General features: G+C 30.2%; 93 protein-coding genes, 2 pseudogenes and 2 riboswitches (2 of these 97 running past the window's edge). Of the genes and pseudogenes, 15 read left to right on the top strand and 80 right to left on the bottom strand.

Going from position 1 to position 115,343, the window contains the following annotated elements; translation table 11 throughout:
* The 5 genes in view from OCU47_RS02470 to OCU47_RS02450 are tightly spaced (at most 27 nt apart) and all read right to left on the bottom strand, a layout consistent with a single transcriptional unit that may run on beyond the window.
* Positions 1-15,904 carry the 5' portion of a non-ribosomal peptide synthase/polyketide synthase gene (locus tag OCU47_RS02470; protein ID WP_261827011.1) on the bottom strand. The gene continues 1,262 nt to the left of window position 1, outside the view, so only the first 15,904 of its 17,166 coding nucleotides appear in the window; its start codon is at positions 15,902-15,904; its stop codon lies beyond the left edge, outside the window.
* 4 nt (positions 15,905-15,908) lie between these two features.
* Positions 15,909-18,995, bottom strand: coding sequence for a cyclic peptide export ABC transporter (locus tag OCU47_RS02465; RefSeq protein ID WP_261827010.1), 3,087 nt, complete (start codon positions 18,993-18,995; stop codon positions 15,909-15,911).
* Positions 18,996-19,022: 27 nt separating this feature from the next.
* Entirely contained in the window at positions 19,023-23,504 is a 4,482-nt protein-coding gene (locus OCU47_RS02460) for an amino acid adenylation domain-containing protein (RefSeq protein WP_261827009.1), read from the bottom strand.
* A gap of 25 nt (positions 23,505-23,529) precedes the next feature.
* Positions 23,530-24,222, bottom strand: a complete 693-nt coding sequence (locus OCU47_RS02455; RefSeq protein WP_261827008.1) for a thioesterase II family protein — start codon at positions 24,220-24,222, stop codon at positions 23,530-23,532.
* A 19-nt stretch (positions 24,223-24,241) separates the two neighbouring features.
* Positions 24,242-24,931 carry a 4'-phosphopantetheinyl transferase family protein gene (locus OCU47_RS02450; RefSeq protein WP_261827007.1) on the bottom strand — a complete coding sequence of 230 codons (690 nt, stop codon included), beginning with the start codon at positions 24,929-24,931 and terminating at the stop codon, positions 24,242-24,244.
* Positions 24,932-25,383: 452 nt separating this feature from the next.
* Between OCU47_RS02450 and OCU47_RS02445 the strand changes: the two genes are divergently transcribed.
* Complete coding sequence (locus tag OCU47_RS02445) at positions 25,384-26,685, top strand: helix-turn-helix transcriptional regulator (RefSeq protein WP_261827006.1); 1,302 nt, start codon at positions 25,384-25,386, stop codon at positions 26,683-26,685.
* 202 nt (positions 26,686-26,887) lie between these two features.
* On the opposite strand, the gene OCU47_RS02440 is transcribed toward OCU47_RS02445, so the two are convergent.
* The 4 genes from OCU47_RS02440 to OCU47_RS02425 all read right to left on the bottom strand — a co-directional run bounded on the left by OCU47_RS02440 (position 26,888) and on the right by OCU47_RS02425 (position 31,231).
* Complete coding sequence (locus OCU47_RS02440; protein ID WP_261827005.1) at positions 26,888-27,463, bottom strand: DJ-1/PfpI family protein; 576 nt, start codon at positions 27,461-27,463, stop codon at positions 26,888-26,890.
* 846 nt (positions 27,464-28,309) lie between these two features.
* Positions 28,310-28,471, bottom strand: coding sequence for a rubredoxin (gene rd, locus OCU47_RS02435; RefSeq protein ID WP_261827004.1), 162 nt, complete (start codon positions 28,469-28,471; stop codon positions 28,310-28,312).
* Between the two features lie 22 nt (positions 28,472-28,493).
* Positions 28,494-29,681 carry an anaerobic nitric oxide reductase flavorubredoxin gene (locus OCU47_RS02430; RefSeq protein ID WP_261827003.1) on the bottom strand — a complete coding sequence of 396 codons (1,188 nt, stop codon included), beginning with the start codon at positions 29,679-29,681 and terminating at the stop codon, positions 28,494-28,496.
* An 80-nt stretch (positions 29,682-29,761) separates the two neighbouring features.
* The gene (locus OCU47_RS02425; RefSeq protein WP_261827002.1) at positions 29,762-31,231 is read right to left on the bottom strand and encodes a leucyl aminopeptidase; all 1,470 of its coding nucleotides are present in this window, start codon (positions 31,229-31,231) and stop codon (positions 29,762-29,764) included.
* A gap of 309 nt (positions 31,232-31,540) precedes the next feature.
* On the opposite strand from OCU47_RS02425, the gene OCU47_RS02420 reads away from it, so the two are divergent.
* Complete coding sequence (locus OCU47_RS02420; RefSeq protein WP_261827001.1) at positions 31,541-31,747, top strand: DUF3231 family protein; 207 nt, start codon at positions 31,541-31,543, stop codon at positions 31,745-31,747.
* Positions 31,748-31,761: 14 nt separating this feature from the next.
* Positions 31,762-32,055: a spore coat protein gene (locus OCU47_RS02415; protein ID WP_261827000.1), complete on the top strand. Its 294-nt coding sequence runs from the start codon at positions 31,762-31,764 to the stop codon at positions 32,053-32,055.
* Between the two features lie 39 nt (positions 32,056-32,094).
* Here OCU47_RS02415 and OCU47_RS02410 read toward each other — a convergent pair whose 3' ends face one another.
* The 3 genes from OCU47_RS02410 to OCU47_RS02400 form a co-directional block, all read right to left on the bottom strand.
* On the bottom strand, positions 32,095-32,850 hold the full coding sequence (locus OCU47_RS02410) for an alpha/beta hydrolase family protein (RefSeq protein WP_261826999.1): 756 nt from the start codon (positions 32,848-32,850) through the stop codon (positions 32,095-32,097).
* 185 nt (positions 32,851-33,035) lie between these two features.
* Positions 33,036-33,716: a ribonuclease P Rpr2/Rpp21/SNM1 subunit family protein gene (locus OCU47_RS02405; protein ID WP_261826998.1), complete on the bottom strand. Its 681-nt coding sequence runs from the start codon at positions 33,714-33,716 to the stop codon at positions 33,036-33,038.
* 312 nt (positions 33,717-34,028) lie between these two features.
* Entirely contained in the window at positions 34,029-34,733 is a 705-nt protein-coding gene (locus OCU47_RS02400; RefSeq protein WP_261826997.1) for an FTR1 family protein, read from the bottom strand.
* Between the two features lie 220 nt (positions 34,734-34,953).
* Between OCU47_RS02400 and OCU47_RS02395 the strand changes: the two genes are divergently transcribed.
* The 3 genes from OCU47_RS02395 (at position 34,954) to OCU47_RS02385 (ending at position 36,060) form a co-directional block, all read left to right on the top strand.
* Positions 34,954-35,271, top strand: a complete 318-nt coding sequence (locus tag OCU47_RS02395; protein WP_261826996.1) for a hypothetical protein — start codon at positions 34,954-34,956, stop codon at positions 35,269-35,271.
* Between the two features lie 42 nt (positions 35,272-35,313).
* A complete protein-coding gene (locus OCU47_RS02390) occupies positions 35,314-35,649 on the top strand; it encodes a hypothetical protein (RefSeq protein WP_261826995.1) in 336 nt (111 codons plus the stop codon).
* A 162-nt stretch (positions 35,650-35,811) separates the two neighbouring features.
* Positions 35,812-36,060 (top strand): hypothetical protein, encoded by a 249-nt coding sequence (locus OCU47_RS02385; RefSeq protein ID WP_261826994.1) that lies wholly within the window; start codon positions 35,812-35,814, stop codon positions 36,058-36,060.
* Between the two features lie 10 nt (positions 36,061-36,070).
* On the opposite strand, the gene OCU47_RS21765 is transcribed toward OCU47_RS02385, so the two are convergent.
* The 7 genes from OCU47_RS21765 to katG form a co-directional block, all read right to left on the bottom strand.
* Positions 36,071-36,976: an ester cyclase gene (locus tag OCU47_RS21765; RefSeq protein ID WP_309297421.1), complete on the bottom strand. Its 906-nt coding sequence runs from the start codon at positions 36,974-36,976 to the stop codon at positions 36,071-36,073.
* Between the two features lie 473 nt (positions 36,977-37,449).
* Complete coding sequence (locus tag OCU47_RS02370; RefSeq protein WP_261826993.1) at positions 37,450-38,160, bottom strand: Fic family protein; 711 nt, start codon at positions 38,158-38,160, stop codon at positions 37,450-37,452.
* A gap of 334 nt (positions 38,161-38,494) precedes the next feature.
* The gene (locus OCU47_RS02365; RefSeq protein ID WP_261826992.1) at positions 38,495-39,367 is read right to left on the bottom strand and encodes an RluA family pseudouridine synthase; all 873 of its coding nucleotides are present in this window, start codon (positions 39,365-39,367) and stop codon (positions 38,495-38,497) included.
* Positions 39,368-39,631: 264 nt separating this feature from the next.
* Complete coding sequence (locus OCU47_RS02360; RefSeq protein WP_261826991.1) at positions 39,632-40,810, bottom strand: serine hydrolase domain-containing protein; 1,179 nt, start codon at positions 40,808-40,810, stop codon at positions 39,632-39,634.
* Positions 40,811-40,946: 136 nt separating this feature from the next.
* Positions 40,947-41,228 carry a GNAT family N-acetyltransferase gene (locus OCU47_RS02355; protein ID WP_261826990.1) on the bottom strand — a complete coding sequence of 94 codons (282 nt, stop codon included), beginning with the start codon at positions 41,226-41,228 and terminating at the stop codon, positions 40,947-40,949.
* A gap of 195 nt (positions 41,229-41,423) precedes the next feature.
* Complete coding sequence (locus tag OCU47_RS02350) at positions 41,424-41,678, bottom strand: hypothetical protein (protein ID WP_261826989.1); 255 nt, start codon at positions 41,676-41,678, stop codon at positions 41,424-41,426.
* 201 nt (positions 41,679-41,879) lie between these two features.
* The gene (gene katG, locus OCU47_RS02345) at positions 41,880-44,075 is read right to left on the bottom strand and encodes a catalase/peroxidase HPI (RefSeq protein ID WP_261826988.1); all 2,196 of its coding nucleotides are present in this window, start codon (positions 44,073-44,075) and stop codon (positions 41,880-41,882) included.
* Between the two features lie 367 nt (positions 44,076-44,442).
* Between katG and OCU47_RS02340 the strand changes: the two genes are divergently transcribed.
* Together OCU47_RS02340 and OCU47_RS02335 are read left to right on the top strand one after the other, a co-directional pair.
* Entirely contained in the window at positions 44,443-45,234 is a 792-nt protein-coding gene (locus tag OCU47_RS02340; RefSeq protein WP_261826987.1) for a Cof-type HAD-IIB family hydrolase, read from the top strand.
* 34 nt (positions 45,235-45,268) lie between these two features.
* On the top strand, positions 45,269-45,943 hold the full coding sequence (locus tag OCU47_RS02335; protein ID WP_261826986.1) for a YjjG family noncanonical pyrimidine nucleotidase: 675 nt from the start codon (positions 45,269-45,271) through the stop codon (positions 45,941-45,943).
* 200 nt (positions 45,944-46,143) lie between these two features.
* Here the strand turns inward: OCU47_RS02335 and OCU47_RS02330 are convergent, their stop codons facing one another.
* Together OCU47_RS02330 and OCU47_RS02325 are read right to left on the bottom strand one after the other, a co-directional pair.
* Entirely contained in the window at positions 46,144-46,788 is a 645-nt protein-coding gene (locus OCU47_RS02330) for a DNA alkylation repair protein (RefSeq protein ID WP_261826985.1), read from the bottom strand.
* Between the two features lie 530 nt (positions 46,789-47,318).
* Complete coding sequence (locus tag OCU47_RS02325; RefSeq protein WP_261826984.1) at positions 47,319-48,164, bottom strand: hypothetical protein; 846 nt, start codon at positions 48,162-48,164, stop codon at positions 47,319-47,321.
* Positions 48,165-48,543: 379 nt separating this feature from the next.
* Here OCU47_RS02325 and OCU47_RS02320 point away from each other — a divergent pair, with 379 nt between their 5' ends.
* A complete protein-coding gene (locus OCU47_RS02320) occupies positions 48,544-49,452 on the top strand; it encodes a carbohydrate kinase family protein (protein WP_261826983.1) in 909 nt (302 codons plus the stop codon).
* Between the two features lie 78 nt (positions 49,453-49,530).
* On the opposite strand, the gene OCU47_RS02315 is transcribed toward OCU47_RS02320, so the two are convergent.
* The 14 genes and pseudogenes from OCU47_RS02315 to OCU47_RS02255 form a co-directional block, all read right to left on the bottom strand.
* Positions 49,531-50,352 carry a methyl-accepting chemotaxis protein gene (locus OCU47_RS02315; protein WP_261826982.1) on the bottom strand — a complete coding sequence of 274 codons (822 nt, stop codon included), beginning with the start codon at positions 50,350-50,352 and terminating at the stop codon, positions 49,531-49,533.
* A 590-nt stretch (positions 50,353-50,942) separates the two neighbouring features.
* Positions 50,943-51,743, bottom strand: coding sequence for an SDR family oxidoreductase (locus OCU47_RS02310; protein WP_261826981.1), 801 nt, complete (start codon positions 51,741-51,743; stop codon positions 50,943-50,945).
* 73 nt (positions 51,744-51,816) lie between these two features.
* Positions 51,817-52,380, bottom strand: a complete 564-nt coding sequence (locus tag OCU47_RS02305) for a Crp/Fnr family transcriptional regulator (protein ID WP_261826980.1) — start codon at positions 52,378-52,380, stop codon at positions 51,817-51,819.
* A 406-nt stretch (positions 52,381-52,786) separates the two neighbouring features.
* A complete protein-coding gene (locus tag OCU47_RS02300; protein ID WP_261826979.1) occupies positions 52,787-55,579 on the bottom strand; it encodes a YidC/Oxa1 family membrane protein insertase in 2,793 nt (930 codons plus the stop codon).
* A gap of 2 nt (positions 55,580-55,581) precedes the next feature.
* The gene (locus OCU47_RS02295; RefSeq protein WP_261830568.1) at positions 55,582-56,733 is read right to left on the bottom strand and encodes a CDP-glycerol glycerophosphotransferase family protein; all 1,152 of its coding nucleotides are present in this window, start codon (positions 56,731-56,733) and stop codon (positions 55,582-55,584) included.
* 203 nt (positions 56,734-56,936) lie between these two features.
* A complete protein-coding gene (locus OCU47_RS02290; protein ID WP_261826978.1) occupies positions 56,937-57,626 on the bottom strand; it encodes a CPBP family intramembrane glutamic endopeptidase in 690 nt (229 codons plus the stop codon).
* Between the two features lie 621 nt (positions 57,627-58,247).
* The gene (locus OCU47_RS02285; protein ID WP_261826977.1) at positions 58,248-59,699 is read right to left on the bottom strand and encodes an APC family permease; all 1,452 of its coding nucleotides are present in this window, start codon (positions 59,697-59,699) and stop codon (positions 58,248-58,250) included.
* Between the two features lie 127 nt (positions 59,700-59,826).
* Positions 59,827-61,608, bottom strand: coding sequence for a phosphocholine cytidylyltransferase/choline kinase family protein (locus OCU47_RS02280; RefSeq protein WP_261826976.1), 1,782 nt, complete (start codon positions 61,606-61,608; stop codon positions 59,827-59,829).
* A gap of 439 nt (positions 61,609-62,047) precedes the next feature.
* The gene (locus tag OCU47_RS02275; RefSeq protein WP_261826975.1) at positions 62,048-62,701 is read right to left on the bottom strand and encodes a phosphotransferase family protein; all 654 of its coding nucleotides are present in this window, start codon (positions 62,699-62,701) and stop codon (positions 62,048-62,050) included.
* 282 nt (positions 62,702-62,983) lie between these two features.
* Entirely contained in the window at positions 62,984-63,205 is a 222-nt protein-coding gene (locus OCU47_RS02270) for a S9 family peptidase (protein ID WP_261826974.1), read from the bottom strand.
* 55 nt (positions 63,206-63,260) lie between these two features.
* Positions 63,261-63,698, bottom strand: coding sequence for a MerR family transcriptional regulator (locus OCU47_RS02265; protein ID WP_261826973.1), 438 nt, complete (start codon positions 63,696-63,698; stop codon positions 63,261-63,263).
* A 63-nt stretch (positions 63,699-63,761) separates the two neighbouring features.
* Positions 63,762-63,908: pseudogene (locus OCU47_RS21810) on the bottom strand (MerR family DNA-binding transcriptional regulator); the annotation flags it as partial.
* Positions 63,909-63,935: 27 nt separating this feature from the next.
* Positions 63,936-64,076 (bottom strand): hypothetical protein, encoded by a 141-nt coding sequence (locus OCU47_RS02260; protein ID WP_261826972.1) that lies wholly within the window; start codon positions 64,074-64,076, stop codon positions 63,936-63,938.
* Between the two features lie 180 nt (positions 64,077-64,256).
* On the bottom strand, positions 64,257-64,898 hold the full coding sequence (locus tag OCU47_RS02255) for a DUF4352 domain-containing protein (RefSeq protein WP_261826971.1): 642 nt from the start codon (positions 64,896-64,898) through the stop codon (positions 64,257-64,259).
* A gap of 179 nt (positions 64,899-65,077) precedes the next feature.
* Here OCU47_RS02255 and OCU47_RS02250 point away from each other — a divergent pair, with 179 nt between their 5' ends.
* Together OCU47_RS02250 and OCU47_RS02245 are read left to right on the top strand one after the other, a co-directional pair.
* A complete protein-coding gene (locus OCU47_RS02250) occupies positions 65,078-65,392 on the top strand; it encodes a transposase (RefSeq protein WP_261826970.1) in 315 nt (104 codons plus the stop codon).
* 145 nt (positions 65,393-65,537) lie between these two features.
* Positions 65,538-65,747, top strand: a pseudogene (locus OCU47_RS02245) (hypothetical protein); the annotation flags it as partial.
* 25 nt (positions 65,748-65,772) lie between these two features.
* Here the strand turns inward: OCU47_RS02245 and rlmD are convergent.
* The 6 genes from rlmD to OCU47_RS02215 all read right to left on the bottom strand — a co-directional run bounded on the left by rlmD (position 65,773) and on the right by OCU47_RS02215 (position 73,178).
* The gene (gene rlmD / locus OCU47_RS02240) at positions 65,773-67,134 is read right to left on the bottom strand and encodes a 23S rRNA (uracil(1939)-C(5))-methyltransferase RlmD (RefSeq protein ID WP_261826969.1); all 1,362 of its coding nucleotides are present in this window, start codon (positions 67,132-67,134) and stop codon (positions 65,773-65,775) included.
* A 24-nt stretch (positions 67,135-67,158) separates the two neighbouring features.
* Positions 67,159-67,596, bottom strand: a complete 438-nt coding sequence (locus OCU47_RS02235) for an RDD family protein (protein ID WP_261826968.1) — start codon at positions 67,594-67,596, stop codon at positions 67,159-67,161.
* Between the two features lie 210 nt (positions 67,597-67,806).
* Positions 67,807-68,598 carry a MetQ/NlpA family ABC transporter substrate-binding protein gene (locus OCU47_RS02230; protein WP_261826967.1) on the bottom strand — a complete coding sequence of 264 codons (792 nt, stop codon included), beginning with the start codon at positions 68,596-68,598 and terminating at the stop codon, positions 67,807-67,809.
* 206 nt (positions 68,599-68,804) lie between these two features.
* Positions 68,805-69,455, bottom strand: coding sequence for a methionine ABC transporter permease (locus tag OCU47_RS02225; protein ID WP_261826966.1), 651 nt, complete (start codon positions 69,453-69,455; stop codon positions 68,805-68,807).
* A gap of 3 nt (positions 69,456-69,458) precedes the next feature.
* Complete coding sequence (locus tag OCU47_RS02220) at positions 69,459-70,427, bottom strand: methionine ABC transporter ATP-binding protein (protein WP_261826965.1); 969 nt, start codon at positions 70,425-70,427, stop codon at positions 69,459-69,461.
* 218 nt (positions 70,428-70,645) lie between these two features.
* Positions 70,646-70,768, bottom strand: a riboswitch (SAM riboswitch).
* 346 nt (positions 70,769-71,114) lie between these two features.
* Positions 71,115-73,178: a glycoside hydrolase family 2 protein gene (locus tag OCU47_RS02215; protein ID WP_261826964.1), complete on the bottom strand. Its 2,064-nt coding sequence runs from the start codon at positions 73,176-73,178 to the stop codon at positions 71,115-71,117.
* 223 nt (positions 73,179-73,401) lie between these two features.
* Between OCU47_RS02215 and OCU47_RS02210 the strand changes: the two genes are divergently transcribed.
* Positions 73,402-74,196 (top strand): AraC family transcriptional regulator, encoded by a 795-nt coding sequence (locus tag OCU47_RS02210; RefSeq protein WP_261826963.1) that lies wholly within the window; start codon positions 73,402-73,404, stop codon positions 74,194-74,196.
* Between the two features lie 597 nt (positions 74,197-74,793).
* Here OCU47_RS02210 and ribH read toward each other — a convergent pair.
* The 6 genes from ribH to OCU47_RS02180 form a co-directional block, all read right to left on the bottom strand.
* Positions 74,794-75,261 (bottom strand): 6,7-dimethyl-8-ribityllumazine synthase, encoded by a 468-nt coding sequence (gene ribH, locus OCU47_RS02205; RefSeq protein WP_261830567.1) that lies wholly within the window; start codon positions 75,259-75,261, stop codon positions 74,794-74,796.
* A gap of 184 nt (positions 75,262-75,445) precedes the next feature.
* Complete coding sequence (locus tag OCU47_RS02200; RefSeq protein ID WP_261826962.1) at positions 75,446-76,645, bottom strand: bifunctional 3,4-dihydroxy-2-butanone-4-phosphate synthase/GTP cyclohydrolase II; 1,200 nt, start codon at positions 76,643-76,645, stop codon at positions 75,446-75,448.
* A gap of 95 nt (positions 76,646-76,740) precedes the next feature.
* Positions 76,741-77,406 (bottom strand): riboflavin synthase, encoded by a 666-nt coding sequence (locus OCU47_RS02195; RefSeq protein ID WP_261826961.1) that lies wholly within the window; start codon positions 77,404-77,406, stop codon positions 76,741-76,743.
* 193 nt (positions 77,407-77,599) lie between these two features.
* A complete protein-coding gene (ribD, locus tag OCU47_RS02190; RefSeq protein ID WP_261826960.1) occupies positions 77,600-78,688 on the bottom strand; it encodes a bifunctional diaminohydroxyphosphoribosylaminopyrimidine deaminase/5-amino-6-(5-phosphoribosylamino)uracil reductase RibD in 1,089 nt (362 codons plus the stop codon).
* A 567-nt stretch (positions 78,689-79,255) separates the two neighbouring features.
* Positions 79,256-79,396, bottom strand: a riboswitch (FMN riboswitch).
* Between the two features lie 71 nt (positions 79,397-79,467).
* The gene (locus OCU47_RS02185; RefSeq protein ID WP_261826959.1) at positions 79,468-79,671 is read right to left on the bottom strand and encodes a DUF350 domain-containing protein; all 204 of its coding nucleotides are present in this window, start codon (positions 79,669-79,671) and stop codon (positions 79,468-79,470) included.
* Positions 79,672-79,747: 76 nt separating this feature from the next.
* On the bottom strand, positions 79,748-80,485 hold the full coding sequence (locus tag OCU47_RS02180) for a helix-hairpin-helix domain-containing protein (protein WP_261826958.1): 738 nt from the start codon (positions 80,483-80,485) through the stop codon (positions 79,748-79,750).
* A 128-nt stretch (positions 80,486-80,613) separates the two neighbouring features.
* Here OCU47_RS02180 and OCU47_RS02175 point away from each other — a divergent pair, with 128 nt between their 5' ends.
* The gene (locus tag OCU47_RS02175) at positions 80,614-81,930 is read left to right on the top strand and encodes a D-alanyl-D-alanine carboxypeptidase family protein (protein WP_261826957.1); all 1,317 of its coding nucleotides are present in this window, start codon (positions 80,614-80,616) and stop codon (positions 81,928-81,930) included.
* Positions 81,931-82,030: 100 nt separating this feature from the next.
* Here the strand turns inward: OCU47_RS02175 and OCU47_RS02170 are convergent, their stop codons facing one another.
* The 27 genes from OCU47_RS02170 to OCU47_RS02040 form a co-directional block, all read right to left on the bottom strand.
* Complete coding sequence (locus tag OCU47_RS02170) at positions 82,031-83,272, bottom strand: LCP family protein (protein WP_261826956.1); 1,242 nt, start codon at positions 83,270-83,272, stop codon at positions 82,031-82,033.
* Between the two features lie 10 nt (positions 83,273-83,282).
* Positions 83,283-83,858, bottom strand: a complete 576-nt coding sequence (gene yqeK / locus OCU47_RS02165) for a bis(5'-nucleosyl)-tetraphosphatase (symmetrical) YqeK (protein WP_261826955.1) — start codon at positions 83,856-83,858, stop codon at positions 83,283-83,285.
* Positions 83,859-83,869: 11 nt separating this feature from the next.
* Positions 83,870-84,472 carry a nicotinate-nucleotide adenylyltransferase gene (nadD, locus tag OCU47_RS02160; protein ID WP_261826954.1) on the bottom strand — a complete coding sequence of 201 codons (603 nt, stop codon included), beginning with the start codon at positions 84,470-84,472 and terminating at the stop codon, positions 83,870-83,872.
* A 1-nt stretch (position 84,473) separates the two neighbouring features.
* Complete coding sequence (gene yhbY / locus OCU47_RS02155; RefSeq protein ID WP_261826953.1) at positions 84,474-84,776, bottom strand: ribosome assembly RNA-binding protein YhbY; 303 nt, start codon at positions 84,774-84,776, stop codon at positions 84,474-84,476.
* Between the two features lie 19 nt (positions 84,777-84,795).
* Positions 84,796-86,094 (bottom strand): GTPase ObgE, encoded by a 1,299-nt coding sequence (obgE, locus tag OCU47_RS02150; protein WP_261830566.1) that lies wholly within the window; start codon positions 86,092-86,094, stop codon positions 84,796-84,798.
* Positions 86,095-86,323: 229 nt separating this feature from the next.
* Entirely contained in the window at positions 86,324-86,623 is a 300-nt protein-coding gene (gene rpmA / locus OCU47_RS02145) for a 50S ribosomal protein L27 (protein WP_261826952.1), read from the bottom strand.
* A gap of 4 nt (positions 86,624-86,627) precedes the next feature.
* Positions 86,628-87,002: a ribosomal-processing cysteine protease Prp gene (locus tag OCU47_RS02140; protein WP_261826951.1), complete on the bottom strand. Its 375-nt coding sequence runs from the start codon at positions 87,000-87,002 to the stop codon at positions 86,628-86,630.
* An 8-nt stretch (positions 87,003-87,010) separates the two neighbouring features.
* Positions 87,011-87,322 (bottom strand): 50S ribosomal protein L21, encoded by a 312-nt coding sequence (gene rplU / locus OCU47_RS02135; protein WP_261826950.1) that lies wholly within the window; start codon positions 87,320-87,322, stop codon positions 87,011-87,013.
* 128 nt (positions 87,323-87,450) lie between these two features.
* Entirely contained in the window at positions 87,451-88,890 is a 1,440-nt protein-coding gene (locus OCU47_RS02130; RefSeq protein ID WP_261826949.1) for a ribonuclease E/G, read from the bottom strand.
* A gap of 137 nt (positions 88,891-89,027) precedes the next feature.
* Positions 89,028-89,732, bottom strand: coding sequence for a TIGR03936 family radical SAM-associated protein (locus OCU47_RS02125; RefSeq protein ID WP_261826948.1), 705 nt, complete (start codon positions 89,730-89,732; stop codon positions 89,028-89,030).
* Positions 89,716-91,566: a TIGR03960 family B12-binding radical SAM protein gene (locus OCU47_RS02120; RefSeq protein WP_261826947.1), complete on the bottom strand. Its 1,851-nt coding sequence runs from the start codon at positions 91,564-91,566 to the stop codon at positions 89,716-89,718. Before OCU47_RS02120 ends, OCU47_RS02125 begins: the two co-directional genes overlap by 17 nt.
* A gap of 448 nt (positions 91,567-92,014) precedes the next feature.
* The gene (locus OCU47_RS02115; protein WP_261826946.1) at positions 92,015-92,875 is read right to left on the bottom strand and encodes a M50 family metallopeptidase; all 861 of its coding nucleotides are present in this window, start codon (positions 92,873-92,875) and stop codon (positions 92,015-92,017) included.
* A 21-nt stretch (positions 92,876-92,896) separates the two neighbouring features.
* Positions 92,897-93,679 (bottom strand): murein hydrolase activator EnvC family protein, encoded by a 783-nt coding sequence (locus tag OCU47_RS02110; protein WP_261826945.1) that lies wholly within the window; start codon positions 93,677-93,679, stop codon positions 92,897-92,899.
* 139 nt (positions 93,680-93,818) lie between these two features.
* Entirely contained in the window at positions 93,819-94,190 is a 372-nt protein-coding gene (locus tag OCU47_RS02105; RefSeq protein WP_261826944.1) for a methylglyoxal synthase, read from the bottom strand.
* A 193-nt stretch (positions 94,191-94,383) separates the two neighbouring features.
* Positions 94,384-95,502 (bottom strand): rod shape-determining protein RodA, encoded by a 1,119-nt coding sequence (gene rodA / locus OCU47_RS02100; protein ID WP_261826943.1) that lies wholly within the window; start codon positions 95,500-95,502, stop codon positions 94,384-94,386.
* 71 nt (positions 95,503-95,573) lie between these two features.
* Entirely contained in the window at positions 95,574-95,843 is a 270-nt protein-coding gene (gene minE / locus OCU47_RS02095) for a cell division topological specificity factor MinE (RefSeq protein WP_261826942.1), read from the bottom strand.
* Between the two features lie 13 nt (positions 95,844-95,856).
* Positions 95,857-96,654 (bottom strand): septum site-determining protein MinD, encoded by a 798-nt coding sequence (minD, locus tag OCU47_RS02090; protein WP_261826941.1) that lies wholly within the window; start codon positions 96,652-96,654, stop codon positions 95,857-95,859.
* A 20-nt stretch (positions 96,655-96,674) separates the two neighbouring features.
* Entirely contained in the window at positions 96,675-97,307 is a 633-nt protein-coding gene (gene minC / locus OCU47_RS02085; protein ID WP_261826940.1) for a septum site-determining protein MinC, read from the bottom strand.
* A 411-nt stretch (positions 97,308-97,718) separates the two neighbouring features.
* Positions 97,719-100,646, bottom strand: coding sequence for a penicillin-binding transpeptidase domain-containing protein (locus OCU47_RS02080; RefSeq protein ID WP_261826939.1), 2,928 nt, complete (start codon positions 100,644-100,646; stop codon positions 97,719-97,721).
* A gap of 91 nt (positions 100,647-100,737) precedes the next feature.
* The gene (locus OCU47_RS02075; RefSeq protein WP_261826938.1) at positions 100,738-103,593 is read right to left on the bottom strand and encodes a peptidoglycan D,D-transpeptidase FtsI family protein; all 2,856 of its coding nucleotides are present in this window, start codon (positions 103,591-103,593) and stop codon (positions 100,738-100,740) included.
* Positions 103,594-103,601: 8 nt separating this feature from the next.
* Complete coding sequence (gene mreD / locus OCU47_RS02070) at positions 103,602-104,102, bottom strand: rod shape-determining protein MreD (protein ID WP_261826937.1); 501 nt, start codon at positions 104,100-104,102, stop codon at positions 103,602-103,604.
* Positions 104,103-104,118: 16 nt separating this feature from the next.
* Positions 104,119-104,976 (bottom strand): rod shape-determining protein MreC, encoded by an 858-nt coding sequence (mreC, locus tag OCU47_RS02065; protein ID WP_261826936.1) that lies wholly within the window; start codon positions 104,974-104,976, stop codon positions 104,119-104,121.
* A gap of 5 nt (positions 104,977-104,981) precedes the next feature.
* Positions 104,982-105,998 (bottom strand): rod shape-determining protein, encoded by a 1,017-nt coding sequence (locus OCU47_RS02060; protein WP_261826935.1) that lies wholly within the window; start codon positions 105,996-105,998, stop codon positions 104,982-104,984.
* A gap of 19 nt (positions 105,999-106,017) precedes the next feature.
* Positions 106,018-106,704 carry a RadC family protein gene (radC, locus tag OCU47_RS02055; RefSeq protein WP_261826934.1) on the bottom strand — a complete coding sequence of 229 codons (687 nt, stop codon included), beginning with the start codon at positions 106,702-106,704 and terminating at the stop codon, positions 106,018-106,020.
* A gap of 27 nt (positions 106,705-106,731) precedes the next feature.
* A complete protein-coding gene (locus tag OCU47_RS02050; RefSeq protein ID WP_261826933.1) occupies positions 106,732-107,298 on the bottom strand; it encodes a Maf-like protein in 567 nt (188 codons plus the stop codon).
* A 157-nt stretch (positions 107,299-107,455) separates the two neighbouring features.
* A complete protein-coding gene (locus OCU47_RS02045; protein WP_261826932.1) occupies positions 107,456-108,157 on the bottom strand; it encodes a hypothetical protein in 702 nt (233 codons plus the stop codon).
* Positions 108,158-108,374: 217 nt separating this feature from the next.
* Positions 108,375-109,826, bottom strand: a complete 1,452-nt coding sequence (locus OCU47_RS02040) for an aminoacyl-histidine dipeptidase (RefSeq protein ID WP_261826931.1) — start codon at positions 109,824-109,826, stop codon at positions 108,375-108,377.
* A 516-nt stretch (positions 109,827-110,342) separates the two neighbouring features.
* Between OCU47_RS02040 and OCU47_RS02035 the strand changes: the two genes are divergently transcribed.
* On the top strand, positions 110,343-111,446 hold the full coding sequence (locus OCU47_RS02035; protein WP_261826930.1) for an early set domain-containing protein: 1,104 nt from the start codon (positions 110,343-110,345) through the stop codon (positions 111,444-111,446).
* 175 nt (positions 111,447-111,621) lie between these two features.
* Here the strand turns inward: OCU47_RS02035 and OCU47_RS02030 are convergent, their stop codons facing one another.
* From OCU47_RS02030 to OCU47_RS02005, 6 genes are all read right to left on the bottom strand, one after another.
* Positions 111,622-112,077 (bottom strand): hypothetical protein, encoded by a 456-nt coding sequence (locus tag OCU47_RS02030; RefSeq protein ID WP_261826929.1) that lies wholly within the window; start codon positions 112,075-112,077, stop codon positions 111,622-111,624.
* 88 nt (positions 112,078-112,165) lie between these two features.
* Positions 112,166-112,888, bottom strand: a complete 723-nt coding sequence (locus tag OCU47_RS02025; RefSeq protein ID WP_261826928.1) for an endonuclease V — start codon at positions 112,886-112,888, stop codon at positions 112,166-112,168.
* A 108-nt stretch (positions 112,889-112,996) separates the two neighbouring features.
* Entirely contained in the window at positions 112,997-113,446 is a 450-nt protein-coding gene (locus OCU47_RS02020) for a hypothetical protein (RefSeq protein ID WP_261826927.1), read from the bottom strand.
* 12 nt (positions 113,447-113,458) lie between these two features.
* Positions 113,459-113,872, bottom strand: a complete 414-nt coding sequence (locus tag OCU47_RS02015) for a hypothetical protein (RefSeq protein WP_261826926.1) — start codon at positions 113,870-113,872, stop codon at positions 113,459-113,461.
* A 198-nt stretch (positions 113,873-114,070) separates the two neighbouring features.
* Positions 114,071-114,496, bottom strand: a complete 426-nt coding sequence (locus tag OCU47_RS02010; RefSeq protein WP_261826925.1) for a hypothetical protein — start codon at positions 114,494-114,496, stop codon at positions 114,071-114,073.
* A 156-nt stretch (positions 114,497-114,652) separates the two neighbouring features.
* Entirely contained in the window at positions 114,653-114,946 is a 294-nt protein-coding gene (locus tag OCU47_RS02005) for a hypothetical protein (RefSeq protein ID WP_261826924.1), read from the bottom strand.
* A gap of 396 nt (positions 114,947-115,342) precedes the next feature.
* Here OCU47_RS02005 and pyk point away from each other — a divergent pair, with 396 nt between their 5' ends.
* Position 115,343, top strand: partial view of a pyruvate kinase gene (gene pyk, locus OCU47_RS02000; RefSeq protein WP_261826923.1) — a 1-nt sliver only. Its footprint extends 1,418 nt past the window's final position; only 1 of the gene's 1,419 nt is visible here; only part of the start codon is in view: it crosses the right edge, with 1 base visible at position 115,343; its stop codon lies beyond the right edge, outside the window.

The following is a 115,343-nucleotide window of genomic DNA, read 5'->3' as shown; positions in this document are numbered from 1 at the left end:
TTACAATTTGATCTCTTAATTCATTACGATAATTATTAAATAAGATAATTTTATCTAAATAATTTTGTGACTCACCTTTTTGAGAATTAATAAATCCAATAAATTCATTCTTCGTTTTAAATAGATGCCAATTATCATTCCACTTATCAAATTTGAGTATAAAATTAGGAATAAATTTAATTGAGTAATTTTCTTTAATATACTCTACTATTTCATTCTCTCTACTATTAGTAAATAAAGTAATGTATTCTTCATTCTCTACTATCGTATTAACTAATCTACACTCAGTTATATTTTTATTTAATTCATCTTCTATTTGTTTTATTGTTATTCCTGTATCTATTTTTCTCCCTATTTCATCTGCCATAGCAACTATAGTTGAATTAGAATATATACTATTTAAACTTAATTCATACTTAAATTCTTTCTTTATTTTATCAATTAATATTATTACATTTAATGAATTTCCACCCACTTCGAAAAAGCTATTATTTATTCCTATTTTTTCAAATCCTAGAATTTCACTCCAAATTCTTGCTAAAGTTTTTTCAATCTTGTTTCTTGGAGCTTCATACTCAATTAAAATTGCATCTAGATTTGGCTCTGGAAGCGATCTTCTATCAATTTTTCCATTTTGTGTTAATGGAATTTTGTCTAATTGCATAAAATAAGTTGGTATCATATATTCTGGCAATGTTTGCTTTAGGTAATTCTTCAATTTTAGTTCTTCAAGAGAAAGATCACTTACAACATATGCACATATATATTTCTCCTTATTTTCTTTATTTTCCTTAACTAAAATGGCAGCCTCTTTAATAAACTTATGTTGTAACAATCTATTTTCTATCTCACCAAGTTCTATTCTGAATCCTCTTATCTTAACTTGGTTATCTATTCTTCCTAAGAACTCTATATTCCCATCTGGTAACCATCTAGCTAAATCTCCAGTTTTGTACATCTTAGTTCCCGGTTCAAATGGATTGTCTACAAACTTTTCTGCTGTTAATTCTGGTTTATTCAAATATCCTCTTGCCAATACGTCTCCGCCTATATAAATTTCCCCTGCTACGCCTACTGGTAAAAGCTTGCTATTGAAATCTAATATATATATTTGAGTGTTATTTATTGGCTTTCCTATTAGCACCGAATTTCTATAATTTTTTTTGTAATCATATTTATGAATAATACATCCAACTGTAGCTTCGGTTGGTCCATATTCATTTATTATCTCTATTTTGTTATCAAATAAATCACTAACAGACTTAGCTACCTTCCCCGTCAACTCTTCTCCACCAACAATAAACCTTATGATAGATTTATTTATATCCATCATATCTTTTACTAAACTTAAATGTGCTGGTGTTAGCTTAATGATAGATTGATTTTCTCCACAGAAAACCTTCTTTATAAGTTTATCAATTTCTACATTCTCATGTATAATAATGGAATTCCCACTTACTAATGGAGTAAAAATAGATGTTACAGTTAAATCAAATGATACAGAAGTATATAACGGCATATATAATTTTTCTTCAATACAATAGTTATTCTTTGAATACTCTATATAATTATTTAATGATTTATGCTCAATCATTACACCTTTAGGATTACCAGTTGTTCCTGATGTATAAATTACATATACTAAATTATTTGAACTACTTATTTGTTGTAGATTACTTGGATCATTTACAAATAAATTTTCATTAAATAAGTCAATAATTTCACCATCAAACTCTACAGATTTCACCAAATCATGCATGCTTAACAGCATTTTACTTTCACTATCCTTTAGCATATATTCTATTCTTTCCTTAGGATAGTTCGGATCTATCGGTAAATAAGCTCCACCAGCTTTTAATATTCCCATTATTCCTACAAGCATCTCCAGAGATCTTTCTACCATTATTCCTACTATAGAATCAGCTTTAACACCTTTATCTCTTAATAATCTTGCTAGACTATTTGATCTTTCATTTAACTCTCTATAAGTTAACTTTTTATCTTCAAACACTACTGCGATATTATCTGGCGTTCTTTCTACCTGAGCTTCAAATAATTCATATATTGTTTTATCTTTTGGATACTCTATATTGGTATCATTAAACTCATATAGTATTTGATTTCTTTCTGCTTCTGATAATAAATCAATTTCTTTTAATTTTATTTCTGCATTCTTTGCTATGCTATCTAAGATTTTTGTATAGTGCTTACTTAATCTTTCTATTGTTTCGTTGTTAAATAGTTTTGAACAATAGTCTATAGTAAAGCTTAATTTTTCATCATTCTCTAAAGCATTTAATGTTAAGTCAAATTTAGCTACTTTATTTTCATTATTATATGACTTCAATACAATATCATCTAACTTAATATCTACACCAGTTACTGTATCAACCATATTGAACATAACATCAAATAATGTATTTCTACTTGTATCTCTTCTTATGCCTAACTTTTCTACTAAAGCTTCAAGTTGATAGCTTTGATTTTCATAAGCCTTTAGAGAATTTTCTTTTACTTCCTTTAAGAAATCTATATATTTCTTATCTCCTTCTGGCTTATTTCTTAATGCTAGTGTATTTACGAACATACCCATTATATTTTGAAGATCTGCATGTAGTCTTCCAGCTATTGGCGTTCCTATTACTATATCTTCTTGTCCACTATATTTTGATAGAAGTATATTAAATGCTGATAGTAATGCCATATGCATTGTAGTTCCTGTTTCTTTTATAAGCTTTCTTAATTTTAGAGTTACTTCTTCATTTAGTTCAAAACTCACACTGTTTCCTTCAAAACTTTGCATAGCTGGTCTTTCGTAATCAGTAGGCATATTTAGTACTGGTATTTCATCACTAAATCTACTAATCCAGTATTCTTCTTGCTGCTTCATTTCTTCTGAGTTTAAAAAGTTATTCTGCCATGCCGCGAAATCTTTATATTGAAGTTTTAATGGTTTTAGAGTCTTTCCTTCATACATTTCAGTAAACTCATTTATTAATATCTCCATAGATAAGCCATCAGATATTATGTGATGCATATCTACTAATAAATAATATTTTTCATTATTTTCTACAAGTTCTACTCTAAGTAATGGAGCCTTCTCTAAATCAAAAGGTCTTACAAAGTTATTTATTATATCTTTTATATTGCCATTTTCATTTATATGCTCTAACCTAAATTCATAATTATTTTGTAACCTTTGTATTATTTCACCATTTAAAGTTTCAAAATAGGTTCTTAATGCCTCATGTCTTTGTACTAGTTTTCTAAAAGTCTCTTCTATTTTCTTCTTGTCAACTTTTCCTTCTAGTTCAAAAACTGCTGGCATATTATACGCTATGCTATCTTTATCAAATTGTTGAAGCATGTACATTCTCTTTTGTGCTGAAGATGCTTCATAGTACTCTTTTTCTTCTACTTTTTCTATCTTTGAATAAGGATTTTCTTCTACACTTTCAATATACTTACCCAACTCTTTTATTGTTGATGATTTAAATAACTCTTTTAATGGAACTTCTTTATTTAATTCCTTATGAATCTTAGACATAAGCATTGTTGCTTTTAAAGAGTGTCCTCCTAAATCAAAGAAGTTATCATTTATACCAACCTTGCTAATTCCTAATACTTCTCTCCATATTCTCACTAAGGTTTTTTCCACTTCATTTCTTGGCGCTTCATATTCAGTTAAAGCTACATCTCGATTTGGTTCTGGAAGTGCTCTTCTATCAAGCTTTCCATTAGCTGTTAATGGCATATTTTCTACTTGTACAAAGTAAGCTGGAACCATATAGTCTGGTAAACTTTCCTTTAGATATTCTCTTAAATACAAGTCTTTTACTTCTTTATTGCTTACTATATACGCACATATATCTTTTTCGCTTTCTTTGTTTTTCTTTACTAAAACCACTGCTCCTTTGACATTTTCATGTTGTAATAGTCTATTTTCTATCTCACCAAGTTCTATTCTAAATCCTCTTATTTTAACTTGATTGTCTATTCTTCCTAGAAACTCGATATTTCCATCTGGTAACCACCTTGCTAAGTCACCTGTTTTATACATTTTAGCCCCTAAGTTAAATGGATTATCCACGAACTTTTCTGATGTTAGTTCTGGCCTGTTTAAATACCCTCTTGCCAACCCATCTCCAGCTATACATAACTCTCCTGGTACTCCTATTTGAGCTAGTTGGTTATTATTTAATACATATATTTGTGTGTTACTTATAGGCTTCCCTATTGTTATCTTCTCTTCTTTATTTAAAAATTTAATTGTTGACCATATCGTTGTTTCAGTTGGTCCATATACATTATAAACATTTAATTTTTCATAATGCTTCAATTCTTGTACCAAATTGGTCGAAATTTCTTCGCCTCCAACTAATAGTGCCTTTATCCCTCTTAGTGACTTTTTAATCCTATTGCTACATAAAAGCATATTTAATCTTGATGGAGTACTTTGCATTAGTTCTACATTATTCTTCTCTATAATTTCACTTAGTTTTTCTCCATCAATATGTTCTTCTTCGCTAGCAACTACTACTTTTAATCCTTGAGTTAGTGGTACTAACGTTTCTAATCCAAATATATCAAAAGAAATTGTAGTAATACACAATATACTTTGGTATTCTAATAACTTTATTTCTTTAGTTATACCCTGTATAAAGTTATTAAACTGTTTGTGCTCTATCATAACTCCTTTTGGTTTTCCTGTAGAACCCGATGTATATATTACATAAGCTAAATCACTATAATTATTGATCTTATTTAAGTTACTATTATCATCTATAAATATATTTTCATCTGTAATATCTATTATATTTCCACTAAACTCTAAGCTTTTAGTAACTTTACCTGATATAACTAATGTATCTACCTGAGCATCATTAATTATATACTCTATTCTCTCTTTTGGATTCGTAACATCTATCGGTAAATAAGCTCCTCCTGCTTTAAGAATTCCCATTATTCCTATAATCATCTCTAAGGATCTTTCTACCATTATTCCTACTATAGAATCAGCCTTAACCCCTTTATCTCTTAATACTCTAGCAAGGCTGTTTGATCTTTCATTTAACTCTCTATAAGTCAACTTTTTATCTTCAAACACTACTGCGATATTATCTGGCGTTCTTTCTACCTGAGCTTCAAATAACTCATGTATTGTTTTATCCTTTGGATAATCTACCTTTGTATCATTAAACTCATATAGTATTTGATTTCTTTCTGCTTCTGATAATAAATCAATTTCTCTTAATTTTATTTCTGCATTCTTTGCTATGCTATCTAAAATTCTTATATAGTGACAGCTTAATCTTTCTATTGTTTCCTTCTTAAACAGTTTTGAGCAATACTCTATAGTAAAGCTTAATTTTTCATCATTTTCTAAAGCATTTAATGTTAAGTCAAATTTAGATACTTTATTTTCATTTCTATATGACTTCAATATAATATCAGCTACCTTAATATCTATACTGGTTACCGTATCAACCATATTGAACATAACATCAAACAATGGATTTCTACTTGTTTCTCTTCTTATATCCAGCTTTTCTACTAAAGTTTCAAGTTGATAGTTTTGATTTTCATAAGCCTTTATCGAATTTTCTTTTACTTCCCTTAAGAAATCTATATATTTCTTATCTTCTTCTGGCTTATTTCTTAATGCTAATGTATTTACGAACATACCAATTATATTTTGAAGATCTGCATGTGATCTTCCAGCTACTGGTGTTCCTATTACTATATCTTCTTGTCCACTATATTTTGATAGAAGTATATTAAATGCTGATAGTAATGCCATATGCATTGTAGTTCCTGTTTCTTTTATAAGTCTTCTTAACTTTAATGTTATGTCTTCATCAACTTCAAAAGTTACACTATCTCCTTCAAAACTTTGTATAGCTAATCTTTCGTAGTCAGTAGGCATATTTAGTACTGGTATTTCATCACTAAATCTACTAATCCAGTATTCCTCTTGCTGCTTCATTTCTTCTGAGTTTAAAAAATTATTCTGCCATGTTGCAAAATCTTTATATTGAAGTTTTAATGGTTCTAGAGTCTTTCCTTCATAAATTTTGGTAAACTCATTTATTAATATTTCCATAGATAAACCGTCAGATATTATGTGATGCATATCTATTAATAAATAATATTTTTCTTTATTTTCTACAAGTTCTACTCTAAATAGTGGAGCCTTCTCTAAATCAAAAGACCTTACAAAGTTATTTATTATATCTTTTATATTGCCATTATCATTTATATGCTCTAATCTAAATTCATAATTATTTTGTATCCTTTGTATTATTTCACCATTTAAAGTTTCAAAATAGGTTCTTAATGACTCATGTCTTTGTATTAGTTTTCTAAAAGTCTCTTCTATTTTCTTCTTGTCAACTTTTCCTTCTAGTTCAAAAACTGCTGGCATATTATACGCTATGCTACCTTTATCAAATTGTTGAAGCATATACATTCTCTTTTGAGCTGAAGATGCTTCATAGTACTCTTTTTCTTCTACTTTCTCTATCTTTGAATAAGGATTTTCTTCTACACTTTCAATATACCTGCCCAACTCTTTTATTGTTGGTGATTTAAATAACTCTTTTAATGGAACTTCTCTATTTAATTCCTTATGAATTTTAGACATAAGCATTGTTGCTTTTAAAGAGTGTCCACCTAAATCAAAGAAGTTATCATTTATTCCAACCTTCTTAATTCCTAATAATTCACTCCATATTCTCACTAAAGTTTCTTCCACTTCATTTCTTGGGGCTTCATATTCAGTTAATGATACCCCTAAGTTTGGTTCTGGAAGTGATCTTCTATCAAGCTTTCCATTAGTTGTTAATGGTATGTTTTCTATTTGTACAAAATAAGTTGGAACCATATATTCTGGCAATGATTCTTTTAAGTAGTTCTTTAAATTTAAATCTTGAAGATTTTTTTCACTTACAACATATGCACATATATATTTCTCATTATCTTTACTTTCCTTAACTAGAACAGCTGCCTCTTTAATATTTTCATGCTGTAATAGCCTATTTTCTATCTCTCCAAGTTCAATTCTAAATCCTCTTATCTTAACTTGATTATCTATTCTTCCTAAAAACTCTATGTTTCCATCAGGTAGCCACCTAGCTAAATCTCCTGTTTTATACATCTTTGTTCCCAATTCAAATGGATTATCCACAAACTTTTCTTCTGTTAAATCTGCCCTATTTACGTATCCTCTTGCCACCCCATCTCCTGATATGCATAACTCGCCTGGAACTCCTATAGGTAAAAGGTTATTTTTGTTATTCATAATATACATCTTAGTATTGCTTAATGACTTTCCTATAGGTATACTGCTACTCTTGAAATTTTTTGCTATTGAATACATTGATGAATAAATTGTTGTTTCTGTTGGTCCATACAAGTTTTCCAAATTTATAGTTTTAAATTTATTATAGAATCTACAAACTATATTTGATTTTATTTCCTCTCCTGCAACAAATAAATATTTTAAACTCCGAACTTTATATAAATTTTTTTCAGGTATTTCATTAAAAATACTTAGCATAGACGGTACAAAATTAATTCGAGTCACATTAAATTTATGGACACAATTTATTATAGATGTCAAATCCATATGCTCATTTGGTTTTATTATAACTAAAGATGCACCTCCTCCTATAAACCACCCAAATAATTCAGTTACTGATACATCAAATGTATATGTTGTTTTTAGCAGAAAAAAATCTCTATCTTCTAATGGATATCTTCTACTAAGAGATATTAATGTATTAACTACACACCTGTGCTCTACCATTGTTCCTTTAGGATTCCCAGTCGTTCCTGATGTATAAATAACATATGCCAGATTACTTGAAGTGTTTATTTTATTTGGATTACTTACATTACCTTTAAATAACTCTTCATTAAATAAATTTATAACTTCTCCATCAAACTGTATATTATCAATTAAATTTGCCGTGCTTAATAAAACTGTACTTGCACTATCCTTTAGCATATACTCTATTCTTTCCTTAGGATAGTTCGGATCTATCGGTAAGTAAGCACCACCAGCTTTTAGTATTCCCATTATTCCTACTATCATTTCTAGTGATCTTTCTACCATTATTCCTACTATAGAATCAGACTCAATCCCTTTATATCTTAATACTCTAGCAAGACTGTTTGATTTTTCATTTAACTCTCTATAAGTCAACTTTTTATCTTCAAACACTACTGCGATATTATCTGGTGTTTTTTCTACCTGAGCTTCAAACAATTCATGTATTGTTTTATCCTTTGGATAATCCACCTTTGTATCATTAAACTCATATAGTATTTGATTTCTTTCTGTTTCTGATAATAAATTAATATCTTTTAATTTTATTTCTGCATTCTTTGCTATGCTATCTAAAATTCTTATATAGTGGCAGCTTAATCTTTCTATTGTTTCGTTGTTAAATAGTTTTGAACAATAGTCTATAGTAAAGCTTAATTTTTCATCATTCTCTAAAGCATTTAATGTTAAGTCAAATTTAGCTACTTTATTTTCATTATTATATGACTTCAATACAATATCATCTAACTTAATATCTACACCAGTTACTGTATCAACCATATTGAACATAACATCAAATAATGTATTTCTACTTGTATCTCTTCTTATGCCTAACTTTTCTACTAAAGCTTCAAGTTGATAGCTTTGATTTTCATAAGCCTTTAGAGAATTTTCTTTTACTTCCTTTAAGAAATCTATATATTTCTTATCTCCTTCTGGCTTATTTCTTAATGCTAGTGTATTTACGAACATACCCATTATATTTTGAAGATCTGCATGTAGTCTTCCAGCTATTGGCGTTCCTATTACTATATCTTCTTGTCCACTATATTTTGATAGAAGTATATTAAATGCTGATAGTAATGCCATATGCATTGTAGTTCCTGTTTCTTTTATAAGCTTTCTTAATTTTAGAGTTACTTCTTCATTTAGTTCAAAACTCACACTGTTTCCTTCAAAACTTTGCATAGCTGGTCTTTCGTAATCAGTAGGCATATTTAGTACTGGTATTTCATCACTAAATCTACTAATCCAGTATTCTTCTTGCTGTTTCATTTCTTCTGAGTTTAAAAAGTTATTCTGCCATGCCGCGAAATCTTTATATTGAAGTTTTAATGGTTTTAGAGTCTTTCCTTCATACATTTCAGTAAACTCATTTATTAATATCTCCATAGATAAACCGTCAGATATTATGTGATGCATATCTATTAATAAATAATCTTTTTCTTTATTTTCTACAAGTTCTACTCTAAGTAATGGAGGCTTCTCTAAATCAAAAGGTCTTACAAAGTTATTTATTATATCTTTTATATTGCCATTATCATTTATATGCTCTAACCTAAATTCATAATTATTTTGTAACCTTTGTATTATTTCACCATTTAAAGTTTCAAAATAGGTTCTTAATGACTCCTGTCTTTGTATTAGTTTTCTAAAAGTCTCTTCTATTTTCTTCTTGTCAACTTTTCCTTCTAGTTCAAAAACTGCTGGCATATTATATGCTATGCTATCTTTATCAAATTGTTGAAGCATGTACATTCTCTTTTGTGCTGAAGATGCTTCATAGTACTCTTTTTCTTCTACTTTTTCTATCTTTGAATAAGGATTTTCTTCTACACTTTCAATATACTTACCCAACTCTTTTATTGTTGGTGATTTAAATAACTCTTTTAATGGAACTTCTTTATTTAATTCCTTATGAATCTTAGACATAAGCATTGTTGCTTTTAAAGAGTGTCCACCTAAATCAAAGAAGTTATCATTTATTCCGACCTTTTTAACTCCTAATACTTCACTCCATATTCTCACTAAAGTTTTTTCAACTTCATTTCTTGGTTCTTCATATTCAGTTAAATTTGAGTCTAAATTTGGTTCTGGAAGTGCTCTTCTATCAAGCTTTCCATTAGCTGTTAATGGCATATTTTCTACTTGTACAAAGTAAGCTGGAACCATATACTCTGGCAATATTTCTTTTAGGTAACTCTTTAAATTTAATTCTTTAACATTTTTTTCACTTACAACATATGCACATATATATTTCTCACTATCTTTGTTTTCTTTAACTAGAACCACTGCCTCTTTAATATTTTCATACTGTAATAGCCTATTTTCTATCTCTCCAAGTTCAATTCTAAATCCTCTTATTTTAACTTGATTATCTATTCTTCCTAAGAACTCTATATTTCCATCAGGTAACCATCTAGCTAAGTCTCCTGTTCTATACATCTTTCTTCCTAGTTCAAAGGGATTATCTATAAACTTTTCTGATGTTAATTCTGGTCTATTCAAGTAGCCTCTTCCTACGGCAGCCCCACTAACAAATATTTCACCTTTAACGCATACTGGAACAACTCCCAAGTCATTATTCAAAATATAAATATTACTATTGCCTATAGATTTTCCTATAGGTATAGCTTTCTTTCCATCCTCACTTCCATTTATCTTATAAAAAGTTGAACATATAGTAGCCTCTGTTGGCCCATATCCATTTACGATTTCAATATCACAATTTAGATCATAAAATCTGCTTAAAGTTTCACCTGTTATTGCTTCAACACCAACTAATATCTTATTTAACTTAATATCATTTTTATACGATATTAACTCTTCATAAACACTTAGCAGTAATGAAGGAGGTATATATGAGAATGTAACATTATTGTTCAATATTAAATTACTTATTTCCTTTGGATCAAAAGTTTTATGCTTATCATTTATGACTAAGGTTGCTCCACTTGTTAATGTTACAAAAAACTCACAAACACTTACATCAAATACATAGTTAGTTAATGATAAAACTATATCATTTGAATCAAATCCTTGATCAAATTGTTCACTAAAACAATTTATAAAGTTATTAACATTCTTGTGTTCACACATTACACCTTTAGGATTACCTGTAGTTCCTGAAGTATAGATTACATAAGCTAAATCACTTGACATATTTATTTTTTCTAAGTTTTCTGATTCATTTTTAAATAACTCTTCACTAAATAAATCTATAACTTCTCCATCAAACTCTATATTATCAATTAAATTTGCTGTGCTTAATAGAACCTTACTTTTACTATCTTCTAGCATATATTCTATTCTTTCCTTAGGATAGTTCGGATCTATCGGTAAGTAAGTACCACCAGCTTTTAGTATTCCCATTATTCCTACAAGCATCTCCAGAGATCTTTCTACCATTATTCCTACTATAGAATCAGCTTTAACACCTTTATCTCTTAATACTCTAGCAAGGCTGTTTGATCTTGCATTTAACTCTTTATAAGTCAACTTTTTATCTTCAAACACTACTGCGATATTATCTGGCGTTCTTTCTACCTGAGCTTCAAATAACTCATGTATTGTTTTATCCTTTGGATAATCTACCTTTGTATCATTAAACTCATATAGTATTTGATTTCTTTCTGCTTCTGATAATAAATCAATTTCTTTTAATTTTATTTCTGCATTCTTTGCTATGCTATCTAAGATTTTTGTATAGTGCTTACTTAATCTTTCTATTGTTTCCTTCTTAAATAGTTTTGAACAATAGTCTATAGTAAAGCTTAATTTTTCATCATTCTCTAAAGCATTTAATGTTAAGTCAAATTTAGATACCTTATTTTCATTACTATATAGTTTCAATATAATATCATCTAACTTAATATCTCCACCTGTTACCGTATCAACCATATTGAACATAGCATCAAACAATGTATTTCTACTTGTATCTCTTCTTATATCCAACTTTTCTACTAAAGTTTCAAATTGATAGCTTTGATTTTCATAAGCCTTTAGAGAATTTTCTTTTACTTCCTTTAAGAAATCTATATATTTCTTATCTCCTTCTGGCTTATTTCTTAATGCTAGTGTATTTACGAACATACCCATTATATTTTGAAGATCAGCATGTGGCCTTCCAGCTATTGGCGTTCCTATTACTATATCTTCTTGTCCACTATATTTTGATAGAAGTATATTAAATGCTGATAGTAATGCCATATGCATTGTAGTTCCTGTTTCTTTTATAAGCTTTCTTAATTTTAGAGTTACTTCTTCATTTAGTTCAAAACTCACACTGTTTCCTTCAAAACTTTGCATAGCTGGTCTTTCGTAATCAGTAGGCATATTTAGTACTGGTATTTCATCACTAAATCTACTAATCCAGTATTCTTCTTGCTGCTTCATTTCTTCTGAGTTTAAAAAGTTATTCTGCCATGCTGCAAAATCTTTATATTGAAGTTTTAATGGTTCTAAAGTCTTTCCTCCATACATTTCAGTAAACTCATTTATTAATATCTCCATAGATAAGCCATCAGATATTATGTGATGCATATCTATTAATAAATAATATTTTTCATTATTTTCTACAAGTTCTACTCTAAATAGCGGAGCCTTCTCTAAATCAAAAGACCTTACAAAGTTATTTATTATATCTTTTACATTGCCATTATCATTTATATGCTCTAAGCTAAATTCATAATTATTTTGTAACTTTTGTATTATTTCACCATTTAAAGTTTCAAAATAGGTTCTTACTGACTCATGTCTTTGTATTAATTTTCTAAAAGTCTCTTCTATTTTCTTCTTGTCAACTTTTCCTTCTAGTTCAAAAACTGCTGGCATATTATACGCTATGCTATCTTTATCAAATTGTTGAAGCATATACATTCTCTTTTGTGCTGAAGATACTTCATAGTACTCTTTTTCTTCTACTTTTTCTATCTTTGAATAAGGATTTTCTTCTACACTTTCAATATACTTACCCAACTCTTTTATTGTTGGTGATTTAAATAACTCTTTTAATGGAACTTCTCTATTTAATTCCTTATGAATCTTAGACATAAGTATTGTTGCTTTTAAAGAGTGTCCACCTAAATCAAAGAAGTTATCATTTATACCAACCTTCTTAATTCCTAATACTTCACTCCATATTCTCACTAAAGTTTCTTCCACTTCATTTCTTGGAGCTTCATATTCAGTTAAAGATGCCTCTAAGTTTGGTTCTGGAAGTGCTCTTCTATCAAGCTTTCCATTAGTTGTTAATGGCATCTTTTCTACTTGTACAAAATAAGTTGGAACCATATATTCTGGCAATGATTCTTTTAAGTAGTTCTTTAAATTTAACTCTTGAAGATTTTTTTCACTTACAACATATGCACATATATATTTCTCATTATCTTTACTTTCCTTAACTAGAACAGCTGCCTCTTTAATATTTTCATGCTGTAATAGCCTATTTTCTATCTCTCCAAGTTCAATTCTAAATCCTCTTATCTTAACTTGATTATCCACTCTTCCTAAGAACTCTATATTTCCATCAGGTAACCATCTACCCAAGTCTCCTGTTCTATACATCTTTGTTCCCACTTCAAATGGGTTATCTACAAATCTTTCTGCTGTTAAGTCTGGTCTATTCAAATAACCTCTCGCTAATCCATCTCCACTTATATATATTTCTCCATACACACCTATAGGTGCAATTTGATTTTTAGTATTTAAAATATATATAGATGTATTTTTTATAGGTTTACCTATAGATATATTTTTTATTTGATTCATTTTTTTTGCTTCTATTAAATATATACTAGAATCTACACAACATTCAGTTGGACCATAAACATTACTTATCTTTATGTTTGAAAACATTCTAAATATATTTCTAACATGTTGCTTTTCTAATTTATCTCCACCAATTATAAGTTGTTTTAAATTTAATTTACTTTCTTTACTTATAAAATTTGCTATCATGCTTAAATGAATTGGAGTCCCATCTGATATATCTATACAATTTCTCTCATAATATTTTAAAAGTTCCTCACCATCTTTTCGTGTATCCTCTGGAACAATATATAAACTATTTCCACTAATTAATGTTGTAAATATCTGTTGTACTGATGCATCAAAATAATATGGTGCTACAATTGCCACTCTTAGCTTATCGGTATACATGTTATAAATGCTCGTCCTTAATGCATAAACTAAATTATTAACATTCTTGTGCTCACACATTACACCTTTAGGATTACCTGTAGTTCCTGAAGTATAGATTACATAAGCTAAATCACTTGACGTGTTTATTTTATCTAAGTTTTCTGGTTCGTTTTTAAATAGCTCTTCATTAAACAAATTTATAACTTCTCCATCAAACTCTATATTATCAATTAAATTTGCTGTGCTTAATAAAACCTTACTTTTACTATCCTTTAGCATATATTCTATTCTTTCCTTAGGATAGTTCAGATCTATCGGTAAGTAAGCACCACCAGCTTTTAGTATTCCCATTATTCCTACTATCATTTCTAGTGATCTTTCTACCATTATTCCTACTATAGAATCAGCCTTAACCCCATTTTCTCTTAGCACTCTAGCAAGACTATTAGCTCTTTCATTTAACTCTCTATAAGTTAACTTGTCATTTTCAAATACTACTGCAATATTATCTGGAGTCTTCTCTACCTGAGCTTCAAATAATTCATGTATCGTTTTGTCCTTTGGATAATCTACCTTCGTATCATTAAACTCATATAGTATTTGATTTTTTTCTGTCTCTGATAATAAATCAATATTTTCTATCTCAATATTAGGATCAATTAATAAATCTTCTATAATTCTTTCTAAATAAATTCCTAACTTATCAACAATAATTTCATTTATTGATAAATTATTAAAATTAAATTTAAATTCAATTCCGTCAAAAGTCAATATTTCTAAGGCCATATTATAGTTTGTTTGCTCTATAATTGAACATTCTTGTATAGATAATACATTGCCTTTATTCGCCTCAAAATCTAACGGATAATTCTCTATAGTAACTATAGAATTGAAAAGATCTTCATTAGATTTCATTCCGCAATACTCTTTTATATCTATTAAAGATGTATTTTCAAAACCTTTCCTTTCATTAAGACTTTTATCTAAAGATTTAATTAATTCTATTAATGTAGTTTTCTCATCAGATTTTACTCTTAATGGGACAGTATTTATAAATAATCCTACCATTTTATCTACGGAACTTATATTTTCTGGTCTTCCTGAAACTGTTGCACCAAATAGAACTTCCTTTGAATTGTTAAATTTCTGAAGTAATACTCCCCAGGCTCCATATAATATGGCTGATAATAAAATCTTATTTTCTTTTGAAAAATCTTTAATTTTATTTACTTTAATATCATTTATCTTGTATGATATTTCTTTATGAACACCAGTATCTTTAAAACTAAAGTAATCATCTCTATCATCTAACCCATCTAGATAACTTGACCAATACTTTTTCTCTTCTTCCTTATTTACAGAACTTAAATACTTAACAAATTGACTAAACTTTGGTTTGTTAATCTTTTTAAGCTCTTTTTCTTCATATAAGCAACTATACGCTTCCATAACTTCCTTCAGTATTATTCCATTACTCCAACCATCATACAAAATATGATGATTGCTTACAATCATCTCATGAGTATTTGCATCTAACTTACATACGTAAATTCTTAAAGTTTCTCTTGTTATATCTATCCTATTATCTAAATCCTTTAATTTAACTTCTTCTATTAAACCTTCTTTATCTTCTTCATTTACAAAATCTAAGTATTTTATTGGGATTTCATATTGCTTAAGAACAACTTGTATTGGTTTCTCAATTCCTTTCCATCTAAAAATTGTTCTTAACATTTCATTATTATCTATTACAAACTGCCAAGCTTTTCGTAATAACTCTATCTTTAAATCTCCTCTAAGAGTTAAACTTAATTGCTCATGATACATATTACTTTCTTCATCACTAATATAGTGAAACAACATTCCTTGTTGCAAACTAGTTAATGACATAAAATTCTCTATGTTATTTTTATCCAATACACCATGTTTTACCATATAATCACCTCATTATAAAATTTATATCGCTTATCTTCCCAAAATCCATTTTTATAACCCTATCTGCAATATTAAAATATCTATCATCATGGGTTACAGCTATTACACACTTTCCCTTAGCTTTGAGTTCTAATAGCAAAGTATTATAGAAAAAGAACCTAAACTCAGGGTCTTGATCTGCTGCCCATTCATCAAACAAATAAATAGGTCTATCTTCTAAATAAGTAACCAATAAAGCTAGTCTCTTCTTCTGACCTGTTGATAGTTTTGTTGTACTAAACTTTCCATCTTGAATTTGAACTTTATCACTTAACTGTAATATCTCTAAATATTTTTCTATCTCACATTCTTTGCCTTTATAATTTACACCATAAAGCTTATCAAAGAGATAGAAATCTGCAAAAACTGTTGAATAACTTTCACTCAATTGTTTTTGCGATGTCCTGCCATTTAATGTTATTTTACCTTTAGCCGGTAAATATAAACCAGTCAATAATTTGGCTAATGTTGACTTTCCACTGCCATTTCCACCTGTTATAAAAACTATTTCTCCAGATTTAAATTCATAGTTAATTGGTCCTACTTTGAATGATTGTCCATCTGTGTTAGCATATTCATACTCTACATCTTTTAATTTTAAAGATAAGTTATCTCCCATTTCTCTACAAATAACATTTTCTTCTTCCTTAATATAGAATGATATTTCATCAATTAAACTATTGATTCTTTTTAAGCTTATTTTTACTTCAATAGCATTAGGGATAGTGTTTAATATTCCGTGCACTGGTCCTGTCATATAAAGTAGTATAAAAATGTAACTTGTAAGGCTAGTTGAATTTAAATTTTTCAAAATAAAAGGAAAAATAAATACTACAGATCCAATTGCTAAAGTAAATAAAAGTTCTCCTATTACAAACATATTCGCAAATGCTAATGCAGACTTACTTCTTTTAACTTTATATTTACTGCAACTTTCTTCAATATCTTTTTCAAATTCATTTTTCCTGTTCCCATTTAAACTTAGCTCTTTAAATCCACCTATTAAGTCGCTAATAAATTTAAAAAATATATTTTGAAGATCTCTAGCTTCTTCTCCAAGTTTATTAGCATATCTACCAACCAAATAATAAATGCTAGCAATTAGTACTATTATTAATACTGAAAGGACTAATGCATATATATTTATTGTCCCTAAATATATAAAACAACATATAAGAGTAACAGCACTAGTTATACCTCCAATTAGAATATTTACAAATCTACTAATAGTCTCCGTATCATTATTTAAGGTTGTCTCAATTCTACCTTTTTCAATTTGTTCAAATTTATTGTATTGAGTTCCCAATAATTCACCAATAATTTTCATTCTTTTGGAGTATACTACTTCATTAGTAAAGCTGACTAACCTTTCTCTCATTATCTTTTGCCCATAGACATACAGAACAATTCCTAGCATGAAATATACTAAAAGTTTAAACTTTAAAGCATTATTACTATCTATGGCCATATTGATAGTAAATATTATAAGAGAATTACCAAATCCACTTAAAACACTTAATAAAGATAATAATATTATTCCTTTTTCTTTTTCTTTTTTAAAAAAGCTTGTAAATATAAAATATACATATCCAACCCAAATGGCTATATATATTGAATACAATGCCATTTCAACACTATCAGGAAGCCAAACAAATACAAACTTCCATGACACTCCATTATATAAAACCTGCGGAACCAAATATATACAATAACTTAACCACGACATAAATAAGAAAGAAAAAATAAATCTTAAACTACTTTTTACACCACTAAATTTGAAATACCTTTGTTTTCTAAATATCTCTCTTACAGCTTTTATCATAAAATATAAAATCACTAAAACTAATATACTTGAAATACATACTATGGCAATAGCCACTTTATCTGCACTCTTATTCAAATCTTTTATATCTTTTCTAACAGATTCTCCTTGCAATATTTTATTAATACCTAATCCAATATTTTGAACATAATTAGAGTTTGTATTACTTAATACAGCTACTCCAACTTTTTCTTTAGGATTAAATATTATGAAAGAAGAATAATTAGGATTGTTTCCCCCATGAGAAACATCATCTCTTGGATAGATAAACCATCCACTAGCATAAAATGATCCATCACTTAATGGACTAACTGTACGATTAGCTTCTTGAGATTTTTTTATTATATCTTTATCAAATTTTGATTCATCCATAATCCCCATTTGAATCCGAAGCCATTTAGCCATATCTTCTCCACTAGATATGATATATCCAGCTGGCTTATTTCCTCTATACATTGGTGCTTTATATAACTGTTGTTTTAAAAATCCAATTTTATATCCACTAGCTATATTCTCATTTATAGCTTCATTTTTAAATAGATAGGTGTTATTTAACCCCATTGGCTTTAAAATAGTTTCTTCGATGTAGTTTTCATATGTTTTTCCAGTCACTTTTTCAATAATTAACCCTAAAACATCATAGTTTATAGTTGCATATTGAAATTTCTTACCTGGCTCACTGTCTAGTTCCATACCCACTAGAGTTTTAATTGTTTCTTCAAGAGCACTAGTTTCATTTGAAACTGGAATCTTATCTATAGTCTTAAAAGGTATACCACTTGTTTGATGTAATAGTTGCTCAATAGTTATTGGTACTTCCTTATCTTTATATTTAACCTTTAACCAAGGTATATATTTAGTTACTTCATCATTAATATTAATTTGTCCACTTTTTTCTAGATTTAAAATACCTAATGCAGTAAACGCCTTACTATTAGAACCTATTTCAAATAGAGTTTGCGAATTAACTGGCTTTTTACTCTCTAAGTCAGAATATCCAAATCCTTTTTGATAAACAGTCTTATCTCCTTTAACTATAGAAATAGATACCCCTGGAACATTACCCTCTTTCATGTTTTTTTCTATAAATTTTTCTACCTTTACTGTTTCATCCTTAGTTAAATAATTTATTTCTTTATTATCATTGCTCAAAGCATACACATTAATTGGGCATAATATTATGCTTAGAAAAGCACTAAGTATAACTAAGATTTTATTGAATCTCTTCATATAATATTGCTCCTTATATAAATATTTTTACTCAAAAAGAGCATCTAAATCCTCTTGTGATATATCAGCAGCATCAAAATCTGACGGAGTAAATTCCTTTACAGTCTTATTTGAACATTTATCTAAGATTAAATTTAATGTTTCTACATAGCTTTCAATGAATTTTTCTATAGTTTCATCCTTAAATCTATTTTTACTATATTCAACAGTTATTTTTAATTTTTTATTAACTATTATTGCAACAATATCTATAAGCGCCGTCAATGAATTTCTATTATCACTACTTAGTCCAAATTTAACGTCTGATATGCCAAATTTTTCTTTATCTATTATATTATCAAAGTCCCCAAGATAATTAAATCTTACATACTTACTTGCTTGTTCTTTAAGTTCCTTTTTTAAGAATTTAAGAATACTATAATTGAATCCTTTATTAGGTATATTTCTAAGTTGCTCTTTTAAAGATTTAATATTATTATCTACATCCTCATGTTGTATACTAAAGTATGCAGGATATATACTTGTAAACCATCCAACTGTTCTAGACACATCAATATAGGCGTTTATATCCTCTCTACCATGTCTTTCATTTTCAACTACTATCTCATCCTTATTAGTTAACTTATTTAGTGTAATAACTAATCCAATTATTAAAACTTCATTAAGGTCTATATTATATATTTCATTGGTTTTTTCTATTAAATTATCCAATGTTTCTTCATCTATTTCATGACTTAAAATATTAGATGTTTCAACATTATCCTTTTCATTATTGAAATCTACAATATAACCAAACTCTTTATCTAATATTGATTTCCAATACTCAACCTCTTCACTAAAATCATTTCTAATATAAGTTTGTAAAGCTTCTGACCACTCTTTATATGAATGTGTTTTTAAAGGTAACCTTATCTCTCTATCTTCATCCAATTGTTTTAAGATTGTTATGAAATCATCTAATATTACTCTCCATGAAACACCATCTACTATTAAATGGTGAGCTGTAAATAGCAAAGCTTGGCTGTCTTTCTCTAAATCAACCATTACTACATTGAATAAACTACTATTTTCTATATTAATACTAGAATTGGCTTCTTCTATTAATTTTTGCATATTCTTGCATTGCTCATCGTAGCAATATTGAGATAAATCATAATATTTAAAAACATGTATTTCATTAAACTTTTTATTGCTGTAATATAGCTTATCACTTCTTCTATCATAATTAATTCTTAAAGCATCATGATGCTCAATCAATTTATTTACAGCAATTATAACCTTATTTCTATCTAGCTTTCCTTTATACTCTAATAGAACATGCTGATTATAAAAGTTTTCGTTAGAGAACTTTTGATTAAAAAACCATTCTATTATAGGTATTTTTTCAACAGTTCCTTCACTTTTATCTTGACTTATTGATCTAATAACTTGGCTTTCTTCTATAGTACCTGCTATCTCCTCTATAGAATCATAAGCTAATATATCTTTCACTTTAATATTCAATCCAACATTTTTAAGTTTAGATGAAATTTGAATAGCTTTTATAGAATCTCCACCAAGCTGATAGTAATTATCATTCATACTTATATTTTCTACACCTAATATTTCTTCCATAACTCTTACTAACTCTTTTTCAGCTAAGGTTTCATATTTTACAAACTCTCTCTCAATTATTTCCGGCTCTGGCAGCAATGCATAATTTATCTTTCCATTTATAGTTAATGGAAGTTTCTCTATAAATACAAAATTAGTTGGTATCATATATTTAGGTAAGAATTTTAAAAGCCATTCTTTTAACTGTAAATATGTGATTTCTTTTATAATAACTAAATAAGCATTTAGAAACCTATTTCCTGATAAATCTTCTTTAGAAACAACAACTGCATCTTTAACACAGTCATTCTCTATTAAGTATCTCTCTATCTCGCCAAGTTCAATTCTATGACCTCTTATTTTTACTTGGTTATCAATTCTTCCTACATACTCAATAACTCCATTCTCTAAATATCTTGCTGTATCACCTGTTCTATACATCCTTTTTCCTTTGCTGAATGGATTTTCAATAAATCTTTCATGGGTCAACTCTTCTCTATTTAAATACCCTCTAGCAACGCCATCACCAGAAATATATACCTCTCCAACACTCAAGGTTGAAACTGGATTTAATTCATTATCTAATATATATATTTGCACATTATCCCCAGGGTGCCCGATTGGTACTGATAATCCTCTATTTTTTTCTTCATCATATTTGCATATCATACATCCAACTACAGTTTCTGTTGGCCCATATTCATTAAATATCTCTATATTTTTACCAAAACTATTACATACTTCTTTTGCTAAATTTACCTTTAAATCTTCTCCACCTACAATAAATCTCTTTATATTGGATAAACTATTGTTTATATCCTTTAATAAAGTTAAATGTGCTGGGGTAAGCTTTACCACTGTCACTTTATTTTCTCTTAATATTTTATATAGAACAAATTCTTTTTCATCATTATCATAAATAATAATCTTGCTACCTGAAATTAATGGTGTAAATATAGAAGTTACTGTTAAATCAAAGGAAATTGAAGAGTATAATGGCATAGCTTCCTCTTCATCTTTCAAGTACATTTTCTTAGCCCACCATACATAGTTTGTAAGACCTCGATGTTCAATCATTACTCCCTTTGGCTTTCCAGTTGAACCTGAAGTATAAATAATATAAACTAAATCACTAAAAGTGTTATACTTTTGCAAATTAGTTTTTCCATGTCCTTGCAAATCCTCATTATTTATATTAATTATGTTTCCTTTAAATTTAATTTCATCTGCTATTTTAAAGTTAATTAGTAGCAGATTACTCTTTGAATCTTCAAGCATATAATTTATTCTTTCTACAGGATAACTAGGATCAATAGGTAAATATGCTGCTCCTGCTTTTAAACTTGCCAAAATACTTATCACAAGATCTATTGAATGAGTTTCCATAATTGCTACAATTGACCTATTACCTATGCCTTTTTCTCTTAAATAATTTGCTAATTGATTCGATCTTTCATTAAGTTCTTTATATGTTAATGTTTTATCTTTAAACTCTAATGCAACCTTATTCGGTGCTTTAGTCACTTGCTCTTCAAATAGCTCACACACAGTTTTATTTGGATAATAACTATTTGTAGAATTTAAACCATATACCTTATAATTAAATTCTTCTTCATTTATGAGTTTTAAATCATTAATCACAATATTCTCATATGATAATATCTGATTGATTATATTTATCATAGCTTCATACATTGTTTTTATTTGATTGTCTGAGTATTCTAATGTTTTGTAGTCAAAATTTAATGTTATATTACTCTCTTCCCACTCTTTAACTGTTATTTGCAATGAGTAACTTTGATTTCCACAATAATACTCCTCAACTTCTACATCTATATCATCAATGTGATTATCATATTTTGAGTTATAATAATTTACACACATTTTAAATAAGCTGTCATAACCGTCTTTGCTTAAATCCAAATCCTTTATTAAAAGATCATATGGGTATTTTTGATTTAAAAAACATAATTTTAATTCTCTGTTAACCAATTTTATTAAATCTTCTATTTTCAGCTCAGTATTCAATTTAAACCTAACAGGTACTGTACTTGTAAACATACCTATCATATTCTTTTGTTCTTTATTGGTTCTATTAAATACTGGTGTCCCTATCACCAAATCATTTTTATGTGTAACCTTATTTATGTAAATAAGCAAGATAGATATAAAAAAAGTATTTAATGAGCACTTTTTATCACCTGTAAACTTCTTTATTTTATTTGATAAATCTTCATTAATATTTAAGCATTGCCTTTTACCTTCTAAGCTGTTAGATGTTTTGTATAAAAATTCTTCAGGTAAATCTGACAGTCTATGCTTCCAAAAATCTTTATTTTCCACAAACCTTTTAGATTTTAGATATTCTTCTTCATCCTTAATAAAGTCTAGATATGAATAATTGGCCATATTTACATCTTCATTATTCATCAACTTCTTATATATATCGCAAATTTGTCTTTGTATAAGAGTAATCGACCATCCATCAGATATAATATGATGGATATTAAGTAGGATACCGTACTCTTTTTCACTTATCTTGTATATTGCGAAATAATATAGTCTACCATCTTCTAAATTAAAACATTTTTTAAATAACTCATTGGACCATATCTTATGTTCCCTTTGAGGGTTTTCATAATTACTAAAATCCAGAAAATCTATATTTTCATTTTGAAAGTCTTTAATATATTGGAATGGTTCATCTTCTTTTTCTGAAACCCTTATTCTTAATCCTTCATTATTTTTTATTATAAGATTAATGGTTTGCTCCATTACTTCAACATCTATAGCTTCATGTATACTTAAACATCCACCAATATTATGTAATGGTGAATTTGTGTTTATCTTATCTATGTACCATATTCTTTTTTGCGGATGTGTTAAATTATAATATTTCTTTTCATTATTATTCATATTAATTCCCCATTTAACATGCTTTTTAGTTAATTAGTATTGTATTTATAATATCCACTATATCTTTAACGTTACTATTAATGAAAAAATGATTTCCATCAAACTCATATATTCTACACTTTGCACCACCATGCTTATTCCAAGCAAGAATATCTTTCAAAGTAATAGAATCTTGCTTTCCATTCAGTATAGATATATCACATTGAATTTTTTTTTCTTTTTCTATATATTCATACGTCTCTAATATCTTAAAATCATTTTTTAATATTGGAATAAACAAATCTAATAGTTCTTTATTATTAATAACATCTTCAGGTGTTCCCCCAAACTCTATGACTTTATTCATAAAATCATAGTTTGGTAATGTATAGATATTTTCTTTCTTCCTTAAAATATTAGGAGCTTTATAACCAGAAAAAAATATATGTTTTGGTTTCTTAACTTGCATTGCATCAATTTTATAGTAAAGTTCATATGCTAACAGACTTCCCATACTATGGCCATAAATAGCATATTCATCATACTCTATTTTATCTTTAATATTATTAAAGATATCTTCTACAGCTTCTTGAATATTTTCATAAAAAGGTTCATTAAACCTTTTTCCTCTTCCTTTTAACTCTATCGGATGTAATTTTATTGATGGGTCTAAATATTTTTTCCATTCAAAATATATAGCTTCTGATCCACCTGCATAAGGTAAACAAAATAATATCACTTGTATAACTCCCCTTATCCTACATTACTGACAAATACTCATTGATTAGCCTGTTTTGATCTATAATTATTATGTCATTAGTAATTTCTTCATTTAATGAACATACTGCCATTTTATATCCTGACTCTATATTAAATCTCCTAAAGGTATATATACATCTATCATTACCACTATTTACGCTAATATTTTCCCTAATACTAATGCAAAATGAATTTAATGGTATTGATAGTCCCTCACCGCAACACTTTATATAGCTTTCTTTCAATGTCCAAACTTCATAAAATCTACTTAATTGAATACAACCATGCGCTGTATGTATATAATTATATTCACTTGTTGAAAAAAAACTTTTAGCTATATTTTCATATTCAACAGGCTTTATTGCCTCAATATCAATTCCTATTGGCTTATCATCAATAGCACAAACTATGTATTCCTCAGAATGCGATATATTAAAATTAAAATATGGATGCCCTTTTAAATGTGGCTTTCCATATTTATTATGTTCAAACTCAATACAACCATTATCTAAATTTAATTTTTTATTTATTATGTTTCGTATTAATACCTCACCAATTAATGCTCTAATTCTATCTTTTTCATTAATATACTTATAGATTTTTAATTTTTTGCTTTTATCAATCTTACTACATAACTTATTAAATTTATATTCCACAATATCAGAAATTTTCAATACATATATTTCCACAAAAGCCTCTCAACACCATAAATTCACTAATCATGTTACTAATATTACATCATATATCTACAGGTATTCTATCATCTAACAACTTGCAATTCGAAAAATCCAGTAAACTAACTCTAATAACACTTAACAATTGAAAAATAGCAACACACTTTTTTTTAATTTTCATCTCAATACTCCTTACCTTTATATATTAAGCACTCAAATTCTCCAAAAATTATTCCTTCTAAATTTATTGACCTTAATAATTATCATTTCTTCAACAAACTCTTAAAGTTGTTATTATATTGATTATTATTACATAATAATCACATAATGTAAAATGTTGTACATTTATGTATTATTTGATATAATAAATATTATCTTCAAATCATTTAATATCTATATTTTTCTTTATATTTCATTTTTTTTAATATTTTTGTTCTTATATTGAACATTCTATGAAAGGATTTTGTATGAATACATTAGGAAATAAACTTAAGTTTTCCAGAAAAAAATTAAAACTCACTCAAGAAGATTTGACTTGTGAACTTATTAATAGAAGTTCATTAAGCAAAATAGAAAATAATATTTTAATTCCATCTATACCTCAATTGAAATATCTAGCACAAAAACTAAACTTAAGTATAGACTATTTGTTAGATGATAACATTCCAATAACCTCTGATTCATTTATACAGAAAAATACTTATATTGAAGAACTATATAAAAATAATAACTTTTTAGATATTATAGATAAATTCAAACCTGTAAATTTTATTACTACTTACTATATTGCTATGAGTTATTATAAGCTTGATTTGAAGAGAGATGCTGAATTGCTTTTATGCAAATGCGAAAAATTATACAATCTGCTTCCTGAATCAGAAAAAGTATGTAATGTAGAATACTTATGCATATCACTAAACAGCCTAAGAAAAATTAAAGTTAATAATTTCAGTGATTCCACAAATATAGAATTTCTTAACAAAGCATTATCTTATCTTGATTTATATAATCATTATCAATGCCAAATATACTTTATTATAAATAATAATATAGGGATTTATTACCTTTATAATAAGAAGTATGAAAATGCACTTTCCCATTTTGAGACACTAATTAACAAAGATTTAGATTATATCTTTCCATCACTTATGGCTCATATATATTTTAATATCTCAACATGCTATTTTGCTGTAAAAGCGTATGATAAGGCTATCTATAATATATACAATGCTATTTTTTTCTACAATTTCATAGGAGCTAAAATTGATGCTGGTGAATGCCATGTAAATTTATTTAACTACTATCTATATAAAAATGATATGAATAAATGTAGACAGACATTAAAAGAAGCATTGGAATATCACTGTTATCATAAACTTAGAGATAGATTATTGGTACTTGAACTAACTTATTTATATAATATTGATAATATAAATGCGATACTAGATAAAAAGAAATTTATAAATTACTCTAACTTAGGACCCTCTTCAAAGTCAGACTATAACTTCATATTAGCAAGAGTAAATTTCATAAATAAAAATTATACAGCTTCTATGTCCTACTACAACAAATGTTTAGGTTATTTAAAAGAGAAAAATAAACTTTTTGATTTATCAATAGCCTATTCAGATCTCTTTACAATTACTAATGAAGAGAAATACAAACTTTTACATATAAAGTACAAAGAGTTACATCTAGAATCAAAATATAATAATTTATCCTGTGACATAACAGGCCCACATAATTCACATAATCATGATTATCTGTAAAAACTGATGGCTTACACTAACTTTTGTACCCGTGCCAATATTTTTATATAAAAATATGTATATAGTTAAACTTTTATATTTTTAACTATATACATATAAAAATATATAAATATTTATAGTAAAAATGCCGCTCTTGAGCTTATTTCCTTATATTTAAATAAATTCATCCAATCACATCTCACTCAAAAAGTTCTTTAGGAAATTAAATTCCTTTAATAACTTTTGTGAAGCCATTCTTATCATCCTCATCCTCAAAGTATCCAAACCAATCACATATTTCAATTGCAAAATCAATAAAGGCATGTCCTTGTGATGTTATTATATTACCATCTCTTACAACTCTATCTAAAATAAAATTATGCCTTGGGAAAGGATCACTTTCATTAAAATGTTTTGCGATATCTTCTGTCCATTTAACAAGCGAAGTAGTATATTTTGTATTATCTAAAACTCCTGCTTTTGCTAAAAATCTTGGACCTGCACAAATAGCCCCTAACACTTTTCCTTTTGCATTAATATCTTGTATCAAATTAATAATTTCTGCCCTTACTTCTACATTATTTCCACCTGGAATTATCAGCCCTTCTATATCATATTCTAAAACATCTTTAACAAGTTTCGAAGGTTTATACTCAATTCCAGATTTACTCTTTATCAATTCATTCTCATATCCAATAGTAATTATTTCTTTACCTAAGTTTACTCCTAAAAGATTAGTTACAAATGTTATTTCAAAATCTGCCATTCCTTCATAAATAAATATTAATATTTTCCCCATTTCTATACGCCCCCATATTTATTGCACTACTATAATAGTGTATTTTAGCTTGAATAACCTTACATATATAGTACTTTTTCACTTCTAACTTATTAAACATCTTTTTATAAAATATATCACAAACATTAGCCTTTATGATTTCTAAAACTGCTTCGTTCCTTGCCTCAATCCTATAATATAATAGCTTGTTCTTTAAATTTATTTATTAATTTTATAAGTTCATTTAGATATTCATCTATCAATACCTTTCACCCCTTTAGTATAATTTAACATTTGTCATTTATTTGTATAATAATATTATATTAGTAAAATTACTTTCAGTCAATTTATTTCTATATATATAGAAATAAATATCTCGTGTGTATCTTTTATTTTTATCCTTTGCTATAGATTATCTATCCTTACTTCTATCTCTTTGAAGAACTTTCTCCCACAATTATCTTCCCATATAAAGCTTTATATGGTTCTATTTAAAGAATATTATTATTGCTTTTAAAGTTGATTTATTTACACTTAACAATGTTCAATGCAATGTAGTCCATGCTTATATAGAGATAGTAAACTTAAATGAAAGAGAACTAATATTCGCATAATTATATACATTATCTTGAAATTGATATTATAATTAGAGTGTAGAATAACTATAACTTATTACACAAAGGATGTTTATAATAACCTCATTTAAAAATTGGCTATGTTTCAACACTATTTTGAAACATAGCCAATTTTTTAAGCATTTGTTTTTATACATTAAAAGTTACTATTACAAATAAAATTATAGCTATAATATAAACATTTGATTACTTGTTCTGTTTATAATCTAATTTATAACTTCATACTAATTTACTATTTTTCTTTTTCAAAATCTGATTTTGGTACTCCACATAATGGGCAAACCCAATCATCAGGAATATCCTCAAATTTTGTTCCAGGAGCAACCCCATTATCACTGTCACCTACTGCTGGATCATAAATATAACCACATACTGTGCAAACATACTTTTCCATAATACGCCTCCTAAAAATATAGCTAAATTTTTTCTAAAATATTTCTTCCAAACTCTCTACATCTGTTTAATCCATCTTCGTCTGGATTCCATAATTCTTTTATTCCTTCATTTACTACCTCAAAGCCAGCCTTATTTAGTTCTTCACTAATAATCTTTACTGATTCACCGCTCCAACCATAACTTCCAAAAGCTGCACCTTTCTTTTTCTTGAAATCAAGACCTTTAATCATCTCCAATATTGCAGCTGTTGAAGATAATATTCCATTATTTATTGTTGATGAACCAACGAGCACCATCTTTGATTTAAACACTTCAGTAATAATATCATTTTTGTCATTTTTAGATGAATTAAAAAGCTTTATTATAATATCCTTATTTGAACTTTTTATCCCTTCTGCTATGGCTTCTGCCATCCTTCTTGTATCATTCCACATTGTATCATAAATTATTGTGATCTGATTTTCATTATAATCCTTTGCCCACTCCATATATTTATTCACTATTTGTAATGGGTTGTCTCTCCATATAATACCGTGACTAGGACAAATCATTTTAACTGGTAAATTAAAACTTAATACTTCTTCTATTTTCTTAACAACAAATTTGCTAAATGGAGTTAAAATATTTGCATAATATTTTATTGCCTCCTGAAATAATTCTGCCTGATCAACTTTGTCATTATAAATGGATTCTGAAGCATAATGCTGTGCAAAGGCATCATTACTGAATAGAATATTTTCACCAGATAAATATGTAAACATAGTATCTGGCCAATGAAGCATCTTGGCTTCCACAAATGTTAGTTTATTTTTGCCTATATCTAATGTATCCCCAGTCTTTACCTCTACAAAGTTCCAATCCTTATGATAATGTCCCTTTATTATTTTAGCACCACTTTTTGTACAATAAATTGGAGTGTCCGGTATTTCTTTCATTAAATCTGAAAGTGCACCACTATGATCACTTTCAGAGTGATTCATAATTATATAATCAATTTCATTTAAATTAACTTTCTTTTTTAGATTAGTTATAAACTCTTTAGAAAATGGTTGCCACACAGTGTCAATTAATACTGTCTTTTCATCTTTAATTAAGTACGAATTATATGAAGAACCTTTATGCGTAGAGTATTCCTCCCCATGAAAAGTTCTTAGTTCCCAATCTATTTTTCCAACCCAAGTAATTGTATCACTAATCTTAAATGCCATGAGTATCATCCTTTCTGTTATATATTTATAAATAAGATATTATTTTAGATATAACGTGTTAAAGTATATTTTAGGTTTAGCTAACCATTATTTTTTGCTAAATAATACAGAGTCCTTACTCCAACTCCTGTACCACCTTTAGAGTAATAGCCCTCTTCTTTTTCACACCATGCTGTCCCTGCAATATCTAAGTGTAGCCAAGGTTTATTTTGTACAAATTCGCCTATAAACAATCCTGCAGTAATAGTCCCAGCGTTTCTTCCTCCAATATTTTTCAAATCAGCTATATCAGATTTTATAAGTTTCTTGTACTCATCAAAAGTAGGTAATCTCCAAACTTTTTCATCAGCTTTAAAGGATGCACTTTCTAACTCTCTATAAAACTCATCATTATTAGATATTACAGCTGTAGTGGTAACCCCAAGTGCAACTAAAGCAGCACCTGTTAATGTAGCTACATCTATAACCTTATTAACCTTTTCCTTTTCAATTATATAATGTACTGCATCTATAAGAGTAAGTCTTCCTTCTGCATCAGTGTTTAGAACTTCAATGTACTTACCAGCCATAGAACCAATTATATCTCCTGGCTTAAATGCTCTACCTGATATTAGATTTTCACAGGCAGCAATTACTGCTACAACATTTATTTTTAACTTTTCCCTTGCAATAGCACTCATTGCCCCAATAACTGCTGAAGCTCCCCCCATATCAGATTTCATTATATCCATGCCATTAGTTGGTTTTATTGAATATCCACCTGAATCATAAGTAAGTCCTTTTCCTACAAGACCTAATATATCATCTGCCTTACTCTCAGCTCCAAAATACCTCATTATAATAAGCTTAGGTGGATTTTCTGAGCCTTTAGCTACTGATAAGAAAGATTCCATTCCAAGTTCATTAATTTTAATCTCATCAAATACTTCTACTTCAAACCCATATTTGCCTCCGAAACCAATAACTTTTTCTGCAAGGGTTTCTGGATATAATACATTAGCAGGTTCGTTAACTAAATCTCTTGCTATTTTAGTTGTTTCAACAAGTATGGAGGCTTCCTCTATATACTCATCTATTGAGCTTAATTTTTCACTTTCATCAGTGCTGATACTTACCTCAATCTCAAGACTTTCTTTAGCATCAGATTTATATTTATCAAATTTATATTCGCCAAAGCTAATGCCCTCAACCATAGATTTTATAGTATCTTCAAGTGATAGCTTTTCACTAGATATCATATTTAAGCATATCTTTTTAGTCTTTAATTCAATGGCTTTTTTTATTGCCTTTCCAAAAGAACTTCTTATAATTTCTGTTGTTAATTTTTCTTTATTTCCAAGTCCAATAAATATTATATCTTGAATTTTATTTGGAGCTGTATTTATGGCTAAACGTATTTCTTCAGCGTTACCTTTAAATTTATTACTTTCTTTAAAATACTTATAAATTATATTAATTTTTTCATCTTGCAAGCATTCATCTTCGCAATAAATTGGAATCATAATGAAATCAGCCTCTTCTGGCTTAATTGTGTTAGTTGTGAGTTTCATATAACTCTCGCCTCCATTTCTCATGCATAAAAATAATGTTCCCCAATGCAACAATTTATACTCTTTGTTACATTGAGGAACACATTCATGATTCCATATCTATAATCTGCTTACTTAATTACTTTTGTTTTGTAATTTCAAAATCATCACCACTGACATCATATCATAAAAATATATATTAGATTTTATTTTACTTTATAATTCTAACTTCTATTCCTATTTTTAGATATAAGTTGTACGTATAATCTAATCTGAATTACAGATAATAATTCAGAAATCAATAATAAAATATAGAATGGAGGTTTGAAAATGAGAAAACTTGCTGAAAGTGAAGTAATTTCCTTAACAGGATTATTAAAGTTTGAAAACGATGGCTTGGCAGTTTTACAAACAATGCAAACACTTATAAAAGATGATGAATTAAAAAAGCAAGCAGAGTCAGGTATATTGGCAGCTGAAGGTAGAATTAAAGGTATACAACAATTTATTAACGAAAATGACGTTACAGTATTATAAAGGAGGTAGATACTATGTCAACTATTTTAAGCAACATAGTCCAAAACACTACTGATATAAATGATGAAATTATAGCGGGAAATATGCTTGCATCTGCTAAAAGCGCAGCAGATGCATATCTAAATGCAACAATGACAAGCACAACACCAGAATTAAGAGCAATTTATTCCTCTAGTCTTACTCAAGTGGTTACTGGTCATTCAGCACTTACTGAGTTAAATGTAAATAAAGGTTGGATTAACCCATATAATCCACCTACTCAACAACTTTCAGACATTGTAAATAAAACTGAAATGACAGTAAAATAGCTTAGAAATTATAATAAAGAGTCACACTTGACTCTTTATTTACAATCTTTCTTTTACAAATTCATAGGTCATCATTGCTACTTTCTTATTACCAGCCTCTGAAAAACCATGTCCTTCTCCTAGAAATACTTCAAGCGTAGCATGAGGATATAACCTTGATGCTCTATTTCCATATTCAATTGGTACAATTCTGTCATTATCTCCGTGGAAAATCAACACATCCTTATGGAACTTTCCAATATGTTCAAATACATTATAGCCATGAATAGATTCAAAAAATACTCTGCCTAAAGTCACACCCCAAACTTCTTCTATGTCAGGAATACTTTCAAAAGTAGGAAATCTTTCATTCCAATTATCTGCAATACATAATGCAGGATATAGTAATAATACGCCTTTGATTTGTTCTTCATACTCATCTGCTATCAATGCTGTTACTAAGCCCCCTTGACTTTCTCCAAATAGAAATATATTATCACTATCTACATTGTCCCAAGTTCTTATTGTATCAATAACAGCACATAAATCTTCTTTCTCTGTAAATATAGACATCTCACTAGTCTTTAAATCACTTTTAGAATTTACAGCACCACCACAGAAATCAAAACAATATACCCCTACACCATTTGCTGCTAGATATTCACTATTCATAGCAAAATTACTATGGGTTGCATTAAATCCATGGCTGTAGATAACCGTTGGGCACTTTTCTTTATTTTCTGGCATGTAGGAAACCCCATAAATCTCTCTACTATGATGATTAATCTTTACAACCTCTTTAATATATTTATTCATTTTAAACCTCCACCATTATAAAACTAGATGTTTAACTAAAATTGTACAACTCTTAATATAAACGTACTATATTAGAATTTAGTTAGAATAAGTGTGAAAATTTAAGATTTTTGTGGAGTACAATAAATCTTTAATACACATTAAAATATCTATTTTGTAACATTTCTTTCCTTTTTTATTTTGTTTTATAATTTCCATGTATGACCACAATTAAGACATTTAACCTCACCTTTTTTCATTTTGTTACTTGTAAGGCCTCCCATTGCAGCGCCAGCTACTGTTCCTACAGGATTAACTAAAGATCCAACAGCTCCTCCAACCAATGTCCTACCCAAACTTAACCTTTTTCTTTTTTCAATATAGTGCAAGCTAGTACTATGACATTTGGGACAATATGGTATATGATCTTTTTTTAATTCCTTAACCCTTTCTTTTTCTACTTGTCTTTTAGATAAATCTGTAGTAGCTATATTGGATGCATTTGTAGTAACTACATTACATTGTTGCACATCTATTTCTTTGTATTCAAGATTTGAGTTTTGTCTAATAGTATTATAAATTCTATTTATACTATTTATATTATTTATTTTAAAAACTACTTTATTTTCCACTTCATCTTCATTAACTGAAATAATTAATTTATCATTACTAACTTCAACATCATTTATAGAGTTAAAATCAATATATATCTTTTTTCCAAATGCAATATCACCCAAAATTCCATTATTCATAATATATACATTTAAACCAGTACCACATTTTATTTCTGAATATCCATATTCAAGGTTAGCAATTGTATGAATTGCTTTAAATAGACTCCCTCCTTCAGATTTCAATCTTTTAAATTCTTCTTTATTTACTATCACTCTTGACCCCTCCAAAAACTTCTTTCTAACATAATAATACATCAATTAAAGTATTTTTCAATTTTTTCTTTAAATTCTTTTTCTTACTCATCTGCCCTTTTATGCACATTCAAATATATTCACTATATTTAAATCTAATAAATATTATTAATTTTATTACTTGTAAGTTTGTGCAATAAAAGAGGCCATGAAGTTTTAATCTGTATTGATTATCTTCATGGTCTTTTCATATCACTACATTATTTTATTATTTCATCTAATGTCTCCTTATATTGCTCTATGCCTAAATTTACTGTTTCAATATTAGATAACTTATTTTATTTTATTAGAATTAATATATTTCTTTAAATCATTTTTTATTATTATGAAGTAGCTAGGAAGTGTATATACTAATACACCTACTATGAAAATTCCAGAAAAATAGTCACCAAATAATACATCTAATGCATCACCCAAGTAATACCCACCAAGTCCAACTAAGAATAAATTTAGTATATAAAATACTATGCTTATATTAAGATTAGAAATTCCTTTAGCAACTACATAAACACATAGAGCTGCGCATGCCAAACCTAATAAAGCTGAACCTACTATTAATAAAGGAGAACCTGTTGAGCTTGTTAAAATAAATAATATTGCTTCTAAAAATTCTCTAAAGAATGTTATAGCTGCAATGATAAATACTCCCTTTTTACTTAGATCAATATATTGTTGGTTGGCATTAGTATTAAATGATTTATTTTTTCTTAAAATAACTACACTGTATAATATTAATCCTGATAATACTACACCTAATATTCCATCAAACAATTCACTTGTAGGGCCATTTAACAAAGCAACTTGTGAAAATATTATAGAACCAAGTATAGTTGCAATAATAGCACCTAAAAGACCTCCTAAGGAGACACTTTTACTCATATCGTACATTTTATTTTTATTGAAGTAGACTACTAGAGGTATAATAACCAAGAAAATTTCGATACCTTCCCTAAAACATATTATAAATGAAGAAAGCATGGCTTTTCACCTCCTACTTACAATATTATATGTCCAAGATACATAACTTGTTTCAACAAATTTCATTATTATAACCTATTTTTTCTTTATTACGTATGAACATGAGGCATCTGAAAAGGTATCCAAGTAAAAAGAGGGTTTGTTTGTGACCTTAAAAGTAGTTTTATCGTATATTCTTATATTTAACCGAGCACAATAAATATTGAAAGGTGGGTATATAATGAAGAAATTTAATATAGTATTCTTACTTTTAATATGTTTATCATTTAATATATTTAATGCATCACCTGCTTTTGCCCAAAATGTCTTTAAAGAAGGTGTCTATAAACTATCTGATTTTAATTTTTCAAAGGACAATATTTATAATATCGAAAACACTTCCTCAACAGGTGGTGTTTTCGTAGCCATTTTTGATGAAAACCAAGTTGTACTACAAACTATAAAATTAGGTCCTAAATCTGGAAAGTACAATTTACTCCCTCTTCATCCTACGGACAAAATTATGATAATTGGAGATGGTGATGTATTTATAGGATAAAAGGCATTTATATATTATCTTTTATTGAAAGGTGGTTCTATAATGAAAAAACTTATTCCATTTTTATTAACTTTAATATGCTTGTCCTTTAATACAATTATAGTAACACCTGCATTGGTAGGTAATGTCTTTAAGGAAGGAATTTATCAGCTATCTGACTTAAATTCTTCACCAAATAATCTTTATACTATTCAAAATGTTTCTTCTAATGACGGTGTTTATATTGCAATTTTTGATAACAAAAATACAATTACAACTCAAAGCGTAAAATTAGGCCCTAACTCCTTAAAATACAAATTGCTCCCTCTTAATCCTACTGACAGAATTATGATAGTTGGAGATGGAGATGTATATATATCTCCAAGAACAGCTGAATAATGTATTTTCTGTATTTATACTCTATTTCTAAAAAAGATAAGTATCTTTTGATTTTATATATTAAAAGTAATAATACTGAAAGGTGGTTCCAGAATAAAAAAATTCACTATGTTTTTAATAATTCTAACATGTCTATGGCCTAATACACTGGCATTTGCAGATATGGTTCTTAAGGAAGGAGTCTATAAACCAGCTTATTTTAATTATTCACCTAATAATGTTTATAATGTTCAAAATCTATCACCTGACAAAAGCGTTTACTTCGCAGTTTTTGATGAAAATCAAGTTGTATTACAGGCTTTAAAATTAGGGCCCAAATCCACAACATTCAATATACCACCACTAAAACCTAACTACAGAATTGCAGTAATCGGGAATGGTGAAGTAACTATATCTGAAAAGACACCTTAAGAGATATAATTTATTTACTTTCTAGTATTTTTTTTATTTCTGCATCTGGCCAATATCCCCAAGACTCAATTATTTTACCTTCTTTAATCTTGAAATTCTCTAATGCTTCAAAAGTAATTGGCTTTCCTGTTGCTGCAATTCCCATACACTCCCCAGAATGTATTCCTGAATATTTAATTCTTGATGCTACCATATTACCCTCTTCAAATATATCCATTATCTCTACTTTCAGATCTTTGAACATATTTTCTACTATTTTCAAAATTCCTATAGCATCTTTATTGCTTTTTGCACCAGCTGGACTATGATCAATGTAATTATCTGCCACAATACTCATAACCTTATCATAATCATGATTTACATACCCTTCTATAAAGAATTTCCTAACTATTTCTTTATTAATATATCCAATAAGTTCTTTTGTTTGTTGCCAATATTTAATACCCCAATTTTCAAAATTCCATTCTTCCATATAATCATTACATTCATAATCTATATAGTACAATTGACCCTTTTGCGGTATAAAATTAGTCGGAAAATAATCAATATTAGTATTTGCTTCATATAATTTTTTGCACATTTCATTTACTTGAATAATATATTCTGTTACATCAACTGTATCCTTTTCCATATCAAAAATTGTATTACCATCAATATATTCTTTTAAAATAAGTTCTCTTTCAACGTCCACATCATACATTTCTGGTAAGCTAATTCCAATACTTTTTAATCGTTTATAAGCTTCAATTTCACACTGAAGCTTATTACCAAACTGATAATAGCTACAAGGTTCATGATGAATTTTCTTTACTATATACTCCTTATCACCATCAGTTACAAGATAAGAATATCCTCCCTTGCCTTTTCCTAATAGTTTGATTATTTCAAAACTCTTATCATTCACTTCTATTCTCATAATTTTTAATCCCCACCTTAAATATTCTTTATATTTTTATTTTCAACACTAATTGTCCTCAAATATTATTTTTACAACAAATTTAAGCCCTTTAATTATTATCTGTTAGCTCTTGCTTTAAAGTATCTACAAAACATTATTCTCATATTAATTTGAACTCACCTCCACATTTTATATTTAAACGTTTATAAATATAAAAAAGTTCCCACTTGTATAGTAATTTATTTTGCATTTATATATTAATCTTAAAAATGTACTACCATTTAATTGTATAATATTAGATATTTTTGTCAATCCTTTCTCTAAAAAAAACAGTAGCTGGATCTCTCCTTCTACTGCCTTTTACCATGGCTTAGGGTCTATTATATTCTTATGCACGCTATATAAATTAGGCTTTATTAAACTATTCATATTTGTCACCCTACAATGCTTATTTTAATTTTATAACTGGAATACAATTTAATTAGTGGGGGTTAAAACATGTTTTTATTTTCTAGTATAAAATCTTTTTGATTTTCTATATATTGAGTTAATGGTTTTATATTATCTTTGGAAGCAGCACCTAATGCTTTTTTGTACTCATCCGCTGATTCACCATTCATATATTTTAGCGATAATCTATTATCAAGTAGCTGTTTTAAATATATAAATCGTCCTATTCTACCATTGCCATCTTGAAATGGATGGATAACTTCAAATTCTAGATGAAATCTTGCTATATCCTCAATTGTTACTTTTTCTAGTAAATTAAAATTATTTATTAAGACATTTAATTTATCTTCAACTTCCAACGGACTTGCTGTTTCAAAATCAGCTCCAAGTATTTTATTTTGATATTTTTTAAATATTCCAGCAAGCCCCATGTCATACAAACTAGTTCTATACATTAAACTACCATGCCATTCCTTTATCATGTCTAAAGTTAACTTTTTATCTAAAGTATCAATTACCATATCAAATGTATAAAATGAGTTTACTGTTTCTTGAACATCATCTAATTTATGAGTTCCTTGTACTATATTTTTTTCGAACAAAAGCTGTAATGCTTCGGTAGTAAAAGTACTTCCTTCTATTTTATTTGAATGGTATATAAAATCATATTTTAATATTTCATTTAATGAATTATGAAGTCCTTTAGTTTCTTTTAATACTTGTAGAAATTTTTTATAATCTATATTTTGCATTTTTACACCACCTTATTTTTTAATTAAGAGTTAAAGATTATCACTATATTCAAAATCATATCCTAATTCCTTATTTTCCACAGGATTAGAAGTTCTTGAGTCTACCTTGCTCCCATCCTTGCAACTTTAGAAAAATTTTCATTAGCTTCTGAGTATAGAAATTCAATTATTAATATTCGCTTGCATACAAACATCACCTAGTATAATTATATTATACATAATTTTAGTGTAAAACATTATCTAATTTATTAAATTTGGATATCTCTATAAAATTTTCTCCTTAACAATTAAATACAAAAAAGCACCTTCCTTATCTAGAAGATGCTTTAAATTATTACGGAAGCTCAACTTTCTGCTTAGAAGTGACTGTTATCTCCTCACCAGTCATTGGATGAGGAAAAGTCAGTGACACTGCGCAAAGTTGCTGAAACTCGTATCCATGGTCAACTGAGAATGCCTGTGATTCCTCTGTGCCGTACTGCGAATCACCCAGCATCGGGAACCCTTCATAGGAACAGTGGAGACGCAACTGATGAGTTCGGCCAGTCTCTGGCTGTAACTTCAACAGACTACAATCTGACATTGTCTGCAATACATCATAGACTGTTTTTGCATACTGTCCATCCTCACGCACACAACGTAGAAGACTTGTTTCTGACACACGAGCAATGGGATGACATATTGTGCCATGGTCAGCTGCTGGATGTCCGAAAACTGCAGCATTATAAATTTTGCGAATATTGCCGTTGTTAAGGTATCCACTCATAATAGCATGTATGTGGGCATTTTTTGCAATTAGTACAACCCCAAAGGTATCTCTATCAAGACGGTTCAGAAGATGGATATTACATTTCTGCCCAGTATGTTGATAATAAAATACAATCCGATTAGCAAGCGTTCCAGATTCACGGTTGGCAGTTGGATGCATAGTAATGCCAGCTGGCTTATCTAGGACAATTATAGTATCATCTTCATACAAAATATTTAGCTCGCCTTCTTCAGCTATGTAGTTCGGTAGCATCTCCTCAATAGTAATGGCTATGATGTCACCTGAATGAACTCTATGATAAATGCGAACATTTTCACCATTGACCTTACAGGCATCCATAGCGCCCAACCTTTTAGTCAATGTAGCTGATAATCCTAATTCTGTTCGCATGAAAGTTATAAGCTTCCCGTCCCGACTTGCAGTATGTTCAAGTATCATTACGATATCTCCCTTCTATTTCACTATTATATGGTAAGGCATGTAAAAACAAGTAGTTTTATGTTCTAGTCTATTTAAACTTGTAACCTATTTCCAGATGCCTAAACATAAAATAATACCTTATTTCACTATCTTAATTATGTAACTATTATCTAATTAAATATATACTAAAATACTATACTAGTGTAATAAAAAGTAATATAACATGCAACAAATTTTTATAAAACAGAAAATCTCCTTACCATTAAGATAAGAAGATATCAATTATTCACAACATGCACTAAAAATAATATTTCGTAGTTTTCTAGTTAATGAGGTTGTTCCAGAGTTAGTTTTTTGCATCATAAACAAAAATGTTAAGTTGTCAGTTTGGGAATTTGAAAAATATGCTCCAAGCCATCCATCCCAACCATATTCTCCATCACTTCCTAGTACACCTGCTTTTGTACAATCTGTCATTACTCTCATCAAATTTCCATAACTATGTCCACATAAAGTATCCCAAAGGTCCATGTCACTCTGCTGTTGGCTATTTAAAGTGGATGTTGTCATATATTTTACTGTCTTTGGCTTTAAAATCTGTATTCCATTATAAGTCCCGTCGCATAACAACATATTAGCAAATTTTGCATAATCATCGATTGTTGACACCAAGCCTGCACCACCTGATTCAAATGTTGGTTTTTTGTCCATCATCTGCATAATTGCTAAATGATTCTGTGTATAAAGTTCTAGACCTCTACCGTTATCTTCATATGTTTTAACCAAACGGTCTCGTTTTTCTTCAGGTACCCAAAAGTCTGTATCATTCATCCCTAAAGGCTTAAATATCTCATCTTTTAGAAAATCACCAAACTTCTTACCACTTACTATCTCTACAACTGCACCTAATACATCTGCAGATGTGCCATATTCCCATGATGTTCCAGGTTGGAATGCTAATGGACACTCACCTATTTTGTTGGCTATTTCAAGTGTAGTCATTGAAGAATCATGGTACAATTCGTCTTTAATCTCTTCAAATAAATTTTCTATACTTTTTCCAGCTAAACTTTCACCACTATATACCAAGCCTGAAGTCATAGATAATAAGTCTTTCAATATAACTTCTCTTTCTGCTGGAACAAGCATATCACCTTGCATTACTTTTTGATTTTTAAATCCAACTAAATATTTACTTACAGGATCATATAAGTCGATTTCTCCCCGTTCTAATAGAATCATTGCTGCTGTAGCTGTAATTGGTTTTGTCATAGAATATAAACGAAAAATTGAATTTCTTTTTATAGGAATTTTCTTTTCTCTGTCAGCAAAACCATCTTCATGATAAAATAGTTCTTTTCCGTTCTTAATAATCATGAGATTGGCACCAGCTAAAAAGCCTTCACCAATTCCAGTTTTTAGTACATTTTTTATTTGCTCAATTTCCAAGTCTTTCAACATGCTATTTTCTCCTAGTATTAACTTCATTAATTTAGTAAAATCATATTCAAATTTATACTATGATTTTAATTATAATATATCAATACTAAAAAATAGATGTATATTGCAGTAAGAAATAGTGCCATTTAGGCATACCCTATATTTTTTTATATAAAACACACTCATATTCTTTATTCTTATCAAATTCTTTTTGGGCAAAACTACATATTGGTTCTATTTTTTTATTATTACTCATCGCAAATTCTACAACTTTCTTTACTAATTGCTTACCCGCACCTGTGCCTTTTAATTGCTCATATACATAAGTATGTTCAATTTTTATTATATCTTTCTCAGTATCAGTTAGTATTATCTGAGCCAAAGGATTTTCTTCCATATCTCCAATATAAAATTTATTTACTCCTCTTTTTATTTCCATGCTATCACTTTCTCCTCTATATAATTAAATTACATCTAAATGAATTATATTATAAAATCTATTTTCATTTATTATACCCTTTCAAAACTATCCTAAACCAATGCTTAGCTTTTATATTTTTTTCTATCTTCATATCATGAAATAGATATATTTTATTATCAAGATATATAACTGAGATATCATCTGATCTTCAGCCTATTTAAGAAAATATCTTATAATAAGAGATGCTCCTTTCCCTTTTAGTGGTTCTTGGATTATTTTATCATTAGGTTTCATCATGTTTTTCATTACATTGCAACATGTTGGCATTCTATGATTTCTTCCTGGATAACCACCAACTTGTTTATGCAATTCTTCAGAACTAATATCAACAAATACTTTTCCTTGTTCTTTAGCATTCTCTAAAATTTTTATTAATTCTTCTCTAAAATTATCTGCATTAACAATCATTTCTATCAACCCTATTTACAAAATTAGCACTTTTCATTTACTGCTTTTTTCTTTCTTAATACTCTATAAAAATATACACTATTAGAAAATAAGCCAAAAAATATACCAGAAAAAATTATTGCTAGAATTGCACCAAATGCTTTTGCAAATCTTATTTACAAAAATCCTCCAAATAAAAATTTTACTGGTATTTAATCAATCTTATTCTTTAATATCAAAACGATCTGCGTTCATTACCTTATTCCATGCTGCTACAAAATCTTGTATGAACTTTTCTTCATTGCCATTAGATGCATAAACCTCTGCAACTGCACGCAATTGTGAATTTGACCCGAATATAAGATCAACTCTTGTTGCTGTCCACTTCACACTTCCTGTTTGCCTATCATAACCTACAAACATTTCCTTAATATCAGGTAAAGCCTTCCACACAGTATTAATATCAAGAAGATTTACAAAGAAATCATTTGTAAGACATTCTTCTCTATCGGTAAACACTCCATCCTGTGACTGCTTATAATTAGTGTTTAGCACACGCATACCACCAATTAATACTGTCATTTCTGGAATAGTTAGTGATAATAGTTGCGCTTTATCTATTAGCATTTCATCTGATGTTACTTCATAATTATCTTTCATATAGTTTCTAAATCCATCCCCCTTAGGTTCAAGTACATTAAATGACTTTATATCAGTTTCCTCTTGGGTTGCATCTGTACGTCCTGGAGTAAAAGGAACAGTTATGTTATACCCCGCATCTTTTGCAGCTTGTTCTATACCAACACATCCACCTAATACAATAATATCTGCTAAAGAAACCTTCTTATCCCTTGAGTGTGAATTGTTAAAACTACTTTGAATGTTTTCTAGTGCCTTTAACACCTTGTTAAGTCTTTCCGGCTCATTAACTTCCCATTCTCTTTGTGGCTTTAAGCGTATTCTTGCCCCATTTGCTCCTCCACGCTTATCTGACCCACGAAATGTTGATGCAGATTCCCATGCTGTTGTTACAAGATCTGATATTGATAAGCCTGAATCTAAAATCTTTTTCTTAAGGTCTGAAATATTCTTTTTATTAATCAATTTATAGTTAGCTTTTGGCACTGGGTCTTGCCAAATAAAGCTTTCTTTTGGAACTTCTGGTCCAAGATATCTTGATATTGGTCCCATGTCTCTATGGGTTAATTTGAACCAAGCACGAGCAAAATCCTCCTCAAACTTTTGGGGATTTTCTAGATAATCCTTTGCTATTGATCTATAAATAGGATCATTAATAATGGCTAGATCTGCTGTGGTCATCATAGGTCTATGCTTTTTTAATGGATCATAAGCATCAACTACCATATCCTCTTCATCCACATCCTTAGCCAACCATTGATATGCTCCTGCTGGACTTTTAACTAATTCCCACTGATATTTAAATAATGTTTTTAAGTAACCCATTGTCCACTTTGTTGGCTCAGCCTTCCATGCACCTTCAAGCCCACTACTTATGGTATCTGGTCCTTTACCAGTTTTATAGCTATTTTTCCACCCCAAACCTTGCTGTTCTATAGGTGCAGCTTCTGGCTCTAATCCAACATATGTGGGTGATGCAGCGCCATGACATTTGCCAAAAGTATGTCCACCTGCTATAAGAGCAACAGTTTCTTGATCATTCATTGCCATACGAGAGAATACTTCCCTTATATCATTGACTGATGCCTTCGGATCTGGATTTCCATTTGGCCCCTCTGGGTTTACATAAATTAAGCCCATTTGTACAGCTGCTAGAGGATTTTCAAGCTCTTTATCCTCTTTATTACGTTCAGCTCCAAGCCATTTTTTCTCACTCCCCCAGTAAATATCCTCCTGTGGTTCCCAAACGTCCTCTCTTCCACCACCAAAGCCAATTGTCTTTAGTCCCATAGATTCAAATGCACAATTACCTGCTAATATCATAAGGTCAGCCCAAGATATTTTGTTTCCATACTTCTTTTTAATTGGCCAAAGTAAACGACGTGCTTTATCTAGGCTTATATTATCTGGCCAACTATTAAGTGGTGGAAAACGTTGAAGCCCTTGTCCTCCACCTCCTCTACCATCACCAATTCTATATGTTCCAGCACTGTGCCAAGCCATGCGAATAAAGAAGGGTCCATAATGACCATAGTCAGCTGGCCACCATTCTTGAGAGTCTGTCATCAACTTATATAAATCATTCTTTAGTTCATAATAATCTAATTTCTCAAATTCTTCAGCATAGTTAAAATCATTAGACATAGGATTGCTTTTCTCACAGTTTTGGCGAAGAACATTAAGCTTAAGCTGGTTTGGCCACCAATACTCATTAGGGGTTCCTTCTCCTGCTACTGCTTTGCTTGTTCTTCCTGTCATGGGACATCTTATTTCTGACATAACATTATCCTTTCTTATATAAATACTCTTACAGTAAATTATATAAATGTGTAACTATTACTATGCTTTAATTGGTATCTAATACATCTAATAAATTTCTAGTTATGTTTTTCCTTTCTTCTATTTTCCCTTGTTCTATTCGCTTTGCTTCTGCTGAACTAATCATATTAACAATCCACGTGTGATATTGGATACCAGGCAATAGACACTGCTATAGAAAGTATGATAGAATATCATAACAAAATAATGAGTGCAATAGAACAAAGAGACAGTAATTTTTCATATAATGTATGTAAAATCACTTAGAAGAAGTAATTTAATTATTTGATAAATAGCAAACTTAAATAATAATTTAATGGAGGAGAATATGAAAAGAAAAGCAGTATTTTTTGATATTGATGGTACTCTGTATAATCCTGTTATAGGTGTACCTGATAGTACCATAGAAGGAATTAAACAATTAAAACAAAATGGACATCTTGCTTTTATATCAACTGGACGAGCAAGGGCTATGATTCCACAAGAATTAGTAGACTTAGGATTTGATGGAGTACTGGCTGCTTGTGGAACTTATGTAGAATATGAAAGAAGTGTAATCTATAATCTAGATTTAGAAGAAAGTATATGTGGCAATGTAATAAGTACTCTAAAGAAACATAATATTTTCTTTATACTAGAAGGACAAGATTATCTATATATGGATGATGGAGATGATTTTGAAGGAGATCAGTTTTCCATAAAGACGTTCAAAAAATTATTTGGTGATAAAATAAAACCAGTTACTGGACTTGGATTAGATTATCGTTTTAATAAAATTACCTGTAAAACAAATGAGCATAGCAATTTTAAAGAAGCATATAAAAGCCTTGAAAAAGATTTTGATTGCATTTGTCATAGTGCACAATTTATTGAATTAGTTCCGAAAGGATTTTCAAAAGTAAAAGGAATAGAGGCAATATTACAACATTTGAATATAAATATTGAAAATACATATGCATTTGGAGATAGTTTAAATGATATTGATATGCTCAATTATGTGGAATATGGCATAGCTATGGGAAACAGCAGCGCAGAAGTTCTTAAAATAGCAAATTATAAAACTGATACCCTTGAAAATAATGGAATTTATAAAGGCTTAAAACAATTTAATTTAATATAGAATATAATAAGCATATAGTAAGGAGACAATAATTATGTATGATATTATTTTAATGGACTTAGACAACACTATTTTAGATTTTAATGCTGCTGAAAAAGACGGCTTCAAAAAAGTCATTCACGAAATAGGATTAAGCTATAATAATGATTTATTGCAGCAATACCAAAATATAAACAACTCTCTATGGCATAGCCTTGAACAAGGTAAAATTTCAAAAGATATTGTTCTTAATACGCGCTTCAGTGAGTTTTTCAAACTTTATGACATCCAAGTTGATGGCAAAGAAATAGAAAGAATGTTTAGATTTCATCTTGATAATTCCTCCGCTCTTATTCCTAATGCAGAAGATACCTTAATAAAACTGAAGACGATGGGCAAAAAAATATATTCAGCATCTAATGGCTTATATTCAACTCAAATAAAACGTTTATCAAATGCTGGTATAATCAACTTGTTTGATGGGCATTTCATCTCTGATATAATAAAACATGAAAAACCTTCACCTTACTTCTTTGACTTCTGTATTAAAAATTTATCTGAAGTTCCTAAAAGTTCAATACTGATGGTTGGGGATAGCCCTACTTCTGATGTGCAAGGAGCAATTAACAGTGGAATTGATTCTTGTTTTTATAAATATGATAAAACTTCTACATGTACATACTCCAAACACACTATACATGATCTTTCAGAACTCTTGGATATAGTATAGTTTATTTGATATGTTTATTTTCAATTCTCATGCCATTTTCAATATGAAAACATAATGCGTTGATTCATACAATACGCTCAATTCTATCAATCAACGCATTAAATATTTTTTCCCATTAGCTTAAAATTTCTAATAATATTATATTCTTAATAATTATTTTCCTACATAAGATTTCCCTTAAAAGTAAGTGCTATTAACATCTAAAGATACTTACTTGCTTCCCTAACACTTAGTGTAGATAATTTATTTTCCTTTAAAAAATTCCCAACCCATTCTTTATTAATCTTTGAGTATTCTCTTAATGACCATCCTATGGCTTTATTCACAAAAAATTCACCTGTATTACAATTACTAAGTATGGCTTTTTTCAATATATCAACATCTGTTCTATCTTTATATTGCAATTGAAAATCTATAGCTACCCTTTTCAACCAGATATTATCACACTCAATCCACTTTAATATTATAGATTCTTTTAATTGTGGATACTCCAAACACATATACCCAACAATAGCATCAAGACAATCTGTACTATCCCACCATGAATTTGTTATAATAAGCTTTTCAATCCTGATAATATCATCTGGGATAAGTTGTTTTTTTAATAACAAAATATAATCTAAAGCTAAATAATGAAATTCCCGTTCTGGCATATCATAGCACTTAAATATAAATTCCCAATCAATAGATATATCTTTTTTATGTTGTTTAAGAAAATCCTTGCTTAACTTTGCTCTTTCAGGCTTTGCAATACCAAGGAATTCAAATTTATTCTTCATATATGCAGCCATTTTTTTAGAATTTTCTTCATTTCTTGAAGCATAAAAAGTTTCAAATATACTCATAACCTAACCCCTTATTCTATCAGTTTTCTGTCTAGCATAGCTACATTATAACATTATATATACTTTATTTAAATTTCTTAACCATTGCTTTTTTCTAATCTAATCCTCTTAACTTATTTTCTTGAATATAAGTGTTTTAGCGTTTCTTGATATCTTCTTATCGTGAAATGGAGATATTTTATTATCAAGATATATATCAAAAATATTATCTGCGCAATAATCTGATTTATGCTTTGCATTTTTGGTGAAATTACGTATTAGTCCATTATGATGTCCTTGATACCTTTCTTAAATGAAGAATATAGATGTGATGAAGAAAATAGGTGTATAGTTAATATTCACCTTTTTAACTATACACCTATTATTAGTAAATTATTTATGTATTGCAGATTGCTATTTATAGGCTAAATTAAACACACTTAAATCCTTTAAAGTCTCTTATAGACCTTAATAATGTAATTAATTTTTCCATAATACATTAAACCTTATTATCTTTCATAATTATATATGAAGTTAAAATCTTGCCTATATTATCTATTATAATATGCGGACATTACAATCTTAACATTTCCTGGTGTGGTGCCATTCTCTAGGTCTAAGGTTACTTTCATTTTATTTGGCAGTAAAACCTCAATACTCTTTTTATCCTTCCCTATATTGTTTTTTAGTTCAGAATATTTATTATCAAGTTCATTAGTATCTAACTTAGACTCTTCACAGAAGGCATATATTATTTGTGTTAAATATTTTTCATATTTATCTAATTTACTTGGTTCTACATCGTCTAATTCTATAAATGCATAAGTTTCATTATAATCTAATTCAAGTTTAAATTTATCTGCAAGGATTTGTATTACTGAATTTTTTACACCGTTGCACATATCTATTTTCGTAAGCTTCATATCTAACAATAATGAATCTATTCCAAGAACAACTCTTTCCATAGAATCTATCTTGTTAGGCATTTCTTTCACATCCGATGTATTTGTGAATGACGTTCGATCAATAATATTTGAAATATTACCTTCAACTTGATTTAATCCGTAATCTTTTTTAGCTAGTTCATCAAATTTAAGAAAAATCTTATCTCCATCAGTACCTTTTAGGATTGATGCCCTTATGCCAGATATAGTTGTATCAGCTTTAACTTTCTTTCTCATTTCATCATAATAGGTCTTTATCAAATCTGTTGAGCTAGTTGCAGCTAATATATTAGCTGTAGAATCTGTACTATTTGTCTTGTCTTTTGTTGAAGTTGATTCCTTTTGAGCACTAGCTCCTGTTTGCTTGTCTACGCTTTTACTTGCAGAACACCCGCTAAAAACTGCTACTGCCATAAATATTGTTATTATTGCTTTAATCTTTCCTTTGTTCATTGCCATCCTCCAAAATAATTTTTTCACTTGTTTATAAGACACATGATACTTTTTGTAACATTTTGTCATTAATCGTTGTAATAATCACTATTGTATCATCTAATTGTAAATTAAGACAAGTCTTTTTCCCAATAGATTATCTAAACTTATTGTTTTATTTTAAAACTTTTAATATTCTATTTTTAAGTTCTTCATTTTTATTTAATATAGATATCATATATTCATGTTGTTTACTCAAAAAAATCATTTTCTGTCGTCATTTTTAACCTTTCTGCAACAATTACAAACTCTGCTTACCATTATTTGTACAGTAAATTACCAAATATGATATAATATAATCATCTAACAAACCTATTTTACATAAGCCTAGGAGGTAACCATGAAAAAAACACTGATTATCGGATCTACTGTACTTGACATAATCATAAATGTAGAAAAACTACCCACTACCACTGGAGACTGCCACATAAATAGTCAAACTATGTCTATAGGCGGTTGTGCTTTCAATGTGCAGAACATAATAAATCTTTTTGAAGTACCTAATGTGTTTTGTTCACCTATCGGTACTGGAATCTATGGAGATTATGTGGCTTCACAGCTGAAAAAAATAGGATTATCACCATTTGTCCGAGTTGCAGATCAAGATAACGGGTGTTGCTATTGTTATGTTGAATCTAATGGGGAACGAACTTTTCTATCCTATCATGGTGCTGAATACACTTTTGACCCTATGTGGCTTGATGGTCTTAATATGGATGATTTTGACCAGGTTTACATCTGTGGCTTAGAAATTGAAGAATCCACTGGCAATAAAATCATATCTTTTCTTAATGAAAACAGACATCTACAAGTTTTCTTCGCTCCTGGACCAAGATTCTCGCTAATAGATAAAGAAAGGATTGACGATATTTTCAAACTTTCACCAATTGTTCATCTAAACAAGGACGAAATTCTAACTTTTACAAAAACAACAACTTTAGAACAAGCTGTCAAGATACTTTATGCCTTAACCAATAATTTGATTATCATCACAGATGGTGAAAACGGATCCTATATATATGATGGTGAACACCTACAGCATGCCAAGGGAATCAAAGCTAATGTTGTTGACACAATTGGTGCAGGTGACTCTCACATTGGTGCCTTCATGGCTTCTAGAAAATCAGACTATTCATATATAAAAAGCTTAGAAATAGCAAATCAAGTATCTGCTAAAGTCGTAGGGATAAAAGGCAGCCTTCTACCTTCTGCTGTTTTTAGGCAGATAATACCCAAATTGAAACCATGAAATTTTTCAGCATAAAAAGTTTATATTAGAACTAATAATACGATTTCAGATATCAGTTAAATAAATAATTTCATTAATTTATTTAACTTTTGCAATTTCAACCACAGTTTGGGCACTCGCAGTAACTTCTTCTAATGTTGCAGTTATTTCTTCAGTAGCAGCAGCTTGTGTTTCTGAAATAGATTGAACTTCATTTATTATTTTAAAAACTTCTTCCGTGCTTTTACTTATTTCAAATAATGCATTAGAAACTTTTTGTGATGATTCACTACTTAATTGAGCTAATTTTCTCATTTCACTAGCAACAACTGCAAAACCTTTTCCTTGCTCTCCCGATCTAGCTGCTTCTATTGCTGCATTTAGTCCTAATAAATTTGATTTTGAAGCTATGTTCTGCATTAAACTAATAATTTCATTGCTTTCTTTTATCTGCTTTTCTGTTTCTTTCGAAGTTTCTACTAGATTACCGATAATATTGAGCAATTTTTCTGATCCAGAACTAATTTCTTCAACACTTGCACTAGTCTCTTCAAGAGAAGAAAATAAGGTATCAGTTGATTCTTCAACTTTATATTGTTCTTCCAAACTTTTGCCTATGCAAACAACACCTATAACATTTCCATTAGAATCTTTAACTGGATACGAAATTGATTTAAATGGAATTCCATATGCTTCTTTAGATATAATTGCACTACTTATTTCACCACTTTTTAGTGCCTTATATACTGCACCATTAGTTGGTATTTCAATGCCTATACTAATTTTTGTATCAAGTTTATAACCAGGACTGTAATATATGAATTTTGTCGTATCTGTAACAACTATCATAATATCCTCCTGCAACATGTCTTTGATAACAGGTGCAACTTTTAAAAATGGTTCTAACTCTTGATTGTACATTATAATAATCCTCCTCTAAAGTAAGTTCAGTCTTATATATACTTAATTTCACAAGAACTGATTATTTCCTTGAAAATAGTAATTTTTATTTTTAATACATTCTAGACAGCTTTTCTTATTTCTTATAAAGATTTATTCCATCTATACATTAACTTCATTATATCATCTTGGAAACTAATATAATACAAAATACCTCTAAATTTTCTAAAATCATCTAAATGCATTAATTATTACGCAAAGTCCTACCCTTTTCCGTATTTATTAGCTCCCCTCTCTAGCATTTTTTGGTGAATTCTACAATAACCTGGCGAAAAGAAATTATTAACAACTTATTAGTATCCACAAAATGTGCCAACCTTAAGTACACCTTACTTTTGAAAACAAGATAACCATAGTCGATGCTCTGTATGAATTAGCAACAAATGAATTAATTACAGGAAACGAACTTCAATGCCACCAATGCAAGTGTTTTAGTTTTTCTTGATATCTTATTATCTTAAAATAAGGATATTTTTTTCAAGATATATAATAGTGCTCTTATTTTATTTAGTAAATTTTTGACGCTTACTTACAAATATTATTTTGCACTATCAACTAAGCCTCAGCATCAGTTTCTCTCTGATTCCGTCAGGCAATCTAATTAGAATCTTAAATATAATTGGAAGTGAAATTGTATATCTCACTTTTAAATGCTTTTTTCGTATGATTTTGCAAATATATTTCACAGACTTTTCAATATCCGCACGTTTCTGTATTTTTCTAAAGTTTAAATCCTTTTGATAAAAAGAAGAATACGGCGAAGCACTATTGTTCATTCTTTCATCAGAGTTGATTGACAACGTCTTGAAAAAATTAGTATCCATAGCTCCTGGTTCCAAAACAGTCACCTGAATGCCATATGGTTTCAATTCGTATCTTGCAGCCTCACTTATTGGCTCAACTGCATGTTTTGAAGCGCAATACCCTCCATTTATGCCTGTTGTCAATTTTCCAGAAACTGATCCTATATTAATTATTCTTCCTTTTCCTTGTGCACGCATAATTGGAGCCACAGCTTGAATCATTCTGATTATACCATTAACATTAACATCGAATAATTGCTGAAGCTCAGATATCTGTATTTCTTCAATGGCAGAACGAACAGAATAACCTGCATTGTTTACAAGAATATCAATGCGACTATACCGATTCATAATCTGCTCAATTGCCTTAGAAATAGTAATCTCTTTTGTAACATCAATCTCAAGTAGCATGTCTGCATTAATGTTGCTGATACTAGCCATATTTCTAGCAGATGCTACTACAATATACCCTTCAGATTTCATTTGCTCACATAGTGACCTTCCAACACCAGATGAACACCCTGTTATTAATACTACATTTTTACTCATATTGAACCTCCTATATGCTTTGATATAGAAAATTCTATCAGAGAAAATTAAATCTGTAATTGCCAAATGGCAATTACAGATTTTTTCTAATCCTGCTTAATGAGCTTGGTGTAATGCCCAAATATGAAGCAATATACTCTTGTTTAACTCTACTACAAATATCCGGATTCTTATCTCTAAATAATAAATATCTTTCTTTTGCATCCATAATTTGAAAAGAAGCCCCTTTTTCTTCAACCTTCAAAAATGCCTTATTTATAAGTTTTTGATAAAGTATGTTTATAGACGGGTACTTAACCATTAATTCATGTATATCACTCACTTTTATTTCTGCAAGTATGCAATGCTCTAATGCCTCAACATAGAAAGCAGCAGGTCCATCTTCTAGATAGTTATAGACACAGCACCATTCCTTTTCCTTAGAAAAACACTTGGTGACATCATTTCCATCCTCATCTAGGTAATATCCACGTACAATTCCCTGCAAAATCAAACACACAACATGTGTATTCTCTCCAACTTCAAGTATGATATCTCCTGCTTTAACTTCCTCCAGTTTAAACAATGACATGATTTCATCACGTATTGATTTATCGATTCCTAATTCACTCATGTACTTATAAATTATATTATGCATACCTGATACCTAAACCTTTTAATTAATTACCAATTATAATCATACCTCTCTCTAGTGAGCTTTTCAATATTAGGCAATAAACTACAATTTATATGTGTGAATGAAAAGTTGTTATCAACTTAATTCTGCGTATTTACCTAACTAAATCAAAAATTCCCTCAAACCTAAGTCTGAGGGAACATAAAATGTACTGCAATATTCACTTAAAATCATTAAATTGTTTTAATATCAAGCTATTTCTTCTCTAGTCTGACAAGTGTCTCGGCAGTAGATTGCAACCAATCAGTCTACACACCCTTTGAATTTTTCAAGTTTATTTTTGTAAAATTGGGTGTGGAATTCTTTTAGCTCTCATCCAATAAGTATATATTATGAAATAAAACTGACCCTTTTTGATGGTTAAATTCTACTTTTGTGTTGGAAAAGTAGAATTTTTATTTAAAACAGACCAATTATTTTTATCCCTTATATCATTATGAACCTTGAACCAAGTCCCTGGCAGGTAAATATTTCCATGATTTTTTGTAATATCAAAATTTAATGAACCTAATACATATTGATCATGGCTATATTTCTCATTATTATTAATTTCTTTTCCCGTAAACGGATTCTTAGGATTTTTAATAAGGTCCTTAATTGCAAGTGTTGGCACATCACCATTTGTCATAAATTTTTCTGAAGTTGAAAATTTGTTACTATTAAAATCCTTCACTAATAACAACGGATTATAAAATTCTGTATCATAAAGACTATTCTTACCATCATCCAATATCATATCTTTCAATTGTTGTAATGGTCTTCCATGATCTGCTACAATAATTATCCTTGTATTATCATACACATTATTCTTTTTCAGATACTCCATCCATTCACCAATCTTTAGCATACTTGCCATATTCGCTTGATAATGAATACACTGTTGTGAAGTTTCCATTTTTAATGTTTTTCCATTTACAGTACGTCTATTTGCATTCTTAGTTTCATATTCAGTATTATCTACATGCTTTGCAGGAACATAATTTGGTTCTTGAAGTAGCATTGGTTCATGAGTCGTATCATTTGTCATCATTAGGAATGTATTCTTATTATCATCTTTTATTTTTGTCATATTAGATAGATTTTCTAATGTAGAATATGAATTCATAAAAGATGCATTCATTCCATCTGCAACATAGTTATTGACTAATTTTTGTCCAGTTGCAACAATATTATTCACTGATGTTTTTCCATCTGCGGCACCTTTGTGGTTATAACTTCCACCATCGTACAGTACAGCTTGTGCAAATAAAGGAGCTGTTTTCATAATACTATAACAAAAGAAATTCCTCTTATTATTGACAGACTTAATTACTCTACTCTCTTTAGATGCAAATTTCCCCACCGTGATATACTTATGAATATCTGGGTATTTGTTATAAATAGACAAATCCGGTATCCATTGATAATTTGCATAAGATGGGTCACAAACTGTTACATTATAATGATTTTTATCAAACAATACCGGCATAACCTTTAATGCCTCGTTTTGTTTAGATACCAAAGTCTCTGTGTTACGCTTATTCATCTCAATCGGCGTATATTCATAACCTCCAAATAAAGCAGGTGTACCAAAATTAGTAAATCCCCCAAAGGAAAGTGTATTTGGGTAATATGTAAATCCAGAAAACATATCCTTCAATTTCGGTTTTTCATTGAACAAATATGGAATATATTCATTCATCCCTCTATCCATCATCAATACAACAACATTCTTTCCTGATTTGCTAAGTGAAAAAGAAGGAAAATCTTCCTTGGCCTGTGTAACACCATTCTTTATTTCAGAAACTGATTCATTTATTTCAACTACATTATAAAATGACATTACACCTAATGCAATTGCACAAATAATAAGAACCTGTGGAACTATTTTTCTACCAAATCGATAAATAACAAACATAATAATGGCTACACCAATTATAACTGCTAAGTTTAGCATTATTTGCCCCCAGTCAAAAGAGACACCATTCTCATAATTTAGGGAATTACTTAATATCCCCAAATTATTTCCAAAAAACATATAATTCAACGTCATTATTCCACATATTATCCAAACTGCAATTTCAAAATATGCTCTGTACTTCTTACTAGTTAACCAATAGAACACCCCCATCCACACAAGAAATGTTCCGATGGAAAAGCTCAACGCGCTACAAATATACCATAAAGGATTTACATAGTAATATAGATCCACGAACTCTTGAGGTGAAGCCTTAATAACTGCAGACGGTATCACGCAACCAATTAAAATAGCCATAAATATTGCCCCACCAAAATATACTTTACGATTTGATTCAATATTTAATGTTTTTAATTCCATCTTACTATATTTTTTTATTGCAGAAATAATAAGTGGTATCATAAATGCAACACCAATTCCTGCAACGCAAATAAAACTTAATAGGCTTTCTGCATATACGAATCGTACTGCACAAATAACTAAAGCTGCTCCTGCAAATGCGAACATAACATTTAAGATTTTCTTTGCATTCTTTAATTTGTAAAGAATAGTCTTTACTAAAGAAAAAATATTGTTCAATGTCCAATAAAAAACTAATCCTGATGGAGAATTATATAAAAAGATGAAAAAGAAGATCATCATAAAATACAATTGAACTTTCGTTTTCTTCGGATATCCCTTTGTAAATATTACACAAGATACAAAATTCACTAAAGTCATAATAATTGGTAACAAATTAATATGAAAATTACCAATTGCAATCAATGCATCTGCTGCCCCCAAGTTTGCAATAACGCCAAATCGTACACCTTGTAATATTGGTAAATGTGATAAAAATTGATATGCAGCAATAAAAAACGGAATTTCCAAAAACAATGAAATTGAGCTCTTGAATACATACGTTGGTTTGTAATTATTCTGCCTATAAAATGTTTGCAGAATCATCATTTTCTCGTCGCCTTTGAATGTTTTCTTGATATGAGCCACTCCATCATGAAGTTTTGCTTCCATATCACGCTCTTCCTCTTGCATAGCATCAGCCCTTCGATAAAGAGGTAACACTAAAAAATTCATTGTCAAACTCAATACAATAATTGACATTCCTGGATTATGAATAATATTATTAGCCATCATATAAATGGTCTCAAAAAATAATTGAATAGGAGATATTATAATTGTATATAATATATCAAGTATTGTCATTTTTATTTATCCTCCTCTTCTTTGGTCAACTGACTATATTTATTGAGTAACCAGTCTACAGTTCTCTTGGTTCCTTCTCCAAAATACTCCCATGTTTCATTTCGAACTTCAATACGTCCTTTGGCATACTTCGGATCCTCTAAACACGTATCGATCATTTCCTTTAATGAATCCATTTTCTCTTCTGTTAATTTCATTCCAATTCTTGGAAGAGCTGTATTTGTCCAGAGATCTTCTTCTAACCACCATGCATCATATGGTGCTTTATCAAATTTTGTATCCGCATAAATAATTGGTTTGTCATATACCAAAGCAAAATCAAATGTTACTCCAGAAAAATCTGAAATCAATATATCAGAACGTTTTAAGACATCAAAATTATCAACATCCCTATTCCATTCTAATTGTTCGGATTCTGGATATTCATTCATAATCTTAGCAATCATATCTTTTTCTGAATCAAATGATTGTGGATGTGGTCTCACAATAACATGATATCCCGTCTTTAAGAGTATTTTTATAATATCTCCACCAAACTTACTGAAAATAGCACTTGGTCCCCATGAAGGAGCCAATAGTACCGTTCTATCATGAGCTTCTACTGGACCACTATTCTCCAATCGCTGTACCATTTCATCCATATATGGCAATCCAACTATACAAACCTCTTTTTCTGGTAATTGTCTTAACTGTTCCAGCTTTCGCACATCTTCAAGCTGATATTGACTTGATAATAACATTGAATCATAGTAATCAATTCCAAACATTCGATACAATGTTACCTCACCAGCTGCATGCAGAATATGTACATAGCATTGCACTTCTTTTGATCTTTTCCATTGATAAACATCCAAACCTGGTGTGGTAGATAAAACAATGGTCGCATTTAAATAGTTAAGCTTAGCAAATGCCAAATTATTTTTGCCAATAAATTTTCCTTTTACATGTTCATACGGGCACTCAAGAACAGGGTCATCTGGTGATGCAGTCATATAGACAATATCAATGCCTCTTCGATCAAATTCCCTACATATGGGTTCAAAAACATTCCAATATCTTTTGTTATCCGAAAAAATCACATATGGAATTCTTCCAGAATTCATGTCCACTTTTTTTCCACCACTTAGAATAAAACGTAGCTTGACCATTGTCATTCGAATCACATATTTAAGTGCTCCAATAATGCCAATTAGTATAGCAAAAAGCATACTTCCAGTTCCTGGATCAATATAAAATTTCATAATATCCCCCTATACCTTACGTTGTTCTTTCTATTATTATTTTTTGAATAAAATTGTACAAGATACTCAACTGCGCAACTTTTGTTTCGCGTACATAGCAACAGATATAATGTTTATTAAATAGTCCGCCACTTCCATTTCAATAAACATGCATAAAAAATATGTAAAACTGATAATATAAAAAAGAATAATAATACATGATAATTACTTTTTTCCATATCAAATGAAGTGATGTTAATTATATAATGAACGATTGTCCCTGGAAATATGGATTTATATTGTGATACTAGCACACACAAACACAATCCTATTCCACAAGCACAAAGCATTTGAATCATAGTATATAAGATATCCGCTCCCTGAAAAATATTCACAATATGAAACATGCCAAACAAAACACTTGAAATAATCATTCCAATCCATTTGTTGTCAATTCCACATTTTTCGAAGAGATACACTAACAAATATCCACGAAACAATAATTCTTCCAGAAATACTGTAAATAACATCAGTAAAAACATTATCCAGGAATTCTGTAACATTGTTTGATTTCTTTGTAAATACATATTTGCAAAAGGAAAACTCAACAAAGGCATTAACCAACCAACGTCTTTTTTTCTCCAATATTTAGGAAAGCATAAACCATATACTGATAACCTTTTCTGTTTTTTTAAAAACATATACAAAGCACCAATATATAGCATTATTAGAAAGACCGTTAGTATATGATTTTCTCCAAATAATTCCGAAAATTTTTCAGAATAAGAATATATTATTCCATATATCACAATCCATATCACACTCATTTATCACACCATCTTTACCTCAACAATACATAATTATAACACAAATTTAACATTTGTAAATAAAATCACCAATTTGTTTACATATTGCTGAAATCGGATGATGACATCAAAAACTATTGCAAAAGGGCAACTTGGAGTATTATCACATGTTTCACGAAACTACAAACTATTAATGAAATAATGCTTCAACTGGTCAACAAAATAGGTAGTATGAACCCTTCTATTCATGAGCATCACAAATTCCCATAAATAGAAGGGTTCCTGATTTTTTATTGATCAATTTCTATCATTTGCAAGATAGCGAAAAGGCTTCTGACTACTATTCACTCACCCAATCTGTCATTGACGAAGAAGAAAAATACGACGGATATTATTCCAAAAGAACTAAATAAACAAATTAAAAAATTTCAAATTGATGGCTCCATACAACATCTTTGAAATATAAAAAGAGAAGAAAACTCACTGCTTGTGCAGAGCTTCTCCTCTTTATTCTTTTTCACGTGTTGAAAATGACAATTTATACTGCCCAGCCTTTTCTCAAAGAATTCCAAAACAAAGAATCCAGCGTTTTGTCACTGGATTCTTTAGAACGTGGAATATCAATAAAAGCATTTAATCATTCTAAACAACATCAGAATCTTCTTTAATTAGTTCCGTTCCTTTATCATCATTATTCTTTAATTTATTTTTGAAATATGCGAAGTATATAATTCCACCGACTGCTGCCAGACAAATGTTTACAAGTGTAGCACTTCTAAAATCGCTAGGTATTGAAAGAATCCCCAACGCAACCAACTGCCACAAAATAGTTATTACTAAAAGCGGAGCAGCAAATTTGCCAAGATTGAAATTTTCCTTCTTAAACTTTATCTTTTTCCTTACACATGCATAGCTTATCAATGTTATAAGGTAGTATACGCATGGAAGTGATGCTGAGGCTACAGCTAAAACTGTTGGTGTTGAAAAAATACTAAACAATACAGCACATGCCCAAAGTAGAATGCAGGCAGGTATTGGAGTACCCCTTTTATGTTCTACTTTCTTGAATATACTGCTGGCAAAGAAGGCATCGTCTCTGGCCATAGCATAAATTGTTCTTGATGCTGAGGTCATAAACGCTAATCCACAAGCAAAAATAGAAACAATTACAATAATCAAAAACAGCTTTCCAATTACAGAACCCAGGTTTGATTCTATAATTAATGGTAATGGTGAATCTGATGAATACACTGCAGGTAGATTCTTAGCGCTAAGAACTGAGAAAATAAGGAACAAAGTACCAAAAATTGTACTCAAAACAATGGATGCAACCATTGCTTTTGGAATACTCTTGGAAGCATTATGTGTTTCTTCACTCATATTAGCAGCAGATTCAAAAGCAACAAGTGTATAAAATCCCATTAAAGATGACATTAAAAAAGGTACAAATAAGGATTTTCCAGAAACTGTAGGGTTTACAGCCACAAGATTACTAACCGGTGCTCCGTGTCTAAAGGCTACAACAGCTAATACAATTGTTAAAAGTAAAATACCAACAGATTCGGTAACAACAGCAGCACTTGTTATTAGTGAAGATAATTTTACACTAAAAATATTTAATATTAAGTGTAATGTAAGCGCAGTAATTGCAACGATAGTAACGAAGTGCGGAGTAGCCTCCACACCCAGTAAAGATGCCAAAACCGGGCCAAGTGAACTGCTTACAGAAGGTATGATTACTATCATATAACAAAAAGTTATCCAGCCAACAAACCAGCCAAGACCTTTCCCGTAGAACTTTGATACCCACATGTAGCACTGGCCTGTCACCGGAATAAGGCTTGCCAATTCACAAAATATTAATGCTATCAGGGTTGAACCAAATCCAACTATTGGGAATGTCCATATTCCTAACGGACCAATTGTTTTCATTACAAGTCCGAAATTTTGGAAGGTTCCGGTAGTTATAGATATAGCTGAAAACGCTACAGCGAAAGCTCCAAAAAATTGAACTGTCCTTTTTAATTCCTGCTTATAGTGGAAGCCTTTTAAAGCTTCAGCATCTACATTAGAATCCTTGTGTTCTTTTTTCATATATTTTCCCCCATCCAATTTGATATAATTTATTAATAATTATTACCACACTATTTATAGAGATAGTACTCAAGATCATTAGAGTGTTCTTCTATAATCTCTTTCCTGCTCTTTTTTTAAACTATGTTTATAGCTCGTACATCTCAATTGCTTTCTTGGCATATAATTTTGAATTCTTATACCAGATGTATAAATATTCGCCAACATGTTTACCCATAGTTTCCTGATACAAAGCCCAAAGATACCAATAATATGATGCAATTGAAACATATCCAAGATAATGTGCTAATGTTTTCCCCTCTACCTTTCCCTCATGATACTGCTCAATTGTTGCAACCGCTTCCTCATATGAATAGTCCGAGCAACAAATAAAAGTTCCCAAATCACTTGCAGGATCATCATTTCCTGAATACTCCCAATCAATCAGATATAGATTATTTTCATCATCAAATAGGAAATTCGGAGAGTAACAATCACAATGGCATAAACATTTCTTTGTAGTATCCTTCTCAATATATGAATACAACTGCTTCATCAAATTTTTAAGATTGAAAAAGTCATCAAAATCAGTCTTTTGTTCTTCCTCTAATCGTTCAACAAACTCCATTGCACGTTTCCATATATCAAAATCATATTGCGATTTACGCTTTTCTCGACTTAACGTTCTCATCATGGAAATGGCTGCTGCCACTTCACTACTATTATGGTAATCTAATTCTCTCGCATTTTTTACTAAATATGAGATCTTCCAGCCTTCTTGTTCATCTATATAGATAAACGTATTATCAAGATTTAATTCTGCTGCTACTTCCATGGAGAAAGCTTCACTCTTACGATTAATATAATTCTCTGTACCTTTTCCTGGATGACGATATACATAATCCTTACCGCCAACTGAAAAACGAAATGAGGTATTTGTCAACCCTGCCTTAATTGGTTTAATGTTCACAATATCTCTATCCTCACACTGAAGGACTCTACAAATATTCTTCATGATTTTAGAATCTGTATTATTGATATAAGCCTGATCAAAGGCTCGAAGTTCATCTAAAGAATCAAATTCCAAGACTTTATCTGCCTCATACTTACGAATATACAAAGACAATTCATTCATATGACGCATATATAAATTTTCCCAAAGTTGAGAACGAACCTCATCTTTTACATATTCCTCTTTCAGAATCTGTACAAATTTCTTACTGAAGTTGTAATCAAAATATACATGTCCTAACATATACCATGAATCAACTCCACCTATTTTTACATTCTTAATTCGTCCTTTATTATCACATTCAAGGCAATATTCATCGGTTTCACCTGTTGCATAAACTGCAGAATAATAAGATTGGTATACATATGGTTCGAATACATTATCCACAAAATAATTATCACTAGAACAGATATATGTATTTGATAATTGTTCCGTTACACGAATTAATGTTGATGTATTATTAAAACGATAGTAATCTTCATTTACAATAATCTTTACACCAAATTTCTCTTCCAAATAGAAAAACTTCTCTTTCATGTATCCTACTACTACAGTGATGTCATCGATTCCAGCTTCATGCAACTGACGTATCTCACGTTCGATTAGAATTTCACCTTTTACATTTAAAAGACCCTTCGGTTTCTCATAGGAAAGCGGTGCAAAACGGCTAGACATTCCCGCTGCCATAATAATGGCATTATGTACCTTATATGGTTCAAGTGCTGCTACACCTCTCTCTGTTATTTCAAACACATTATCTGAACCAATTTGTATCAACTGCTCTTCACAAAGCTTTCTCACAATTTGATTTACTTTTCCAAGGGAAATTGACAATTTCTCTGCCATTTGACGTTGCGTACACTTTATTTTTAATTTAATCAATGAATTTAACAGTTCATATTCCTTTATTTCTAACATATTTATCCCTTCTACTATGCATGTTCATTTTTTTACATTTTAATCTATTTTATGAACATTGTAGCACACAAAAAAAGATTGGTCAATTTGCTTTTATTATAATTTCCTAAAGAATTGAAAAAAGCTGAGATTTTACTCTCAGCTCTGTTTTTTGATTGTTTTTTTGATTGGGTTGAATTCCCACCATGATAGCGGTTTCGTCAATTTTTAGTGGAAATCAGTATGGTTTAGTTAGTGACTACATTTTCTTGCATAGTTTCACAACTGCCTGAGCAGTAGGCTGTTTCTAATCAGACTTCACTTCGCTCGCCTTCTTAGACATCCCTTGCATAGAACGTACTAATTACTTCTCTGCGTCGCTTTGCTTCTTGACAAGTAAAGTTACGTTCTCAACATAGCTCGAGAGGATAGGATTGATGTTACAGGTTAATTAAAGAACTTAAGGACGAGGGAACATATCCACAGATATGCTTTGTACAATCTTTTCATATATTTTTCCAACCATCTCCTCTGAAGCTCCATGCAAGTATTCGTGCCAAAACACAAAGGATGTAATTAAGGTACTTGCAGACATATGACTGTAAATAGCTTTGCTATCTAATATTTTTCCATACAATTCATATACTGCTTTTAAATATTGATCTATTACTACCCTTTCACTTATCACAAATCTATCTACATTTAATCTACTTAAAAAGAAAGCTAAATCATTTGAAACATCTCCAGTTGATACACTTTGCCAGTCACAAATTACTATATTTTCCTCATCATCAATTAGTACGTTATCAAGATGAAAGTCTCCATGATTTAAAACAGCTTCTCCAGACGCATGCCACAGAATAATAGAATTTATGTTTATTGCAATTTTTTCTATTAGCTTTTCATCAAATAGACCTTTATGCTCCCTTAATACAGAATTCCATCCGTTAACACAATTCATAATATGCTCATCAGTAAGAGTTTTGACGTCTGTTAGATTATGTAATAGAAACTGAGGCACTTGATAATGATGAACCATAGCTATCACTTTCATGATTTTAGCTAATAATAAATGGTTCATTTCATCATGCTCAACCATACGATATTTTTTCATTAAGAACATTACTTCTTCATTAGTTTCCTTAATTGTAATGACTTTTGGAAGACAATGAAGTTTTTTTTCTATCAATCGCTTGATACAATTGAGCTTCTTTTTTGTAAGTCAAAAACAATTTATGATCTTCAAGCTTACTACATATAGCATGTTTTAATATATATTTAATATATATTTATTATCTACTTCATAAACATTGGCGCCACTTTTACCAATATTGATTCTTTTTACTCTATGTTTATTTAAATAATCATCTATATTATCCACTATCATCTAATCCTCCTATAATAGCCCAAATACTTCCTTTAACCACTCCATAGAGAACTTCAAATAATTATACTCCCTTCCTCTTGCTGGTTTTAACCATATCACATCATCACACCATGGAGCACCATGATTTCCTTTCGGGAAGACATGCAGTTCGAATGGTACATTATATTTTTTTAAACTTTCTGAATAATACAATACATTTTCTACATTGGTCAGTTGGTTCTTTTCGTACATTTACACTAAAATACCTCATAAAATAAACCACCTTCCATATTTTGATATTATCATATCATTCAAGCTGAAGGTGGTGTACAAATATAGGGTTTATCAAGGATTCTATTGCATTTGAACGTTCTCCCAAATTATAATGCATAAAAAACTTACGAATAATCATAATACTGTATCCATTAAGTAAAAGAAGTCGAATAACATACATTCGTTTTAATATAGCCTGTGAATAGAACCGTTTTTGATATGGCAACGACTGCGGAATCAACTCATTACGTTCCCAATTTCTTATCGTCTCTTCTGTAACACCAACTAACTGGGCTGCTTGCTTTTTTGAAAACATCAAATCAGACTCTTCTTGTTTTTCTAAATTATTAATTACTATTTCAATAGTCTTTTTGGTTCTATCAATATCTTCACTAATTAATTCTATATACTCTAATGTTACTGCTTCATATTTTATCAGATTCCATTCTTTAACTGACTCTATAATTTTCATACTGGCTTTTCTAAGGTTATGATTTACAAACCCACCAAAAACTAATCTACATATTTTTACTTGGAAAATATGACGTTCGTTAAAAATACGATAATTGTTCGGTAATCTATCAACAGTCTCTAAAAAACCACATTTCTCATAAAATCGAATAGTTACAGATTCTACCCCAGTAATCCTGGATAATTCACCAACTTTATACTCTGTTTTTATAACAATCCCTCTTTCTCAAAGAAATCCTTAATATTCATCAAACGGATTAATATCTGTTTGTCCACATTTATATCCATCATAGCATGTTTTATAGATTTTCTCACTAGTAATCATTTGATTTAATAAAAATAAGGGTTTTCCTGCATCAGAACCCCTGCTCACACTCATCAGAGGAAATCCTAATACTCGGAAACCCTTTATTTTAATCCATTTCAGCCCACCCTATTTTCCAACCCGTTACATCAATCAAGCCGTCTCCACACGGGTTGAAATTTAAATTGTTCCACCATACTAATTAAAATATATTTATTCTAAAAAGCATTGAAGACAAATTCACTGCTTTTAAAATTATTTTAAATTAATAGCTATTTTTTCATCCTTAAGAAATACATTGTCTTGATATTGTAACACTAATCCATTATCATTTTTAGGTTCTTCAAAGGCAATTGTTCCTTCTATTTCTCCATTAGCTGCTAAATCTCCACTGTTTAAAGCACTATCTTGATTTATTGTTGTAAATGTTTCATTTATTATTTGTCCTTTACTATTTTGGACTTTAAAATAAAAAGGATTATAGCTTATTTTATCAGCACCTTTATTTTGAATCTTAACATGTACTATAACATATTCATTCCCATTCTTAGGTTTTTCAAAGTCTGTTCCATTACTTTTATCAACCTTCGTAACCGTTAAGTTAAGACCTTTTAGTGCAACTGTATCTCCAATTTTAAAATCTTTCTTTTCTTCTTTCTTTTCTTCTTTTTTAGCGTTTGATGTTGCAGCTGATTTGCTTGTATTATCAGCTACCTTCTTTGGTTCATCTTTAATTCCCATTGCCTTTCCTATAGCAGCTAACATGATTATTACTAGAATCCCAGTTATTATTTTGTGCTTACTAAAAAAGCCTCTACTATCATGTCCGCACTTTGGACATTTTGCCCCTGCTGCAATTTCACTTCCACAAGCCTTACATTTGATTAATTTTGACATATACATATCCCCCTTAAAAATATAGTTACCATTTAATTGTATAACTTTAGAGATTTTTGTCAATAACTTCATCAAATAGAAAAAAGCAGTATTGGAATTTCTCTTTCTGAAGTTGTAAAAAAGTGGACATGAAAGCATGTCTACTTTTTATATTTAAATTTAGGTATAAGGATGTGATTATGATAAGTAGACGAAAAGGTGGTCAAAATAGAACATGGACTAAGGAAGAAAAACTCCATATTGTTCGTAGGTATTTTGATGAAAGTATAGTTCGCCCAATTCTAGCAAAAGATGAAGGAATTTCAATTGGTATGATTTCAACTTGGATTCACAAATATTTAGACGACGGAGAAGCTGGTTTAGAAAACAAAAAGAAGCCTGGGAATAAGTTTGATGCATTATATAAAAGCAAATCAATGAATGAACTCGACCGACTTCGCTTAATTGCAGCAAAACAAGAAATTAAAATTGAAATATTAAAAAAGGATATATAACAAAAAGAGTTGGTACAAACAAGGAGTTCGTTACTATAAAAGATGGGAGTATGAAATAATCGATAACTTAAAAGTTAAATATTCTCTTAAAGATCTTTGTAAGTTAATATTGCTTTTATTGCAGTCTACCTTAGGTTGACAACTTCACACTTATGCTACTATGTTATTGGAATTTGGAACTAATATAAAAGATATCCAAAACAGATTAAGACATAGTAAATTAGCCACAACTATGGACACTTATTCACACGTTACTAAGAAAATGAAAAATGATAGTGTTAGTATCTTCGAAAAACTTATAAATAATTTGCCACCGAAGTATTTTTTACGGTGGCAAATGGGTAGAAAATATTAATTTATAATTCTATAAACATATCTTATTACTGATTTTTCTTGCATAGTTTCACAACTGTCTCAACGTGAGGCGTATTTGGGAACATATCCATCAACACTGTTTCACATATCTGGTATCCAGAGTATTGTAATCTTGCTAGATCTGTTACTAGTGATTTTGGGTTGCAGGATACATAGATTATATCCTTTGCGTTGAACTTTATTACATATTCCATTGCTTTTGGCATTACTCCACTTCTTGGTGGATCCAGAATGATTATGTCTGGCTTATCTGTTACTGTTTTGATTGTTTCAGCCACATCTCCTGCTATGAAGGTACAGTTATTAAGACCATTTAGTTTGGCATTTTCGTTTGCTGCTTCTACAGCTTCTTCTATAAGTTCAATACCAACAACCTTTTGAGCCTTTCCTGCTGCGATTTGACCTATTGTTCCTGTTCCACAATAAAGGTCAAATACTACCTTGTTGTCTGCATCTCCCATAAAATCACGTACTATGCTATAAAGCTTTTCTGCACCTAGTGAATTTGTTTGGAAGAAAGATAACGGAGATATCTTGAACTTTAGGCCTAGAAGTTCTTCTGTGATATATCCTTCTCCTAAAAGCACATTAAGTTTATCCACTATAACTGCTTCTGATAGAGAATCATTTTCTGTATGGATAACTGTTGATAGCTTACCTGCATAACTTTGTTTCTTTAAAAGCTCTAACCATTCTGTTAGGTCAAAGTTTATTTGAGTTGTTGTTACTAGATTTACTAATATCTCACCAGTTTTCTTTGCTTTTCTTACAATTAAGTTTCTTAAATAACCTTGTCTTGCCATTATTCTATAGTAAGGAAGTTCCTTGCTTCTAAAATAATCTACTGTTAGGGTTAATATCTTTCTGAAGTCTTCATCAACTAATGTACATTGGCCAACATTTATTACTCCAAAAGACTTACCCTTCATGTGCATTCCAAGAGTTAATGGACCACCCTTTTCTTCATCACCAAAGGTAAACTCCATCTTGTTTCTATATTCCCATAGTATTGGGCTTTCTTCTATGCCTTTAAAATTACCTGTTGGAACCTTTGCATCTTGAAAAAGTTTCAAAACTTGTTCCTTCTTGAATTCTAATTGCTTATCATAAGGAACTGTTTGTGAAGAGCAGCCTCCACATACTCCAAAGTGAGAGCATTTTTGTTCTATTTCATATGGAGCTCTTTCTCTCACTTCTAGCAATCTAAGTTCAGCATGGTCTTGTCTCTTTTTAGTTATTCTACCAAAGACTTTTTGTCCTTTGAATGCATTTTTCACATATATCTTTTTATCTTCTACATGAGCAATTCCTTGAGAAGGAAATTCCATTTCTTCTATTAATATTTCAAGCTCATTTCCTTTTTTCATCCGTTAAACTCCTCATTTTTTAGATTATATTTTTAATAAAGCTTTTCCGATTGATCTTGTTAATTTTGTGCTTTCAACTACTGCTAAGTATAATACCGCAACTATTATATATATAATGAAGAATAATTGTGGTATTTGAGTCACAAAGAATCCTAATGCTAATAGTATACCCTCAGCAGCATATAATATAGCTACACTTAAAGCTAACACTACAACTTGATCTACTATACTTGCTACTAATCTTGCGAAAAATCCAGCTTTAACATGTTCTACTACTCTTTGTTTCTTAGGTTCATGATCATGTACTATTGCTGGTTTAACATCTTCTTTTTCTTCTGCTACAGGTTCTGCACCCTCAAGTGCTTCCTTTATTTCATTTTCCTTAATCTCTTCTTTTACTTCTGCAATTTCTTCCTTTATTAACTCAGCATCTGCTTCTACATTTTTATTTTCTTCGTTCATTTAAATATCCTCCCTTAAAGGTAATCTTCTTTATTACAATAAGTCCATTATTTTAATATACTACACTTCACATAAAATGTAAAATCCAAAATTGTAAACAAAAATTGAAGGATATTGCACTGTACTGCCAGTAAAAAAGTTTTTATATACTAATAAACCTTTTTACTCTCAATACATTGTACAATATCCCCTAATTAATTACTCTCTCAATTAAAATGCTGGAATTATCTTTCCATTTTGACTTTCGATATACTTCTTAACTTCTGGTGAGTTTAAAGCTGCATCAAGATCTTTAATCTTTTGAGTATCTTTATCTGCTGTTCTTACTGCTACTACATTTGCATATGGTGAACTAGATTCCTCTAATAGTAAACCATCTTTAACTGGGTTGAATCCAGCATCAAGTGCATAGTTACCATTTATAATAGCTGCATCTACATCATCAAGACTTCTTGGAATTTGAGCTGCTTCAATTTCTTTGAACTTTAAGTTTTTCTTGTTTTCTGTTATATCTTTAGCTGTAACCAAATCACCTGACTTAACCTTTATAAGTCCACCATGTTCAAGAACCTTTAATGCTCTTGCACCATTAGTTGAGTCACTTGGTATTGCTATAGTTGATCCATCTTTTAAATCATTGATGTTTTTTATCTTCTTTGAGTATAGAGCCATTGGTTCTATATGAACCTTAACTGTTGCTTCTATCTTTAAGTTTTCCTTTTTCACCATGTCATTTAAGTAAGGAATGTGTTGGAAGAAGTTTGCATCTAATTCCTTGTCATTTAAAGCTATGTTTGGCTTTACATAGTCTTGGAATTCTATAATTTCTACCTTATATCCCTTTTTCTCTAGTAGTGGTTTTGCTGCCATAACTATTGCTTTGTGTGGACTTGGTGATACCCCAATTTTAATTGTCTTAGCGTCATCTTTCTTTCCGCATGCTACCATGCCTAAGGCTAAAACTCCTGCTATTGCTATTGCTAATATTCTTCTTTTTTTCATACGAAAAACCCCCTAATTATTTTTATATTTTTATATTTTTATATTTGTACGAATTTATTATTTTACTTCTAGCTGTCCATTATTCCTTATATCTTTTATATTTTTTATCTTTAAGAATAACTACTAGAAATCCTCTTAATTGATTTTGTATTTTGTGTATTCTATATATTTTTTGTATTTTGCTCTATATGCAATTCTATTTATATTTATTTCGTTAATCTCTTATATAATAAGTTTCCTAAGCCTTGTAAGACTTGTACAAACACTATTAACACTATTACTGTATAGATCATTATATCTGTCTGGAATCTTTGGTAACCATATCTGATGGCTGCATCTCCAAGACCACCTCCGCCAATAGCTCCTGCCATTGCTGAGTAACCTACTACACTTATTATTGTTAAAGTTATTCCTAGCATTATTGATGGCATGGCTTCCTTTAACATAACCTTGAATATAATTTGTGTATTGCTTGCTCCAAAAGATTTGGCTGCTTCAATAACTCCCTTATCCACTTCTTTTAAAGCTGACTCTATAACTCTTGTAACAAATGGTGCTGCTGCTATTGTTAGTGGTACCATAGATGCCGCTGTTCCTATAGATGTTCCTACAATAATTCTTGTCACTGGAACTAGCACTACCATTAATATTACAAATGGGAAAGATCTTAATATATTAACTATAACGTCTAAAACTTTATAAACTGGTGGCACTGGTCTTAAGCCATCTGGTGCTACCACTATCATTATTATTGCAAAAACAAAACCTATGATAACAGCAAAGATTGTTGATATAGCTGTCATGCTTAATGTTTCTGTAAAAGCTTGTACCAATATTTGTACTGTTTGTTCTCCCATGTCTTATAGTACCTCCCATACAATTTGATTTTTTTCTAGATAATCTATTACTAATTGCTTATTTTCTTCTGTTACATTGATTACTAAGCTTCCAAGTACACTCTCTCTGAACTTTTCAAGCTTACCCCATACTATAGAGAAATCAATTGATAATTCCCTTGCCATTGAAGTTATCAATGTATCCTTGCTCATTCCATCTGAGAAGAATATTTTTATGTTCGTACCTTCACTTGGTAATACTTCACTTTCATCCTCTTCACCTAAGAATTTCTTTAAAGATACTCCTGGGTTTAAGAATAAGTCCTTAGACTTTCCTTCTGCTCTTATAACTCCACCTTCGATTAAAGCTACCTTTTCACAGATATCCTTAACAACTTCCATTTGGTGTGTTACAACTACTATTGTTATTCCAAGTTCCTTATTAATCTTAAGTAATAACTGTAGGATATCCTTTGTAGTTTTAGGATCTAGAGCTGAAGTAGCTTCATCACAAAGTAATATCTTTGGATTTAAAGCTAATGCTCTTGCAATGGCAACTCTTTGTTGTTGTCCACCACTTAGTGAAGATGGTTTAACCTTCGCTTTATCTTCAAGACCTACTAACTGTAGCAATTCATTTACTCTGTTTCTAACCTTTGGTGTTGTCCATCCCCATACTTGAAGTGGAAGTGCAACATTATCAAATACAGTTTTTCTTTTAAGTAAGTTGAACCCTTGGAATATCATTCCTAAGTCTTTTCTGAAAGTTCTTAATTTCTTACCCTTAAGTGATTTAACTTCTTGTCCCATTACTACAAGACTTCCTGAATTGTAGCCTTCAAGTCCATTTATACATCTTAATAATGTTGACTTTCCTGCTCCACTGTGACCTATAATTCCGTAGATTTCTCCTTCATTTATTGTTATGGATACATCTGTTAGAACTTCAACTTTTGAGCTATAACTTTTGCTTAAATTTCTAATTTCTATCATTAAAATTATCTCCTTTTCATAAGGCATCTTGAAAAAATAATTTAGTCTATATCAACAGAACCAACAGATATTCAGCATCATTATTTATTTTCAACTGCCTAAATTAATAAATCTTTGTACTAATAAGTTTTTAACTAAAGACTTACTTTTTCTTTTGTAAAACGATAAAAAGCACCAGAGAATAACTCTCTGGTGCTGAAAAAAACACTCTGGTCATTCTCTCATCTCTCAGTTATAAAAATATATAACCGCAGGATTTGGCACCTTTCTAAATATTAAATGGAATATTTATCGGTTGCCGGGTTTCATAGGGCCAGTCCCTCCACCACTCGTGATAAGATAATTTTTTTATTCGTTTTTCATTGTTCCTTAATTATATGGCCATTTTGTAAACTTGTCAACTTTTTTTGATGATTTATTTTATATGTAATTTTTAACATGACTATATAAACCTTTGTTGGCCAGCTATATGCTATGTCTATCTTTTTAAACCTATATGTAACTATTCCACTTAAATGTTGGTAGAACTTTGTAGAATTATCGTAGCTTGTCTTTAAGCTTTTTTGTCGGTTTTTGTTAAAACAACCACCAACATTTTGATGGAATAGTTCTATATGCATTTTATAGTATTAATCCAACTCTACCTAAGGCTTGTACTATCAAAAAAGAACAAAGTCATAAATTGGATTAACCAACTCCTACCCATTGAACCATCTCATCTTTGGTCGTTCCATCTGAATATGTTGCCACTGCCCTAACTTGATTTTTAATTCCTTTGTCTATATAAACATTTTCAAACTTAAATACAGTATTATGATATGAATCCAAGTCTTGTGCTTTAACTACTCCTACATTTTCATTACCAACAAACAATTCTACCATTAATGCATTTGAGTAAATCTTTACTTCTGGAATTAAATTTGCACGATTAATCATTCTTGATGAAGTTATATGAAGAGTGTTAGAATGAGACCAGATTGACTGATAAAAATAGTATGCATCCTTATATATAAGGCGATTTCTAGTTACCAATCCTTTATCATTTATCCCTAAAGTATCCCCTTCCACACGAGAATGGGATGCAAAATCAAACATACACCATATAAATGAACCCCAAACCTTGCCACTGGATGCAATATCAGCCCAAGTTTCTTCGTGAAAAGTAGCTTGATATTCCTCGTAGTGTGGAGTTCCATCTGCCACTATATCTTTTTGATTAGGCTCTTCCATATGATGACTTACAGCTCCCCCTGCACCATACTCGCTTATGCAAGCAGGCTTATAGTTATTCTGTGCTATTTTCTCACCAATCCATTTACTCATATCTCCTAATTTGCTATAATACCATCCATCATATCTATTGTAACCTATGAGATCAGTATCTTTAGAACGTTTATCTGTACTATTACTAGCAGTATTATCTGCATAAATAGTCATTCTTGACCTATCTTCTAATTTTGCTAATGAGCATAACTCTTTATACAACTTGCAAGTATCATCGTCTACATCATATAATTCGTTAGAAATTCCCCACAGAATCACTGATGGATGATTAAAGTTTTGACGAATCATCTCCACCAACTGCTGCTTGATATTACCACAGAATTTATTCCAATCTATCTTAAATTCTTTTGATTTAGATCTATTTATAAGTGGAATTTCAGAGTACACCAATATCCCTGTTTCATCACATAAACTATATTCAAATTTATCATGCTGATAATGAGCCATTCTAACAGCTGTAACTCCCATATTAAGCATTACATCGTAATCTCTAATACGCTGCCTATCATCCATTGCCCACCCATTCTCATAGCTGTCTTGATGATAGTTAACTCCATGAATACTGTACACCTCTCCATTTAAGTAAAAGGTATTGTTATCAACAGAATAACTTCTTAATCCAGTACTTATTGACAACTCATCTACTATTTTCCCATTATTTAAAACGCTAGTCATTACTTTATATAAGTATGGATCTTTAAGTCCATTCCATAAATGAGGATTATAGATTCTTCCTTTTAATTCTACAGATTCTACGGAAAAAGCTTTTATACTAACTTCACCCCTCATGGTAAGTATAATATTTTCCTCTCCGTCACAGAAAACTGTTTCTAACTTTCCCTCTACTTTTTTATCAGTTTCGTTTGCAATTTTTACAACTGTTATTATTTCAACACTCTTTAAATCTTCTGAAACCTCATATGAAATATATACTCCATCAGCTCCATAATCCTCTAAATCAATATGCACACCATTAACTGCAATTATATTTACATCTCTGTATATCCCACCAAATTTAGTGAAATCCCCCTCAGATGCAAGTGGTGCTATATACGTAGTTTCAGCATTATCTACTTTTACAATAATGAAAGTGTCTTCATCTAATTTCACATAATCAGTTATATTAAATCTAAATGCTGAATATCCACCTTCATGTTTTCCTACATAAACACCATTTATATATACTTCAGTAACAGTATTTGCACCTTCAAATTCAAGATATATCTGCTTTCCTTCATAGGTTTCTCTATAGAAAACTATATGATTGAAATAAACTCCTATTCCTCTTAAATATGAGTTACCTTTATAATCTTTTATTGAACTTACATCCACACAGTCCATAGCATTCCATGTATGTGGAAGAGTAATCTCCTCCCAAACTAAATTATCCTTCGCGAATTCTAAAACATCTTCAGCATCCAACATAGCGAATTTCCACCCATTGCTGATACCTATAATTTCCCTCATGTTTCCCTCCTATCCTCTTTTATCTTATTTGCTCACAAATTGCTATGTTAAAATAATTCAACAGCGATTTCAAGAATAAAAAATTGACTTTTTTTCATATCATATTACTTTTACTAATGAATAATTTCATTAGGCATTTATTATTATAAAGAGTTGAAGGTTTTTATCAATGATATATAATAATGTATAATTGAACTATTCTCATATATAGGAGATGATTAACTTGATTAAAATTTACAGAATGGGATGTAATGCTGCTCATGATAAGAACTTCTATATCAATCGACCCACTGGATGGGGTTGCTATCTTCTTCTCTTAGTAAAAACAGAAGCATTATTTCAAATAAATGGAGAGATGACACTTTGTCAACCAGGTACTGCAGTTTTATATTCTCCTGGACAGCATCATCATTATAAGACAATTGGCGATGTTTATATTAACGACTGGTTGCAGTTTGATACAGATATCAATTTATTTGGGCAAAGCTTTCCTTTTGGTATTCCTGTTGTTTTATCCTCTCCTAAGGATTGTTATAGTGTTTTTTCAGTACTTTATAATGAATTCATGTCAAATTCTGCTCATCGGAAACAGAATTTTATTAATCTCCTTCCATTCATTATCAATAAAATAAATGATAGTTATAGAACAGAGAAAATAAATCCGCTTTATGATAGCTTACTTTCCTTGAGGTGTGATATTTATGCGCATCCAGAATCAAGTTGGAAGATACCTGACCTCTCAAAAAAACTAAATGTAAGTACAAGTTATTTTCATGCAATCTATTACCAAACTTTCAATACTACTTGTATAAATGATGTTATAGAAAGTAGACTTGCTTATGCACGTCAACTATTATCAGATACAAGTATTACAATTGATGAAACAGCATTTAATTGTGGATATCAAAATGTTGAACATTTTATTAGGCAGTTTAAAAAGAAGTGTGGGATAACCCCTGGCAAATATAGAAAGAATCACAGAGCTGGTTTTGATGTTGCAACCTTTATAACTAAGTAGTTCCATATTTTATTTTGTAAAAAAGCAATGGTTATTATTATGGTATTTATAGTTATAATAATAAAGTCACAAGAATATATGTAGCTATTCCACTTAAATGTTGGTAGAACTTTGTAGAATTATTGTAGCTTGTCCTTGGCTTTTTCTGTGGATTTTTGTTAAATTAGCTACCAACATTTTAATGGAACAGTTCTATATGCATTTGAAACTATCAATCTTCCTCTACCTAAAGCTTGTACTGTTAAAACAAGCTACAAAATAAACTTCAATTTATTTTTAATTTTATTTTCACTATTTCTATTTGAAGTTTATAGAATAAAAGATTCTACCTGCACACTCCATTTAAGATAATAAATCTCAAGTTTTAAAATCTCAACTTAACTACTGCTGATATCAGCCTTTAGTGAGTTAAAAATCTTATAATTTTATATACAATAAAAAATGTCCTAAAACCTCTATTATTCATATATTAGAGATTTTAGGACTTAACTTATTAATTTTATCTATTGTACTTTGATATTAATGAATATCACATAGAACTTATGTATTCATTATATCAAATAACTTAGTTCTATATAATTCTTACTACTAAAAATACTATAGTTCTATTCCTTTAATTAAGTTAGCCATTTCAATTGCACTTACTGCCGCATCATATCCCTTATTTCCTGCTTTTGTTCCTGCTCTTTCAATAGCTTGTTCAATATTGTCTGTAGTTAATACTCCAAAGATTACTGGCACTCCTGTGTTTAATGAAACACTTGCTATTCCCTTAGAACTTTCTGCACATACATAATCAAAGTGTGGAGTTGAACCTTTTATAACCGCACCTAAGCAAATTACCCCATCATATTTTTTGCTTTCAGCTAGTTTCTTTGCTATTAGTGGAATTTCAAAGGCTCCTGGTACATAAGCTACGTCCACACTCTCTTCTGGCACCCCATGTCTCTTAAGACCATCCATTGCTCCACCTAAAAGCTTGTTTACTATAAATTCGTTAAATCTTCCTACTACTATACCAACCTTTAATTCACTACCTATTAAATTTCCTTCAAATATCATAATGTTTTCCTCCAAAATCTTATTTTTTGTTTCTTTAAATAACTTTTAAATTTTAATATATATAAATTATTTTTATATTTTTAAGCTTTAATTTTTTATATCTACAGTTTGTACATTCAACTTTTGTATCTTCTAACTCAATACAAATATTTATTAATAACCTCCATAGCAACTTTCATTTCAGATTCTATACAACTTTTAATTTATGTCCCATCTTTTCTACCTTAGTTTTCATGTAGAATCTATTAACCTTGTTGCAACCCATATCAATTGGAACTCTCTTAACTATCTTAAGTCCATATTCTTCAAGACCTTCAATCTTCTTTGGATTGTTAGTCATAAGCTTTATAGTTCTTACTCCTAAATCCTTTAAAATATGCGCTCCTATGCTATAGTCTCTTGCATCAGCAGGGAATCCAAGTCTTATATTTGCCTCAACTGTATCTACACCTTGTTCTTGTAATTCATAAGCTCTAAGCTTATTTAAAAGACCAATTCCTCTTCCTTCTTGTCTTAAATATAATAGAATTCCTGAGCCATTTTCATTAATCATTTCTAAAGCTTTATGAAGTTGATCTCCACAATCACATCTTAAGGATGCAAAGATATCTCCTGTTAAACATTCTGAGTGAACTCTTAAAAGTATATCTTCATCTGAATTTATTTCACCCTTCACTAGAGCAACATGCTCCTCTCCATTTAACTTGTTTCTATATCCAAATATCTTAAATTCACCATATTTAGTAGGCAACTTAGTCTCTGCTACTCTTTCTACTAACATTTCATTAGCTTTTCTGTATTCTACAAGGTCTTTAATTGTTAATATTTTTATATTATGTTCCTCTGCAAACTTAAATAAGTCATCTCTTCTTGCCATATGCCCATCTTCTTTTACAATTTCACAGATTACTGCTGCACCTTGGAACCCTGCAAGTTTAGCTAAATCCACTGAACCCTCTGTATGACCTGTTCTTTCTAGAACTCCATTTTTCTTTGCAATTAGAGGGAATATATGTCCTGGTCTTCTAAAATCATTTCTATCAGTAGAAGTCAGCATTTTGTTTATAGTGTAGGCTCTCTCATAGGCTGAAATACCAGTAGTAGTATCTTTATGATCAATAGCTACTGTAAAAGCAGTTTCGTGATTGTCTGTATTCTTCTCTACCATTGGATTTAACTCCAATCTATCAGCTATCTCTTTCTCTATTGGCACACATACAAGTCCTCTTGCGTACTTAATCATAAAGTTTATTGCTTCACCTGTTGCCATTTCTGCTGGAATTACTAAGTCACCTTCATTTTCTCTACCCTCATCATCCACAAGGATAATCATCTTTCCTTCTTTTATATCCTTTAAACCTTCTTCAATTGTATTAAATCTATTCATATAACTTGCCTCCATTCAATTTCTATAATTATCTTCTTATTAGCAACTATCTTTTTGTCTTCAAATAGTTTTTTTATATGTTAATTTGTAGCAGTCTAAATAAAACCATTTTCACTTAGCATGCTTAAGCTTAGCCCTTGTTTACTTTCCTTTGGTGTATCAGACTCTCTGTCTTTAAAGCTTAATAGCCTCTCAACATACTTTCCTATAACATCACACTCTAAATTAACTGTTGCTCCAACCTTCATGCCTAGCAAAATAGTATTTTCAGAGGTGTGGGGTATTATTGACACTCCAAAGCTGCTATCATCTAAGTAAGCTATGGTTAAGCTTACACCATCAATGGTTATGGAGCCCTTATAAACCATGTATCTTAAGATTTCTATAGGTGCCTCTATGAATACCCAAGTTGCATTTCCTTCTTGCTTAAAGCTTTTAATAACTCCAACACCATCAATATGACCACTTACAATATGTCCCCCTAACCTTGAGCTTAAAGTTAAGGCTCTTTCAAGATTAACCTTACTGCCAACTTTTAAATTTCCTAAACTGCTTTTCCTCAAAGTTTCAGTCATAACATCTACTGTAAACTTGCTTTGGTTCATCTTGCACACTGTAAGACAAACTCCATTAGTGGCAATTGAATCTCCAAGCTTTGTGTCATTAATAACTTCCTTACATTGTATTTCAAGCTTTGCCCCTGCTGAATCTTTTAGTATGCCTGTTACTGTACCAATCTCTTCTATAATTCCAGTGAACATTCCATCACCTCTTTCTTAATTGTAAGCCAGCTCTTAATTTTACTTCTTACTTATTACCTCTTATTCATTATTTCTTTCCACCTTAATTCTTACTTTTCAGTTAGCGCTTCTGTCCTTTTTTGTTCTAACTTTTTAGCTTACCTCTACTCCATTACTTCTCAGCTATACTTATTAGTTCTTACCTTCTAACTGCTTATCTTAAGTAAGCTTCTATAAACAAATCCCCACCCAAGGTCTTATAAGTTGGATTCTTTAGTGTTACAGCATCCTTCATCAAATCTAAATTTAAATCACCTATAGAAGACTTCCCTTCTGCACCTATTATCTTTGGAGCTATAAAGGCAATAACCTTATCAACTATTCCTGCCTTTAAGGCTGAAGCGTGAACTTTGCTTCCACCTTCAATCAAAATGCTATCTATTTTCATCTCACCAATTATCTTCATAAGACTTTTCAAGCATATCCTGCCTTCTTTTGTAGAACACTTTATTACTCCTACACCCTTGTTTATAAATTTCTCTATCTTAACTTCATCTATCTTTTCATCAACAACTATAAAGGTGTTTTTTCCATTGTCTATCTCCAGTATTTTTGCATCAATTGGTGTTCTTCCATTGGTATCTAAAATGAATCTAACTGGATTCACTCCGTTTTCTATCCTGCAAGTTAAAAGAGGATTATCTTTTATCACAGTATCAACACCAACTAAGATTCCAGCCACTCTATTTCTCAAGTTATGCACATATTGTCTACTTTCTTCTGAACTTATCCACTTTGAATCACCTGTATGTGTGGAAATTTTTCCATCCAAGGTGCTTGCCCATTTTGAAATCACAAAGGGTTCGCTCTTTGCAATAAACTTATAGAAAATTTCGTTTAAAGCTAAGCATTCCTTCTCTAGCACACCAATCTTTACTTCTATGCCATTATCCTCTAGTATTTTTACACCTTTACCAGCTACTCTTTTGTTTACATCAAGCGCTCCTATCACTACTCTTTTAAATCCATACTTAACAATAGCTTCAGCACAAGGAGGGGTCTTGCCATAGTGAGCACATGGTTCTAGATTTACGTAGATAGTTGATGTTTTTAATAAGCTTTTATCTTCTACACTTAAAATTGCATTAACCTCTGCATGATTTTCACCATATTTCTGGTGGTATCCCTCTCCTATTATTTCGCCATTTCTTACAATTACAGCCCCTACTAAAGGATTAGGATTCACATTCCCTGCACCCTTGGCAGCTAATTCTAGGGCCCTTTTCATAAAAACTTCATCCATTTTTATTCGCCTGCCTTTTATTTTTATCAAGTGAAACTTGATTCAGGTGGGGTGTATCCCCATCTGAATCTTAGTTGAACTTATCCAGGAGCGTGCAGCCGTTATCTCCAACTTAAAGAAGTTGGAGTGTTACGGATGCTAGCTATCGGATAAAACATAATTTGCTAAGCAAACCATATGTTCAAGCTATTTATTTACTTTTTATGTAATTTAAGTAAGTCAAAAAGTGCAAAAAGTTTGTTCAATAGATTATCCATCATTTAAAATTTTCAATCTATTTATTCAATCTATTTACAAGTTACTTTTTAATACACTCTCTTGAAAAACAAAAGAATCGCCCAAAGATAAAAATTATTCTTCAGGCGATTCTACAACAACTATGAACAATCATAGCTCTATAAAACTACGTAATTTGAAACATCTGAAAATAAATAACAAGTCCAAATAAATAGACTAAAATTTTGATTTATTTATTTTCTCAAGATGCCTAAGCTGTAAGTTGACAAACAAAAAAGCTCTGAACCACAAAAAAGTTCAGAGCATACTTTTCAACTTACACCATAAAATATTTTTCTTCTTTCATCCAGACTATAACTGTCGGCCTCGGAGTTTCACCGAATCTGCCATCAATCTATCACCTACGTGAACTGATTTAGGCTCGTGGGCTTTACCACCAGTAGAGAATTTCACTCTGCTCTGAAGAACTCATTATTTAATTAACTTGATTTTAATACTAAAAAACTATATTGTCAACGTGATTTTTTAACTTTAGAAGAAACTTATGCTACAACTTTTGAAACTATTATTGCTATACCTATTAGCATACCTGCTATAACAATAGCTACTGCAATGTTATTTTTCTCTAGTTCTTTATTAAAATCAGCTGGAATAACTTTATCGAATACCCAGTATCCTAAAACCATAATTATTATACCTACCAATCCAAACAAAAAGCTAATACCTAAATTAGTTAATATGTTCATCTACCAATTCCCCCTACACCAAAATATTAATTAATCTAATTTTACCATAAAAAAGTAATTTGTGAATAAAAGATTCTTAATTTATTGTAATTTCTTCTTTTAGATTGTTAAAAGTTGCCTCACCAATTCCACCCACCTTTTTTATTTCTTCTATGGTTTTAAATCCACCTTTTTCTTCACGATACTTAATTATCTTGTCAGCCTTACTATCACCTATACCACTGAGCTTTTTAAGTTCCTCTTTTGTAGCTGTATTTATATTTATTTGCTGTTTTCCATTGTTTTGCCCGTTTGGTGACTGCATCTGATTTGTATTTAAATTAGTATTTAGCTTCTCACCTTTTTTAGGTATAACAATACATTGATTGTTAGAAAGCTTAGCAGCTCTATTAATCTGGGATATATCTGCATTGGCTGTTACACCACCTGCAATTCCTATCAAATCATTTATTATTGTTCCTTCCTCCATTTTATAAACATCGGGTTTTGCCACTTCTCCTTTTATTTCTACATATATATCTTGCATATTAGACTTATTGACGCTTGTATTAACCTCGGATGTTTTGGTTGAACTTACTTCCTTATTACTTGTTGAACTTGCTCCCTTATTACTTTTTGTAGAATTACTATATTTAAAATTACTATCAGATTTTGATTTTTCTTCACTCTTTTGTGAATCTGCTTCTACAAACATAGCGTCCATCTCTGCTTTAGTGAGATCTTTATGAGAAGTTGTCGTATATCCAATAACCAAGAATACTATTGCCAATACTAATACAACTATTGCTCCTATTATCTTTTCACGTTTCTTCATATTTCCCTCCAAATAGCCAGTATTTATGTGCTTATCTAATTATTGACAACAAATTGAATATTTATAGCATATTCCTTCATTTTTTGATATACTAAATTTATTATGTTCGATATATTTAGGGGGCCACTATGAAAAAATTAATTAATTTTATTCTCATGTTAGTTTTATCAGTTTTAATTATTTCTTCAGCTTTCTGTCCAACCAATGCTTTTGCTTCGGAGCTTAAGAAAACGGATGCAGAAAGTTATGTTTTGATTGACGCTGCCACCAATCAAGTTATTTTAGGAAAGAATGAAAATGAAGTTTTGGTGCCTGCTTCAACTACAAAGGTTATGACGTCTATCTTAGTGTTGGAAAATACTAAGTTAACAGATAAAGTTACCATAGGAGATAATCCTCCAAATGCGGAAGGTACTTCTCTTGGATTAAAAAAAGGTGAAGTATATACTGTAGAAGACTTAATGCATGGCTTACTTTTAGAATCCGCAAATGACTGTGCTATGGCTTTAGCTGAATTTGTAGGTGGATCAAAAGCTAACTTCGTAAAAATGATGAACGATAAAGCAAAAACTTTGGGACTTGAAAAAACTACTTTTGTGAACCCAAGTGGTCTTTGGGAAAATGATAATGTAACCACAAATAAAACAACTGCTTATGAATTATCCCTAATGATGAAAGAAGTTTTAAAATATCCAGATTACATAAGAATCAGTCAAGCTCACAGTTATAAGTTTCCGGTTTCCCAAAAAGATACCTTTGAAAAATGGGCCAATAATAAGAATTCCTTATTATTCAAAAATAATCCACATTATTATGCAGAAACAATAGCAGGCAAATGTGGATATACAGTAAAGTCTAAGCATACTTTTGTTGCAGCTGCTCAAAAAAATGGACGTACTCTTATTTTGGCTATAATGAAATCTTCATCAAAAGAAGATTACTTTCCTTTTGCCAAGAGCTTATTTGAATATGGATTTAATGATACATCTTTAGTAAAGCTATATTCCAAAGATGAAGAAGTATCCACGTACAAAAATAAAACTTCAGTATCAGTACCCTTAATAGCTGGTCAAGATGTATTTTATGTTGTTAATAATAAGGATTTTTCAAAAGATCAACTAAGTAATATAGGTATTATGAAAAAATTACTTGATCCTAAGATTACTTATGGTCAAATTAATATTGATAAAAATTCTATTAAAAAAGGTGACATCTTAGTTACTGCTGATTTAGAAGTTAAAGGCAAAAAATATACGCAATTGAGTCTTAACAGTGGTATAGATATAGACAAACATGTTGCCTCCAATAATAGTAATACTGCTGATCATTCTGTCCTAGTAAACTCATTAATAATAACTGCTCTTTGTATATTTCTTATAGCATATATGAGTTATAAGAAATATAAGGCTTATAAACAAAAAAGAGATTCATTGGATGAGATATAAATAACTAAAAAAGTAACAGTGAGTACATAACTCACTGTTACTTTTTTTGCGTTAAACATCTGAAAATAAATAACAAGTTCAAATAGACTAGCATATAAACCTATTTGCTTTCAGATGCCTTATAGTCTTGTCCTAAAATTATAACAGCATCATTACCAGCATAATCTTTGTTGTTTTTAAGATCATTGTTTACATTTGCTATTTTACTATCTGTAGCTATAATATATTTTATTTTATCATCCTTAACTTCTATAGATGTTTCTTTTGTGAGTTTTGTATTGCTGATTTCTATCTGTTTATACCCTTTTGCCTTTAATTTTCTTGCTACACTTGCTGCTAATCCATTTATTCTTGAGCCGTTTAATACCTTTATCTTAAGATCAGCCCTTTTTATATCTAATACTTCTATAGGGGCATCACCTTTCATAGCTGCTATAATATTGGAGTTTCCATCTTCATCATATTTTAAATAGAATTGATCATTATAATCTATAGGTGTCCCATTTAAAGTAAGAAACCTAACACTCGTATTTTTTAAGTCTAAAACTTTCAAGCAATACGCCATTAACTTATCTGCTGGCATATCTGTGGAAATACACTTATGCATTTCATCTATTATATTTGGCATCTTATCAAGTACTTTTTGTGCCCTACACTTAGAGATTATGGCTTGTAGAACCTTCTGCTGATTCACTATTCGCATATCATAATCAATTTTTTCACCTATACCATTATTGTTTTTTTGCCATCTAAAAAATTGTACTGTCTTCTCACCATCTAACTGAACATTTTTACCTTTCTTCAATGATATATGAATATTTTTAGCATTGTCATCATACTTCATATCTCTATCTACATCAACTTGTATTCCTCCAATACTATCTACAAGTTTTTTTAGAGCTGCATAATCTATTTTCACAACATAATCTATAGGCTGCTCTATTAATTTTTCTACTGCATCCTTTGAAGATTTTTCTCCATTTTCAGTATATAAACTACTTATCTTTTCATACTTTACAGAGCCTTTTAATAACATATCTGTTGGAACTGAAGTAGCTGTTACCCATTGCTTTATACCATCATATTTAACAACAATTATGGTATCATTATTTTTAGTCTTATTGTTTTTAGAATTAATATTTTGAACCTCATCAATTCCTAATAGCAAAATATTAATTGACTTGTTATTATACTGCTTCTTAGCTGCCGCTATATTGTATTTATTACTTATATTTCCATCAAGCTTAGAAAAAAAAGTTCCCGCACATATCAATGCACAAAGAACTAACAAAACCAATACAGCTACCTTGAACCTACCATTATCACTTTTACATCCTAGCATACTACCACCCTTACGAATTATTTTTTTCTTGTATCAAATAGTTTCTTGCTTCTACTGATAGTGGATGAATTAATAATCCATTTTTTACCACATAGGTAATAGTATTCGATAAACCTTGCAAAACTCCTTCATTTAAATCTTCAAAAGTTGTTTTTCTTAAAAATTCTATGCCCGGATAATTTCTATTTGGTTCTATGTAATCTGCTATATATATTATTTTTTCAATGGTAGTCATATCTTTTTTTCCTGTTGTATGAAATTCTACAGCTGAAAGAATTTCTTCATCTTCAATGCCCATAATAGTATTTCCTATTATAGCTCCAACCTTTCCATGTAAAAGTTGTGGAGAAGCTTTCATCACTTCATCTATTTCATAATTATTTTCTTCAAGAATTCTATACATTTCGTCTACTGGCATATTTTTTGCACAATCATGAATTAGTGCTGCCACTTCAACCCTATCTTGATTCACATTATTTATTTTTGCTAGCTCTATAGCACTTTGAGCTACGCCTAGTGTATGAATATATCTGCTTTCTTTTAAGTTTTCCTTTATATATTCTAAAATTTGATTTCTACCCCACATAGAAATGTCTCCTATCTATATATGTTATTCTCTTCTATATACCGTTTTACAGAATCAGGTATAAAGAAATCAACTCTTTTTCCTGTAGATATTTCTTCTCTAACCCCACTTGAACTTATCTCTAAATTCAGCAAGTCTAAATAAATAATCTTTTTATTATACTTATGCTCCACCTCAGCTTTTTTTTCAACAAGCTGTTCTTTTGTAAAACCTGGTCTATTAAATACTACTAACGTTGCAGCTTCCATTATCCTATCAACATTTTTCCATGAATCAATGGTTATTAATGAATCTGCTCCTAAGATAAAATATAATTCACCTATATTTAGGCTCTTATAGTATTCCAATGTTTCAAAGGAATAAGATTTAGTTGTTTTCTTAAGTTCATAATCACTTATCTCAAAGTTTTCGTAAGACTTTATGGCAAGCTCCACCATCTTATATCTTTGGTTTGCATCTGATACACTGCTGAAACTTTTGTGAGGAGGGTTTCCACCTGGAATAAATATAATTTTATCAAGCTTTAACTGATTTAAAGCCTCATAGGCGATATAAAGGTGGCCATTATGAATAGGATCAAATGTTCCACCAAATATACCAACTTTAGTGCTCATATTACTTTGAGTTGCTTGGTAACTCTATCTTAGGATTCTTTTTAGATTGTTTATATAAAACTATTTTATTACCAATTGATTGAACACCCTCACAGCCTATTTGCTGGCAAATTATATCTGATGCTTCTCTAGTTTCAAGCTCACTATTTTCTAGTACTGTTATCTTAATTAATTCTCTTTTTTCTAAAGCTTCTGCTACTTGCTTTAAAAAAGCTTCTTCAATACCATTCTTACCTATTTGGAAAATAGGTGTAATGCTATTGGCAAGCCCTCTTAAATAAGATCTTTGCTTACTTGTTATCATTAAAGTTTCCTCCTACAAATTACATTACATATTCAAACTCGAAATCATTTGTTCTAACCATGTCACCATGTTGAATTCCCATTTCTCTTAATTCATCAAATATTCCCTTATTCTTAAGTACCTTATGGAAATATCTAAATGAATCTGGATCATTAACGTTAACTGCTAAAAGAAGTCTATCTACGAAGCTTCCTTCTATTACATAAACATTATATGATTCTTCTCCATCATCATATGGCTCTACAGAAATAGTATAAGTAAATTTCTTATCTTCTGGAACAAACATATCTTCTGGGTTGATTATTAAATCAGTTATTGGAATATCCTTAAGCATTTCTGCTGCTGCTTTAACTACTGCTTCAACATTATCATAAGTTGCCGCACTCATCTTAAATACTTTGTCATATCCCATTTCATTTACTTTTTTCTTAAAGTTTTCAAAAACTTCTTCATCATATAACATATCACACTTATTTGCTACTACTATTTGAGGTCTATCCCATAGTTTTACGCTATACTTCTTAAGCTCTTCATTTATCTTTATAAAGTCTTCAATTGGGTCTCTACCTTCAATTCCTGAAATATCAACTACATGGATAAGAAGTCTAGTTCTTTCAATATGTCTTAAGAATTCTAAACCTAAGCCTACTCCTTCTGCAGCTCCTTCTATTATTCCTGGAATATCAGCCATAACAAATGGTTCAATACCTGGAACACTTACAACTCCTAAATTAGGCTTTAAAGTTGTAAAATGATAGTTAGCTATCTTTGGTTTAGCCTTTGTTACTGTTGATATAAAGGTTGACTTTCCAACGTTAGGAAAACCAAGTAATCCTACATCTGCTAACAACTTTAATTCAAGACTTACAAATCTTTCTTCTCCTGGCATTCCTGGTTCTGCAAAGTTTGGAGCCTGTCTTGTTGGTGTACAGAACTTTACATTACCTTTACCACCTTTACCACCTTTACAAACTACATACTTATCATCTTTATGTGATAAGTCACACATGATTTTTCCTGATTCTGAATCCTTAATTATAGTACCTAGAGGAACTCTTATAGTTATATCATTTCCATCTTTACCATAACACTTAGATGCACCACCACTTGTTCCAGTTTCAGCTACAAATTTTCTTTTATATTTGAAATCTAGAAGAGTTGTCATACCTATATCTACTACAAAGATTACATCTCCACCACGACCACCATCTCCGCCATCTGGGCCTCCAAGTGGAACATACTTTTCTCTTCTAAATGAAATGGCTCCATGTCCGCCGTCACCTGATTTTACAAATACTTTGGCTGTATCAATAAACATGTTCTTCACCGTTCCTTTCCATTATTATTTTCTCTTTAGACATATGCAAATAAATAAGAAATCAAAATACACTCGCATATAAACTTATTTATTTTTCAATATGCCTTATGTTTTATTATTGCCTAAAAACCTTATGGCAATGCTGAATTAAATAGTATTTTCTTTTTAAAAATTCCTTATATATTTGAAAAAGCACCCTATTTCCAGGGTGCTTTTTATAAACTAAATACTATTCAGCTATATCTTCAAGATCTAATGGATAAACTGAAGCTTTCTTCTTAGTTTTACCCATTCTTTCGAATTTAACAACTCCATCAACTAGAGAGAATAAAGTATCATCTTTACCCTTACCTACGTTTGTTCCTGGATGTATCTTAGTTCCTCTTTGTCTAACTATGATGTTTCCAGCAAGAACGAATTGTCCGTCTGAAGACTTAACTCCTAATCTCTTTGATTCAGAGTCTCTACCATTCTTTGAGCTACCTACCCCTTTTTTGTGGGCGAATAATTGAAGATTCATTATTAACATAATGTTACACCTCCTCTTTCAATATTTTTATATATTTACATCGTTTCTTATTTCCTACACTTTGATCCAATGATATCAGGATACTTTCTAAACTTAATTCAAAAGTTTTCATCATAACTTGAGATTTTTCAATCTCTTGCTTTGGTAAATTCTTCAGATCTATATTTAAAAAGCCATCACGAACTTCATAATTAGCTTTGAATTTAAGTACCTCAACAATCCCAATTAGGATACTTTGCGAAAGCACTGATACTGAATTACAAATCATATCAAAGACGTCCCCTGTAGTCGAGTCCATCTCGCTTTGGGATAAAGCATGACCTTCCATTTCAAATCCAATTATATTTTCGTTCTCTTTTTTTAAAACTACTTTTATCATAATTTTAATTAAGCTTCTATCTTTTCTATAGTTAATTTAGTGTAAGGTTGTCTGTGACCAGCTTTTCTTCTGTAGTCCTTCTTAGCCTTGTACTTAAATACTATAACCTTCTTTGCCTTACCTTGAGCTGCAACCTTAGCTATAACTTTAGCTCCTTCAACAACTGGGCTACCAACTGTTATGCCTCCGTCCTTAGCTACTGCTAAAACTTCTGTAAGTTCAACTGTTGAATCAACTTCAGCTTCTAATTTTTCAACGTATATAACGTCTCCCTCTTGAACTCTGAATTGTTTTCCACCTGTCTTTACTACTGCGTACATTAAAAACACCTCCTCATAACGGTCTCGCCACTTCGGGTACACGATAAAAAATCATGTTTCTAAAAACCTTTCGTGTGCGGTTTACAAAAGCCATTTTATCACAATAAATTGTCTTTGTAAAGTAGGCATCAACATATTTCTATATTATCCACCTTATATTTACTCACATTTTCAATTTGATTCTTAAATATCAAAGATTCTACCTTAAAATATTCTGTCATAGGAACAAAATTCAAATATATATTTTTATCCAAGCCATCTATATCTTTTAAAAATGTAAGCATATCTGCATGAACACTTTCCTTATATTCTTCATTAAGCTCAATGTAAAAATCCTTTATGGAATTGTCGCCTTCAACCCTTACAATTTCATTTCTAATAAGTACTGAAATGTAAGATATCTTTAATCTCTTGCCTCTTCCTTTACAAGAATCACATTCCTCTTCTATATACTCATAGATGTTCTTTCCTCTTCTTCTTCTAGAAATTTGAACAAGATCTAATTCAGTAAATGGGTAAATAGTAGTATTGCCTTTATCCTTCCAGAACACCTTATCCAGAGCATCCATAACCTGTTTTTTTGCCTCAACACTTCTCATCTTTATGAAGTCTACTATTATTATGCCACTAAGATTTCTAAGCCTTACCTGCTTTCCAATCTCCACTGCTGCTTCTAGATTTGTTTCTATATAAGTTTTTTCTGCATTACTTGAATTAACGTTTTTAGCAGAATTCACGTCAATAGTATACATTGCTTCTGTCTTATCAATTACAATCTGCCCACCGCATTTTAGGTTAACTCTGTTGTTTCTAAGCTTTAGTATTTCTCTTTCAATTCCGTAGAAATCAAAAAGTGTTCTATATTCTTCATGTAGTAACAATTCTATATTGTCTTCATATCTAATATACTCTTTTACTATTTTATAATCAGCTTCTGAATCTACTACTATTTTAGTAGTATTAGAATTTACATTGTCACTTAGCACCTTGTGAAGCAAACTATTTTCTCCATAAACCCTCTGTGGTTTTAATATATACCTAGACTTTTCTTTTATCTCTGCAAGCTTTGAATATATTTCATTCACTTCTTCATTTATTATTTCAACAGCAGTAGATTCTGCATTTGTCCTAACAGTTACAGATACTCCTTCTGGAACTATCACTTCATTTTTGAATTTTTCAATAATTTCTTCATTTTTAATTCTTTTTGATATAAACAAACCGCTTTTGTTGGTTGTTAAGGCTACATTCTTACCTGCTATAGAGAAATTTTCAGTTATTTTTGCTCCCTTATTTGCATGTTCTTCTGCTATAATCTCAACTACAACCTCATCACCTTGCTTGTATTTCTTGTCCTTTGAAAAATTCATATGGGCATCCTTTGGATACCCTATGTTCACAAATACTGATGATATTGCTGGTACTACATTTTTTACTACACCTTTATATATTTCACCTAAGAGAGGTTCATCCTTTTCTTCTTCTATAAAGCATTCATAAAGCTTTCCTTTTTCTTTTATAGCTATTCTCAAAAGCTTTTCTCTTCTCTCTATAAAAATCTCTCTCATTTATTATACCTCTTTTTAAATTATTTATATTGTGGTAGTAAGCCACTATTATAATACTTAAATTAACATCTTGTAATACATTAATATGGTTTTAAAATACCCTATTATTACTTATATCTTAAATTAAGGCACCACTATTAACGAAAGTACTTATCTAAAGCCACTAGTTTTTCTCCATTATAAGCATACATTTCTGTTCTCTTAATTTTAATAAAACTATCTTCTATAGCAGAACTTGTTTTAGATTTTATATACTTTGCAAGTAAATCTGCTGATAGATTTTCTCTACTTCCACAGCTTATAATAGCTACAACCTTTAAAATATTTCCTTCAGTAGAGTATTCTAACTCTTTTACAAATGGTTTTATATCTGCTTCCTTCTCACCCTTCTTAGTCTTTTTAATGGTTACCCATTCATTCATCTCTTGAAGAGCTTTCATTTCATCTATAAGCTTTGAAGTATCATCATATTTGATTTTTATCTCATATTTTGCACCATCAATTAACGCCATTGCTTGAGGAACCTTTTTATTATTAAATGTTTCTGGAAGCTTTGTTGCATTAATAAATCTCATAGTTAAAGGTGAAGCTTGATTTAATTTCTTTATCATTTCATCTTCTTCTACCTCAGTATTCATCTCAAGGTCTAAATAATCACCGCTTGAATACACTCCTACTGATAAAGGCTGAGCTATAGATGATATTATACGTGGGTGATAACCTTGGCTATAAGTAACATCTAATTCTGATTTGCTTATTACCTTTTCAATTGTTCTAAGCAAATCTAAATGTGATATAAATTTTATTTCTGATTCCTTTGTAAATTTAATTAAGTATCGCACCGTCAAAGCACTTCCCTTCTTTAAAGTTTACATTAACTCCACATCCTGTACATCCTTGTCTGCAGTTTTGTGTTAATGCTCCTACCTTAGCCTTCTCATTTTCATTTTGAAGGTACTCTCTGTTTACTCCTATATCAATGAAATCCCAAGGTAAAATTTCATCATAACTTCTATTTCTATATGCATAGAAATCACCATCTACTCCTGCCTCTTCTAATGCTTTTTTCCATACATCAAACTTAAAGTATTCTGACCAGCCATCGAATTTAGCTCCATTTTCATAAGCCTTAATAAGTACTTCACAAACTCTTCTATCCCCTCTTGCAAATACAGATTCTAAATAAGAGGTTTGTTGTTCATGATAGCTATAGCTTGTAGACTTAGCTTTTATTTCTCCTCTAACTGCACTTATCTTTTCTGTTACATTCTCTATTCTTTCCATAGCTACCCATTGGAATGGCGTAAAAGGCTTTGGCACAAAAATAGATGTACTTACTGTAACTCTTAATCCCTTATTTCTAACATTCCTTGGAACCTTATAATATTCTTCTGTTATTTTCTCTGAAAGCTCCCCTATGCCCCTAACATCATCTATAGTTTCATATGGAAGTCCTATCATAAAGTATAACTTTAATGTGCTCCAACCAGCCTCAAAGGCATTTTTAGCTGCTTCAAGTATTCTTTCTTCAGTTAATCCCTTGTTTATAACATCTCTCATTCTTTGAGAACCTGCCTCTGGTGCAAAGGTTAAGCCTGTTTTTCTTACCTTTTGTATTTCTTTAATAAGATCTACAGAGAAGGCATCTACTCTTATAGATGGTAAGGCTACAGCTACATTGTTTGCACTGTGCTCCTCCATAAGCTTATTTAAAAGAACAGTTATGTTTGAATAGTCACAAGTACTTAAAGAAGATAATGATATATCTTTATAACCTGTTGCCTTAAGCAATTCTCTTGCCTGCTCTAATAAAGTTTCTGTTGACTTTTCTCTTACTGGTCTATAAATCATACCTGCTTGGCAGAATCTACAACCATTAGTACATCCTCTAAATACCTCTAAAACTATTCTGTCATGAACAATTTCAGTGTATGGCACTAACATATCAACTGGGAAATCTACCTTGTCAAAGTTATTTATTATTCTCTTTTTAACCTTTGCAGGAACATCATCATACTTTGGTGTGAAAGCTTTAATTGTTCCATCCTCATTGTAAGTTACATCATAAAGAGATGGCACATAAACTCCTTCAATCTTAGCAACAGCTCTTAAAAACTCTTTCTTGCTCTTGCCCTTGTATTGCTTATATAAATCTAGCACATCATTCATCATTTCTTCGCCTTCTCCAAGCTCAAAGAAATCTATAACACCTGATAAAGTTTCAGGATTATATGCACATGGTCCACCTGCCATAATTATAGGTTCATCTTCTCCTCTTTCAGATGCTCTTATAGTTATTCCACTCATGTTAAGCATATTTAATATGTTTGTATAACTCATCTCATATTGAAGAGTAAAACCTATCATGTCAAATTGATTAAGCGGATCTTTAGTTTCCAAAGCATATAATGGAATGTCATTTTCTCTCATAAGTGCTTCCATGTCTGGCCATGGTGCAAATGCTCTTTCGCAATATGTATCCTTTCTTGCATTGATTGTATGATATAGAATTCTAGTTCCTAAATGGGACATTCCTACTTCATAAACATCTGGGAAACAAAAAGCAAATCTAATATCCACTTCCTTTGGATCTTTGTTTACTTGATTGATTTCTCCACCAACATATCTTGCTGGTTTTTCCACTTTACATAATATATCATCTGATATTCTAACCATTGGTTTCCTCCTAATTATTGTTCTGTATTTTAATATTTTTTAGTTATTTCAATAAGGCATCTTCAAAAAATAAATAAGTCCATATGTTAGTCTATTTTCCGTTATACTACGTCAACAGAACCCTTAGATAGCTCTGCTATCTGCGGAACCTGTTTCCTTGTCTAACTAAAAATATCCGTCACATATTTGGACTTGTTATTTATTTTCAGACGCCTAATAATAGTTTAGTAATTATTAAATTAATACTGACTTTTTTAAATAAAAACATTTTTTAAGAAATCCCTAAACTTCTTTAGAGATTTCCTAAAAAATTATAGCCTGTCATAGCACTTTATTTTTTATTAATTCATCCTGAAATAAATAGCAAATCAATTAGACTAGCATTTACCTATTTTTTTAATATACTTAAAGTCATTAATTATCACTATATTCTAACACAAAATTTATCTTAAACCAATGTGTTTTCATCCTTAAGGCAAATATATTCCTGTAAGGTTATGTTTCCATGCTTCTTTAACACTTCTACCACTTCACCCTCGCTAATCTTGCCTATTACATCCATATTATCATTTAGTATATAAAATATATGATACCTATTTTTATTTGTATATCCAAGCAAATTTAGTAAACTTTCCTTACAATAAACAGATACCATTCTATTTATCATATACTTATTCTTTAAGAACTTAGTTTTCTTCTTAACCACATCACCCATTATTATATACATTACCCTTCCTTTTTCTTTATGACTCTCAATAGCTATCATTATAGCCACAAGAATGAAACAAATATTCATCTTATGCAAATATACACTTAAGAAAAAAAATCCAATAAATATAACTGAAAATACATAGCTTGTATACACAGTTATGTTATGAGACTTTTTATATAGCATCTTTACACTTAAAATGCTCTTAAGTAATTTGGAACCATCAAGAGGCATCGCTGGAATCAAATTAAATATCCCTAGAGTCAGATTTATTTCAACGCATTGATAAAAAATGTGCCAAGAACAATATTTATATATAATAAAAAACACTATTGCAGCTATTAAATTCACTATAGGACCTGCGCTAAAAATCATTAACTCCTCTTTATGAGATAATTCATCTATGCTTCGAAGCTGGATGGCTGTTCCTAACGGGTGAATTTTGAATTGATCCACCTGAACTCCCAATGTTCGAGCTACCAAATAGTGACACAACTCATGCACTATAATCCAAAAAAATGATAGAATCACTTCAATCCTAAATCCTAAAATCAAAATTATTAGGATTTGAGGTAACAACCATTTACTCAGCTTAAGCATACTTACCTCCTTGTCCACTCGCTATAACCCCATGACTTCTTTAGGATCTTTTTCTTCCCCTTTGCAATTTATCTTAAAAATCACAGCTGTAACCTTATTCTTTCCAATTTCTCCACTCTTGCCAAGAACTTCTCCTTTGTCTACTTTATCGCCTTCCTTTATATAAACACTTTTTAATCCTCCACAGGTGGTTTCTACTCCATTACCATTATCTATAATAACTGTTTTTCCTTCAGCATCACTGTCCATAATCTTTCTAACAGTACCATTATAAGCACTGAATACATCTGAATCAGCTTTTGCCTTTATTAGTATTCCTTTACCTTGAATCAATCCATCAGAATCACTAATTATGTCTCCCTTTATAGGTAATATAAATTTCTGCTTTATATCCTCTTCGCTAAGTGTGCTATTATTCATCTTATTTTGAAATGTCTCCATAGCAGAATTGAACTCTTTTTGTAAATTTTCAAGATTTGCTCCCTTTATTACATCTTGAGTTATATCCACATCTAATAAATTCTTAGCATATTTATACATCTGTGCAGACTCTGGTGTGCTAATGCTCTTACACCCTAAAACAAAGATTACTAATAAACTCACTATAATCAATTCCTGCATAATTCTTTTCACAAGTATACTGACTATATTTATTTGGCTGCTCTCACTAGATCCTGCAACATTCCTTTGCACTTTTCCACTTATAGCAGGACCAGAATTATATCTATCCATATGATTCATATGATTAGCTTTTCTGCTCAACTGCTGATAGTAACTTTTCGTTTCTTCCTCATAAGTGTTCATATTTTTTCCCCCTTTAAATTGTTTTCTAATTATTTATATTAGAATTTAGGAAGATATATGATTAATGCACATCCAAAATATAAAAAGCTCTAACCAAAATGGTTAGAGCTTTCTAATAAAATAATATGTATTATTTAGTTTATCTAGTTGTAACAAGTGCCTTCATAAATACTTCAGCACTTCCTTGATTTGTTGCTATTGGTACATGATGAACATCACATAATCTCAATAAAGCAGATACATCTGGTTCATGAGGTTGTGATGTAAGTGGATCTCTTAAAAAGATTATAAAATCCATATTCCCCTCAGCAATTTTTGCACCTATTTGTTGGTCACCACCTAAAGGTCCTGATAAAAATCTATGCACATTCAAACTTGTATTTTCCATTATTCTTTTTCCTGTAGTTCCTGTAGCATATAAGGTATGATGGCTTAAAGCCTCCTCATATCTTTTTGCTAACTCAACTATGTCTTCCTTCATGTTATCATGAGCAATTAAACTTATATTCATTCTTCATCCCTCTTTTATCCCACATTATGTTATTAAGGCATCTTCAAAAAATAAATAAATCCATATGCTAGTGTATTTTCCGTTATACTGCGTCAACAGAACCCTTAGATAGCTCGCTATCTAATGAACCTGTTTCCTTGTCTAACTAAAAATATCCGTCGCATATTTGGATTTGTTATTCATTTTCAGATGCCTAAAAATTAATTTTCTTTTTTCTCATACCTATGTTTATTACAAGACCAACAGATAAAGTTGTAGTAAGCAAAGAACTACCACCATAACTCATAAATGGTAGAGTTATTCCTGTTATAGGCATTATAGCAATATTCATACCTATATGTTGCAATATAGCGAACAAGAAATATGAAACCATCCCAACAGCTATGACACTTCCAAAGATATCTTTAGAAGCTTTGGCTACCTTTATCATCTTATATAATAAAATACCATATAAGGCTAATAAAATAATACAGCCAATAGTTCCCCAATGTTCTCCCAAAACAGAAAAAATCATATCTGTATGATTTTCAGGAACAAACACATCTGTATATCCTTTACCTGCATTTGCACCAAATTGTACGCCAGTACCAAAGAAGCCACCAGATCCAATTCCAATCAATGCCCTTGTAACCTGCAGTCCATCTCCTGATGGGTCTCCTTCTGGATTTAAGAAGGAAATCAATCTTCTCTTTTGGTATCCTTTTATTAATCCTGAGTTCCATACAGTCATAATAAATACTGCCAACCCGAAAAGTCCAGCAACTATTATTCTTCCATCAAGACCAACACAAAAGAAAATACCTAAAGCGATAAAAAACGAAACCATACACATTCCCATATCAGGCTGAATAACTATTAACCCCATAGGAATAACAGCATACATAGCTGTAATAACAAAGTTTTTTAAGTTGTTAATTTTACCTTCATAGTCTTGTATCTTTTTTGCTAGCATTAAAATCATAGCAATTTTAGCAAGCTCTGAGGGTTGAAAAGAAAGTGGGCCTAATTTAATCCATCCAGTGGCACCATTTATCTCACTTCCCAATACGAACTTGGTCAATACCAACAAAAGCATGTTAAACCAATAAAATAAAACCACATAATTTTCTAAAATATTATAATCAATAAGCAGTAAGAAATACAAACATACTAATGAAAAAATTAAAAAGAAAAACTGTTTCTCAGCATTACCCATTCCAACTGCCGAATATATATTCACAACACCAATTAATGTAATTAGTATTATGGTAACTATCATTCCAAAATCAATTTCTTTTATCAACTTTGAATCTAACTTGAATTTTCTAAGCACAACTTATCCTCCTATTCATTTTCATATAATTATATATTATCACATTGAAAATGAAAAGAGTAACAAAATAACTATCTTCCTCTAACATTTTTTATTGGAATATTTGCTACTAAAGCTGGTGAATTTCCTTCAATTTCACTTTGTTTTGTAACAGCAATATCCATATCTTCAATTTCAATTTCAATATACTTGTTTAATACCTCTAAAATTTCAATCTTTATCTTATCAAGAACCTCAGGAGCAAGTTCTCCCCTGTCATGAATAAGAATTAATCTTAATCTGTCTTTTGCCACTTCCTTAGGTGTTGATTTTTTTGAGAACAAGCCATTTAATAGATCCACTTAAACACACCCCCTATTTTCTCTTAAACAACTTTTTAAGAGAATTGAAAAATCCTTCTGAACCACTGCTTAAATCTAATAGTGGAACTTCTTCTCCAATTAGTCTTTTAGCTATATTCATAAAAGCTTTACCTGATAAAGAATCTGAATTTAATACTATAGGCTCACCTTTATTTGTTGACACTGTTATATTTTTATCATCTGGCACAACTCCTAAAAGCTTCACTGAAAGTGTTTCAATAATGTCATCAGTACCTAACATATCTCCACTTTGCGCCATATCGTAGTTTAATCTATTAATAATTACTTTATGATCCTCTAATCCTCTCGCATCCATCTTACCAATAACTCTATCTGCATCTCTTACAGATGTTATTTCTGGATTTACAACAACTACAGCTCTGTCTGCACCAATAATAGCGTTTTCAAAACCTTGCTCAATACCTGCTGGACAGTCAATAAGAATTATATCGAATTCTTCTTTAAGTTCATTTATTAACTTTAACATTTCTTGTGGTTTTATATCATTCTTATCCTTTGTTTGAGCTGTTGGCAATAGGAATAGATTTGGAAATCGTTTGTCCTTAATTAGAGCTTGCTTGGTTCTACATCTATTTTCAATTACATCAATTATTGTATATACTATTCTATTTTCAAGTCCCATTAGCACGTCTAAATTTCTAAGTCCAGTATCTCCATCTACCACTACAACTCTTTTACCTAATGAAGCTAAAGCTGTTCCTATATTTGCTGTAGTAGTAGTTTTTCCTACTCCACCTTTTCCTGATGTTATAACAATAGATTCTCCCATTAAAATCTTCCTCCATACATTTAATACATATATTTATTTGGTAAATACGGTTCAACAATTATTGCATTATCCTTTAATTTTGCTACTTCTGGATACCTAGGTTTCTCCCCGTCTGGAGAAATTGTAAGCACATCACATATCTGCAAAACTTCAGGCTGTAATGAAAATGCAGCTATAATAGCCTTTTTGTTTCCATTGCTTCCTGCATGTACATGACCCTTTAATGCTCCTAAGACAATTATATTTCCATGTGCAACTACTTCTGCTCCTGGATTAACGTCTCCAATTATAACTATATTCCCTGTGTACTCTATAAGCTGCCCGCTTCTTACAGTTCTCTTAATAAATTTAGTACGTCCTTCACTTACCCCTGAAAAAACGCGTTCTTCTTTTTCTTGTTTTTCCTTAAAGATACAATCCTTAATCAAAACTTCATCAAATAAAATTTCTTTTAGTTTTCTTTGCATCCTATCATCAACATGATTCAAATCCATAATTATTGTTAAAACAGAACCCTTGTAGAACTTCTTGCCCTTTTTCAATCGTTCTACAAGAGTCTCCACCATTTCATCATAATCTGAAAATTTATTCATATCAACAACTGCATTGACACCTTCTCGATTACCTTTTATAAATATCCTATCGTCTAACATATTGACCTCCGATAATCATTATTGGTCAAGTTCCTGCTATATTAGTCATCTTAAAATAATAAGTACGTCCCTATACAACACATATTGTGACTTGTTATTCATTTTTAGATTTCTTATTTAATACTTAAGAACTATAAATTTTCATGTGGTTATTGATATTTCATCAATATGAGGCATCTTCAAAAAAATAAGTAAGTCCATATATAGCGTAATATTTTGACTTGTTATTTATTTTCAGATGCCTACAAATTCAACACCATATTGATTGTTTATTCAACATAAGTGTATAAAATCCTCTATTTTAATCTAAATTTTATATTTAAAATTAAAATTATCAATTCTTCTATATTATCGTAATCTATTGCTTGCCCTTTACCTAATCCTAGCTTTTATTTAAATTTTCCCAATCCACTATTTTTGTTTAGTATCTGTTGTATCCTTCATATCTTTTAACTGTGGATCAAAAGCATATGGATAGGTAGGAGTGTAATTCATTTTTTTCAAATCATCCTTAAAATAATTTTCATAAATTGCTCTAGCAACTGGTGCAGATTGGTTACCTTGATATCCATCATAAGTTACTACGCATACGGCTATCTTAGGATTATCAACTGGTGCAAAGGATACATAAACCCCATAAGGTCCTCTTCCTACAGCTTTTTGATCATTAGAGTTACTTGTATAAGAAGCTGTACCAGTCTTACCACCTGTAGATATTGGAAATCCAACCCACCATTGTGCAGAAGTACCACCACCAGTTTCTCCTTCACCTTGCTGATTAACCTTCACCATACCTGCTTTTATTGCATCAAGATTAGCCTTGTTTATATTCATTTTGCTTATTATTTCTGGTTTAAACTCATTTATTACATTGCCATTAACATCTGTTATCTTATCAACTAGATGAGCCTTATATCTTGTTCCACCATTCATAACTGTAGCGATATATCCAGCTAGTTGAAGTGGTGTAAATTCATCAGCACCTTGTCCAATTGATGAGTTAATAAGTTCTGCTGGTGCTGTTGCAGCCTTGGCCTTGTCAAATACTGCAAACTGACCTAAAGCAATTGAAATTATATCAACCTGTCTTGAAACTGTAGAACCTGCTTTTTCAACACTTTGCTTGTAAGCTGGTGATAGATTAATTATATCCATTAATGGCTGCTTAAGAGCTTTTACAAAAGCATCATAACCTAAAACATTTTTATCTGTTCCTTCATCATGAATTCTAGCAATAATCATATCTTTTAATTTATTCTTTGCATTTTTTAATTCTTCTTTGTCTGTATCGTTACTTCCTATTTCTAATGGTATGAATTTATAGGAACCATAATGTCCTTGTCTCATGGCATCTACTAATTCTAGCTTTCCATATAAACATACAGTATCCTTAAAATTCTCTAAACTATATACATTACCGAACTTTTCTTGTATCTCTATACCTGTTCCTGGTTTTTCATTGCTTGTAACATCATAGCCTAAGCCCACCTTCCAAGCATACTTAGCTAAAACATCTAAGTTTTTAGTGCCTTCGCCTGCATTCTTCCATAATCTATACGCAGTTTCATAGTAGAAATAGTTACACGAAACCATCAAGGCATCCCTTACATCTATAAGACCATGAGTTCGAAGTCCATTACTTTCAGTATATACTTCACATTCTGGTGCATAGCTCTTATTTTTTCCTGATATTTCAGGATAATCATTAAATTTACCTTTATCTAATATCTTAGTGTCTGGAGTTATTACTCCACTTTCAAGTCCTGCTAAAGAGGTCAAGGCCTTAAAGGTTGATCCTGGTGGCAAGGTTCCCATGGTTGCATAATTATAAAATGGTTTTGGATATATTTCATACTTATCTAGTCTTGTTCCATCCTTTTGTTTTGGGAATAAATCATCCACAGTCTTATTAAGACCATTTCTAAGAATATACGCTTTTGCAAAAGCTTCATAATCAGGAGCAAAATACTCCTTCATCTTCTCATCTGTAAGAAGTCCTGGTACTGAAAAAGTGTTAGGATCATAATCAGGAGCATTAGCTAATGCTAGTATTCTTCCAGTATTAACCTCTTGAACCACAACAGCTGCTCTTGTTGCATTTTTAGCCTGTCCCTGATTAGCAGGATCAACCTGCATTCTTTGCATATTTTCTTTTAATGCCCTTTCAGCCACAGCTTGTAAATCCCTGTTTATAGTTAAATGAACATTATATCCAGGGGTTGATGCCAATTGTGATAGCTCATCTGTTGCTCTACCCTTTGAGTCAACTTTTACAATTTTACCGCCGTTCTTCCCCCTTAGATAGTTTTCAAATGCTGCTTCAATTCCTGTAACTCCAATCTTATCACTGCTTATAGAATAACCTTTTTCTTCATATCTATCTTTTTTAGAAGAATCTATTGAAGAAATATATCCTAAAACTGAAGACGCTAAATTATGGTAAGGATAATATCTAACTGGTTCCAACGAAACATCTATTCCTGGCATGTCAGACATCTTTTGATAAAAAATAAACGCTGTATTTTTACTTATATTTTCAGCCAAATTTATAGGGCTTGTACTTGTAAAATATTGCATTTGTATAGCATCCTTTACAATAACATATCTTCTTAATTTCTCTATGCTACATTTGCTTTCTATTCTTTTAGCTAAATCTCCTATTATTTTAAAAGCATCTTGCACATTAGCTGCATTTATTTGTTTGTTCAATGCATTTTTTTCATCCTTAGATAAATTTAATATACTATACATCGAATACTTCCAAAGCATGAAATTGAAAGTTTGCTCTGGTGTAATCTTAAGACTTTCTTCCTTTACCTTTTGTTGCTTTTCTTCATTATAATCTTCATCACTAATGTTTTTATAAGTTTTACCCTTTATAAAATCAGCTATACCCCTATCATTTTTGAAGGTAATTTCCATAGCCTTTTTTACTGTATTATCATCCGTATTAAAAAGAAAATAGAACCCCTTATCCTTTGAATACTTTAATTTCAAATCATCTTTTTGCTTTTCATTATTCTCATCTAGTATCTTGAACGTATTATCCATTATCGTAAAGAAACTATCAGTATTCTTTTCATTTTGTGAAAAAGTAACATTATATGCTTCCATGTTGGTAGCTAACGTATTTCCTGTTGAATCATAAATCTTTCCTCTAGGTGCTTTTTCGGTTATAACTTCTCTACTAGCTACATTTGCTCTTGTTTTATAATCTTCATATCTATAGACTTGCAGATAAATCATTCTTGAAATTATAACAATAAAAATCACAACCATAATAAGCAATAGAACGGAGTACCTTTTCGTATACTTTTCATCCTTGTCCATATTATCCATAACTAACACCTTCTAAACTAAATTTGTCTTGCATACATAATTAAAAATTGGCTGAGTAGTATAATAAAAATCTACTCAGCCTCTCAGTAACTTATGGGATTTTATCTTTCTGAGCCTCTAATGGAGGATTTAGAGTAAAATCATAATATTCTTGAGTATCCATGTATACTGGTTTATAATTTGGGTTTTCTTTCTTTAATTTATCTCTAAAGTATGTTTCATAGATTGCTCTGGCTACTGGTGAACCAAGATATCCATGAGCACCATCATATATAACTACTGTCACTGCTACCTGGGGATCATCCTTTGGTGCAAAAGATACATACACACCATAAGCTTCTCTTCCATACTTTTTCTCATCTTCTCTAAATGTAGCTGTACCTGTTTTTCCTCCAGAGGATATTGGAAAAGTCTTAAATACAGAAGATGCTGTTCCCATATCAGCTGTATTTGCCATTTCCATACCATCTTTTATTGCATCTAAAGTTGTTTGCTTCATTTGTATTCTATCTAACACTTCAGGCTTAAATTCATCAATTACTTTTCCTTGATAATCAGTAATTTTATCTACTAAGTGAGCTTTATACCTGGTACCTCCATTTACTATTGTAGAAATATACATAGAAAGTTGTAATGGAGTAAAATTGTTTATACCTTGACCTATAGCAGCATTTATTATTTCTGCTGGTGTCTTTATAGAAGTATTTTTACTGTATAAATAAGCTTCTACAGCATTGGCAACTAAATCAGGAGAATTTTTATGACTGCTTCTTGAATTAAAATCTGAAATATTCTTCTTGTAGACATCAGAATTTTGTTCTAATTCAGAAACAAGACTCTTAATTTTAGTTTTTAATTGTTCTAATCCATCAGTTATACTCTTATCTCCAACAGTTTTTAATTTTTCCTCTATTACAGATTTTATGTCTTTCTTAATATTTTTCACTTTCTCTGAATCAGAACCATTGTAGGCTATATCTAAAGGAGCAAAATAATATGTATTATTGTAGTTTCCTTTACCTAAAAAGTCTACCAAATCGAATTTTGCATATAAGGTATTCTGAGCTCTAAAATCTTCAAAACTATAAGTTTTTCCAAACTTCTCTGGTATCTCAATTCCAGTGCTTGCTACAGCATCACTATTAGGATTAACTCCAAGCCCAGCCTTCCAAGCATATTCTGCTATGGTATTCAATGCTTTCGTATTAGCACCATTCTTCATATACATCCTATAAGCACTTTCATAGTAAAAGTAGTTACAAGATACAGCTAAGGCTTTTCTTATATTTACCACTCCATGATAAGCATTATCCTTAGGTGCAAAAGAACTTCCGAAAGTCTCTGGGTGAGTATTAAACTCAGTTCTATCTACCATAGTCTCATTTAGTCCAACAACTCCCTGCTCAAGTGCAGCTACTGAAGTCATAGGTTTAAAAGTAGATCCTGGTGGAATCAACCCTTGAGTAGCATAATTATAAAAAGGCTTAGGCACTACATCATATTTATCCTCTCTAACTCCACTGCTATTCTTAGGGAAAAGTTCATCTAAACTTATACCTAATCCACGATTATTTATATACTGATTTCCAAACTCATCAAGGTTTGGTGAAAAATATTTATTTGATAATTCTGTAGTTATCCCCTTTGGATTTGAGAAAAGATTAGCATCATAACCAGGATAACTAACCATGGCAAGAATTCTTCCAGTTTTAACTTCTGTAGCAACTACTGCTGCTCTTGTAGCATTTCTAGTATCTATACCAGACTCACTATAACCCTTTTGTAAATATTCCAATTGATGCCTAAGCATTGTTTCTGCTGAATATTGAAGATTCTTATCTATAGTAAGATGTACATTGTTACCTGGTCCCGGTTCCAAAGTAAATAATTCTTCAGCTTTTCTTCCTTGAGAATTCACCTTTACTATAGATCCACCAGTGCTGCCTCTTAATACACTTTCAAAAGCCCCTTCTATTCCTGACACACCAATTAAGTCAGAGGATATATCATATCCCTTTTCCTCATATCTGCTACTTTTAGTTGAATCTATTGAGGAAAGATATCCAAGAACACCTGAAGCCAACTCATTATTTGGATAAACTCTCATTGGCTCTATTTTCACATTTATCCCTGGCAGACTACTTATCTTTTGATTAAATATAAATGCAGTATCTCTTTTTACATTAGATGCTATGGTTACTGACTTAAAACCTGAAAAACTTTGCATCTTAATAGCATCTAAAACTATCATAACCTTTCGCAAATCATTTACTGAATTCTTTGATAATAATTCATTAGCAATTTCACTCTCAGGCTTTGATGCATATTCCTTTAGTTTATCTGAATCTGTTACATACATCTTATAGAATTCATAATCCTTAAGTAACTTATAAAAACAATCTTTTGCTGATATGGATAGCAGCTTTTCATTTATTGCTGCTTCTTGAACTTCATTAAGTTCTATATCAGTTTTTCCATAAAGTTGTTTCTTCACAGTTTCATAAAACCCTCTGTCTTTTTTAAATCTAATTTCTTTTGCAGAGCTTACAGACTTATCTGATGTATAAAAATCAAAGTAAAATTCTCCTTTTTCATTGATTTTTATCCCAAACTTATCATCTTGTTTTTCACCATTTTCATCTAAAAGTTTCATAACATTATTTAATGTTTTAAAAATAGTTTTTTTTGCCTCTGTAGTTTCATCAAAACTTATATTATAGGTTTGTTTATTTGTTGCTAACAAAGAGCCTGAAGAATCATAAATTTTGCCCCTAGGAGCCTTTTCAGATATAAATCTTCTAGATTGAATATTAGCCCTGTCTTTATACTCATCATACTTATAAACTTGAATATATAATAACCTCATTATGATAATTCCAATAATCATTATCATAAATAAAACTAATAATTTATATCTTGTATCAATCTTATTTTTCTTCTTTTTCATCTAACCACCTATTTTTTCCTAAAATCCCATTGCTCCTTCATAATATTATTATTAGATAATTTGTAGATTTTATTATAGATTAAGAATGTAAAAATAAGGTTATATATAGCCATAATAATCACCATCTTATCAAAATCAAATCTAACTTTAAGGAAATAAAATATCACAAATATTGCTACATACTTTACTATAGTAGCAGCGAATGAAATTAATATTGGTATTAATCTTTTGTTTTTAAATATTCCTTCTCCTATTACTGCTGCAATATAGCATAACAGTAAATTTGTTAATGAGTTAATTCCAAAGGCATTCATAAAATAGACATCTTGTAATAATCCACTTACAACACCTAAATAAACTGCATCCCATTTCCCATTTACAATAGAAAATGTTATAACAAAACAAAATAACAAACTAGGATAATAACCGCTTATAGCAATAAACGGCATTATAGAATTATCTATTATTAACAGTACTACACAAATTAGCGCGAGTATAAGCTTCTTCATTTTCATACCCTCCCTACTAATATTTCACACCATCGTCAGTTATATTCCTCTTTTCTTTAGGAATAAGCACAAATAAACTTTGAAGTTTATTAAAATCTACGTATGGTTTGATTGTAGCTGTCTTCATAACTTTTACTTTGTCTTCTTCTACTGAAGTAACTTGACCTATTCTAATATCAGATGGATAAGCTTTTCCTAAGCCTGATGTTGTGATTACATCTCCAGCCTTAATTGTAGAATTTATAGGTAGCTGCTCTATTTTTGCTAAATTATTATTTTTACTATCTACAAATCCTTGCACAATACCACTTTCATTTGTAGTAACATCTTTACCTACAACCGCTATATTTTCATTGATTAGAGTTTCTATTTTGGACCAATTATTATGAACCTCAGTTATCTTTCCTACTAAACCTAATTCAGAAATCACAACCATGTCCTTTGTTAGCCCTTGGTCAGTCCCCTTATCTATAAAATATCCATTAGTAAAGCTTCCTCCACTTACACCAATTATGCTGGTTCCAACATAATTATAAGCTTTATTTTGATCAGCAAAATTCAGAACTTTTCTAAAATCATCATTTTGCTTTTTTAAAGAATCATATTCTATTAATTGATTCTCTAATTCTACATTTCTTTTCTTTAAATCATCATTTTCTTTTCTAATATTAGAAAAATTAAATAAATATTGAACTTCATTTTTTATTTTATCGTTGATTGAAAAAAATAACTTTTGAACAGGGTTTAACGCAGTACCTGTAGCGCTTGAAAAAACACTTAACTTATCACTCTTCACACTATAAACAATTACGCCTAAAAATGTAACTGACAGTACTATAATAGTTACTGCCAGTTTATTTTTGAAAAACTTCATGTTATCTAGCCTCTTTGTTGCTTGCTTATTATGTCGAACTTATCTAAAGCTTTTCCAGCTCCTAAAGCTACACAGTCAAGAGGTGATTCTGCAATGTGTACAGGCATATGTGTTTCATGATTAATTAATGTATCTAAACCTCTAAGTAATGCTCCACCACCAGCAAGCATAATTCCTTTGTCCATTATATCTGCTGCTAGTTCTGGAGGTGTTTTTTCAAGTGTTGTCTTAATTGCTTCAATTATAGAAGCTACAGGTTCTCTCAACGCATTTCTGATTTGTGTTTCTGTAACATCTATTGTTTTTGGTAGTCCTGTTATAAGGTCTCTTCCCTTTATAGACATAATTAAATCTTCTTCATCTTCTGTAGCAAATGCTGATCCAATTTGCATCTTTATTTGTTCTGATGTTCTTTCACCTATCATTAGGTTATATTCTTTCTTAATATAACTGATAATTGATTGATCTAGTTCATCACCAGCAACTCTTAATGACTTGCTTGTTACTATACCACCTAAAGATATAACAGCAACTTCTGTCGTACCTCCACCAATATCAACTATCATGCTTCCTGTTGGCTCATCTACTGGAAGTCCTGCTCCAATAGCAGCTGCCATTGGCTCTTCCATTAAAACAACTTCTTTAGCACCTGCTTGCTTAGTTGCTTCATCAATAGCTCTTCTTTCAACCTCTGTAACCCCTGATGGGAAGCATACTATAATTCTTGGACTTGCAAAAGCACTCTTACTTGTTATCTTTTCTATAAATTGCTTTAACATAGTTTGAGTTACATCGAAGTCTGCGATAACTCCATCTTTCATAGGTCTTATAGCTACTATGTTTCCTGGTGTTCTACCAATCATTTGCTTAGCTTCTGCTCCTACTGCTAATGGTTTCTTTGTCATATTATTAATAGCAACAACTGAAGGTTCTCTTAAAACAATACCTTTACCTTTTACATATACTAGTGTGTTAGCTGTTCCTAAGTCTATACCCATATCTTTGGTTCCAAATAAGCCCATTTTAATTTTCTCCCTTCGACTATATAATTCCTTTTTCTTTTAAACTAACATAATTGTTATTTCCAACTATCAAATGATCTAATAGCTCTATCCCAATTATGTTACCACATTCTTTGATTCTTAATGTTATATTTACATCTTCTTTACTAGGAGTAGAATCTCCTGATGGATGATTGTGACATATAATTATTGAAGCTGCTGAATTTTTAATGGCTAAATTAAAAATCTCGCGAGGATGAACAATAGAACTATCTAAGCTTCCCTTAAAAACATCTCTTTCTCCTATAATTATATTCTTTTTATTTAACAGCAATACTTTTAATATTTCCTGTTTTAAATGCATCATTTTATTCATAACTAAAGAAGCTGCATCACTTGGCGATGATATCTTTGTTTGTTTTTCACTCTGTAAATTTACTCTTTTGACTAATTCGCATATCGCCAAAATTTGTGCTGCCTTGGCTTCCTTGATACCATTAATATCCATAAGCTCTTTTTTTGAAGCATTTAATAAGTTATCTAAGGTTTTAAAATATGATACTATCCTTTTGCTTAAAAATAAGACATTTTCTTTGGATGTTCCACACCTTAAAATTATTGCTAATAGTTCATCATCTGTTAAAACCTCTGCTCCATATTTATAAAGTCTTTCTCTTGGTCTTTCATTTTGGGGAATATCCTTTATTGTAAATTTCTCCATTAACATACTCCTTTTTATTAAGACCCATCCCTCCTAAGAAATTCTTTTAATGATTTCTTTAAGCTTATTAAGTGGTAGTCCTACCACATTATAATAGCATCCGTTTATTTTTTCAACAAACACTCCGCCATAACCTTGAATACCATAAGCCCCTGATTTATCCATAGGTTCTCCAGTTTTTATGTATTCATTTATCTCTGCATCATTTAAATCTGAAAATTTTACTTGTGTTTCCACTGATTCACTTATAATCTTATTATTATAAGTATTGACTACTGTTATACCTGAATATACATAGTGAAGATTTCCACTAAGCTTTTTCAGCATTTCGTATGCATCTTTTTCATCCTTTGGTTTTAATAAGACATCATTATTATAGACCACTATAGTATCTGCCGCAATTATAATAGATGGCTCATTTATGTTTTTGCATACAGCCATTGCCTTACCTTTAGATAATTCTTTTACATATTCTTCTGGAATACCCTTATATACAACACTTGATTCATCAAAATCTGAAACAATTATTGTGAATTCCTTATAAAGTCTCTCTAAAAGTTCTTGCCTTCTTATAGAAGCTGAAGCTAATACTACGTTCAAATAATCACATCCTACGTCTTTTTGTATTATATCTTATATAGTTTATCATTTAATTTAATTGTAAACAAGTGTATATAATAGTTGTTAAAAGAAATTTTATAAGTGCCAAGATAAAAAAAGTTAAATTTATCTTGACACTCAATAAAAAAATCTATAATTATGAAATTTTATAAGAATTTATAACCTTAAATATTTCGCTATAAATCGCTTCTGAATTATCTTTGGTTATTTCATCTGGCAAAGCCTTTATATTATCTTTTAATTCCTTTAAAGTATTTATATTATCTCCCTTATCTATGTTTTCTAATCCTGCTACCCATTTTTTAAATTCATTTGTTTTTATTGATTTAACATCTTGCTTATTTATAGTATTTAATAATTTTAAATATCCGTTAACAATTTCTCCAATTTGATTGTCAACATTTTTATTTTTAGGGATTGAAAACATGACTTTCATAAAATTAATTTGCTTTTCATTTAGAGACTTAGCTATGTCATCAGAACTTTTATCTTCTCCAATGTATGCAACAACTCTAAATTTCTCATTATCCTTAAGCACTACAGCTTTTAAATTGCTATCTGAAAGCTTCTTTTTTGTATCATCTGCATTTTCCTTTTTGGCAAAGTAACCACATTGAATCATGCTAACATTATTCGTATCATTGGTACTCTTCTCATTATTTTTATCTTTATTATTAATAGGTTGAATAATATTCTTATTATCTTTAGGTGTTTCTCCATTATAAATAATTTTAGCCAGAACCGTTCCCCCAACTATAGCCACAACTATAATCAATGTTATAGCTATAATATTACTCCAATCTTTTTTCTTTTTTATGTTATATCTTGTGTACCTCATTGTCTCACCTCCCAATCTCTATACACTATATTTATTAAAAATTGAATATATATATTACTTATTTTTTTAATTATTTTAAATTCAAAAGGGATTTATGAAATATTTTTTCATAAATCCCTTTACTACATTATTATATATTCTATTATTACTATTTCTTGAAGAATGGTTTAGATTTACTAAAACTCAAGCCATTTTATTGTATATACTAAATATATTATTATGCTTTGATGTTCTTTAAAATCTCTAACAAAAGCTTCCATACATTTTGTACTGAACTTATACTCATATGCTCATTTGGAGTATGAACATCATAAAGGTTAGGACCAAAAGAAATCATATCCACATCATGTAACTTTTCTTTAAATAGACCACACTCTAAACCTGCATGTAAAGCTACTATTTCAGCATCCTTTCCAGTCAATTCTTTATGAACCTTTTCACATAAGATTCTAAGCTTTGAATCTTTGTCATATTGCCATTCTGGATAATCTCCTGAAGTTGATATCTCAGCACCAACTAATTCTGCTAACTTAGTTATTCTATCTACTATAGCAAATTTTAAGCTTCCAACAGAACTTCTTGTAGCACTATCAAACTCAATATCATTTTCCTTTGTCTTTACTATACCTATATTAGTTGAACTTTGAACCAAGTCCTTTATATCCATGCTCATAGTATCCACACCATCAGGTATTAAGGTTAATAATGCTATTGCCTTCTTTGTAGTGTCCTTATCCATAACCTTTGTTGAATTTTCTTCTAAATCAACAACTTCTACAATTAGATTATCATCTATACCCTTTAGTTCGTTTTTAAACTCAGTTTCCGCTTTGCTTACTATCTCTTTAACTTGGTTTATAGCCGCTTCCTCTACAGCAATTATTGCTTCTGCTTCTCTTGGGATTGCATTATTTTTTGAGCCTCCATTTAAAGAAACAAGATTAAAATCCACAGCGTTATCTATTTCATTTAAAATTCTACCTATCAGTTTATTTGAGTTGCCTCTTTGCTTTATGATTTCCATTCCAGAGTGGCCACCTTGTAATCCCTTAAGGTCTATCTTCACAAGCTTTCTAGCTGCATCTGTAAAGTTTATTCCTAAATTGACTTTAGTTCTTAACCCTCCTGCACAAGAAACAAGGAATTTTCCTTCTTCTTCTGAATCTAAATTCAATAGATATTTTCCTTTTATAACAGTTGGATCTAAATTCATAGCTCCGCCCATGCCTGTTTCTTCATCAGTTGTAACTAATACTTGTAGCATAGGATGTTCGATTGAATCATCATCTAAAATAGCTAAAGCATAAGCAACAGCAATTCCATTGTCTGCTCCTAAAGTTGTATCAGTAGCGTAAACATAATCTCCATCAATTCTAAGCTTTAGTGGGTCTTTTTCAAAATCATGTTGTGTATCCTTATTTTTTTCACAAACCATATCCATATGTCCTTGAAGTATTACTCCTGGTACATTCTCATATCCCTTTGAAGCTGGCTTTGTGATAATAACATTTAAGGCTGAATCTTGAACTACTTCTAGATTTCTATCCTTTGCAAACTTAACTAAATAATCACTGATTTCTTTTTCGTTTCCTGATCCTCTAGGTATCATGGACATCTCTTCAAAATATTTAAAAACTTTTTGTGGTTCTAATTTTTCTAAAACTCTCATGCTATTCTTCCTTTCTTTTCTCTCTTTTATTTTTCCATAAAACTTAGTCTTATGTTAATTTTAATTTATATATATAAATGTTTACCTATAATTATATATAAACATATAAATATAAACATATATAAATATTTATAGTGTTTATGCGGTTTCAAATGGTATCTAGTTATTTTTATACTTCTATAATCATAAAATACTAGGTTATAGCAACCATTGTAATTTTTATTCTATATCATATGAATCATTATACCATATTGACCACTTTATACAATTTGTTTGGCTATTATTTGAATTCAAAATTTATATAAAGAATTCTCTTACATATTAAAGCTTTTCTTAGGCTTTAATATTTTCACTCTAGATTAATACAACTGTATTATATTTAACGCATATTAATTTTACAATGTGCCACTGATTATTTGAGCACATTTTCATACAATGGTATAATATTCTTGAAAAGTATGATGCTCTCAAAGGCTTCTGCTTTATAAAATTTTATTAATCAAATGGAGGGTATTTATGAAAAGATTATTAACACTTGTATTAGCTTTAACTTTTGTATCAAGCTCAGCTTTAAATATAACTGCTAAAGCTAATACCACTAATGTACCTAAGCAATCTAACGTATCTAGTACTGCTGTAGATTTAAAATACAATAGTATAGATGAAATCAAACAAAAGATTAATACTATATTTCAAAGCAACAAAGCACAAATCATAAAAATGGTAAAAGAAATAAAAGACTTACAATGCAAAGATGAAGCTTATATGTTACGATACGGAAGCTGCGGAGTATCAAGTATTGTTTTTCAAAAAATTTTAATTGATAACGGAATTTATGTTGAAACAAGAATGGACTCTCAAATGTATTCTGGTCATGAATATAATCTTCTAAGAGCAAAAATGTCAGATGGCAGTATAAAACATATTGTTATAGACTTAACTTACAGACAATTCTTAAGAAATTATTTTAGACCACTATGCGGTACAAATCCTTCTGAAGAAGATATAGATAATAAAATTCTTCAAAGTAACCTACCTGAAATTCTTGTATACGAATTTGAAGATAAAGGTCAGATTGAAAAACAACTATCCCCTGTATTGCCTGGCGCAATAACTTCTTCTACCTTTACAGCCTTAAAAAATGCCTATGAATCTCAACAATATCCTGAATTGGCACTTCAAACAATTCACACTAGATATCTAACTCAGGATATGATAAACACACTTCAAAAAGGGGTGGACATACCAAATCCAATTTTAGCTCCTATATATTTAAGAGGCTCTTTCAATAACTGGGAAGCTAATAATCAATTCACCTACAATGGAAATGGAGTATTTGAAACTAAGGTATACCTAGATAGCTCAAAAAATAATGGAGAGTATGAATTCAAGGTAGCTGATCAAAACTGGTCAAAATATAACTTTGGATTGTATAGTTCAAATCCTATATCCCCTATATCTAATATCTCTTACAATCATTCAACTGTACAAACATTTATGAGTAACGGAAATAATCCTCCAAATATACATCTAAAGGTTTATAATTCTGGCACATATATCTTTAGAGTTGATATAGGAAGTGGTGTTAACTCTCCTCTTATAAGGGTAATACCTGACTAATTAGAAAAAATATCAAACAAGGCAGCATACGTTGATTTATTATCATTTACTTAATATTGCTGTTCTAAAAATAATCAAACAAATTACTTTATATTTTTGGACAAGCAAATGTCATTGTATGAGGAATAGCACCTCTATACAATGACATCCTTCTATGAAATGTAATCGAGCTATGTTATTTTCTAACTTCAAGCCTTAGAATTGCATCATTTCTATAACATATCCTTACCATACTCCCATTTTTCATGCCTTCAATATTAAAAACCGAGTGATTTAATCCTCCATTAATAGATGAATTGGAATACTCGAATGTTTTCGAGTCAACTTGGAATGATTCAATGCCTTTATAGCTAGATGCTGCTGGAGAAAAACTTTCTACTTTTCCTTCTATAACGTTATAGTTCCCATTTTTCAATGAATGTATATTATTTAAATAAGAATATAAACTTGCTATAGCAAATATCCCAACAAGAACTCCAGGAGGTATAACCCCTCTTATTATATTCCGATTTTCTATATCTTTGTGCTTACGAATAAGAAACACTACAATAGATATAGTTATAACTAAAGTTATATATACAATTATGGGCATATTGAAATAATTAACAGAATATATAACATTATAATTCATTTAAATCACTCTTCTTCTCTAAAAATTTAAAATCTACCTTTTTTGCTTTGAATCATTTTTACTATCTGACTTTCTTAGTCTCAATTTTTCACTTAACTAGTTTCCCATCTTTATACACAGTTCTCATTCTATGTGTTTCTAAATCAGCTAATCTAGTTGGAATTGGTACTCTACTTTCATTGTTAACTAAGTTTAGTACTATTTCTATAGAAGTTTCTAAATCAACATTATTTCCGCATGATACAAATATAGGCTTTACATCCTTTCTTGTTCTAAGAGTTCTACCATATACTTCTCCGTTTATTATAATATCCGTATATGAGCCTTCTTCATTTTCTGGAGTATTAAAATCCACTCCATTAATCTTTAAATAACTTTTTGCAACTCCTATAGTAGGCTTGTTTAAGAAAAATGATGCATGTGTAGCTATTCCCATATGATTAAAATGTAGATATCCGTTCCCATCAAAAATAAATATATCCGGTTCCACTACTAATTTTTTTGAAGCTTCAATAACTAAAGGCAATTCTCTGAATGCTAAAAATCCAGGTATATATGGCACTTTTATCTCCCCTACACTATTAACTTTTTCAACTACCTCTTTGGTATTATAATCAATAACAACTATACAACAGGTTCCATACTGCTTATTTCCTTCTTCCCAATAAGCTAAATCAACTCCTGCAACTAAATTAATATTATCCTTATTAAAAGAATTCTTTAGCACAATTTGTTCTTGCAGTGTATTCTGTACTTCTATAAACTCAGGTTCTGTATAAATATCAAAACTGTGAACTTCTTTTATCTCCATATTATCCTCTTTCTATTCCTTTCTAACTTTATATTTACTAATTGTTATTTTAAAATTTTTTCTATTTATTCTATAATAATTATATAACATTACTTTTTAATGTGTACTTCACCCTAAGCTACATAATTCTCTTTTAAAATCTTCATACATTGAAAATACTTCCTTTAATATTTCTTTTAACTCTTCATAATTATGAAAAACTAGATCTCTCAACAGGTTTTCTTCTCCATCTAGTTCTCGTTTAATACTAGACCATGTATCTCCATCATAATATTTATCTTGACTAAACAAATACCAACCTAATTCTATAAAACCATATTTTAAACATGCATGAACCTGAATTCTATAATTCAACACACTCTCAGTAACTTTAAAAAAATTTTCATTTTTATCATATTTAGCTTTATATCCAATATCGCTGAATGCCATTATGATTTCATTGTTATCATAGTCTTCAAATGTATTATCTCTATCAAAAGAATGCTCTTGAGTAAGCTTTTCAGCTCTTTTGGAGAAGTCTATTTTTAACAAGACATTCTTAAATTCTGATTTTAACACTTTTCTATCCCCTCATTTTTGTAATTTGGCAACAAAATCCTCAAATACTATTCGTGTAGCATTATCACATTTTTTAAGTATTTTTTCTATTCTTTCTAACATTGCTTTATCACTTGCTATTATTAATTTATTATCCAAATTTATAATTACTCTAAGAGTATCAATACATGTTTTAAACAACTCATCATTATCAATGCTAGCAAGTAGAATCAAACTTCTTATTAAAAATTCATTATTGATTTCAGGGGCACAATATGCAAACTGAATTTGCCACTCTATAGACTTCGAGGAGATGTCATCTAATAGCTTTTCCCAATCACTTTCACTAAATTTCTTTAAAATATCTGTAGCAATTATATTACCTTCATCATACCAATAGTCTCCTAACGATGAATTAAATAGATATTGGTTTAACTTTTCATACATATTAGCTACTCCTCTGAAAATTCCTTAATCTCATCATATATTTTTATTTAATATCATTTGAATTTTCATTTTTATATCTGCCCCCTATTGTTAAAACGTTAATTCTGAATCTAAAGGCTTTATATATCCATCCATCATAAGAAAGGCATCTTTTTGTTCATTATAAAATCATTTGTCCCACTAAATTCTTTTATAGCTTTATATACTCTCCAATCTATTTTGCACAAAACTCTTCATTAATTGAATTACATTTTTCTTATTACTTTCATCTATTTCATAAAACTTATCTAGCAATATAGCTAAATTCTCCAAATATTCCTTCTCAGGAACAATTTCTGAATATGGTTCAGGATATGCATCAAAAACTATACAGATTCCTATTCTTGCAACTAAGTTATTTGGATCATATTCTAATGCTTTTTTATAATATCCATACCCTCCATCCTCTCTAGAAAATGGATCAAAAAAGATTATCAAATCTCCCATACCACAATACGCTTTTGATTTCACAATATTTGAAGTTTCATTATCGCTTATTATCTTGGTAAATTGTTCAATTATCACTACATTATCTTCAACTCCAAACTTATCATATATATCGTATACTTTACTATCATCTATCATCTTATATTTACTCTCCATTTTCTATTATTAAATTTTCAGTCTTTTAATAGTAAATGACCTGCTTTCCATTAGTTTCTATAGTGTATTGAGTAATAGCCTTTCCTTTACCAATATTGAACTTATACTTTTATTTATTACCTCATTTTTTTCTCCTAATTATAACTTTGAAAATTTACGAAGTTCATATTTAACTTTACATTTTAGGTCTTCAAAGTCTTCGCAACTATTATTGGAATTTAGCATAATTTCTTCATTATTCACTTCTACTGCTAAAAAATCATAAACATTATTACTATATATAGAGATAGAACCCATAAAATTATTACTTGATATAACTATTTCAACTTTATCAACTTTGTGGCCTAACTGCTCTGTAATATCAATCAATTCAATTATATCTCCAAATTCTTTTAAAACTTCCTTTATAAAATTAATTATCTCAATAAGCATAATCTAAACTCCTTTTTCTATTTCTCAATATGCATTTATTTTATATTAGTTTCAACGAGTTTTAAAATTATTACTTTTACATATATTTCAATTGTATCTAGATTTCTTAATCATGTAAACAATTACCTATATTTTTTATAAAAACTCTATACATTCAAGGTGCTAATTCAAGCTTACTGTTCATACCTACTAATAACTGTTTTTTACTTAATTAATCGTTAGCCATCTGAAAATAACCAGTCAAATAGACTATCATATAAGCCTATTTGCTTTTATATGCCTTAACATTTTATTCTCTCCCTCCACTTCCAAAACCTTTTCACTTAGTGTACACTATAAATATTACTAGGAATAAAATTTATTCTTTTTAAAATACTTATTTTATGGGGTGATATTA

It is taken from the genome of Clostridium sp. TW13 (genome assembly GCF_024345225.1).
GTDB classification, from domain to species: Bacteria; Bacillota; Clostridia; order Clostridiales; family Clostridiaceae; genus Inconstantimicrobium; species Inconstantimicrobium mannanitabidum.
The sequence above is the reverse complement of the archived record's forward strand: the minus strand, read 5'-3'. Positions and strand labels throughout refer to the sequence as shown.

Coding starts and splice junctions, on each gene's coding strand:
- OCU47_RS02465 (WP_261827010.1), bottom strand. CDS start 18,995: ATGAAGAGATTCAATAAAATCTTAGTTATACTTAGTGCTTTTCTAAGC.
- OCU47_RS02460 (WP_261827009.1), bottom strand. CDS start 23,504: ATGAATAATAATGAAAAGAAATATTATAATTTAACACATCCGCAAAAA.
- OCU47_RS02445 (WP_261827006.1), top strand. CDS start 25,384: ATGAATACATTAGGAAATAAACTTAAGTTTTCCAGAAAAAAATTAAAA.
- OCU47_RS02440 (WP_261827005.1), bottom strand. CDS start 27,463: ATGGGGAAAATATTAATATTTATTTATGAAGGAATGGCAGATTTTGAA.
- rd (WP_261827004.1), bottom strand. CDS start 28,471: ATGGAAAAGTATGTTTGCACAGTATGTGGTTATATTTATGATCCAGCA.
- OCU47_RS02430 (WP_261827003.1), bottom strand. CDS start 29,681: ATGGCATTTAAGATTAGTGATACAATTACTTGGGTTGGAAAAATAGAT.
- OCU47_RS02425 (WP_261827002.1), bottom strand. CDS start 31,231: ATGAAACTCACAACTAACACAATTAAGCCAGAAGAGGCTGATTTCATT.
- OCU47_RS02420 (WP_261827001.1), top strand. CDS start 31,541: ATGAGAAAACTTGCTGAAAGTGAAGTAATTTCCTTAACAGGATTATTA.
- OCU47_RS02415 (WP_261827000.1), top strand. CDS start 31,762: ATGTCAACTATTTTAAGCAACATAGTCCAAAACACTACTGATATAAAT.
- OCU47_RS02410 (WP_261826999.1), bottom strand. CDS start 32,850: ATGAATAAATATATTAAAGAGGTTGTAAAGATTAATCATCATAGTAGA.
- OCU47_RS02400 (WP_261826997.1), bottom strand. CDS start 34,733: ATGCTTTCTTCATTTATAATATGTTTTAGGGAAGGTATCGAAATTTTC.
- OCU47_RS02395 (WP_261826996.1), top strand. CDS start 34,954: ATGAAGAAATTTAATATAGTATTCTTACTTTTAATATGTTTATCATTT.
- OCU47_RS02390 (WP_261826995.1), top strand. CDS start 35,314: ATGAAAAAACTTATTCCATTTTTATTAACTTTAATATGCTTGTCCTTT.
- OCU47_RS02385 (WP_261826994.1), top strand. CDS start 35,812: ATGGTTCTTAAGGAAGGAGTCTATAAACCAGCTTATTTTAATTATTCA.
- OCU47_RS21765 (WP_309297421.1), bottom strand. CDS start 36,976: ATGAGAATAGAAGTGAATGATAAGAGTTTTGAAATAATCAAACTATTA.
- OCU47_RS02370 (WP_261826993.1), bottom strand. CDS start 38,160: ATGCAAAATATAGATTATAAAAAATTTCTACAAGTATTAAAAGAAACT.
- OCU47_RS02365 (WP_261826992.1), bottom strand. CDS start 39,367: ATGATACTTGAACATACTGCAAGTCGGGACGGGAAGCTTATAACTTTC.
- OCU47_RS02360 (WP_261826991.1), bottom strand. CDS start 40,810: ATGTTGAAAGACTTGGAAATTGAGCAAATAAAAAATGTACTAAAAACT.
- OCU47_RS02355 (WP_261826990.1), bottom strand. CDS start 41,228: ATGGAAATAAAAAGAGGAGTAAATAAATTTTATATTGGAGATATGGAA.
- OCU47_RS02350 (WP_261826989.1), bottom strand. CDS start 41,678: ATGATTGTTAATGCAGATAATTTTAGAGAAGAATTAATAAAAATTTTA.
- katG (WP_261826988.1), bottom strand. CDS start 44,075: ATGTCAGAAATAAGATGTCCCATGACAGGAAGAACAAGCAAAGCAGTA.
- OCU47_RS02340 (WP_261826987.1), top strand. CDS start 44,443: ATGAAAAGAAAAGCAGTATTTTTTGATATTGATGGTACTCTGTATAAT.
- OCU47_RS02335 (WP_261826986.1), top strand. CDS start 45,269: ATGTATGATATTATTTTAATGGACTTAGACAACACTATTTTAGATTTT.
- OCU47_RS02330 (WP_261826985.1), bottom strand. CDS start 46,788: ATGAGTATATTTGAAACTTTTTATGCTTCAAGAAATGAAGAAAATTCT.
- OCU47_RS02325 (WP_261826984.1), bottom strand. CDS start 48,164: ATGAACAAAGGAAAGATTAAAGCAATAATAACAATATTTATGGCAGTA.
- OCU47_RS02320 (WP_261826983.1), top strand. CDS start 48,544: ATGAAAAAAACACTGATTATCGGATCTACTGTACTTGACATAATCATA.
- OCU47_RS02315 (WP_261826982.1), bottom strand. CDS start 50,352: ATGTACAATCAAGAGTTAGAACCATTTTTAAAAGTTGCACCTGTTATC.
- OCU47_RS02310 (WP_261826981.1), bottom strand. CDS start 51,743: ATGAGTAAAAATGTAGTATTAATAACAGGGTGTTCATCTGGTGTTGGA.
- OCU47_RS02305 (WP_261826980.1), bottom strand. CDS start 52,380: ATGCATAATATAATTTATAAGTACATGAGTGAATTAGGAATCGATAAA.
- OCU47_RS02300 (WP_261826979.1), bottom strand. CDS start 55,579: ATGACAATACTTGATATATTATATACAATTATAATATCTCCTATTCAA.
- OCU47_RS02295 (WP_261830568.1), bottom strand. CDS start 56,733: ATGACAATGGTCAAGCTACGTTTTATTCTAAGTGGTGGAAAAAAAGTG.
- OCU47_RS02290 (WP_261826978.1), bottom strand. CDS start 57,626: ATGAGTGTGATATGGATTGTGATATATGGAATAATATATTCTTATTCT.
- OCU47_RS02285 (WP_261826977.1), bottom strand. CDS start 59,699: ATGAAAAAAGAACACAAGGATTCTAATGTAGATGCTGAAGCTTTAAAA.
- OCU47_RS02280 (WP_261826976.1), bottom strand. CDS start 61,608: ATGTTAGAAATAAAGGAATATGAACTGTTAAATTCATTGATTAAATTA.
- OCU47_RS02275 (WP_261826975.1), bottom strand. CDS start 62,701: ATGAAAAAATATCGTATGGTTGAGCATGATGAAATGAACCATTTATTA.
- OCU47_RS02270 (WP_261826974.1), bottom strand. CDS start 63,205: ATGTACGAAAAGAACCAACTGACCAATGTAGAAAATGTATTGTATTAT.
- OCU47_RS02265 (WP_261826973.1), bottom strand. CDS start 63,698: ATGAAAATTATAGAGTCAGTTAAAGAATGGAATCTGATAAAATATGAA.
- OCU47_RS02260 (WP_261826972.1), bottom strand. CDS start 64,076: ATGAGTGTGAGCAGGGGTTCTGATGCAGGAAAACCCTTATTTTTATTA.
- OCU47_RS02255 (WP_261826971.1), bottom strand. CDS start 64,898: ATGTCAAAATTAATCAAATGTAAGGCTTGTGGAAGTGAAATTGCAGCA.
- OCU47_RS02250 (WP_261826970.1), top strand. CDS start 65,078: ATGATAAGTAGACGAAAAGGTGGTCAAAATAGAACATGGACTAAGGAA.
- rlmD (WP_261826969.1), bottom strand. CDS start 67,134: ATGAAAAAAGGAAATGAGCTTGAAATATTAATAGAAGAAATGGAATTT.
- OCU47_RS02235 (WP_261826968.1), bottom strand. CDS start 67,596: ATGAACGAAGAAAATAAAAATGTAGAAGCAGATGCTGAGTTAATAAAG.
- OCU47_RS02230 (WP_261826967.1), bottom strand. CDS start 68,598: ATGAAAAAAAGAAGAATATTAGCAATAGCAATAGCAGGAGTTTTAGCC.
- OCU47_RS02225 (WP_261826966.1), bottom strand. CDS start 69,455: ATGGGAGAACAAACAGTACAAATATTGGTACAAGCTTTTACAGAAACA.
- OCU47_RS02220 (WP_261826965.1), bottom strand. CDS start 70,427: ATGATAGAAATTAGAAATTTAAGCAAAAGTTATAGCTCAAAAGTTGAA.
- OCU47_RS02215 (WP_261826964.1), bottom strand. CDS start 73,178: ATGAGGGAAATTATAGGTATCAGCAATGGGTGGAAATTCGCTATGTTG.
- OCU47_RS02200 (WP_261826962.1), bottom strand. CDS start 76,645: ATGAATAGATTTAATACAATTGAAGAAGGTTTAAAGGATATAAAAGAA.
- OCU47_RS02195 (WP_261826961.1), bottom strand. CDS start 77,406: ATGTTCACTGGAATTATAGAAGAGATTGGTACAGTAACAGGCATACTA.
- ribD (WP_261826960.1), bottom strand. CDS start 78,688: ATGGATGAAGTTTTTATGAAAAGGGCCCTAGAATTAGCTGCCAAGGGT.
- OCU47_RS02185 (WP_261826959.1), bottom strand. CDS start 79,671: ATGAACATATTAACTAATTTAGGTATTAGCTTTTTGTTTGGATTGGTA.
- OCU47_RS02180 (WP_261826958.1), bottom strand. CDS start 80,485: ATGAAGAAACGTGAAAAGATAATAGGAGCAATAGTTGTATTAGTATTG.
- OCU47_RS02175 (WP_261826957.1), top strand. CDS start 80,614: ATGAAAAAATTAATTAATTTTATTCTCATGTTAGTTTTATCAGTTTTA.
- OCU47_RS02170 (WP_261826956.1), bottom strand. CDS start 83,272: ATGCTAGGATGTAAAAGTGATAATGGTAGGTTCAAGGTAGCTGTATTG.
- yqeK (WP_261826955.1), bottom strand. CDS start 83,858: ATGTGGGGTAGAAATCAAATTTTAGAATATATAAAGGAAAACTTAAAA.
- nadD (WP_261826954.1), bottom strand. CDS start 84,472: ATGAGCACTAAAGTTGGTATATTTGGTGGAACATTTGATCCTATTCAT.
- yhbY (WP_261826953.1), bottom strand. CDS start 84,776: ATGATAACAAGTAAGCAAAGATCTTATTTAAGAGGGCTTGCCAATAGC.
- obgE (WP_261830566.1), bottom strand. CDS start 86,094: ATGTTTATTGATACAGCCAAAGTATTTGTAAAATCAGGTGACGGCGGA.
- rpmA (WP_261826952.1), bottom strand. CDS start 86,623: ATGTTAATAATGAATCTTCAATTATTCGCCCACAAAAAAGGGGTAGGT.
- OCU47_RS02140 (WP_261826951.1), bottom strand. CDS start 87,002: ATGATAAAAGTAGTTTTAAAAAAAGAGAACGAAAATATAATTGGATTT.
- rplU (WP_261826950.1), bottom strand. CDS start 87,322: ATGTACGCAGTAGTAAAGACAGGTGGAAAACAATTCAGAGTTCAAGAG.
- OCU47_RS02130 (WP_261826949.1), bottom strand. CDS start 88,890: ATGAGAGAGATTTTTATAGAGAGAAGAGAAAAGCTTTTGAGAATAGCT.
- OCU47_RS02120 (WP_261826947.1), bottom strand. CDS start 91,566: ATGGTTAGAATATCAGATGATATATTATGTAAAGTGGAAAAACCAGCA.
- OCU47_RS02115 (WP_261826946.1), bottom strand. CDS start 92,875: ATGCTTAAGCTGAGTAAATGGTTGTTACCTCAAATCCTAATAATTTTG.
- OCU47_RS02110 (WP_261826945.1), bottom strand. CDS start 93,679: ATGAACACTTATGAGGAAGAAACGAAAAGTTACTATCAGCAGTTGAGC.
- OCU47_RS02105 (WP_261826944.1), bottom strand. CDS start 94,190: ATGAATATAAGTTTAATTGCTCATGATAACATGAAGGAAGACATAGTT.
- minD (WP_261826941.1), bottom strand. CDS start 96,654: ATGGGAGAATCTATTGTTATAACATCAGGAAAAGGTGGAGTAGGAAAA.
- minC (WP_261826940.1), bottom strand. CDS start 97,307: ATGTTAGACGATAGGATATTTATAAAAGGTAATCGAGAAGGTGTCAAT.
- OCU47_RS02080 (WP_261826939.1), bottom strand. CDS start 100,646: ATGGATAATATGGACAAGGATGAAAAGTATACGAAAAGGTACTCCGTT.
- OCU47_RS02075 (WP_261826938.1), bottom strand. CDS start 103,593: ATGAAAAAGAAGAAAAATAAGATTGATACAAGATATAAATTATTAGTT.
- mreD (WP_261826937.1), bottom strand. CDS start 104,102: ATGAAGAAGCTTATACTCGCGCTAATTTGTGTAGTACTGTTAATAATA.
- mreC (WP_261826936.1), bottom strand. CDS start 104,976: ATGAAGTTTTTCAAAAATAAACTGGCAGTAACTATTATAGTACTGTCA.
- OCU47_RS02060 (WP_261826935.1), bottom strand. CDS start 105,998: ATGGGCTTATTTGGAACCAAAGATATGGGTATAGACTTAGGAACAGCT.
- radC (WP_261826934.1), bottom strand. CDS start 106,704: ATGTTAATGGAGAAATTTACAATAAAGGATATTCCCCAAAATGAAAGA.
- OCU47_RS02045 (WP_261826932.1), bottom strand. CDS start 108,157: ATGAGGTACACAAGATATAACATAAAAAAGAAAAAAGATTGGAGTAAT.
- OCU47_RS02040 (WP_261826931.1), bottom strand. CDS start 109,826: ATGAGAGTTTTAGAAAAATTAGAACCACAAAAAGTTTTTAAATATTTT.
- OCU47_RS02035 (WP_261826930.1), top strand. CDS start 110,343: ATGAAAAGATTATTAACACTTGTATTAGCTTTAACTTTTGTATCAAGC.
- OCU47_RS02030 (WP_261826929.1), bottom strand. CDS start 112,077: ATGAATTATAATGTTATATATTCTGTTAATTATTTCAATATGCCCATA.
- OCU47_RS02025 (WP_261826928.1), bottom strand. CDS start 112,888: ATGGAGATAAAAGAAGTTCACAGTTTTGATATTTATACAGAACCTGAG.
- OCU47_RS02015 (WP_261826926.1), bottom strand. CDS start 113,872: ATGTATGAAAAGTTAAACCAATATCTATTTAATTCATCGTTAGGAGAC.
- OCU47_RS02010 (WP_261826925.1), bottom strand. CDS start 114,496: ATGATAGATGATAGTAAAGTATACGATATATATGATAAGTTTGGAGTT.
- OCU47_RS02005 (WP_261826924.1), bottom strand. CDS start 114,946: ATGCTTATTGAGATAATTAATTTTATAAAGGAAGTTTTAAAAGAATTT.